96 protein-coding genes and 2 pseudogenes (1 of these 98 cut by a window edge) are annotated in these 113,875 nt (G+C 63.3%); 40 read left to right on the top strand and 58 right to left on the bottom strand.

Annotation, left to right across the window (positions count from 1 at the left end):
- Both BM315_RS10040 and bcsG read left to right on the top strand, forming a co-directional pair.
- On the top strand, positions 1 to 212 hold a 212-nt coding region (locus BM315_RS10040; protein ID WP_090500456.1), incomplete at its 5' end, for a hypothetical protein.
- A 219-nt stretch (positions 213 to 431) separates the two neighbouring features.
- Positions 432 to 2,051 (top strand): cellulose biosynthesis protein BcsG, encoded by a 1,620-nt coding sequence (bcsG, locus tag BM315_RS10045; RefSeq protein WP_170862193.1) that lies wholly within the window; start codon positions 432 to 434, stop codon positions 2,049 to 2,051.
- A 52-nt stretch (positions 2,052 to 2,103) separates the two neighbouring features.
- Here the strand turns inward: bcsG and bcsC are convergent, their stop codons facing one another.
- From bcsC to bcsR, 6 genes are read right to left on the bottom strand one after another with little or no spacing between them, the layout of a single operon-like run.
- The gene (gene bcsC / locus BM315_RS10050) at positions 2,104 to 5,553 is read right to left on the bottom strand and encodes a cellulose synthase complex outer membrane protein BcsC (RefSeq protein WP_170862194.1); all 3,450 of its coding nucleotides are present in this window, start codon (positions 5,551 to 5,553) and stop codon (positions 2,104 to 2,106) included.
- Entirely contained in the window at positions 5,550 to 6,644 is a 1,095-nt protein-coding gene (gene bcsZ / locus BM315_RS10055; protein ID WP_090500463.1) for a cellulose synthase complex periplasmic endoglucanase BcsZ, read from the bottom strand. Before bcsZ ends, bcsC begins: the two co-directional genes overlap by 4 nt.
- 8 nt (positions 6,645 to 6,652) lie before the next feature.
- A complete protein-coding gene (gene bcsB, locus BM315_RS10060; RefSeq protein WP_090500465.1) occupies positions 6,653 to 8,866 on the bottom strand; it encodes a cellulose biosynthesis cyclic di-GMP-binding regulatory protein BcsB in 2,214 nt (737 codons plus the stop codon).
- The gene (gene bcsA / locus BM315_RS10065; protein ID WP_090500467.1) at positions 8,863 to 11,445 is read right to left on the bottom strand and encodes a UDP-forming cellulose synthase catalytic subunit; all 2,583 of its coding nucleotides are present in this window, start codon (positions 11,443 to 11,445) and stop codon (positions 8,863 to 8,865) included. Before bcsA ends, bcsB begins: the two co-directional genes overlap by 4 nt.
- Entirely contained in the window at positions 11,442 to 12,173 is a 732-nt protein-coding gene (bcsQ, locus tag BM315_RS10070) for a cellulose biosynthesis protein BcsQ (protein WP_090500469.1), read from the bottom strand. The genes bcsA and bcsQ overlap by 4 nt, the downstream gene beginning before the upstream one ends.
- A 1-nt stretch (position 12,174) precedes the next feature.
- Positions 12,175 to 12,393 carry a BcsR/BcsP family cellulose biosynthesis protein gene (bcsR, locus tag BM315_RS10075; RefSeq protein ID WP_090500471.1) on the bottom strand — a complete coding sequence of 73 codons (219 nt, stop codon included), beginning with the start codon at positions 12,391 to 12,393 and terminating at the stop codon, positions 12,175 to 12,177.
- Positions 12,394 to 12,697: 304 nt separating this feature from the next.
- Here bcsR and BM315_RS10080 point away from each other — a divergent pair, with 304 nt between their 5' ends.
- The 7 genes and pseudogenes from BM315_RS10080 to BM315_RS10105 all read left to right on the top strand — a co-directional run bounded on the left by BM315_RS10080 (position 12,698) and on the right by BM315_RS10105 (position 20,277).
- A complete protein-coding gene (locus BM315_RS10080; protein WP_090500472.1) occupies positions 12,698 to 13,303 on the top strand; it encodes a flavin reductase family protein in 606 nt (201 codons plus the stop codon).
- A gap of 1,037 nt (positions 13,304 to 14,340) precedes the next feature.
- Positions 14,341 to 14,571 (top strand): annotated as a pseudogene (locus tag BM315_RS25440) (HAMP domain-containing protein); the annotation flags it as partial.
- A 348-nt stretch (positions 14,572 to 14,919) separates the two neighbouring features.
- Positions 14,920 to 15,426 (top strand): annotated as a pseudogene (locus tag BM315_RS25445) (methyl-accepting chemotaxis protein); the annotation flags it as partial.
- Positions 15,427 to 15,543: 117 nt separating this feature from the next.
- Complete coding sequence (locus tag BM315_RS10090; RefSeq protein WP_090500476.1) at positions 15,544 to 16,461, top strand: AAA family ATPase; 918 nt, start codon at positions 15,544 to 15,546, stop codon at positions 16,459 to 16,461.
- Positions 16,458 to 17,414, top strand: a complete 957-nt coding sequence (locus BM315_RS10095; protein WP_090500478.1) for a DUF58 domain-containing protein — start codon at positions 16,458 to 16,460, stop codon at positions 17,412 to 17,414. The genes BM315_RS10090 and BM315_RS10095 overlap by 4 nt, the downstream gene beginning before the upstream one ends.
- The gene (locus tag BM315_RS10100) at positions 17,411 to 19,408 is read left to right on the top strand and encodes a transglutaminase TgpA family protein (protein ID WP_090500480.1); all 1,998 of its coding nucleotides are present in this window, start codon (positions 17,411 to 17,413) and stop codon (positions 19,406 to 19,408) included. The genes BM315_RS10095 and BM315_RS10100 overlap by 4 nt, the downstream gene beginning before the upstream one ends.
- A gap of 104 nt (positions 19,409 to 19,512) precedes the next feature.
- Positions 19,513 to 20,277 carry a CHAD domain-containing protein gene (locus BM315_RS10105; RefSeq protein ID WP_090500482.1) on the top strand — a complete coding sequence of 255 codons (765 nt, stop codon included), beginning with the start codon at positions 19,513 to 19,515 and terminating at the stop codon, positions 20,275 to 20,277.
- 140 nt (positions 20,278 to 20,417) lie between these two features.
- On the opposite strand, the gene BM315_RS10115 is transcribed toward BM315_RS10105, so the two are convergent.
- Positions 20,418 to 21,656, bottom strand: a complete 1,239-nt coding sequence (locus tag BM315_RS10115; RefSeq protein ID WP_090500486.1) for an ABC transporter substrate-binding protein — start codon at positions 21,654 to 21,656, stop codon at positions 20,418 to 20,420.
- A 351-nt stretch (positions 21,657 to 22,007) separates the two neighbouring features.
- On the opposite strand from BM315_RS10115, the gene BM315_RS10120 reads away from it, so the two are divergent.
- Positions 22,008 to 23,783 carry a PQQ-dependent methanol/ethanol family dehydrogenase gene (locus tag BM315_RS10120; protein WP_090500488.1) on the top strand — a complete coding sequence of 592 codons (1,776 nt, stop codon included), beginning with the start codon at positions 22,008 to 22,010 and terminating at the stop codon, positions 23,781 to 23,783.
- 425 nt (positions 23,784 to 24,208) lie between these two features.
- On the opposite strand, the gene BM315_RS10125 is transcribed toward BM315_RS10120, so the two are convergent.
- The 3 genes from BM315_RS10125 to rloA are packed head-to-tail and all read right to left on the bottom strand — an operon-like array spanning position 24,209 to position 27,279.
- The gene (locus BM315_RS10125) at positions 24,209 to 25,195 is read right to left on the bottom strand and encodes an alpha-L-glutamate ligase-like protein (RefSeq protein ID WP_090500490.1); all 987 of its coding nucleotides are present in this window, start codon (positions 25,193 to 25,195) and stop codon (positions 24,209 to 24,211) included.
- A gap of 3 nt (positions 25,196 to 25,198) precedes the next feature.
- Positions 25,199 to 26,725, bottom strand: a complete 1,527-nt coding sequence (rloB, locus tag BM315_RS10130; protein WP_090500492.1) for an osmotic stress tolerance membrane protein RloB — start codon at positions 26,723 to 26,725, stop codon at positions 25,199 to 25,201.
- 5 nt (positions 26,726 to 26,730) lie between these two features.
- Entirely contained in the window at positions 26,731 to 27,279 is a 549-nt protein-coding gene (gene rloA / locus BM315_RS10135; protein ID WP_090500494.1) for a retropepsin-like aspartic peptidase RloA, read from the bottom strand.
- Positions 27,280 to 27,581: 302 nt separating this feature from the next.
- Here rloA and BM315_RS10140 point away from each other — a divergent pair, with 302 nt between their 5' ends.
- From BM315_RS10140 to prpD, 6 genes are all read left to right on the top strand, one after another.
- Positions 27,582 to 28,304 (top strand): GntR family transcriptional regulator, encoded by a 723-nt coding sequence (locus tag BM315_RS10140; protein ID WP_090500497.1) that lies wholly within the window; start codon positions 27,582 to 27,584, stop codon positions 28,302 to 28,304.
- On the top strand, positions 28,301 to 29,197 hold the full coding sequence (gene prpB, locus BM315_RS10145; protein ID WP_090500500.1) for a methylisocitrate lyase: 897 nt from the start codon (positions 28,301 to 28,303) through the stop codon (positions 29,195 to 29,197). The genes BM315_RS10140 and prpB overlap by 4 nt, the downstream gene beginning before the upstream one ends.
- 72 nt (positions 29,198 to 29,269) lie before the next feature.
- Positions 29,270 to 30,433: a bifunctional 2-methylcitrate synthase/citrate synthase gene (prpC, locus tag BM315_RS10150; protein ID WP_090500502.1), complete on the top strand. Its 1,164-nt coding sequence runs from the start codon at positions 29,270 to 29,272 to the stop codon at positions 30,431 to 30,433.
- Entirely contained in the window at positions 30,433 to 33,042 is a 2,610-nt protein-coding gene (acnD, locus tag BM315_RS10155) for a Fe/S-dependent 2-methylisocitrate dehydratase AcnD (RefSeq protein ID WP_090500504.1), read from the top strand. The genes prpC and acnD overlap by 1 nt, the downstream gene beginning before the upstream one ends.
- Positions 33,043 to 33,181: 139 nt before the next feature.
- Positions 33,182 to 34,369 carry a 2-methylaconitate cis-trans isomerase PrpF gene (gene prpF / locus BM315_RS10160; RefSeq protein WP_090500506.1) on the top strand — a complete coding sequence of 396 codons (1,188 nt, stop codon included), beginning with the start codon at positions 33,182 to 33,184 and terminating at the stop codon, positions 34,367 to 34,369.
- A 145-nt stretch (positions 34,370 to 34,514) separates the two neighbouring features.
- On the top strand, positions 34,515 to 35,999 hold the full coding sequence (gene prpD, locus BM315_RS10165; protein ID WP_090500508.1) for a 2-methylcitrate dehydratase: 1,485 nt from the start codon (positions 34,515 to 34,517) through the stop codon (positions 35,997 to 35,999).
- 88 nt (positions 36,000 to 36,087) lie between these two features.
- Here prpD and ppsR read toward each other — a convergent pair whose 3' ends face one another.
- Positions 36,088 to 36,906: a posphoenolpyruvate synthetase regulatory kinase/phosphorylase PpsR gene (gene ppsR / locus BM315_RS10170; RefSeq protein WP_090500510.1), complete on the bottom strand. Its 819-nt coding sequence runs from the start codon at positions 36,904 to 36,906 to the stop codon at positions 36,088 to 36,090.
- Between the two features lie 175 nt (positions 36,907 to 37,081).
- Here ppsR and ppsA point away from each other — a divergent pair, with 175 nt between their 5' ends.
- The 8 genes from ppsA (at position 37,082) to BM315_RS10210 (ending at position 45,343) form a co-directional block, all read left to right on the top strand.
- Positions 37,082 to 39,454, top strand: coding sequence for a phosphoenolpyruvate synthase (gene ppsA / locus BM315_RS10175; RefSeq protein WP_090500512.1), 2,373 nt, complete (start codon positions 37,082 to 37,084; stop codon positions 39,452 to 39,454).
- Between the two features lie 272 nt (positions 39,455 to 39,726).
- Complete coding sequence (locus tag BM315_RS10180) at positions 39,727 to 40,737, top strand: alpha/beta fold hydrolase (RefSeq protein ID WP_090500514.1); 1,011 nt, start codon at positions 39,727 to 39,729, stop codon at positions 40,735 to 40,737.
- A gap of 208 nt (positions 40,738 to 40,945) precedes the next feature.
- Positions 40,946 to 41,434: a ribonuclease E activity regulator RraA gene (rraA, locus tag BM315_RS10185; protein WP_090500516.1), complete on the top strand. Its 489-nt coding sequence runs from the start codon at positions 40,946 to 40,948 to the stop codon at positions 41,432 to 41,434.
- A gap of 18 nt (positions 41,435 to 41,452) precedes the next feature.
- Positions 41,453 to 42,448, top strand: a complete 996-nt coding sequence (locus tag BM315_RS10190; RefSeq protein WP_090500518.1) for a zinc transporter ZntB — start codon at positions 41,453 to 41,455, stop codon at positions 42,446 to 42,448.
- Positions 42,449 to 42,502: 54 nt separating this feature from the next.
- Positions 42,503 to 42,766, top strand: a complete 264-nt coding sequence (locus BM315_RS10195) for a CrfX protein (RefSeq protein ID WP_090500520.1) — start codon at positions 42,503 to 42,505, stop codon at positions 42,764 to 42,766.
- 1 nt (position 42,767) lies between these two features.
- The gene (locus BM315_RS10200; RefSeq protein WP_090500522.1) at positions 42,768 to 43,592 is read left to right on the top strand and encodes a mechanosensitive ion channel family protein; all 825 of its coding nucleotides are present in this window, start codon (positions 42,768 to 42,770) and stop codon (positions 43,590 to 43,592) included.
- 90 nt (positions 43,593 to 43,682) lie between these two features.
- Complete coding sequence (sigX, locus tag BM315_RS10205) at positions 43,683 to 44,273, top strand: RNA polymerase sigma factor SigX (protein WP_090500524.1); 591 nt, start codon at positions 43,683 to 43,685, stop codon at positions 44,271 to 44,273.
- 104 nt (positions 44,274 to 44,377) lie between these two features.
- The gene (locus BM315_RS10210; RefSeq protein ID WP_090500526.1) at positions 44,378 to 45,343 is read left to right on the top strand and encodes an OmpA family protein; all 966 of its coding nucleotides are present in this window, start codon (positions 44,378 to 44,380) and stop codon (positions 45,341 to 45,343) included.
- A gap of 85 nt (positions 45,344 to 45,428) precedes the next feature.
- Here BM315_RS10210 and cobA read toward each other — a convergent pair whose 3' ends face one another.
- The 6 genes from cobA to BM315_RS10240 form a co-directional block, all read right to left on the bottom strand.
- Complete coding sequence (cobA, locus tag BM315_RS10215) at positions 45,429 to 46,166, bottom strand: uroporphyrinogen-III C-methyltransferase (protein WP_090500528.1); 738 nt, start codon at positions 46,164 to 46,166, stop codon at positions 45,429 to 45,431.
- A gap of 20 nt (positions 46,167 to 46,186) precedes the next feature.
- Positions 46,187 to 48,904: a nitrate reductase gene (locus BM315_RS10220; protein ID WP_090500531.1), complete on the bottom strand. Its 2,718-nt coding sequence runs from the start codon at positions 48,902 to 48,904 to the stop codon at positions 46,187 to 46,189.
- 115 nt (positions 48,905 to 49,019) lie between these two features.
- Positions 49,020 to 49,346, bottom strand: a complete 327-nt coding sequence (gene nirD, locus BM315_RS10225; protein ID WP_090500533.1) for a nitrite reductase small subunit NirD — start codon at positions 49,344 to 49,346, stop codon at positions 49,020 to 49,022.
- The gene (gene nirB / locus BM315_RS10230) at positions 49,343 to 51,799 is read right to left on the bottom strand and encodes a nitrite reductase large subunit NirB (RefSeq protein WP_090500535.1); all 2,457 of its coding nucleotides are present in this window, start codon (positions 51,797 to 51,799) and stop codon (positions 49,343 to 49,345) included. The genes nirD and nirB overlap by 4 nt, the downstream gene beginning before the upstream one ends.
- A gap of 273 nt (positions 51,800 to 52,072) precedes the next feature.
- A complete protein-coding gene (locus BM315_RS10235; protein WP_090500536.1) occupies positions 52,073 to 53,740 on the bottom strand; it encodes a bifunctional protein-serine/threonine kinase/phosphatase in 1,668 nt (555 codons plus the stop codon).
- A gap of 215 nt (positions 53,741 to 53,955) precedes the next feature.
- Positions 53,956 to 55,167 carry a nitrate/nitrite transporter gene (locus BM315_RS10240; RefSeq protein WP_090500538.1) on the bottom strand — a complete coding sequence of 404 codons (1,212 nt, stop codon included), beginning with the start codon at positions 55,165 to 55,167 and terminating at the stop codon, positions 53,956 to 53,958.
- Positions 55,168 to 55,883: 716 nt separating this feature from the next.
- Between BM315_RS10240 and BM315_RS10245 the strand changes: the two genes are divergently transcribed.
- Complete coding sequence (locus BM315_RS10245; RefSeq protein ID WP_090500540.1) at positions 55,884 to 56,438, top strand: hypothetical protein; 555 nt, start codon at positions 55,884 to 55,886, stop codon at positions 56,436 to 56,438.
- 39 nt (positions 56,439 to 56,477) lie between these two features.
- Here the strand turns inward: BM315_RS10245 and BM315_RS10250 are convergent, their stop codons facing one another.
- Genes BM315_RS10250 through BM315_RS10270 form a run of 5 tightly spaced genes read right to left on the bottom strand, consistent with a single transcriptional unit; the run spans position 56,478 to position 61,530 of the window.
- A complete protein-coding gene (locus tag BM315_RS10250; RefSeq protein WP_090500542.1) occupies positions 56,478 to 56,816 on the bottom strand; it encodes a cytochrome C oxidase subunit IV family protein in 339 nt (112 codons plus the stop codon).
- Between the two features lie 35 nt (positions 56,817 to 56,851).
- On the bottom strand, positions 56,852 to 57,559 hold the full coding sequence (locus tag BM315_RS10255; RefSeq protein WP_090500544.1) for a heme-copper oxidase subunit III family protein: 708 nt from the start codon (positions 57,557 to 57,559) through the stop codon (positions 56,852 to 56,854).
- 4 nt (positions 57,560 to 57,563) lie between these two features.
- Positions 57,564 to 58,253, bottom strand: coding sequence for a cytochrome c oxidase subunit 3 (locus BM315_RS10260; protein ID WP_090500546.1), 690 nt, complete (start codon positions 58,251 to 58,253; stop codon positions 57,564 to 57,566).
- A complete protein-coding gene (ctaD, locus tag BM315_RS10265) occupies positions 58,250 to 60,025 on the bottom strand; it encodes a cytochrome c oxidase subunit I (protein WP_090500548.1) in 1,776 nt (591 codons plus the stop codon). Before ctaD ends, BM315_RS10260 begins: the two co-directional genes overlap by 4 nt.
- Before the next feature lie 41 nt (positions 60,026 to 60,066).
- Positions 60,067 to 61,530, bottom strand: a complete 1,464-nt coding sequence (locus BM315_RS10270) for a c-type cytochrome (RefSeq protein WP_090500550.1) — start codon at positions 61,528 to 61,530, stop codon at positions 60,067 to 60,069.
- Between the two features lie 305 nt (positions 61,531 to 61,835).
- On the opposite strand from BM315_RS10270, the gene BM315_RS10275 reads away from it, so the two are divergent.
- From BM315_RS10275 to BM315_RS10285, 3 genes are all read left to right on the top strand, one after another.
- On the top strand, positions 61,836 to 63,200 hold the full coding sequence (locus BM315_RS10275; RefSeq protein ID WP_212632946.1) for a pyridoxal-phosphate dependent enzyme: 1,365 nt from the start codon (positions 61,836 to 61,838) through the stop codon (positions 63,198 to 63,200).
- A gap of 97 nt (positions 63,201 to 63,297) precedes the next feature.
- A complete protein-coding gene (locus BM315_RS10280; protein WP_090500553.1) occupies positions 63,298 to 64,455 on the top strand; it encodes a trans-sulfuration enzyme family protein in 1,158 nt (385 codons plus the stop codon).
- Between the two features lie 124 nt (positions 64,456 to 64,579).
- Entirely contained in the window at positions 64,580 to 65,053 is a 474-nt protein-coding gene (locus tag BM315_RS10285; RefSeq protein ID WP_090500555.1) for a YbhB/YbcL family Raf kinase inhibitor-like protein, read from the top strand.
- A gap of 6 nt (positions 65,054 to 65,059) precedes the next feature.
- On the opposite strand, the gene BM315_RS10290 is transcribed toward BM315_RS10285, so the two are convergent.
- The 8 genes from BM315_RS10290 to BM315_RS10325 all read right to left on the bottom strand — a co-directional run bounded on the left by BM315_RS10290 (position 65,060) and on the right by BM315_RS10325 (position 72,291).
- On the bottom strand, positions 65,060 to 65,731 hold the full coding sequence (locus BM315_RS10290) for a thioredoxin domain-containing protein (RefSeq protein WP_090500557.1): 672 nt from the start codon (positions 65,729 to 65,731) through the stop codon (positions 65,060 to 65,062).
- 38 nt (positions 65,732 to 65,769) lie between these two features.
- Complete coding sequence (gene sufT, locus BM315_RS10295) at positions 65,770 to 66,600, bottom strand: putative Fe-S cluster assembly protein SufT (protein ID WP_090500560.1); 831 nt, start codon at positions 66,598 to 66,600, stop codon at positions 65,770 to 65,772.
- Between the two features lie 3 nt (positions 66,601 to 66,603).
- Entirely contained in the window at positions 66,604 to 67,059 is a 456-nt protein-coding gene (gene sufU / locus BM315_RS10300; RefSeq protein ID WP_090500563.1) for a Fe-S cluster assembly sulfur transfer protein SufU, read from the bottom strand.
- Positions 67,056 to 68,321, bottom strand: coding sequence for a cysteine desulfurase (locus tag BM315_RS10305; RefSeq protein WP_090500565.1), 1,266 nt, complete (start codon positions 68,319 to 68,321; stop codon positions 67,056 to 67,058). The genes sufU and BM315_RS10305 overlap by 4 nt, the downstream gene beginning before the upstream one ends.
- Entirely contained in the window at positions 68,318 to 69,637 is a 1,320-nt protein-coding gene (sufD, locus tag BM315_RS10310; protein WP_090500567.1) for a Fe-S cluster assembly protein SufD, read from the bottom strand. Before sufD ends, BM315_RS10305 begins: the two co-directional genes overlap by 4 nt.
- Positions 69,634 to 70,395: a Fe-S cluster assembly ATPase SufC gene (gene sufC, locus BM315_RS10315; protein WP_090500569.1), complete on the bottom strand. Its 762-nt coding sequence runs from the start codon at positions 70,393 to 70,395 to the stop codon at positions 69,634 to 69,636. Before sufC ends, sufD begins: the two co-directional genes overlap by 4 nt.
- 15 nt (positions 70,396 to 70,410) lie before the next feature.
- Complete coding sequence (gene sufB / locus BM315_RS10320; protein WP_090500572.1) at positions 70,411 to 71,859, bottom strand: Fe-S cluster assembly protein SufB; 1,449 nt, start codon at positions 71,857 to 71,859, stop codon at positions 70,411 to 70,413.
- A 117-nt stretch (positions 71,860 to 71,976) separates the two neighbouring features.
- Positions 71,977 to 72,291, bottom strand: a complete 315-nt coding sequence (locus tag BM315_RS10325) for a Rieske (2Fe-2S) protein (RefSeq protein WP_090500574.1) — start codon at positions 72,289 to 72,291, stop codon at positions 71,977 to 71,979.
- Positions 72,292 to 72,417: 126 nt separating this feature from the next.
- On the opposite strand from BM315_RS10325, the gene BM315_RS10330 reads away from it, so the two are divergent.
- Positions 72,418 to 73,089, top strand: a complete 672-nt coding sequence (locus tag BM315_RS10330; RefSeq protein WP_090500575.1) for a helix-turn-helix transcriptional regulator — start codon at positions 72,418 to 72,420, stop codon at positions 73,087 to 73,089.
- 268 nt (positions 73,090 to 73,357) lie between these two features.
- Here BM315_RS10330 and BM315_RS10335 read toward each other — a convergent pair whose 3' ends face one another.
- The 6 genes from BM315_RS10335 to BM315_RS10360 form a co-directional block, all read right to left on the bottom strand.
- Positions 73,358 to 73,807 (bottom strand): thioesterase family protein, encoded by a 450-nt coding sequence (locus BM315_RS10335; RefSeq protein WP_090500577.1) that lies wholly within the window; start codon positions 73,805 to 73,807, stop codon positions 73,358 to 73,360.
- Between the two features lie 109 nt (positions 73,808 to 73,916).
- Positions 73,917 to 74,606 carry a polysaccharide lyase family 7 protein gene (locus BM315_RS10340; RefSeq protein WP_090500578.1) on the bottom strand — a complete coding sequence of 230 codons (690 nt, stop codon included), beginning with the start codon at positions 74,604 to 74,606 and terminating at the stop codon, positions 73,917 to 73,919.
- A 225-nt stretch (positions 74,607 to 74,831) separates the two neighbouring features.
- Complete coding sequence (locus BM315_RS10345) at positions 74,832 to 75,626, bottom strand: ABC transporter ATP-binding protein (RefSeq protein WP_090500580.1); 795 nt, start codon at positions 75,624 to 75,626, stop codon at positions 74,832 to 74,834.
- A 14-nt stretch (positions 75,627 to 75,640) separates the two neighbouring features.
- Positions 75,641 to 76,633 (bottom strand): ABC transporter permease, encoded by a 993-nt coding sequence (locus BM315_RS10350; RefSeq protein WP_090500581.1) that lies wholly within the window; start codon positions 76,631 to 76,633, stop codon positions 75,641 to 75,643.
- Positions 76,634 to 76,687: 54 nt separating this feature from the next.
- A complete protein-coding gene (locus BM315_RS10355) occupies positions 76,688 to 78,076 on the bottom strand; it encodes a CmpA/NrtA family ABC transporter substrate-binding protein (protein WP_090500583.1) in 1,389 nt (462 codons plus the stop codon).
- A 471-nt stretch (positions 78,077 to 78,547) separates the two neighbouring features.
- On the bottom strand, positions 78,548 to 78,898 hold the full coding sequence (locus BM315_RS10360) for a transcriptional regulator (protein ID WP_090500584.1): 351 nt from the start codon (positions 78,896 to 78,898) through the stop codon (positions 78,548 to 78,550).
- Positions 78,899 to 79,096: 198 nt separating this feature from the next.
- Here BM315_RS10360 and BM315_RS10365 point away from each other — a divergent pair, with 198 nt between their 5' ends.
- A complete protein-coding gene (locus tag BM315_RS10365; RefSeq protein ID WP_090500586.1) occupies positions 79,097 to 79,483 on the top strand; it encodes a hypothetical protein in 387 nt (128 codons plus the stop codon).
- 66 nt (positions 79,484 to 79,549) lie between these two features.
- Here BM315_RS10365 and alaC read toward each other — a convergent pair whose 3' ends face one another.
- The 5 genes from alaC to acnB all read right to left on the bottom strand — a co-directional run bounded on the left by alaC (position 79,550) and on the right by acnB (position 85,939).
- Positions 79,550 to 80,791: an alanine transaminase gene (gene alaC / locus BM315_RS10370; protein ID WP_090500588.1), complete on the bottom strand. Its 1,242-nt coding sequence runs from the start codon at positions 80,789 to 80,791 to the stop codon at positions 79,550 to 79,552.
- A gap of 185 nt (positions 80,792 to 80,976) precedes the next feature.
- Positions 80,977 to 81,555 carry an ANTAR domain-containing response regulator gene (locus BM315_RS10375; protein ID WP_090500590.1) on the bottom strand — a complete coding sequence of 193 codons (579 nt, stop codon included), beginning with the start codon at positions 81,553 to 81,555 and terminating at the stop codon, positions 80,977 to 80,979.
- Between the two features lie 19 nt (positions 81,556 to 81,574).
- Positions 81,575 to 82,786, bottom strand: a complete 1,212-nt coding sequence (locus BM315_RS10380; protein WP_090500591.1) for a CmpA/NrtA family ABC transporter substrate-binding protein — start codon at positions 82,784 to 82,786, stop codon at positions 81,575 to 81,577.
- A 200-nt stretch (positions 82,787 to 82,986) separates the two neighbouring features.
- The gene (locus BM315_RS10385) at positions 82,987 to 83,196 is read right to left on the bottom strand and encodes a YgdI/YgdR family lipoprotein (RefSeq protein ID WP_090500593.1); all 210 of its coding nucleotides are present in this window, start codon (positions 83,194 to 83,196) and stop codon (positions 82,987 to 82,989) included.
- A 133-nt stretch (positions 83,197 to 83,329) separates the two neighbouring features.
- Entirely contained in the window at positions 83,330 to 85,939 is a 2,610-nt protein-coding gene (acnB, locus tag BM315_RS10390; RefSeq protein ID WP_090500594.1) for a bifunctional aconitate hydratase 2/2-methylisocitrate dehydratase, read from the bottom strand.
- A gap of 551 nt (positions 85,940 to 86,490) precedes the next feature.
- On the opposite strand from acnB, the gene BM315_RS10395 reads away from it, so the two are divergent.
- The 3 genes from BM315_RS10395 (at position 86,491) to BM315_RS10405 (ending at position 88,763) form a co-directional block, all read left to right on the top strand.
- The gene (locus BM315_RS10395) at positions 86,491 to 86,967 is read left to right on the top strand and encodes a DUF1289 domain-containing protein (RefSeq protein ID WP_090500596.1); all 477 of its coding nucleotides are present in this window, start codon (positions 86,491 to 86,493) and stop codon (positions 86,965 to 86,967) included.
- Positions 86,968 to 87,313: 346 nt separating this feature from the next.
- The gene (locus tag BM315_RS10400) at positions 87,314 to 87,616 is read left to right on the top strand and encodes a hypothetical protein (RefSeq protein WP_090500598.1); all 303 of its coding nucleotides are present in this window, start codon (positions 87,314 to 87,316) and stop codon (positions 87,614 to 87,616) included.
- A gap of 190 nt (positions 87,617 to 87,806) precedes the next feature.
- Complete coding sequence (locus BM315_RS10405; protein ID WP_090500599.1) at positions 87,807 to 88,763, top strand: L,D-transpeptidase family protein; 957 nt, start codon at positions 87,807 to 87,809, stop codon at positions 88,761 to 88,763.
- Positions 88,764 to 88,891: 128 nt separating this feature from the next.
- On the opposite strand, the gene oprI is transcribed toward BM315_RS10405, so the two are convergent.
- The gene (gene oprI / locus BM315_RS10410) at positions 88,892 to 89,143 is read right to left on the bottom strand and encodes an outer membrane lipoprotei OprI (protein WP_090242095.1); all 252 of its coding nucleotides are present in this window, start codon (positions 89,141 to 89,143) and stop codon (positions 88,892 to 88,894) included.
- Positions 89,144 to 89,644: 501 nt separating this feature from the next.
- Here oprI and BM315_RS10415 point away from each other — a divergent pair.
- Both BM315_RS10415 and BM315_RS10420 read left to right on the top strand, forming a co-directional pair.
- Entirely contained in the window at positions 89,645 to 91,021 is a 1,377-nt protein-coding gene (locus tag BM315_RS10415) for a GntP family permease (RefSeq protein ID WP_090500601.1), read from the top strand.
- A gap of 202 nt (positions 91,022 to 91,223) precedes the next feature.
- Positions 91,224 to 91,505 (top strand): GNAT family N-acetyltransferase, encoded by a 282-nt coding sequence (locus tag BM315_RS10420; RefSeq protein ID WP_090500603.1) that lies wholly within the window; start codon positions 91,224 to 91,226, stop codon positions 91,503 to 91,505.
- Between the two features lie 55 nt (positions 91,506 to 91,560).
- Here BM315_RS10420 and BM315_RS10425 read toward each other — a convergent pair whose 3' ends face one another.
- Both BM315_RS10425 and BM315_RS10430 read right to left on the bottom strand, forming a co-directional pair.
- A complete protein-coding gene (locus BM315_RS10425; RefSeq protein ID WP_170862195.1) occupies positions 91,561 to 92,637 on the bottom strand; it encodes a 3-deoxy-7-phosphoheptulonate synthase in 1,077 nt (358 codons plus the stop codon).
- A gap of 145 nt (positions 92,638 to 92,782) precedes the next feature.
- Entirely contained in the window at positions 92,783 to 93,220 is a 438-nt protein-coding gene (locus BM315_RS10430; RefSeq protein ID WP_090500607.1) for a PilZ domain-containing protein, read from the bottom strand.
- Between the two features lie 395 nt (positions 93,221 to 93,615).
- Between BM315_RS10430 and BM315_RS10435 the strand changes: the two genes are divergently transcribed.
- The 3 genes from BM315_RS10435 to cysB all read left to right on the top strand — a co-directional run bounded on the left by BM315_RS10435 (position 93,616) and on the right by cysB (position 96,297).
- Positions 93,616 to 94,521, top strand: a complete 906-nt coding sequence (locus tag BM315_RS10435) for a 5'-nucleotidase (protein WP_090500610.1) — start codon at positions 93,616 to 93,618, stop codon at positions 94,519 to 94,521.
- Positions 94,522 to 94,688: 167 nt separating this feature from the next.
- Positions 94,689 to 95,189, top strand: a complete 501-nt coding sequence (locus BM315_RS10440) for a universal stress protein (protein WP_090500611.1) — start codon at positions 94,689 to 94,691, stop codon at positions 95,187 to 95,189.
- A 133-nt stretch (positions 95,190 to 95,322) separates the two neighbouring features.
- The gene (gene cysB / locus BM315_RS10445; RefSeq protein ID WP_090500613.1) at positions 95,323 to 96,297 is read left to right on the top strand and encodes an HTH-type transcriptional regulator CysB; all 975 of its coding nucleotides are present in this window, start codon (positions 95,323 to 95,325) and stop codon (positions 96,295 to 96,297) included.
- A gap of 108 nt (positions 96,298 to 96,405) precedes the next feature.
- Here cysB and BM315_RS10450 read toward each other — a convergent pair whose 3' ends face one another.
- Positions 96,406 to 97,140, bottom strand: a complete 735-nt coding sequence (locus BM315_RS10450; protein WP_090500615.1) for a phosphoadenylyl-sulfate reductase — start codon at positions 97,138 to 97,140, stop codon at positions 96,406 to 96,408.
- Positions 97,141 to 97,372: 232 nt separating this feature from the next.
- Here BM315_RS10450 and thrH point away from each other — a divergent pair, with 232 nt between their 5' ends.
- Complete coding sequence (gene thrH / locus BM315_RS10455) at positions 97,373 to 97,990, top strand: bifunctional phosphoserine phosphatase/homoserine phosphotransferase ThrH (protein ID WP_090500618.1); 618 nt, start codon at positions 97,373 to 97,375, stop codon at positions 97,988 to 97,990.
- Between the two features lie 66 nt (positions 97,991 to 98,056).
- Here the strand turns inward: thrH and pabB are convergent, their stop codons facing one another.
- From pabB to pqqA, 7 genes are all read right to left on the bottom strand, one after another.
- Positions 98,057 to 99,400, bottom strand: a complete 1,344-nt coding sequence (gene pabB / locus BM315_RS10460) for an aminodeoxychorismate synthase component I (RefSeq protein WP_090500620.1) — start codon at positions 99,398 to 99,400, stop codon at positions 98,057 to 98,059.
- Between the two features lie 371 nt (positions 99,401 to 99,771).
- Positions 99,772 to 100,617, bottom strand: coding sequence for a beta/alpha barrel domain-containing protein (locus tag BM315_RS10465; protein WP_090500622.1), 846 nt, complete (start codon positions 100,615 to 100,617; stop codon positions 99,772 to 99,774).
- A complete protein-coding gene (gene serC / locus BM315_RS10470; protein WP_090500624.1) occupies positions 100,610 to 101,731 on the bottom strand; it encodes a 3-phosphoserine/phosphohydroxythreonine transaminase in 1,122 nt (373 codons plus the stop codon). Before serC ends, BM315_RS10465 begins: the two co-directional genes overlap by 8 nt.
- Positions 101,709 to 102,209 carry a urate hydroxylase PuuD gene (locus BM315_RS10475; protein ID WP_425287777.1) on the bottom strand — a complete coding sequence of 167 codons (501 nt, stop codon included), beginning with the start codon at positions 102,207 to 102,209 and terminating at the stop codon, positions 101,709 to 101,711. Before BM315_RS10475 ends, serC begins: the two co-directional genes overlap by 23 nt.
- Positions 102,210 to 102,297: 88 nt before the next feature.
- Positions 102,298 to 103,473, bottom strand: a complete 1,176-nt coding sequence (pqqE, locus tag BM315_RS10480; protein WP_425287778.1) for a pyrroloquinoline quinone biosynthesis protein PqqE — start codon at positions 103,471 to 103,473, stop codon at positions 102,298 to 102,300.
- Positions 103,412 to 103,705 carry a pyrroloquinoline quinone biosynthesis peptide chaperone PqqD gene (pqqD, locus tag BM315_RS10485; protein WP_090500704.1) on the bottom strand — a complete coding sequence of 98 codons (294 nt, stop codon included), beginning with the start codon at positions 103,703 to 103,705 and terminating at the stop codon, positions 103,412 to 103,414. The genes pqqE and pqqD overlap by 62 nt, the downstream gene beginning before the upstream one ends.
- A 62-nt stretch (positions 103,706 to 103,767) precedes the next feature.
- The gene (gene pqqA / locus BM315_RS25450) at positions 103,768 to 103,842 is read right to left on the bottom strand and encodes a pyrroloquinoline quinone precursor peptide PqqA (RefSeq protein WP_003282509.1); all 75 of its coding nucleotides are present in this window, start codon (positions 103,840 to 103,842) and stop codon (positions 103,768 to 103,770) included.
- A gap of 669 nt (positions 103,843 to 104,511) precedes the next feature.
- Between pqqA and exaC the strand changes: the two genes are divergently transcribed.
- Positions 104,512 to 106,032, top strand: coding sequence for an acetaldehyde dehydrogenase ExaC (gene exaC / locus BM315_RS10495; protein WP_090500630.1), 1,521 nt, complete (start codon positions 104,512 to 104,514; stop codon positions 106,030 to 106,032).
- Between the two features lie 629 nt (positions 106,033 to 106,661).
- On the opposite strand, the gene fabI is transcribed toward exaC, so the two are convergent.
- The 6 genes in view from fabI to BM315_RS10525 are tightly spaced (at most 31 nt apart) and all read right to left on the bottom strand, a layout consistent with a single transcriptional unit that may run on beyond the window.
- Positions 106,662 to 107,456, bottom strand: coding sequence for an enoyl-ACP reductase FabI (gene fabI, locus BM315_RS10500; RefSeq protein WP_090500632.1), 795 nt, complete (start codon positions 107,454 to 107,456; stop codon positions 106,662 to 106,664).
- A 31-nt stretch (positions 107,457 to 107,487) separates the two neighbouring features.
- Positions 107,488 to 109,101 (bottom strand): ABC transporter ATP-binding protein, encoded by a 1,614-nt coding sequence (locus BM315_RS10505; protein ID WP_090500634.1) that lies wholly within the window; start codon positions 109,099 to 109,101, stop codon positions 107,488 to 107,490.
- A 1-nt stretch (position 109,102) separates the two neighbouring features.
- Positions 109,103 to 110,122, bottom strand: a complete 1,020-nt coding sequence (locus tag BM315_RS10510) for an ABC transporter permease (protein ID WP_090500636.1) — start codon at positions 110,120 to 110,122, stop codon at positions 109,103 to 109,105.
- Between the two features lies 1 nt (position 110,123).
- Positions 110,124 to 111,197 (bottom strand): microcin C ABC transporter permease YejB, encoded by a 1,074-nt coding sequence (locus tag BM315_RS10515; protein WP_090500638.1) that lies wholly within the window; start codon positions 111,195 to 111,197, stop codon positions 110,124 to 110,126.
- Between the two features lies 1 nt (position 111,198).
- Entirely contained in the window at positions 111,199 to 113,043 is a 1,845-nt protein-coding gene (locus BM315_RS10520; protein ID WP_090500640.1) for an extracellular solute-binding protein, read from the bottom strand.
- On the bottom strand, positions 113,040 to 113,875 hold the final stretch of the coding sequence (locus tag BM315_RS10525) for an extracellular solute-binding protein (RefSeq protein ID WP_090500706.1). Its footprint extends 994 nt past the window's final position; the window shows 836 of its 1,830 coding nt (coding positions 995-1,830); the start codon falls outside the window, past its right edge — the gene reads right to left on this strand; its stop codon occupies positions 113,040 to 113,042. Before BM315_RS10525 ends, BM315_RS10520 begins: the two co-directional genes overlap by 4 nt.

Raw genomic sequence — 113,875 nt, forward strand, 5'->3', positions numbered from 1 at the left:
ACCGCGACAGCTGTGCCACGCAACTGAATGCGGCCTGGGCCGAGCTGGATCTGGCCAAGGCCGAAGGCTTTGCCGGCACCGTGAGTTATTCCAAGGCTCTGTCGCTGCTGACCGCGGCGAAAACCCAGCAGCAATTCGAAAGCTACGAGGGCTGCACCAGCAAGTCAGAGCGGGCGCGCTTTTACATTCGCGAGTCGCGCGCCGGCCGTTAGGCACACCCGGCGGTTGCGCCAGCGACCGCCTCGAGTCTCCCCGTATAAGTTCGAGCAAAAAGCCAATCGGCATTTGCCTTTTGCCAATCAGCAGCGATGCTTAACGCATGATGCAGGTTCTGCTCGCTAGGGCGATGCAGCACAAGAACCGCATGCAGCAGCATTGACTACTGGGGATTGGCTATGCAGCAAGGCAGTGCTTTGGCGTCACCGGCTGCCATGAGTTCCTGGCGTGGTTTGGGCTTGTGGAACTTCTACTTCATCACCAAGCTGGTTTTGCTCTGGTATGGCCAGTTGAATTTCCATGCCCTGGAGAATCTGGCTTTCGCCGCTTTCCTGCTGTTGCCTTTGCCACCGCAATGGCTGCATCGCTTGCGCCATCTTCTCGCCATTCCGCTGGGTGGCGCCCTGTACTACTACGACAGCTGGCTGCCACCGTTCAGCCGCCTGATCGCCAATTCCGCGCAGGTCAGCCAGTTCAGTGCTGACTATATGCTGGAGTTGGCGGGTCGCTTCATCAATCCGACCTGGCTGGCCGCGGGGCTGATCCTGCTGGTCGGCTACCTGTTCGTCAGTCAGTGGCTGCGGGTGACCAGCTTCACGCTGGTGGCGCTGGTGCTGGTGCTGGTGGTTGGCGATGCCAAGCTGTTCATGCCGCGGCCGGGGGCCGTGCCGGTGCCGGTACTGCTGTCGACTCCTGCAAGCACCGCTCCGGTGGTCGGTGATGTGGCGCCTGCCGTGATCGATGATGCATTTCTGAACCAGACCCTGGACGACTTTTATGCGAGCCAGAGGCAGCAGGTCACGCAGTTCCCCAGCGCCTTGGCGGCCGATGCCGTGCCCATTGATGTGCTGATGTTGAATATCTGTTCCATGGCCTGGGATGACCTGGAGGAGACCGGTTTGGTCCAGCACCCGCTGTGGGCCAAGATGGATATCCTCTTCGACGATTTTAACTCCGCGGCCACCTACAGCGGCCCGGCAGTCCTGCGCTTGTTGCGCGCCAGTTGCGGCCAGGCTTCGAATGCCGATCTGTATCGCCCCGCGGCCAAGCAATGTTTCCTGTTCGAAAACCTCAAGCAGCTGGGCTTCACCGATGGCTTGCTGCTCAACCACACCGGCCGCTTCGACAACATGCTCGGTCTGCTGCGTGACGGTGGCCGCCTGCAGGCCGCTGCTAGCCCGCTCGGCCAATTACGCCCGGCATTGACCGGGTTCGACGGCTCGCCGATCTATCGCGATCGCGAAGTGCTGACGCAGTGGTGGCAGCAGCGGCTGGATTTGGGCTCGCCGCGCGAGGCGTTGTTCTACAACTCGATCACCTTGCACGATGGCAATCGGCGGGTGGACAAGGTCACTGGCAAGGCCGTCAGCGCAGACTACAAGGTCAGTGTGCGTCAGGTGCTGGATGACCTGGACAGTTTCATCGAGCATGTGCAGGCATCTGCCAAGCCGGTGCTGCTGGTCATAGTCGCCGAGCATGGTGCGGCCCTGCGCGGTGATCTGATGCAGGTCAAGGGCATGCGCGAGATTCCCAGCCCGACGGTTACCCAGGTTCCGGCCGGACTCAAACTGATCAATGCCAAGGCGCAGTTGCCGCAGCGGCCGCTGCATATCCAGGCGCCGAGCAGTTATCAGGCCTTGTCCGAGTTGATTGCGCGGCTGGTCGATGGTGAGGCCTACCGCAATGCGGACTTCGACCTGCTCGGTGCGACCCGGGATCTTCCGCAGCTGGATATGGTGGTGGCGGAAAACGAGGGCAGTGTGATGGTGCGCCTGCACGACGAGCACTACCTGCGCATGGAAAACCAGAGCTGGATCCCTTACCCGCAACAGTAATAAAACAAGCCCGCATCACTGTCGTGATGCGGGCTTGTTTGCCGCAGTGCGCTCAATTGAACTGGGCGTATTCCTCCAGGGGTTCCGGGGGCATCTTCAGGTCGCCATCCCAGGGGGCGAAGCTGTAGCGCAGGTAGAGCAGGGCGCCGCGTGGCTCGTAGTCGCTGCCCACCGAGCGCTCCATGCCGAGCATGCCGCCGACGAACCAGTTCGGGGTCAGTCGCCGTTCGGCGGTGAAGCTGAAGCGATAACTGAATCCATCACTGCTGCCGCCCTCGAAGATCGGATTGCCGGCTTCGCTTTGCAGGTCGCTGCGGGTCGGGAAATAGGGCGAGTCGTCGTTGCGCGCCCAGGAGAAGCCGGTTGAAGCCTCGGCGTAGATCGACCAGTCCGCCCAGCGCTGGGCATAGTTGATCGGCACCGAGAGCGATTGATACTGCTGCGGGCTGTAATAACCGCCATGGCCGAAGGTGTAGCCGCTGAGATCCTTCTCGTAGTGCCAGTACATGGCGTTGCCACCGATCCGCAGGCGCCGGTCTGGCTCGTCGATGATCCGGAAGTAGACCCCGGCCATCAACCGGTAGCGGTCGTTGTCCTCGACGTTCTCGCCGGTCAGGCGGTGCGCCTGCAGGCTCGACCAGATGCCGTAGCTGCCGCCTTCGTCGTAGCTCAGGCCCAGGCGGATGCCGTTGGCGCGCACGCCGCCCCAGGTTTCGCCGGTGCGCGGGTCCTCGGTGCCGGCGAAGGACAGCAGCGAGTTGTTCAGGGCGCGGCGCGAGACGTCCAGGGTCCAGCCCAGCTTGGCCAGATCGCCTCTGATCCGTATGCCGCCGACCACATCTTCCACCGGGAAGCCCAGTGGCGTGCTGCCGATGTCCCACTCCAGGCGTTCGCTGCGCCAGCCCATGGCCAGCGCAGTGCCTTCTTCGCGCTGGTGGCGGTCGCCCTGGTCGCAGGCTTCACCGCGTTGCTGGCAGATCAGCACGCTGCCGAAGTCGTCGGCGTCGAGCAGGTTGTCGAAGCTGCCGTTATCCAGGGTCACCTGCTCGGCGCGCAGGAAACCCCGGCCGCTGCCCAGCGGGTGCGCCACTTCGGCGATCAGGTAGCCGGCCTGCAGGTCGGAGAAACCGGGTGTGCCTTTACTCTCCAGGTAGCCGTACTGCACGGTGGCGGTGGGTGCCTGATGCAGGTAGAGCTCGGCGGAGTCGCTGCGGATGCTGCGCCTGAGCCAGTCGTCTTCGCCATTGCTCCGGGTGCTATGGGTAAACGCCAGGGTGTCCTCCGGCGCCAGGGCGATGCCGCTGCTGCGCATGGCCTCGCGGTAGGCCGCCAGGGCTTCTTGTGGCTGGCCGCCGGCGAGGGCCAGGCGCCCGCTGTCGCGCCAGATCCAGGGATCTTGCGGGTCGGCGAGACGGGCCTGGGCCATGGTTTGCTCGGCCTTGGCCTGCTCTCCCAGTTGCAGCCAGAGATTGGCGATACGCCGCTGCTGGCTGGGCGAGGGGGTGGCGGGAGCGAAGGCCTCGAGACGCTGCCGAACATCGGCGTCGCGGCGCTGCTGGGCCAGTTCGATCAGGCTGAGTTCTGCTTCGCTGTTGTGCGGTTCGAGCTGCTGGGCCAGTCGGTACTGGCGCTCCGCTTCGGCTCGGTTGCCTCGCCGTTCGGCCCATTCGCCGAGTGTCAGGGGGATGGCAACCTCCTCCGGGAAGTGGCGTTGCTGCATCCTGAGGTAGTCGCTGGCCGCATGCTCACGCCCCTGGGCGTGCATCTGGCGGGCATGCTCCATGGTCTGGCTGAAACGCAAGCGTCGATCCAGCGCGCGCATGTCGTCGTCCCACTTGGCTTTGGGCACCTTGGCCAGGCTGTCCAGGGCTTGCTGGGGGCGATCCTGGCTGGCCAGGAACAGGCTGTGGGCGTAGCGCGAGGCCGGGTCGTAGGGGGCGCGCAGCAACAGGCCGGCAAAACTCTGCTCGGCGGCCGGGTCGTCGAGTTGCACGCGGACCTTGGCCAGGTCGTAGGCGATCCAGGGGTTGTCCGGTTGCAGGCGCAGAGCCTGCTCGAGCAGATGCTTGGCGGTGGCCCAGCGTTGCTGGTCGCTGTGCTGTTGGGCCTGGGTGACCAACTGGGCGGCCTGCAGGCGGTTCAACTCGGGTTCGAAGCGTTGGCGCTGATCGGCGGGCAAGGTTTGGATGATTTGCCGGGCGCGTTCGGGTTGGCTGACGCTGTAGAGGTTGATCAGGCCGCGCTTGGCCGCAGCATTGTTGCGATCGCGAGCCAAGGCGGCCTGGTAGTGGCGTTCGGCGCCAGCCATGTCGCTACGCCTGGCCTGGATATTGCCCAGGCCGTTGAGTGGTTCGGGGGCATTGGGCTTGAGTTTGGCCGCCTGCTGGTAAAGCTGCTCGGCGCGTTCGAGCTTGCCCTGGTCGACGGCTGCCTCGGCCTCCTTGAGGGTGGCCCAGAAGCGTGACTCGCCGATCAGGGTTTGCCACTTGCCCAGGTTGTCGATGTTGTCCTCGTGGCTGCGGGCCTGTTCGTACAGGGCCAGGGCCTCCTGTTGCCGCCCTTGGCGCTGGCGCAGCAGACCCAGTGCGCCGAGGGTTTGCGCGTCAGTGGGGAAGCCCTTGAGCGCCAGTTGCAGGTCGCGCTCGATGGCCGGGTACGCCTGCGAGCCGCTGTCGAGCTTGCTCAGGGCGCGCTGTTTGGCCTGGAAGGAGGGGTTGGCGAGTAACCGCTCCTGTTCGGCCAGGGCTTGTCTGGCGACATCGTCGGCCTCCGGGTATTGCTTGAGGTAGCGGCGCCAGAGGGCGGCACTGCGTTCATCGACGGGAAGCCGCTCGAGGCGGTCTTGCCAGACGCTGGCAACCCCCGCGCGTGCATAGGGGTCGCTGGCCAACTGTTCCAGATCGGCATGGGCGGCCTCGCTGTAGGGGTCGATGGCCAGGCGCTGTCTGGCCAGGGCCAGGCGGAAATTGCTGCTGTAGGGGTATTGCGCAACCAGCTCTTCCAGGCCGTGCAGAGCCCTGGTTTGGCCTTGCGCGGTGTTGGCCAGGGTCTGCCAGTACTCGAGCGCATGATCGCTACTGGGAAAGCCGGGTTTGAACAGGCTGTCGTAAATCACCAGCGCTTCCTCGGGGCGACCCGCGCGCGCCAGCAGGCGCGCCTGCTGCAGGCGCTCCTTGGCCTCCGGCTCGTTGATCGCCAGGTGCAGGCGGGCCAGCACCAGGGACTCGCTGTCGGGTGCGCTGCGGCTCAGGCGTTCGAGGGTGGCCTCGGCTTCGGTCAGTTGATTCTTGCGCACTTGCAGGCGAATCAGCGCCGCCAGGCCTTCGGGATCCTCGGGGTTGAGCTTGAACAGGCGATACAGGCTCTCCTCGATCAACTCCACCTTGTTGCGCGACTCCCCGGTGCGCACCTGCTCAAGCAGCTGCAGGCGGGCTTCGCTGGTGTCGATGGCATGGGCGCTGGTACTCAGCAGCAGCAGGGCAAAGGGTAGGTGCCTGGTCATGAGCATTCCTCGATTGACTGTGGTTGCAATGCGCCGCGTGGCGAGAAGCGATAGCGTCCTTCGCTCCAGCCTCGGCCGAACAAACTCAGTACATGATCGTAGTAGGCGTCCGCCTGCAGCGGTTCTGCAGCCAGGCGCGCCAGTTGTTCCTGCAGCAGGCGCGGCTGCGCGGTTCTGCTGAGTAAGGGTAGCAGCGCCGCAGAGAAGCCCGGCGGGCCATGTCCTTCGGCGCTGCCGGTCAGGCTGTCGACGCGCAGGGGTGGCCGGCCATGCTGCTGGAGGTAGTGCAGCATCGGTTGGAAGTGCTGGGCGAGGTTGGCCGCCGGCTCCTGCATGCCCGCCCACAGGTAGACGCGGATGGCATCGTAGCTGCCTTGCCAGCCACTCCTGGCCGACCCCTGCCAGTGCCCGTCGCGCCACTCGACCCAGTCGGGGGCGAAGCCCCGGGCGCTGGTTTCTTCGAGCATGCGCCGGGTCGGTTCGAGCATCGCCGCCCAGACGCTGTCCGGGTAGCGGTGGGCGAAGCTGTGCAGCAGGGGCAGGGGGGAATAGCTGGGGTTGAGGGTCCAGCGCTCCTGGCCGGTGAAACCTTCTGCCCCGGGCAGTAGCAGCGGCCCGAGTTGCGGCAACTGGGCGACCTCGTGCTGCTGGATCAGGGCCAGTTGCCGGGCCGACAGGCGTGAATAATCGGCGTGCTGCCAGAGTCTGCCGGCCTCCTGCAGGCTATAGGCCAGCCACAGGTCGGCGTCTGCCGCAGAGTTGCCGTCGAGCACCTGCCATTGCCCCTCCGGGTTACGCCCCCAGAGCCAGGCCGGCAGGTGCCGTTGCAGGTCGCCCTGGGCCAGGTTGTCTTCCAGCCAGCGCAGCAGACGCTCGAAGGTCTGCCGATCACCGGCTGCCAGGGCGAAGAACAGGGCATAGGCCTGGCCTTCCGAGGTGGTGATCGAGCGTGGGTCGCTGCTGTCGATCACCCGGCCGCCGGCATCGACGAAACGCTGCTTGAACTGCTCCCACAATGGCCACTGGCAGCCGGCGTGCGCGGCGTTGCCGAGCGGCGAAAGGACCAACAGCATGACCATCCAGACTTTCATCACGCACCTCAGGCAGGGGCTTGTAGTCGGCGTTTGGCCAGCAGGCTGAGGGCGCTGAACATCGCACTGGCGATCAGTACGGCGCTCAGCGAGGCCAGAACTATCAGGAGCAGCAGGTGGTCGGCGAGGTGGTACCAGAGCAGCAGCCACCAGGGCAGGCTGCCGACATAGTAGGTGTCGCCCAGCACGGCAGTATCGATCTGCTCCCCGTGCATCAAGGTCACCGAGCCGGCAATCCTGGCGCGACGCTGGTTGTCGAGCAGGTTGCGCTCGATCAGGCTGTAGCCGCTGGCGCTGCCCGCCATCAGTGCGACCACGCTGCGCTTGTCGTCGAATGGCGACTGGAACCCGACCAGGGCTGCCAGATCGGCAGAGGCGTCGCTGATCCGCGGGGGCGCGGCACGGCTATCCGGGTGGCTCAGGCTGGCCGCGATCTGCAGGCCCAGGGCGCCCAGTTCCGGGCCTTGCTCGTTGCTGAATGCTGGCGCAACGGCGCCAATCAGGAGCAGGTCACGTTGGCTTTGCGCCGCCGCCAGCCAGTCGTCGCTGATGCTCAGGCGGGTGGCGGGGTAGCCGGTATAGGCGCCGATCCGGCCAATGATCGCCAGCAGCAGCGACAGCTCGGCCTGGCTCGGCTGGGGCGGCATCAGTACCAGGGTCTGCGAGAGGTCGGCGACACGGCTGTAGGGGTAACCGGTTTCGGCAAAGGCCTGCAGGTCGGGCATCGCCTTGTAGTGATGGAAGGCCGAAAAGTCGATGCTGGAATCAGGGTCTATCGCCGCCTGGATGTTCATCGGCAGGCTGGTGGCGCAGTTGTCGGCATAGGCGCAGCCGGGCAAGGCATTGAAGCTGAAGTTCATGCGCAGTTCGTTGTGCGGGCCGACGAGCTGGGCCGGGATCATCAGGCGCTTGCTGCCGGGCTGCTGGGTGAGCAGGGGCAGGTTTTGCTGGGCCAGGCCGGCGATTTTTCCAGGCGCCGGGTCGTTGAGGGGGAAGGCCTGGACGAAATGGTCGTTGATGCTGATGCTGAGCAGCGAGGAGTCCTTCTGCAGCGGCGGCGTATAGCGGTAGCGCAGATCCAGGGGGACTCCCGGGCTACGCCAGATGAACAGATCCGCCGGCACCCTCAGGGTCAGGCTCAGGGGCGGTGGCACCAGGCCGCTCGCCTGCAGTTGCATGGGGTTGTCGAGCAGTTCGCTGAAGCGTGTGGGGCCATCGCTTTTCACCCACTTGGGCGCATCGTAGGGCTTTCTCGGCGGGGCTTCGGGGATGTTGCGCAGGGTGCTCGAAGGCCCTTTCAGGCTGTTGCTGCCCAGGACAAGTGCGCGGACGGCAGCCAGTACCTGCTGGTCGTCCTCACCCAGGATCAGGAGCAGTTTGGCGAAGGGTGCGCTCGGATGGTCAATGATGGCCAGGGTGGGGGCGCTGACCCTGGGGTAATCCTTGAGGAACGCCGGGCGTTGTTGGTTGCTGGCAAACACCACCGCCGAACGGTTGGCCGGCAAGCCGCCGAAGGAGACGGGGAAGGAGGCACCGCGCCAACTGCTGTGGATGCCGAACCAGGAGGCGAGCACGGCGGCGGCGGTCTGCTGGGTCGGGCTGGGCGCGCGGCTGAACACGAACGGCAGCAGCAGGGGCGCCTTGTCGCGGTGGTCGAAGAATGGCTCCGGGAGAATGGCCAGGTCGTTGCTGGCCTTGAGCCGCAGGACGTTGAGCTGCAATTGGCTCTTGGCACTGAAGTCCAGCCACAGGCTGGCGTGCATGGGGTCCTCGGGCGCGGTGTCGTTGCTGCCCACCAGCTCGAAGCGCAGGTGATTGAAGTCGCGAATGAAGCTGGTGTCCAGCGCGAGCGTGCGCTCGACCTCCTGGCCGAGTTCCTCCTCAAGGATCGGCAGCACGCCCATCAGTTCGTCATTGAGGTACACCTTGACGTGCGAGCGTTTGGCGTTCAACGCCGGGGAGGGGGTGTAGAACAACTGCAGTTCGGCGGCCTCGATCAGCTCGTCGCTGCGCACGCCGAACTCGGCATAGAGGTGGCGCAACATGTTGCGCAGCAATAGCACGCCGGGTGAAGACAGCTCGCTGAGACCGAGGCTGCGCTGGTAGGTGCCTGGCGGCGTCGCCTCCGTTGCGGCTGGCTCTGGCGCCGCCAAGGCGCTGTTGGCGATCAGCAGCGCGGCGATAAACATGAGCACGCAACGGAAAAAATACTGGATATTCATGGGCGTGACCCTGTCTGAACGGTGCCTAACACGGGGGTGACTGGGACGAAAGAGCTGAGCCATTGAGCGCTGCCGCGGGCAAAATCAATCAACGGTTGAAGGCAGTCCGGGGCATACAGCAGCGTCTGCCGATAGCCGCTGAGGCCGACGCGGACGATCCCGTGCAGGCTGCTGAGCGGATGGTCCTGGGCGAAGCCGTCATGCCAGCGCGCCCAGGTGTCGGCGCGGGCAAAGGTGCATTGCACGAAGCGGCCGTGGCGGCGCAGGTCCATGGGTTCCAGTTCGGCACCGAGGATGCCTTGCGTAATGCTGCGGCCGCGGGCCGGAAACTCGAACTCCTCGTGGCCGCGCCTGAGCAGCAGCGATAGCCGGGCAACCTCGGGCAAGGTCAGGTTGAGCCCGCGGGGAAGCTGGATGCTCACGCCGCCGTCCGAGTAGTTGAGCAGGGTGCAGGGGTAGGCATGCCCCGAGGGCAGGCGGATCCCCGCGTCGAGGTGCAGGTCGACGCGATGGGCCCGGCGGATTTGCCGGACTTCTGCCGCCACCGCCAGGGCGCCGCCGAGCACGATCAGGTTGTACAGCACCCAGCACAGGCTGATCAGTACGGTCATGCGCTCGTCGCTCGCGCCCCAGAGCAGGCGGTAGAGGCCGAACAGCAGGCCGCTCAGGTTGAGGGCGGCGAGGATCAGGAAGGGCTTGGCCATCTTCCAGTCGAACAGGTCGTCTGCGATCAGGCCGCCCTTGGCGGTGACGTTGAAGGTGCCCTTGCGCGGGTTGATCAAGGCGACGCTGGTGGGCCGGGCGATATACCAGGAGAGTACGGTTTCGTAGATCTCGCTCCAGAACGAATGGCGGTACCTGCCCTGGATGCGCGAGTTGGTCAGGGTGCTGTGGACGATGTGGGGCACGACGAACAGCAGGATGAGCAGGGCCGGGGCATAGATGATGTAGGCATGCAGCAGGAGGAAGGCCAATGGCGCCGTGAGGTAGATCAGGCGCGGCACCCCGGAAAGAAAATGCAGCATGGCATTGAAGTAGCAGAGCCGTTGCCCGAGCGAGAGACCCTGGCCGGACAGCGGGTTGTCGAGACGGAAAATCTGCACCATGCCGCGGGCCCAGCGGATGCGTTGGCCGATGTGCGCGCTGAGGCTTTCGGTAGCCAGACCGGCGGCCTGGGGAATGCGGATATAGGCCGAGGTCCAGCCGTGGCGGTGCAGGCGCAGCGAGGTGTGCGCATCCTCGGTCACGGTTTCCACGGCGAAGCCGCCGATGCTTTCCAGCGCGGCGCGCCGCAGGATGGCGCAGGAGCCACAGAAGAAGGTCGCGTCCCACAGGTCATTGCCATTCTGGGTCAGGCCGTAGAACAGGGTGTTTTCGTTCGGTGTCCGGCGGAAGTTATCCAGATTGCGCTCGAAGGGGTCGGCCGAGAGGAAGTGATGCGGTGTTTGCAGCACACCAAGGCGTGGGCTGCGCAGAAACCAGCCCATGGTCAGCTGCAGGAAGGAGCGGGTCGGAATGTGGTCGCAGTCGAAAATGGCGATGAACTCGCCACTGGTCTTGCCCATCGCGGTATTGAGGTTGCCGGCTTTGGCGTGGCGGTTGTCCGGGCGGGTCAGGTAGCCAACCCCTGCTTCGGCGGCGAAGCGGCGGAATTCGTCGCGCTTGCCATCGTCGAGAATCCAGATGCTCAGCTTGCTCTGCGGCCAGTCGATGCCGAGCGCCGCGAGCACGGTCGGGCGCACCACCGACAGGTCTTCGTTATAGGTCGGGATGTAGATGTCCACGCTCGGCCAGTTGGCCATGTCGCGGGGTAACGGGCAGGGCTGGCGGTCGAGCGGCCAGATGGACTGCATATAGCCGAGGATCAGCACCAGCCAGGAATAGCTCTCGGCAGCCAGCAGCAGCAGGCCGCAGCTCAGGTCCAGCGGGTCATCCCAGTTCAGGGTGGAGCTGTAGCGCCACCAGAAATAACGACTGGAGACCAGGATCGACAGGACGATCAGGATCAGTGTCGCGCGGCGCCCGGAAAAGCGCGCCACGCCCAGCGCAATAAGCCACAGCAGACTGGCGAACAGCGCCTGTTGATAGGGCTCGAGCGGTTGGGTGATACAGAGTGCCAGCACCGGCAGGGCCACCAGCAGCATTGGCAGTTGCAGCCAGGTGGCTGTGCCGGCGGGGCGCTCTGGCAGCGGCTGGGTACTGATCTGGCGACTGCTATTGCGCGCCGCCAGGCGTTGCCACGACCGCCCCAGCAGCTGCCGGCAGCGACTCGAGGCGGTTAGGCACGAGTTGGCCAGCCTGGTGAGCTTTTGCGGGCGCCGGTCGAGCGGTTTTACCAGCACCAGCCACAGGCTCTGCAGCACTACGCGCAGTGGATCGCCCGGGCGCAGGCGTGATCCGCAGGCCTGGGGGTAGAGTTGCCGCCTGTGCGCCAGCAGCCAGCGCCAGCTGGCTGATTCGAGGGTAAAGAGCGTCCAGCACAGGACGCGGACAAGCGCCATCAGCAGGGTCGGCTGCCTGGCGGGAGCGGGCTTGGCGGCCCCGGGGGGCACTGGCGGCGGTTGGATGCGCTGGTTCATGGGCTTGCCACCGTGTTGACGCACCAGTTCGCCAAGGCGAGGAAATCGCGCATGGCCAGGCAGTGCGGCGCGCTTTCACCCAGCAGTTGCTTGCGTGCCAGCGCCTCGCGCACCGCTTCGTCCTCATGGATCACGCAAGGAACCAGCAACTGGCCGAGAGCCAGACGCCAGAGTTCCAGCAGATCGTGGGACAGTTTGCGCGACGGTTGCAGGCGGTTGATCAGCCAGTGGTGGTTGCGTGGCAGGGGTTGGTTGTCGTACAGCTGGTAGTTGAGCAGGATATGGCAGGCCGGATCCGCCTCCAGCACGTGCAGCCAATGGATGTCCGGGCGCTGGTCGAGGCGACTGAGCAGGTTCAGGTGAGGCGGAATATTGAGCAGCACAAAGGTGCCGCTCGACGGCGTCAGTTGCCGCAGTGCGTGCTCGAGCAGGTCAACCGCGCACTGGGGGTCATAACCCTGGGTGGGGTGGCGGCCGAATGGCAGCACGGAAACCCGCTCCCGCTGACGAAAGGCGACAATCTTCCGGGCAGGGCTTGGCAAGTCTCGCGCCGTCCAGTCCGCGGGCTCATCGAAGGGTAAGCCGAAGTGCAGGCTGAGGATGTTGCTGGGGCACAGGTCGATCGCCAGGACGGGCTGGTGCAGAATTGCCAGGGCCGAAGTCAGTCCGGCCACTATTGACGTGGTGCCGCAGCCACCCCGCAGCCCCTGTACGGCGATCAGGTGCATCTCAATCTGCCTTGTCGAGTTTCGCGGCTTCGACAAGTTGGAGCAGTGGTCGCAGCGTTTCGCTCAGCAGTGGCCAGTCGGCGACCGAGGCGAGTACGGCCTGTTCGTGTTGCAGCTCTGAATACTGAAAGCTTTTCAGTTGATAGTGTTCGAGGAGGAAGGTCAGGTCCTCCTGGGGTTCCACTGACTGTCGATCCGCTTCGATTTGCTGAAAATCCATGGTGCTTTTTCTCGGTTCACATTGTTGGCAGATTATTTTTCGTATTAGTCAAATAAATGACTCTAAGTGTTTTAGCGGTGTGACAATGTCATATTAGTGGCGCATGGCGGAAAGTGAAGAGCGACAGACCCTTTTATTGATCTGCCGCAGGTTTCCCTTGAAGTCACCGCTCGCCAGCAAAACAGCGGGCTCGGTCGCCGGGTGCCGGCAAGCCGGCGAGGGCTGCCGACCAGCGGTATTAGCGGTCGAAGGGAGGAGTCCTGACTGGCATACTGGGCGCCAGCAAGCGATCGAGGAATGTGCCGTGCAACTGGATTTCAGCGCCCTGACGCCTTTGGATGCCTACCGCTGGCTGGCGTCCACGGTCACGCCGCGGCCGATCGCCTGGGTCTCCAGCGTTTCCCCCGCTGGCACCAGCAATCTGGCCCCGTTCAGTTTTTTTCAGGTGATCAGCGATGCGCCGCCGACCCTGATGGTCAACGTCAATCTGCACGGCGACGGCAGCCCCAAGGACACCCTGCGCAACGTACAGGCCACCGGCGAGCTGGTGATCCAGCTGGTGTCCTGCGCCCAGGCCGAGGCGATGAATGCCAGTGCTGCCCAGTTGCCCCATGGCGTCAGCGAGTTCGAGCGCTGCGGCATCGCCAGCCTGGCCAGCGAGCGAGTGGGCGTCCCCCGGGTGGCCGGCGCGGCGGTGGCTTTCGAGTGCCGGGTGGCGCAGGTGCTGGCGTATCCGCCGGGGGCGCCGAACTGTCACCTGATCTTCGCCGAAGTGCTGCTCGCCCATGTCGACGATGCGGTGCTCAACGATAAGGGCCGGATCGATCCGCACAAGCTCGACCTGATCGGTCGCCTGGGCGGCATGGCCTACACCCGTACCCGCGACAGCTTCGAGATGCAGCGCCCCTGAAGCAATCCGCTCTGAAAACGACCCGCACATAGTTAAAAGCACATTTGCCCCGGCTGCTGGCTTGTCGCCAGCAGCTTTGCGCTTCTATCTTGCCTGCATAATTTTGCGTGTTCAGCCGGCGAGCCGGGTTCGTCGGTGGCCGGGGTGGAGTGGGATATATGTGGACTGATCTGCAGTGGCACGTCGCCAGCTTGAGTACGGCGAAGAAACTGGCCCTGGGTTTTGGCGTGGTGCTGGCGCTCACCGTGGTGGTTGCCGCCACCGGCTATTCGGCGTTGCGCGAGGTCGGTGTGCGCTCGGCATCGCTGGAGCGCATGAGCGCGATCAACACCCAGGTCCTGCAGATCCGCCGCAGCGAGCAGGATTTCGCCCTGACCAGCGACACCGCTCATGTCCAGCGCCTGCATGAGCAGACCCAGACGTTGCTGGCCAGCAGCGCGGCCCTGCAGACCGAACTGGCGGCTGCCGAGGGCCAGTTGCTGGGCGAGGTCGACACTGCCATCGGCCAGTATCGCTCGGCCTTCGACCGCTATGTCGAGCTGACCGACAACATGAGTCTGTCCCTGGAGGCGGCCAATTGGCTGGTGGTGAGCGCCGCCAACAGCCTCGAGCTGCTCGAGGAGGGCCTGGCCGAGGATGGCCTCGATCTGCTCGCGAGCAGCCAGGGTAGCCAAGGCGCCGAGGCGGTGCTGCAGGCCGGCCAGATCGGCAAGGTGCATCAGTTGCTGCTGCAGGCGCTCGACCAGGCCCGTGTGCGCCTGCAGCAGAGCCGCACTACGGCTGAAGTCGCCCAGGGCGAAATCCAGCAGGCCCTGGATGCGCAGACCCTGGCCGGCGAGCTGCGCGATGCCGTGAATAGTCCGGGCTATGCCTCGGTGCTGGCGGAAGTCATCGGCAACGTCGACTCGTTCAATGAACGGCTCAAGGAGTACAACGGCCACTTGCGCCAGCAGAAGCAGGAATATGCCCTGTTGGTGGCGCAGGCCGAACGCATCGTCGAACTGGTGGAGCAGGCCTACTCCCGCCAGAAGAGCGCCATGCAGGCGCAACTGCAGGCCAGTGGCTGGCTGATTCTGCTGGCCGCTGCGCTGGCCCTGGTGATAGGTCTGCTGGCGACCCTGGCGATCACCCTGCTGATCGTGCGCCCGCTCAAGCAGGTGATCGGGCAGGCCCGGCAGATCGCCGAGGGCGACCTCAGTGTGCGCATCGAGGTGCAGCGCAGCGACGAAGTGGGGCAGTTGCAGGCCGCCATGCAGGGCATGTCGGACAACCTGCGCGAAATGGTCGGCCAGTTGCAGGGTGGGGTGAGCCAGATTTCCACTTCGGCGCAATCGTTGTCGGCGATCACCGAGCAGACCCGCCTGGGCGTCAACGGCCAGCGGGTGGAAACCGATCAGGTGGCGACCGCCATGAGCGAAATGACCGCCACCGTGCATGAGGTGGCGCGTAACGCCGAGGCTGCCGCCGCGTCCACCGAGGACGCCGACAACCGGGTCGGTCGCGGCACCGAGGTGGTGCGCCAGACCCTGGTGCGGATCGACCAGTTGGCGGCGGCGATGACCACCACCACCCAGAGCATCGAGCGCCTCAGCCAGGACACCCAGCGCATCGATTCGGTGCTGGATGTGATCAAGAGCGTGGCCGAACAGACCAACCTGCTGGCCCTCAACGCCGCCATCGAGGCCGCCCGCGCCGGCGACCAGGGTCGCGGCTTTGCCGTGGTGGCCGACGAGGTGCGCGCGTTGGCCAAGCGCACCCAGCAGTCCACCGCGGAAATCGAAGGCCTGATCGCCACGTTGCGCGAGGGCGCACGGCGGTCGGTGGCCGACATGCAGCAGAGCGGTGCCCTGGTCGCTCATGTGGTCGCCGATGCCAATCAGACCGAAGGCGCCCTGGCCGGGATTGCCGAGGCGGTGACCCTGATCTTCGAGATGAACCAGCAGATCGCCGCCGCGGCCGAACAGCAGACGGCGGTGGCCGAAGAGATCAGTCGCAGCGTCACCTCGATTCGCGATATCGCCGATCAGTCCTCGCTGGCGATGGACGAAACGGCTGACTCGAGCATTCGCCTGGCCCAGCTGGGCCGCGAGTTGCAGGGTATGGCCGGGCATTTCCGCTTGTAGATTTCGCCCGAAAGTGCGAACCGCGCCGACAGTTTCGTCAGCAAAGGTTTCACGGCGCTTTGCCCGCCGGATGCCGGCCAGTAGCATCGACGCACTTGGATAAGCCCGGAGCGAACGATGCGCACACGACTGAATGCCTGCCTGGACGCGGTGAATCAGGTGCTGCTGGGCAAGGAGCCGCAGGTGCGCCTGGCCCTGGCCTGCCTGTTGGCCCGCGGCCATCTGCTGATCGAGGACTTGCCGGGCATGGGCAAAACCACCCTCAGCCACGCCCTGGCCAGGGTGCTGGGCCTGAGCTTTCAGCGCATCCAGTTCACTTCCGACCTGTTACCCGGCGACATTCTCGGCACCTCGGTGTTCGACCGGGAGAGCGGGCAGTTCCTCTTCCATCCGGGGCCGATCTTCGCCGAGTTGGTGCTGGCCGACGAGATCAATCGGGCCACGCCGAAGAGCCAGAGCGCGCTGCTCGAAGCCATGGAGGAGGGCCAGGTGACCATCGAGGGCGCGACCCGGCCGCTGCCGGATCCGTTCTTCGTGATCGCCACGCAGAACCCGGTGAGCCAGGGCGGCACCTTTGCCTTGCCCGAGTCGCAGCTCGATCGCTTCCTCATGCGCCTGTCGCTCGGTTACCCGGCCAAGGCCGCGGAAAAAGCCCTGCTCCTCGGTGATTCGCGGCGCTCGTTGCTGCCGCGCCTGGAGGCCATTCTCGACCACGCCGAGCTGGCGCTGATCCAGGCCGAGGTGCCCAGGGTGCGCGCCAGCGATGCGCTGATCGACTATGTGCTGCGCCTGGTCGATGCCACCCGCAGCCAGCCGCAGTTCGCCTGGGGTCTGTCGCCGCGCGCCAGCCTGGCCTTGCTCGCCGCTGCGCGGGCCTGGGCCTTTCTCGACGGCCGCGATTATGTGATTCCCGAGGATGTGCAGGCGGTGTTGCCGGCGGTGGTCGGCCACCGCCTGCGCGAGCGCAGCGATCCGGCCGGACATGGCGGCGGCGCCCTGGTGCAATGGTTGCTGCGCGAGGTGCCGGCGCTTTGAGGCAACAGCTCAAGCAACGCTGGCAGCGCTGGCTGGGCCGACGGATTCCTCCCGCCGCCAGCGTGCGCCTGAGCCAGCGGCGGATCTTCATTGTGCCGACCCGGGTCGGGCTGGCATTTGCCCTGGCGCTGCTGCTGATGCTGCTGACCGCGATCAATTACCAGAACAGCCTGGCCTATGCCCTGACGTTTCTGCTGGCGTCGGTGTTTATCGTCGCCATCCTGCACACCTACCGCAACCTGGCGGGCTTGATGCTCAAAGCCGCTGGTGCACGGCCGGTGTTCGTTGGCGAGCAGGGGCAGTTGCGCCTGCGCCTGGAAAGCAGCGCACGGGCGCACCAGGCGATCGCCCTGGGCTGGCCGGGCACGGCGTATCAGACCCGGGATGTGCCGGCGCAGGGCGTCAGCGAGTGCGAGCTGAGCCTGCCGGCGCTGCGCCGTGGCTGGTTGCGAGCCGGGCGCCTGCGGGTCGAGAGTCGTTTCCCGCTGGGGCTCCTGGTGGCCTGGAGCTGGGTCGATCTGGATCAGGCGCTGCTGGTCTATCCGCAACCGCTGGAGGGCGAGCTGCCGCTAGTCGCGGGCGCTGATGACCAGCTGGACGAGCAGGGCATGCGTGCCCTGGGGCCGGGAAGCGAGGATTTCCAGGGGCTGAAGAGCTACCAGCCCGGCGACTCCAAACGGCGTCTGCACTGGAAGGCCTATTCCCGTGGCCAGGGCCTGCTGGTCAAGGACTTCGCCGCGCTCAGCGGGCGCGACCCCTGGCTGGATTTCGAGGCGCTTACGGGCGATGTCGAGCTGCGCCTGTCGCTGCTCTGTCATTGGGTGCTGCAACTGTCCGAGCGCCAGCAACCCTTCGCCCTGCGCTTGCCGGGCCAGTTGCTGGCGCCCGCCAGCGGCGAGCAGCACCGCGATGCCTGTCTGCGCGCCCTGGCTCTGTTCGGTACGCCGGGGTGAGCGGGCCGGCGGTGATTCCGCGGATCAGCCTGACCTGGTTGCTGGTCGCCCAACTGCTGGTGATCGTGCCGCACCTGAGCCATCTGCCGCTGTGGATCGTCGGCCTGTGGCTGGGCTGCGCGGCCTGGCGCATCCAGATCCTGCGCATGCGTGCCGGCTATCCGAATGCCTGGGTCAAGGCCGGCTTGATGCTCGGTGTGGCCGTTGGCGTGTTGCTTTCCCGCGGCAGCCTGATCGGCCTGGATGCCGGGGTGGTGTTGCTGGTGGCCGCCTTCATCCTCAAGCTGCTGGAAATGCGTACGCGCCGCGATGCTCTGGTGGTGATCTTTCTCGGCTTCTTCGTGGTGGTCAGCGCCTACCTGTTCGACGACAGCCTGCTTGCCGCGCTGTTCAGCCTGCTGCCGGTCACCGCCCTGCTGGCGGCCCTGATCGGCCTGCAGCAGAGCGGCGTCGCCGCGCAGCCTTGGGCAACCGCACGCTTGGCTGCCGGCTTGCTGCTGCAGGCCGTGCCCCTGATGCTCCTGCTGTTCGTGTTCTTCCCGCGTATGGGGCCGCTGTGGTCGCTGCCGTTGCCGAGCGAGCGCGCGCTCAGCGGCTTGGCCGAGAGCATGGCGCCGGCGGATATTGCCGAATTGAGCCGCTCGGGCGGGTTGGCCTTTCGCGCCAGCTTCACGGGCGAGGTGCCGCCACGCGAGCAACTCTACTGGCGGGCGTTGACCTTCGAGCACTTCGACGGCCGACGCTGGTCGCAGTCCGCCTTCGCCCGGTTGCCGCTGGCGCCGGCCTGGGAGAAACAGGGTGAGCCGCTGCGCTACAGCATCCTCATGCAGCCCAGTTCGCAGTCCTGGCTGTTCGCCCTGGATGTGGCCGAAACCAGCCTGGAAAACACCCGGCAGATGAGCGATTACCGCCTGCAGCGCGGGCGGCCGGTCGAACGCACCTTGCTCTACCAGGTGACGTCCTGGCCGGCGGCAGTGCGCGAGCCGGCTGGCTCCAGCGACAACCTGCGCCGAGCCCTGCAACTACCGGAGGACGGCGACCCACGCAGCCGCGCCTGGGGTGCCGAACTCAAGCGGCAATATCCGCAGCCCGAGCAGTTGGTGCAGGCCGTGCTCGGCCATTTCAACCGCGAGCCCTTCGGCTATACCTTGCGCCCGCCGCGGTTGGGGTTGAACAGCATCGATGATTTCCTCTTCGAGACTCGCAACGGCTTCTGCGCCCATTACGCCGGCGCCATGACCTTCGTCCTGCGCGCGGCCGGCATCCCGGCACGGGTGGTGGCCGGCTACCAGGGCGGCGAGTACAACCCCGGCGGCGACTACGTCCAGGTGCGCCAGTTCGATGCCCATGCCTGGGTCGAATACTGGCAGACGGGCAAGGGCTGGGTGAGTGTCGATCCGACCTTCCAGGTGGCCCCGGAGCGCATCGAGCAGGGTCTGGAGGAGGCGCTGGGCGACGAGCAGAGCTTTCTCGAGGACTCGCCCTTCTCGCCGTTGCGGTACCGCCAGCTGACTTGGCTGAACCAGCTGCGCCTGGGCTGGGACAACCTCAACCATGGCTGGCAGCGCCTGGTGCTCGGCTATCAGGGCGCGCAGCAGCTGCAGTTACTGCAACGCTGGTTCGGCCGTATCGACGCCCGGGTCCTGGCGCTTAGCCTGGTGGGCGGTGGTGGGCTGCTGCTGGGGTTGCTGGCGCTCTGGCTATTCAAGCCCTGGCGGCGCGAGCGTGATCCGCAACAACGCCTGTTCCAGCGCTTCGAACGCTTGCTGGCGCGGCATGCCGTGCAGCGTCAGCCGGGCGAAGGCGCACGGGCCTTTGCCGAGCGTGCGTCCCTGGCCTTGCCGGTCCAGGCGCAGGTTATCCAGGACTTCGCGGCCGCCTTCGAGGCGCAGCGCTATGGTGGAGACGGGGTATGCCCGGCAGCGTTGCGCGCGCACCTGGCGCTATTGCGCCGGGCGTTGCCCTGGCGCTCGGCAGCGACTCGCGATCCGTAAGGTGCGGACTGTGCGCCGGAAATGCTTGGTACTACCTGCGCGCCCAGCAATCTCCCGGCGCCCTGCTAAGCTGGCAGTTCCAGCGGGTCGGAAGGGCGGATGCCATGGGGCGATTTATTGGAGCCGAGTTGCAACAGGTTCTGCGTCTGCAGATAACACTGTATGCCTGCCGCGAACGTTTGCTGGCGGCGACCGATCCTGAGGCCTTGCACGATCTGCGCATCGCCCTGCGCAAGCTGCGCAGCCTGCTGCGGCCGCTGCGCGGCGTGGAGGCCTGCGATGCGCTGCAGCAACAGGCGGCCGAGCTTGGGCGAATCAGCGGGCCGTTGCGTGATCTCGAGGTGCTGCTCGCCCATTTGCAGGGGCTGGGCATGCGCGATGCGGTCAGCCGGCGTCAGCCGCGGCTGCTCGAGGGGTATCGAGCGCTGCTGGCCGACGATGCGCTGCCGGCGCTGTTCGAGGCGCTGGACCAGTGGCCGCATTCGTGGCGCCAAGCCGCGGCGGACGCCGAACTGACTGGCCTGGCTAAACGGGTCAAACGTCGCTTGGCCAAGCAGCAACGACGCCTGGGCGAGGCGCTGGTCGATCCGGCGCATGATCGCCACCGCCTGCGCTTGTTGATCAAGCGCGTGCGCTACGGCGCCGAGGCCTATCCACAGCTGAGCGGATTGTCGGCCAACACCCTGGCGCGCCTGAAGGCGGCGCAGTCGGCCCTGGGCGATTGGCATGATCGTTTGCAATGGTTGCAGCGGGCCGAGCAGGAAGCGGATCTGGCTGCTTGCGTCGCTACTTGGCGCACGGCATTGCAGGCAGCCGAGGAGGCGGTGGATCTGCAGTTGCTGATGTTGCAGGAGGATTTTGGCTGCTAGCAGGCCGTTGAAAAACGTAGGCGAGGCAGGCAAGACAAGGCAAAAACAGGCGAAGAAGCGGAGTTTACGAGCTGTAAATGAGCATTCCGAGCCTGTTTTTAACGCAGTATTGCCAACGCAGGTAGTTTTTCAACGGCCTGCTAGTGCAGCACCAGATCTTCCCCGCGCTCCTGCTGCCAGTCATCGTGGCTCTGTGCTGCGGCCTCGCCGGACATCTGGTGGATGATCTCGAAGTAATCCTGTTTGAGTGGGTCCTGCATTATCTGACTGCGGGTCTTGACCCTGATCGCATAGATGCTCTGCACATTCTGGTGATCGAAGGTGCGCCATTGCTGGGGGCCCTTGAGCAGGCTGTAGCGGTGATTCTCGAGGGCCTGGATTAGTTTCTCGCTGTCCAGGCTGGCGCTGCGGCGCACGGCATCGGCCCATTGCTGGACGATGCTATAGGCCGAGGCGGCAGCGCTGTCGGGATATTCTCCATGCTGGCGAATGTAGTCGTCGACAAACGCTTGCCCGGCCGGGCTTTTTTCCTGGGCGGGTATTTGCCAGGTCCATGACTCGGTGCCGATCACGCCTTGCATGACCTTGGGGCCGGCCTGTTGCACGATGCTCTTGCTCAGGTGCGGCACTATGATCTGCATGCGCGTGTGCAGTCCCAGGTTGTGCGCCAGGCGCATGGTGTGTCGCAGGTCTTCGCCGAGCAGCGCCAGCACCAGGATCTCGGCATCGCTGGCGGCGGCCTTGTGCAGGGCGTCCAGGTAGTGCCGCCGCAATGCGCTGGACGAGGGCAGGGCGCTACGGCCGTGACGGGCGCGATCCTGGCTACCGGTGGTGGCGCGCAGCTCGCTTTCGATGCTGCGCCCCCAGGTGTCGTCGACGATGATGTAGTGGTAACGCTGGCGCGGCATGTGCCAACCGAGGTATTCGCCGAGCACGCGGGCGCTCATCAGGGCGCTGTTGGACTCGCGGAACAGGTAGCGGTGCCCCTCGCGGCCGGTGACTTCGTTGGCATAACTGAGCGTGGCGAAGTACAGCAGGCCGAGCTGCCGGGCGCGCTTGCCAGCGGTGATTGCCTCTTCGCTGGTGGCGCCGCCGAAGACCATCTGCGCGCCCTGGCGGGCGAAACGCTCGACATTGTTCCGGGCGTTCTGCGCGCGCGAGGCACTGTTGCGGGTCAGTAGCTGCACGGGACGCCCGAGCAGGCCGCCACTGCTGTTGATGGCGTCCACCGCCATCAGCGCGCCGCGGTGCAGTTCCAGGCCTTCGGTCTTGTAATTGCCTGTGCGTGGGTAGCTGAGACCGATTTTGATCGGTTCGGCTTGCAGGCTATTGCCCAGGCAACCGAGTAGCAGGCAGCAGATGAGGGTGATGCGGGCCATGGGGGCTCGCTCCTTGGCGTGGGGAGCGCACTTTCTAAACGCTGCGGGGCGCGTTGGGTATGCTCTTTTCAGGTGGCCAGGGTGGCACTTAAGTCGCGATGGCGGAACCGGCGCAGGCGCCGGAGCAGGCCGCGAGCGCTGTGGCGCGGGCAAAAAGAGCTGCAACGGATTGCCAGCCGATCGCGCTCACGGAAATAGTGCGCTGTCTGTCGTGGCGGACAAGTATTGCTACCAAGGGAGTAGTTAAATCGGCACTGCGATCAATTGTTGCCCGAGCCCCTGCAGCCAAGAATTAGCGGCAGACCGGGAAAATTTCCCGGGGATAACAATTAACCCGCAGAGGTAACCGCAATGAAACACTCCGGTCTACGCAAGCCCTTGGTGCTGAGTGCACTGTGCACCGCCATGTTCTTCCCCGCCGCTTCGGCGTTGGCTGTCACCGATAAGGAAATCCTCGACGATGTGAACTCCACCAACCAGATCGTGACCAACGGCATGGGCCTGCAAGGTCAGCGCTACAGCACGCTGGATATCCTCAATACTGACAACATCAAGGATCTGCGCCCGGTCTGGGCGATGTCCTTCGGTGGTGAAAAGCAGCGCGGCCAGCAAGCCCAGCCGATGATCAAGGACGGCGTGATGTACGTCACCGCCTCCTACTCGCGGGTGTTCGCCGTGGATGCGCGCACCGGCAAGGAACTCTGGCAGTACGATGCGCGCCTGCCGGATGACATCCGTCCGTGCTGCGACGTGATCAACCGTGGTGTGGCCTTGTACGGCGACCTGGTGATCTTCGGCACCCTGGACGCCAAGCTGGTGGCCCTGAACAAGGACACCGGCAAAGTGGTGTGGCGCAAGAGCGTCGCCGATCACAAGGCCGGTTACTCGATCACCGCGGCGCCGCTGGTGATCAATGGCAAGCTGATCACCGGGGTTTCCGGTGGCGAATTCGGCGTCGTGGGCAAGATCGAAGCCTATGACCCGAAAAATGGCGAACTGCTGTGGACCCGGCCGACCGTGGAAGGCCACATGGGTTACGTCTACAAGGACGGCAAGGCGGTCGAGAACGGCATCTCCGGCGGCGAAGCCGGCAAGACCTGGCCGGGCGACCTGTGGAAGACCGGCGGCGCGGCACCCTGGCTGGGCGGCCTGTACGACCCGGAAACCAACCTGCTGCTGTTCGGTACGGGTAACCCGGCGCCATGGAATTCGCACCTGCGCCCTGGCGACAACCTCTATTCGTCCTCGCGCCTGGCCCTGAACCCGGACGACGGCACCATCAAGTGGCACTTCCAGACCACTCCGCACGACGGCTGGGACTTCGACGGCGTCAACGAGGTGGTGTCCTTCAACTACCAGGAAGGCGGCAAGACCATCAAGGCCGCGGCCACCGCCGACCGTAACGGTTTCTTCTACGTGCTCGATCGCACCAACGGCAAGTTCATTCGCGGCTTCCCCTTCGTCGACAAGATCACCTGGGCCAAGGGCCTGGACAAGAACGGCCGGCCGATCTACGACGAGGCCAACCGCCCTGGTGCGCCGGGTGGCGAGACCAAGGGCAGTTCGGTATTCGCCGCGCCGGCCTTCCTCGGCGCGAAGAACTGGATGCCGATGGCCTACAGCCAGGACACCGGCCTGTTCTATGTGCCGTCCAACGAATGGGGCATGGACATCTGGAACGAGGGGATCGCCTACAAGAAGGGCGCGGCCTACCTCGGTGCCGGTTTTACCATCCGTCCGCTGAACGAGGACTACATCGGCGTGCTGCGCGCCATCGACCCGAAAACCGGTAAGGAAGTCTGGCGTCACAAGAACTTCGCGCCATTGTGGGGCGGGGTGATGACCACCAAGGGCAACCTGGTATTCACCGGAACGCCCGAGGGCTTCCTGCAGGCCTTCAATGCCAAGACCGGCGACAAGGTCTGGGAGTTCCAGACCGGTTCCGGCGTGCTCGGCTCCCCGGTTACCTGGGAAATGGACGGCGAGCAGTATGTCTCCGTACTCTCCGGCTGGGGCGGTGCGGTACCGCTGTGGGGCGGCGAAGTGGCCAAGCGGGTGAAGAACTTCAACCAGGGCGGCATGCTCTGGACCTTCAAGCTGCCGAAGGACCTGGTCGCCAAGCGCTGATCGGTTAGTCTCCAAGCACAGGGCCGGCCTCTCAGCCGGCCTTGTGCTTTTTGTCGTATGGCCTGCAGCTCGGCCAGGACGCGGCGCTGTAACCGTTGTCCAGCCTGCTTCCGGAGAGGACAGGTCATCGGGCGCTCGTCGTTACGCGACTGCCGCATGCCGTTGCCGCGTAGGCGTAATGCCCTTGAACGGCCATCTCTGGCGCCAGCGGTAAGCCAGGCGCTCAAGGTGTAGCCAGTGCAATTCGGGAGCGGTTGCGTGGGGCGGATTGCATCCGGGCGAAAAAACGCTGCTCACTTGGCTTAAGTGAACAACATTGGGTAGTGGCTGGGGAGGGGCGCGGCCTCTCGGGGTTTCAATGCCTGCGCGGGCAATCCGTCTGACTTTGACGCGGGTCGCGAGAAAGCCAGACGGGTCTGCTTGGTTCAGCTTGGTACTTTAGGTACGTGACCAAAGAGTTCCTGGGCGAAGCGCACGCGTTCTTCCGCGGTCTCGCTGATGCCTTTTTTCGCCAGCTCGGCCAGGCGCGCCTCCACCGCATGGGTGCGGTGAGTGAGGCCGCAGTCGTTGGCGATCTGGATGTTCAGGCCCGGGCGCGCGTTGAGTTCGAGAATCAGCGGGCCTTTCTCCTGATCGAGAACCATGTCCACGCCGATATAGCCCAGGCCACAGAGTTCATAGCAGCCGGCGGCCAGCTTCATGAAGCCATTCCAGTTGGGTAGCTGCACGCCGTCTACCGAGTTGGTGGTGTCCGGGTGCTTGCTGATCTTGTTGTTCAGCCAGGTGCCGCGCAGGGTCATCCCGGTCGCCAGGTCCACGCCCACGCCAATGGCGCCCTGGTGCAGGTTGGCCTTGCCGCCGGACTGGCGGGTCGGCAGGCGCAGCATGGCCATCACTGGGTAGCCCTTGAGCACGATGATGCGGATGTCCGGTACACCCTCGTAGCTGATGCTCTTGAAGATGGGGTCGGGGGTGACGCGGTATTCGATCAGCGCACGGTCGCGGTGACCGCCCAGCGAGTACAGGCCGGTGAGGATGCTGGAGATCTGGTGTTCGATTTCCTCATGGCTGATGATCTTGCCGGAAACCGTGCGGTAGCGATCCTCGAAGCGGTCGGCGACGACCAGGATACCGTCACCGCCAGCGCCCTGGGCCGGCTTGACCACGAAGTCCGGTCGATCGCCAATGATCTCGCGCAGCTTGTCGATGCCCTTTTCGGTCTCGATCACGCCGTACATTTCCGGCACGTCGATGCCGGCGGCGATGGCGCGCTCCTTGGTGATGATCTTGTCATCGACGATCGGATACAGGTTGCGCTTGTTGTACTTCAGCACGTAGTCCGCGTTGCGTCTGTTGATGCCCATGATGCCTTTGGCTTCAAGGGCCTTCCAGGTTTTCCAGAGACCTAGCATGGCTCAATCCTTCAGGAAGGCTTTGAAGCGGAAAAGTTCGGTCAGGCGGTAGCCGCGGTAACGGCCCATCGCCAGCATGAAGCCCACCAGGATCATCAACACCGCCGGGAAGGTGAAGACGAAGTAGGTCAGTTGTGGAATGCTCATCAACAGGTGCGCCAGAGTTGCGGCGACCAGGGTGCCGATGGCGACCTTGAAGGCATGGCCGCCGCCACGTTCTTCCCAGGTGATCGACAGGCGCTCGATGGTCATGGTCAGAATCACCATCGGGAACAGCGCTACCGAGAGGCCGCGCTCCAGGCCGAGCTTGTGGCTGAACAGGCTGATTGCCGCGATCAGTACCACCACGAAGGTCAGGACCACCGACAGTCTGGGCAGCATCTGCAGTTTCAGGTGTTCGAGGTAGGAGCGCAGCGACAGGCCCAGGGCGGTGATGATGGTGAACAGGATGATGCCGAAGCCCAGCTGGGTCTCGCGGAAGGCCAGGGCGATCAGGACCGGGGTGAAGGTGCCCAGGGTCTGCAGCCCCCCGAGGTTGCGCAGGATCAGGATCACCAGTACGCCAAGCGGGATCACCATCATGATCTGAAAGGTCTGCTGGGTGGAGAGCGGCAGGCCATACAGCGAGTATTCGAGGAAGTCGGCGTCGGTGCTTTCGTCAGTCAGCTTGGCCAGGCGGATGGCATTCATCTCGCTGTTGCTCAGGGTGAAGCTGACTTGCGCCTGCTTGCCGCCTTCGAGGTTGACCAGATTGTCATCGCCGATCCACCAGATCAGGCGATCACTCGGCATGCCCTGTTGGCCGGTCTCAGGGTTGAAGTAGAGCCATTTCTCGCCATTGAAGCTGCGCAGCCACAGCTCGGGGTTTTGCTGGATCTCTGCGGCCAGGCGCACGGTGTGCACGCGCTCCATCGGCACGTGCGCAATGGAAAGCAGCAGTTCGATGACATTGGCCTTGTTCGGAGTCGAGGCATCGCCGCCCAACAACAGCTTGACGTTGTCGTCGTTGACGTTGTTGACCCGTTTGATGGTCTCGCTGATGAAGGTTTCGACGTCCGCCGAGTGCTGGCGGATCGGCGCGAGCAGGGCGTCGGCGGCAATCTTCTCGGCACCTTCCACTGGAATGCTGTCGCGGAAGATCGGCCCCTCGCTCTTGGCTTGTTCGCCACTGTAGCGCTTGGTCAGGACCAGGCGGTAGTACAGGGTCTGCTTGCCGCTGGCGCGCCGGGCAGACCAGGTAACCTTGCGGTTGCCATCGGCGCGATTGATGCTCACGCCATAGTTGTTGGAAATGAAGCTCTCGTTGAGGCTGACGTAGTCCTGGTTCAGTGGCGGCACGAACATCTGCAGCTTGACTGGCTCACGCGGGCTGGCCTGGAACTCGACTCTGGCGTCGATATTCCACAGGTCATCGGTTTCGTCTTCGGTCAGCGGAATGCCGAGGATGAATATCTGGTAGGCCGTAATCAGAATGCCCAGGCCCACCAATAGCGTGATCAGGACTTTCAGATGCAGGTTAAGAGAGCGCATGGGCATTACTCATTAGGGGTGGCGCCAGTGTTTGCGTCAGGGGGACAGCCAGGTTTCCCGGCTGCGTATTTAAGGCTTGGGTCGACCAGTGCGCTGAAGCGTTTCAGCGCATCGGAGCCGATCAATAGCGGGTATTGGAATGCACTACGGTCGGTCAAGTTCACTTCGATTGTGCGCAGAGCCTGGCCCATGCAGATATCCAGTTCGATGACCGGGCGTGCGGTATAGGTTTTTTCTTCCTCTGGATCATAGTCGCCGGCGCGCCGTTTGATTTTGCTGATCCTCGCCAGTGGGCGCTCGATCGGGTGGCTATGGACATCGTCAATCGCCAGGTAGAAGCGTACCCAGGGTTCGCCCTCGCGCTTGAAACGCTCGATGTCGCGCGCGCTCAAGGAGGCTGTCTTGGCTCCGGTATCCAGTTTGGCCGGCACTTGCAGGCCAAGGTTGAACAGCATTGCGTGTTCATTCAGGCCGTATACGGATTTCTCTGCGGCGGCGAGACTCAGGCCAGGCAGTAGCAGGCAAAACAGCGAGGCGAAGGGCTTGAGTCTCATAAGTCCTATTGGCTATAGCGCAGTCGTCAGATAACAAGACGGCGGGCGAGGCGGGACGACCGCTGTACCTGGGTTGAACTCTGGCAGGCATGGCGACAACGCTGGGCCAGGCGCAAGTGGGTGGCATTCTATCACGGGGGTTTTGCTGCTGCGACAGACGCTTATAGGCGTTTATGCAAAAAATGATGGGCGCTTTATGCCTTTGGTTATTTGGCAATGTGTCGACAGTGATGTTTGATTGTTTGACAGTATTGCTATTATCGAGTAATTTTTAGGCAAATCACGCATGATGTGTCGACAATATGTCCGCTACCATTGAGTTGCCCCGTATCGTTCAAGATGACTCGGAAACCCTGTCCGAGCATGTTTTTCGTCGCATCCAGGCCGCCATCGTCAAAGGCGAGATCGCCCCTGGCAGCAAGATCTCCGAGCCGGAACTGGCGCGTACCTATGGCATCAGTCGCGGGCCGCTGCGCGAGGCGATTCACCGCCTGGAAGGCCAGCGTCTGCTGGTGCGTATTCCTCATGTCGGGGCGCGGGTGGTGTCGCTCGATCACGCCGAACTGATCGAGCTCTATGAAATTCGCGAATCGCTGGAAGGCATGGCTTGCCGCCTGGCCGCCGAGCGCATGAGTCAGGCGGAAATCGACGACCTGCGCCGGGTGCTCGACCTGCATGAACAGGATGCGGCCTTCAAGGCGGGCGTCGGTTACTACCAGCAGGAAGGCGATTTCGATTTCCACTACCGGATCATCCAGGGCAGCGGCAACCGCACCCTGGTGCAGATGCTCTGTGGTGAGCTGTACCAGCTGGTACGCATGTACCGCCTGCAGTTCTCGGCCACGCCGAACCGTCCGCGTCAGGCCTTCGCCGAGCATCACCGCATTCTCGACGCCATCGCCGAGCGCGATGGCGAGCTAGCCGAGTTGTTGATGCGCCGTCACATCGGCGCCTCCAAGCGCAACATCGAGCGTCACTACCAGGACGCCCAGTCCAAGACAGCCAAACCCCGAGGTGAGTCATGAGTCAGCTTTCCAGCCAGCGCAGTCCCGGCCAGCGCTTCCGCGATGCGGTCGCCAGCGAACATCCCCTGCAGGTAGTCGGCGCGATCAACGCCAACCATGCCTTGCTGGCCCAGCGCGCCGGGTTCAAGGCCATCTACCTGTCCGGTGGCGGGGTGGCGGCTGGCTCCCTCGGTCTGCCGGACCTGGGTATCACCGGGCTGGATGACGTACTCACCGACGTGCGGCGGATCACCGACGTGTGCGACCTACCCCTGCTAGTGGATGTCGACACCGGCTTCGGCTCCTCGGCGTTCAACGTGGCGCGCACCGTCAAGTCGATGATCAAGTTCGGCGCCGCGGCGATTCATATTGAAGACCAGGTCGGCGCCAAGCGCTGCGGCCACCGGCCGAACAAGGAGATCGTCACCCAGCAGGAAATGGTCGACCGGATCAAGGCGGCGGTGGATGCACGTACCGACGACAGCTTCGTGATCATGGCGCGCACCGATGCCCTGGCAGTCGAGGGCCTCAACTCCGCGCTGGATCGCGCGGCCGCCTGCATCGAGGCCGGCGCCGACATGATATTCCCGGAAGCGATCACCGAACTGGCGATGTACAAGACCTTCGCCGAGCGTATCAAGGCGCCGATCCTGGCCAACATCACCGAGTTCGGCGCCACGCCGTTGTACACCACCGAAGAGCTGGCCGGCGTCGACGTGTCCCTGGTGCTCTACCCGCTGTCGGCCTTCCGCGCCATGAACAAGGCGGCCGAGAACGTCTACACCGCGCTGCGCCGCGACGGCACCCAGAAGAATGTGATCGACACCATGCAGACCCGCATGGAGCTCTACGATCGCATCAACTACCACGCCTTCGAGCAGCACCTCGACGCGCTGTTCGCCGCCAAGAAATAACCGGCGCGCGAGCCGCAGCGGCTCGCGCATAACAAGAAATACCCGACCGGATCGGATGAGGAGAGACAAGTGATGAGCACTACCCCAGAAACCACCACCCCAGGCTTCAAACCGAAAAAATCCGTCGCCCTGAGCGGCACCACTGCCGGCAACACCGCACTGTGCACCGTCGGCCGCACCGGCAACGACCTGCATTACCGCGGCTATGACGTGCTCGACTTCGCCAACCGCTGCGAATTTGAAGAAATCGCCCACCTGCTGGTCCATGGCAAGTTGCCCAACGTCGCCGAACTGGCTGCCTACAAGGCCAAGCTCAAGGCCCTGCGCGGCATCCCGGCTGCCCTCAAGGCGTCCCTCGAGCAATTGCCGCCGTCCGCTCACCCGATGGACGTGATGCGCACCGCCGTGTCCGTATTGGGTTGCGTGTCGCCGGAGAAGGAAGACCATAACCACCCGGGCGCCCGCGACATCGCCGACAAGCTGATGGCTTCGCTGGGTTCGGCGCTGCTGTACTGGTACCACTTCAGCCACAACGGCAAGCGCATCGAGGTGGAGACCGACGACGACTCCATCGGTGGCCACTTCCTCCATCTGCTGCACGGTGAGAAGCCGCGCGAGTCCTGGGTGCGCGCCATGCATACCTCGCTCAACCTGTACGCCGAGCATGAATTCAACGCTTCCACCTTCACCTCGCGGGTAATCGCCGGTACCGGCTCCGACATGTTCAGCTGCATCGCCGGCGCCATCGGCGCGTTGCGTGGGCCCAAGCATGGCGGCGCCAATGAGGTGGCCTTCGAGATCCAGAAGCGCTACGACAACCCGGACGAGGCCGAGGCCGACATCCGTGCCCGCGTCGAGAAGAAGGAAGTGGTGATCGGTTTCGGCCACCCGGTCTACACCGTGAGCGATCCACGCAATAAGGTGATCAAGGAAGTCGCCCGCGAACTGTCCGCCGAGCAGAGCAACAGCAAGATGTTCGACATCGCCGAGCGCCTGGAAACCATCATGTGGGACATCAAGAAGATGTTCCCCAACCTGGATTGGTTCAGCGCCGTCAGCTACCACATGATGGGCGTGCCCACCGCCATGTTCACCCCGCTGTTCGTGATTGCGCGCACCTCGGGCTGGTCCAGCCACGTGATCGAGCAACGCATCGACGGCAAGATCATTCGCCCCAGCGCCAACTATGTCGGTCCCGAAGACCTCAAGTTTGTGCCGCTTAAGGACCGCAAATGATGAACACTCAATACCGCAAACACCTGCCCGGCACCGCCCTGGACTACTTCGACACCCGTGAGGCGGTGGATGCCATCGCCCCCGGTGCCTATGCCAAGCTGCCCTACGTATCCCGGGTGCTGGCCGAGCAACTGGTGCGCCGCTGCGAGCCGGACGCCCTGACCGATTCGCTCAAGCAGCTGATCGAGCGCAAGCGCGATCTGGACTTCCCCTGGTACCCGGCGCGCGTGGTCTGCCACGACATTCTCGGTCAGACCGCACTGGTGGACCTGGCCGGCCTGCGCGACGCCATCGCCGAGAAGGGCGGTGACCCGTCCAAGGTCAACCCGGTGGTGCCGACCCAACTGATCGTCGACCACTCCCTGGCCGTGGAAGCCCCGGGCTTCGACCCGGATGCCTTCGCCAAGAACCGCGCCATCGAAGACCGGCGCAACGAGGACCGTTTCCACTTTATCGAGTGGACCAAGACCGCGTTCAAGAACGTCGACGTGATCCCGGCCGGCAACGGCATCATGCACCAGATCAACCTGGAGAAGATGAGCCCGGTGATCCAGGCGCGCGGTGGTGTGGCCTTCCCGGACACCTGCGTGGGTACCGACTCGCACACCCCGCACGTGGATGCCCTGGGCGTGATCGCCATCGGCGTCGGTGGTCTGGAAGCGGAAACCGTGATGTTGGGCCTGCCGTCGATGATGCGCCTGCCGGATATCGTTGGGGTCAAGCTGATCGGCAAGCGCCAGCCCGGCATCACCGCCACCGACATCGTGCTGGCCATCACCGAGTTCCTGCGCAAGGAGCGCGTGGTGGGTGCCTGGGTTGAGTTCTTCGGCGAAGGTGCCGACAGCCTGACCATCGGCGACCGCGCGACCATCTCCAATATGTGCCCGGAATACGGCGCCACCGCCTCGATGTTCTACATCGACCAGCAGACCATCGACTACCTCAAACTCACCGGCCGCGAGCCGGAACAGGTAGCGTTGGTGGAAAACTACGCCAAGACCACCGGTCTGTGGGCCGATGCGCTGGTCACCGCCGAGTACGAGCGGGTGCTGAGCTTCGACCTGTCCACCGTAGTGCGCAACATGGCGGGCCCGAGCAACCCGCATCGCCGCTTGCCGACCTCGGCGCTGCATGAGCGCGGGATTGCCGACGAAGCCAAGCTGGCGGCTGGCAAAATTGAAGAAAGTGAAGGCCTGATGCCCGACGGCGCGGTAATCATCGCCGCCATCACCAGCTGCACCAACACCTCCAACCCGCGCAACGTGGTCGCCGCCGGCCTGCTGGCGAAAAAGGCCAATGCCCTGGGCCTGCTACGCAAGCCGTGGGTCAAGACCTCGTTTGCCCCGGGCTCCAAGGTCGCCAAGCTGTACCTGGAAGAAGCCGGCCTGCTGTCGGAGTTGGAGCAGCTCGGCTTCGGCATCGTCGGCTACGCCTGCACCACCTGCAACGGCATGTCCGGCGCACTGGACCCGGTGATCCAGCAGGAAATCATCGACCGCGACCTGTACGCCACCGCGGTACTGTCCGGCAATCGCAACTTCGACGGCCGTATCCATCCCTACGCCAAGCAGGCCTTCCTGGCCTCGCCGCCGTTGGTGGTGGCCTACGCCATCGCCGGGACCATGCGCTTCGACATCGAGCAGGACGTGTTGGGTACCGACAAGGCCGGCAACCCCGTCACCCTGAAGGACCTGTGGCCGAGCGACGAAGAGATCGACGCGATTGTCGCCGCCAGCGTGAAGCCGGAGCAGTTCAAGCAGATCTACATCCCGATGTTCGATCTGGGCACTATTGCGCAAGCCGAAAGCCCGCTGTACGACTGGCGTCCGATGTCCACCTACATCCGTCGTCCGCCGTACTGGGAAGGCGCCCTGGCCGGTGAGCGCACCCTCAAGGGCATGCGCCCGCTGGCGATCCTGCCGGACAACATCACCACCGACCACCTGTCGCCGTCCAACGCCATCCTGCTGGACAGCGCCGCCGGCGAATACCTGCACAAAATGGGCTTGCCGGAGGAGGACTTCAACTCCTACGCCACCCACCGCGGTGACCATTTGACTGCCCAGCGCGCCACCTTCGCCAACCCGCAACTGGTCAACGAGATGGCCGTGGTCGACGGTGCGGTGAAGAAAGGTTCGCTTGCCCGCGTGGAGCCCGAGGGCAAGGTCATGCGCATGTGGGAAGCGATCGAAACCTACATGAACCGCAAGCAGAGCCTGATCATCGTCGCCGGTGCCGACTACGGTCAGGGCAGCTCGCGTGACTGGGCGGCCAAGGGCGTGCGCCTGGCGGGTGTGGAGGTGATAGTCGCGGAAGGCTTCGAGCGCATTCACCGCACCAACCTGGTTGGCATGGGCGTGCTGCCGGTCGAGTTCAAGCCGGGCACCACCCGCCTGACCCTCGGTCTCGACGGCAGCGAGACCTATGACATCCAGGGCGAGCTGTCGCCGCGCTGCGAGCTGACCCTGGTCATCCGGCGCAACAACGGCGAAGTGACCCGGGTGCCGGTGATCTGCCGTCTGGATACCGCCGCCGAAGTCAACGTCTACAACGCTGGCGGCGTGCTGCAGCGCTTCGCTCAGGACTTCCTCGAAGGCGCCGTCGCCTGATTCCATAGGGCGGACAAGCCTTCGGCATGTCCGTCCTATGGATTACGACAAAACCTGTAGCCCGGATGCAATCCGGGGATGACGTTGATTGGTTCGTCCCGGATTGCATCCGGGCTACTTTCTTTTCAGGACAGCATCCATGACCCACTTGCCCCAAGTAAAAATCCCCGCCACCTACATCCGTGGCGGCACCAGCAAGGGCGTGTTCTTCCGTCTGCAGGACCTGCCCGAGCGCTGCCAGATGCCGGGCGCGGCGCGCGATGCGCTGTTCATGCGCGTGATCGGCAGCCCCGATCCCTATTCCGCGCACATCGACGGCATGGGCGGCGCCACCTCCAGCACCAGCAAGTGCGTGATCCTGTCCAGGAGCAGCGTGCCCGAACACGATGTCGACTACCTCTATGGCCAGGTCTCCATCGATAAGGCCTTCGTCGATTGGTCCGGCAACTGCGGCAACCTGTCCACCGCCGCAGGCGCCTTCGCCATCCACGCCGGACTGGTCGATCCGGCACGTATTCCGCAGGATGGCACCTGTGTCGTGCGCATCTGGCAGGCCAACATCAACAAGACCATCATCGCCCATGTACCGGTGAGCAATGGTCAGGTGCAGGAAACCGGCGACTTCGAGCTGGACGGAGTAACCTTTCCGGCGGCCGAGATCGTCCTGGAGTTCCTCGATCCGTCCGATGACGGCGAGGAGGGCGGCTCGATGTTCCCCACCGGCAACCTGATCGACGACCTGGAAGTGCCGGGCATCGGTATCTTCAAGGCGACCATGATCAGCGCCGGCATCCCCACCGTGTTCGTCAATGCCGAGGACATCGGCTACACCGGCAGCGAACTGCGCGAGGCGATCAACGGTAATCCCGAGGCGCTGGAGAAGTTCGAGCAGATCCGCATCGCCGGGGCCCTGCGCATGGGGCTGATCAAGACGCCGGAAGAGGCGGCCAAGCGTCAGCACACGCCGAAGATCGCCTTCGTCGCGCCGCCCAGGGACTACCTCGCCTCCAGCGGCAAGACGATCGCCGCCGGCGAGATCGACCTGCTGGTGCGCGCGCTGTCCATGGGCAAGCTGCACCACGCCATGATGGGCACGGCCGCGGTGGCCATCGGCACCGCGGCGGCGATCCCCGGCACCCTGGTCAATCTCGCCGCCGGCGGCGGTGCGCGCAGTGCGGTGCGCTTCGGCCACCCTTCGGGCACCCTGCGCGTCGGCGCCGAAGCCGCTCAGGTCGACGGCGAGTGGACGGTGACCAAGGCGATCATGAGCCGCAGCGCCCGCGTGCTGATGGAAGGCTGGGTGCGTGTGCCGGGCGATGCGTTCTGAGGCCCGCTGCGCGGGGAAATGACAGCGCAACGTCAGGCTCTATTGTAGGAGCACGCCATGCGTGCGATTCGCGGGCATGGAACTAGGCGTCCCCCCCCGCTCCTACAATGGGTGTAGTCCTTACACCTACCTGGGAGATCGAAGCATGAGCGCCAATGTCGACCTTAACGTCCGCCCCGACTATGACCAGGTGATCCAGGACATCGCCGACTATGTCCTGAACTACCAGGTCGAGTCCACCGAGGCCCTGGACACCGCACGCAACTGCCTGCTCGACAGCCTCGGCTGCGGTCTGCTGGCCCTGCGTTTTCCCGAGTGCATCAAGCACCTCGGGCCGCTGGTCGAGGGCACCGTCGTGCCACACGGCGCGCGCGTGCCGGGCACCTCTTTCCGTCTCGATCCGCTCAAGGCGGCTTGGGACATCGGCTGCTGCGTGCGCTGGCTGGATTACAACGACACCTGGCTAGCGGCCGAGTGGGGTCACCCGTCGGACAACCTCGGCGGCATTCTCGCTGTGGCCGACCACCTGTCGCAGCAGCTCGTGGCCCGGGGCGAGGCGCCGCTGCGCATGCGTGCGGTACTGGACGCGATGATCATGGCTCACGAGATCCAGGGCGTGTTCGCCCTGGAGAACTCCTTCAACCGGGTCGGTCTGGATCATGTGCTGCTGGTCAAGCTGGCCTCGGCCGCGGTCTGCGCCAAGCTGATGGGGGCCAGCCGCGAACAATTGCTGGCGGCCATCTCCCAGGTCTTCGTCGATGGTCAGGCGCTGCGTACCTACCGCCATGCGCCGAACGCCGGCAGTCGCAAGTCCTGGGCGGCGGGCGATGCTAGCAGCCGCGGCGTGCGCCTGGCCGATATTGCCCTGCGTGGCGAGATGGGCATCCCAGGTGCGCTCAGCGCGCCGCAGTGGGGCTTCTACGACGTGCTGTTCAGTCACAGCAACCAGGATCTGGCGCTGAAACCGGCGGGCCAGCGCCAGTTCAGTTTCCCCCAGGGTTTTGGCTGTTACGTGATGGAGAACGTGCTGTTCAAGATCAGCTTCCCGGCCGAGTTCCACGCGCAGACCGCCTGCGAAGCCGCGGTGATCCTGCACCCACAGGTCAGGGACCGCCTGCATGAGATCGCCAGGATCGTCATCAGTACCCAGGAGTCGGCGATCCGCATCATCTCCAAGGTCGGCACGCTGGCCAATCCGGCCGATCGTGATCACTGCATCCAGTACATGACCGCGGTGCCGCTGGCCTTCGGCAATCTGGTGGCCGAGCATTACGAGGACGACTTCCACGTCGCCAACCCGATCATCGACGAGCTGCGCGGCAAGATGGAGATCGTCGAGGATGCGCGCTACAGCCGCGAATACCTGGAGGCCGACAAGCGCTCGATCGCCAATGCCGTTCAGGTGTTCTTCAAGGATGGCACCGTCACCGAGCGGGTCGAGGTCGAGTACCCGGTCGGTCACCGGCGGCGTCGGGCCGAAGGGATTCCGCTGCTGGAGGACAAGTTCAAGGCCAACCTGGCAACCCGCTTCCCCGCTCAGCGCTGTGCGCAGATCCTTGCCTTGTGCAGGGACCAGGCGGCGCTCGAGGCCACGCCGGTGCAGCGTTTCATGGATCTTTTCGTCATTTGAGCGGCAAGCGGCAAGAAAATGCCGGGGCCTGCGCTCCGGCTGTTTCATTTGAAGTCGAGCAGGCGGGTCGCACAATCTTGCTTGCAGCTTACTTCAAGCGCCGCTCAACGCCTTTTTCCACCAGGATCTTGGCGGAAATTTCTTCCACGGAAAAATAGGTGGAGTTGATGAAGTTGATGTTTTCGCGGCGGAACAGGTTTTCCACCTCGCGCACCTCGAACTCGCATTGGGCGAAGCTGGCGTAGCGGCTGTTGGGCTTGCGCTCATGGCGAATGGAGGTCAGTCGATCCGGGTCGATGGTCAGGCCGAACAGCTTGTCTTTGTGCTTTTTCAGCACTGTAGGCAGCTGCAGGCGCTCCATGTCGTCTTCGGTCAAGGGGTAGTTGGCGGCACGAATGCCATATTGCATGGCCATATACAGGCAGGTGGGTGTTTTGCCGCAGCGCGAAACGCCGACCAGGATCAGGTCGGCCTTGTCGTAATAGTGAGTGCGGGCGCCGTCGTCGTTGTCCAGGGCGAAGTTCACCGCCTCGATCCGCTCCATGTAATTGGAGTTGTGCCCGATGGAGTGGGATTTGCCGACCGAGTAGGACGAATGCGAGCTCAACTCCTGTTCGAGGGGGGCGAGGAAGGTCGAGAAAATGTCAATCATGAAACCTTCGGATTCGGCAAGAACCTCGCGGATTTCCTGGTTGACGATGGTGTCGATGATGATGGGACGCGTACCGTCATTCTCGGCAGCAATGTTGATTTGTTGTACCATTGCGCGCGCTTTTTCCACGCTATCGATGTAGGGTCGCGTGAGTTTGGTGAAGTTGATGGTTTCGAATTGCGCCAATAAGCTCTGACCCAGGGCTTCGGCCGTGATGCCGGTGCCGTCGGAGATGAAGAAAGCGGTTCGTTTCATTTGTACCCTGGGCCTTAAGCTGAGGACGTTTCTTGGCTATCATGGGCCCGCTTTTGCAGGCCGGAAGTGGCTGCATTGTTACTTATTTTCCAGGGCCCGGCCACAATCGGCCGAGCTTCCCAGCCCCTGGAGAGTCTGTTCTGAGCTTTTCCAACACTTTAGTGGAGAGATCACCTTGGTAGAGTACGTAGTTTCCCTCGATAAGCTCGGCAATCATGATGTTGAGCACGTAGGGGGCAAGAACGCCTCCCTGGGCGAGATGATCAGCAACCTTGCCGGTGCCGGTGTATCGGTTCCCGGTGGTTTCGCCACTACCGCCCAGGCCTACCGCGACTTTCTCGAGCAGAGCGGCCTGAATGCGCAGATCCATGCGGCGCTGGACGCCCTCGATGTCGACGACGTCAACGCTCTGGCCAAGACCGGTGCGCAGATCCGCCAATGGGTGATGGACGCGCCTTTCCCGGCCGAACTGGATGCGCAAATTCGCACCGCCTTCGCCGCCATGGCCGACGGCAATGAGCATATGGCCGTCGCCGTGCGTTCCTCGGCTACCGCCGAAGACTTGCCGGATGCTTCCTTCGCCGGCCAGCAGGAAACCTTTCTGAACATCCGCGGCGTCGACAACGTGATCCGCGCGGCCAAGGAAGTATTCGCCTCGCTGTTCAACGACCGCGCCATCTCCTACCGCGTGCATCAGGGCTTCGATCACAAGCTGGTCGCCCTGTCCGCTGGCGTGCAGCGCATGGTGCGTTCGGAAACCGGCACCGCCGGGGTCATGTTCACCCTCGACACCGAATCGGGTTTCCGCGACGTGGTGTTCATCACCGGTGCCTACGGTCTCGGCGAGACCGTGGTACAGGGTGCGGTCAATCCCGACGAATTCTATGTGCACAAGCAGACCCTCGAGGCCGGGCGCCCGGCGATCCTGCGCCGCAACCTGGGCAGCAAGGCGATCAAGATGGTCTACGGCGACGAAGCCAAGGCCGGCAAGTCGGTCAAGGTGGTCGATGTCGACCGCGCCGAGCGCGCGCGCTTCTGCCTGACCGATGCCGAAGTCAGCGAACTGGCCAAGCAGGCCATGATCATCGAGAAGCACTACGGCCGGCCGATGGACATCGAATGGGCCAAAGACGGCGATGACGGCAAGCTGTATATCGTCCAGGCCCGCCCCGAGACGGTGAAAAGCCGCACCAACGTCAATGTGATGGAACGCTACCTGCTCAAGGAAACCGGCACCGTGCTGGTCGAGGGCCGCGCCATTGGCCAGAAGATCGGCGCCGGCAAGGTGCGGGTGATCAACGATATCGCCGAGATGGACAAGGTGCAGGCCGGCGACGTGCTGGTTTCCGACATGACCGACCCGGACTGGGAACCGGTGATGAAGCGCGCCAGCGCCATCGTTACCAACCGTGGCGGGCGTACCTGCCACGCGGCGATCATCGCGCGCGAACTGGGTATCCCGGCGGTGGTCGGTTGTGGCAATGCCACCCACGTATTGCAAGATGGTCAGGGGGTCACCGTATCCTGCGCCGAGGGCGACACCGGTTTCATCTTCGAGGGCGAACTGGGTTTCGACATCCGCAAGAACTCGGTCGACGCCATGCCCGATCTGCCGTTCAAGATCATGATGAACGTCGGTAACCCCGATCGCGCCTTCGACTTCGCCCAGCTGCCGAATGCCGGTGTGGGTCTGGCGCGCCTGGAATTCATCATCAACCGCATGATCGGCGTGCACCCCAAGGCGCTGCTGAACTTCGCCGGCTTGCCGCCGGAAATCAAGGACAGCGTCGAGAAGCGCATCGCCGGTTACGACGACCCGGTCAATTTCTACGTCGAGAAGCTGGTCGAAGGCATCAGCACCCTGGCGGCGGCCTTCTGGCCGAAGAAGGTCATCGTGCGCCTGTCCGACTTCAAGTCCAACGAATACGCCAACCTGATCGGCGGCAAACTCTACGAGCCGGAAGAAGAGAACCCGATGCTCGGCTTCCGTGGCGCCTCGCGCTACATCAGCGAATCCTTCCGCGATTGCTTCGAGCTGGAATGCCGGGCGATGAAGAAGGTGCGCAACGAGATGGGTCTGACCAACGTCGAGATCATGGTGCCTTTCGTGCGCACCCTCGGCGAAGCCAGCCAGGTGGTCGACCTGCTGGCCAGCAATGGCCTCAAGCGCGGCGAGAACGGGCTGCGCATCATCATGATGTGCGAGCTGCCGTCCAACGCGATTCTGGCCGAAGAATTCCTCGAGTTCTTCGACGGCTTCTCGATCGGTTCCAACGACCTGACCCAGCTGACCCTGGGCCTGGACCGCGACTCCGGCATCGTTGCCCATCTGTTCGATGAGCGCAATCCGGCGGTGAAGAAGCTGCTGAGCAACGCCATCCAGGCCTGCAACAAGGCCGGCAAATACATCGGCATCTGCGGTCAGGGTCCTTCGGACCATCCGGATCTGGCGCGCTGGCTGATGGAGCAGGGCATCGAAAGCGTGTCGCTGAACCCGGATTCGGTATTGGATACCTGGTTCTTCCTGGCGGAAGGTCAGCCAGCCTGATCTGCCGTTAACCTTTTGCTTCAAGGGCAGGTTGATCCTGCCCTTTTTTGTGTTCAGCACATCCATGTGCTTCACCCCTTCGGGGCTTGCGCGCAAAAATGCTCCCGGCATTTTTGTGTTCGACACATCCATGTGCTTCACCCCTCCGGGGCTTGCGCGCAAAAACGCTCCTGGCGTTTTTGTGGTCTGCCATCCCTGGCGACTACCCTCCGGGCGGTCGCTAGCGGCGTGAAAAATTGCTCCCGGCAATTTTTTGTACCAGAGCGAAGAAGATGCAAAGCAGCAGCGAGCTTTTCCCCGTCGCCTTGATCGGCGCGGAATTTCGTTTTGACTTGAGCGAGGATGTCTATCGCCTCAAGCCCGGCAACAGCCCGGATGCCACGGTCGAGCTGGCTCTGACCCGTTTGGGGGTGGCGGCTGATCGAGGCAGGCGCGGCGTGCCGGTGATCTTGTTGCACGGCAGTTTCTCCAATCGACGCTTCTGGTATTCGCCCAAGGGACTCGGTCTGGGCCCTTACCTGGCGCGTGCCGGCTTCGATGTGTGGATCGCCGAAATGCGCGGGCATGGGCTGTCGCCGCGTAACAAGGGGTACCGGCACAACCGCGTCAGCGACTACGTGCGCTACGATTTGCCGGCGATTGCCGACTTCGTCCATGAACAGAACCCGCAAGCGGCCCACTGGATCGGCCATTCGCTGGGTGGTATCACCCTCGCCGGGGCGCTGGGCGGGCATTATCTCGACCAGGATCGAGTGGCGTCGGTGGCCTTGTTCGGCAGCCAGATCAGTCGCACCTACTGGCCGCTGAAAGCGCCGCCGGTGGAGTGGGGCGGCCGTTTCCTGCTCAAGCGGTTTTCCGTCTTGTCCGGCAGCCGGCTCAAGCGTGGGCCGGAAGATGAGCCGATCGGCCTGGCATTGGAGAGCTTGCGCTGGCATGGTCTGTTTGGCCGCTTTGGCGATACCGAGCGCGATTGGTGGGCGGGCCTGGCCGAGGTGCGGGTTCCTCTATTGGCGGTAGCGGCAGCGGGTGACCGGCAGGATCCGCCGTGGGCCTGCCGCAAGCTGCTCGAGCAGTTTGGCTCACCGCTCAGCGAGTTTCTTTGTGTGGGCAAGGAAAACGGCTTCGCCAGCGATTTCGGCCATGTCGAGATGCTGGTCAGCAAAGAAGCGCAACTCGAGGTATGGCCGCTGGTGGCGCGCTGGTTGGACAATACCCAGGATAACGTCGGCCAGCTGAAAAGGGCTGCGCTTGAGCGGGGGCCGGGCGTTCCTCCTGGGCAGTGATACCGCTAATATGCTGCCGAGTGGTTCTCCGCTGGTATTCTGTGCGTGGTGTTTGTCGTTCTGCAGAGCCTCTGTCCAGACCGGGGCACCCTGGCACGAGCCCACTGTCATACATCAGGGGCCACTGCCCATGACCTATGCGCTGATCGCGCAGGCTGCGGTCCGTGAAGGCTGATTTTCAATGTCTAGTCAACAAGGAGTTTCCCCTATGCATTACATCACCCCGGATTTGTGTGACGCCTACCCGGAGCTGGTACAGGTCGTAGAGCCGATGTTCAGCAATTTTGGCGGCCGCGATTCCTTCGGCGGCGAGATCGTCACCATCAAGTGCTTCGAAGACAACTCGCTGGTCAAGGAGCAGGTCGAGCAACCGGGCAAGGGCAAGGTGATGGTGGTCGACGGTGGGGCCTCCATGCGCCGCGCCCTGCTCGGCGACATGCTCGCGGAAAAAGCCGCGAAGAATGGCTGGGAAGGGCTGGTGATCTACGGCTGCGTGCGTGATGTCGATGTCTTGGCGCAGACCGAGCTCGGCATCCAGGCGTTGGCCAGCCACCCGATGAAGACCGACAAGCGCGGTATCGGCGATCTCAATGTAGCGGTGACCTTTGGTGGGGTGACTTTCCGCCCGGGCGAATACCTGTATGCCGACAATAACGGCATCATCATTGCGCCTGCCGCGCTGAAAATGCCGGAATAAGCAGCGTCGGGAGTAGGGATGCGCGAGCAAGACAACACGTCATGGGGTCTGGTGCATGCTTTTGTTCTGGATGGCGCGGGCGGTGCGCGCGCCATCGCTCAAGAGCAGTTGGCCGGCCTCGAGCTGGCCGAGCAGGAAAGCCTGTGGTTGCACTGGGATCGCAGTCACCCGCAGACCCAGCATTGGCTGCGCCGCGAAAGCGGCTTGAGTGAATTCGCCTGCGATTTGCTGCTGGAGGAAAATACCCGGCCGCGCCTGCTGCCCCTGCCGGATGAGGCGCTGCTGCTGTTTCTTCGCGGGGTCAATCTCAACCCCGGCGCCGAGCCGGAGGACATGGTATCGGTGCGCATCTTCGCCGCTGCGCGGCGGGTCATTTCCTTGCGCCTGCGTCCATTGCGCGCGACCGAGAACCTGATCGCCGACCTCGCCGCCGGTCGTGGGCCGAAAACGTCGTCGGAGCTGATCCTGGTCCTCGCCGACTACCTGACCGACAAGGTCGATGCCCTGGTGGCCGAGTTGTCCGAGCGGGTCGACGAGCAGGAAGAGCGGGTCGATGCCGATGAGCACGCCGTGCCGGATCACGCCCAGCTGCTGCAAGTGCGGCGGCGGGCTGCCGGTCTGCGCCGCTTTCTCGCCCCGCAGAGTGAAATCTACGCGCAGCTGACGCGCAAGCAGCAGCCCTGGTTCCTCGCCGACGACCCGGGCTACTGGAACGAACTGCACAACCGTCTGACCCGCTACCTGGAAGAACTGGAGCTCAGTCGCGAGCGGGTCGGTCTGCTGCTGGAGGCGGAAAACCGGCGCATGGATCAGCGCATGAACCGCATCATGTACCGCTTCGCCATCATTACCGGGGTGTTTCTGCCGATGAGCTTCCTCACCGGCCTGCTGGGTATCAATGTCGGCGGCATTCCCGGCGCCGAGAGCCCCTACGGCTTCCTGATCGCCTGCTTGATCATGCTGGTGCTTGCCTTGGGACAGTGGTGGTTGCTGCGCCGTCTGCGCTGGGCCTGATGTGACTTGCCCCGGGTTGGCCTCGTCTAGCCGAGACGTCCTGTGAGGTGCGTCATGCACGATCCATTTGAAGAATCCCTACGCGATATGCTCAAGTCCGGCGCGTCCGATCACGACGACGACGCTTGTCTGCACCGCGTACTGAAGACTGCCAACCGCCAGGTCGGCGCGGGCGATCTGTTCGCGCTCATGGGCCATTGGCTCGGCGCGCTGATGATCGCCCTGAATAGCGGCTCGGCCCATGTCGCGCCGGTCTCCCGTCGCGGCATCCGCACAGGTTCTCCTGACTCCTCCCGTTCTACTGATAAGGCTGACTGAAATGGAACTCGATCCCTGGACCCAAAGCCTGATAGCCGCGATGACCGCGCTCTGGACCAAAGTGGCCGGCTTCATTCCGAACCTGTTCGTGGCATTGATCCTGGTGCTGCTCGGCTTTGTCGTGGCCAAGCTGCTCGATACCTTGCTCTCCAAATTGCTCGGCAAGATCGGTCTGGATCGCCTGATGGCGGGCACCGGGCTGACCAAGTTGCTCGGCCGTGGCGGTATCCAGGTGCCGGTGTCGACCTTGATCGGCAAGATCGTCTACTGGTTTGTATTGCTGATTTTTCTGGTGTCGGCGGCCGAGTCGCTGGGCCTGGAGCGGGTTTCTGCAACCCTCGACGTGCTCGCCCTGTATCTGCCCAAGGTCTTCGGTGCCGCGCTGGTTCTGCTGGCCGGTGTGCTGCTGGCGCAGTTGGTCAGCGGGCTGGTGCGCGGGGCGGCGGAGGGCGTCGGTCTCGATTACGCCCATGGCCTGGGGCGCATCGCCCAGGGGCTGGTGATCATCATCAGTATTTCGGTGGCCATCGGCCAGCTGGAGATCAAGACCGACCTGCTGAACAACGTCATCGCCATCGTGCTGATTTCGGTAGGCCTGGCTGCCGCACTGGCGCTGGGGTTGGGCAGTCGGGAAATCGCCGGGCAGATTCTCGCCGGGATTTATGTGCGCGAGTTGTACCAGGTCGGGCAACAAGTCCAGGTCGGTGAGGTCGAAGGGCAGATCGAGGAAATAGGTACGGTCAAGACTACCCTGCTGACCGATGCTGGCGAGTTGGTCTCGGTGGCCAATCGCACCCTGCTCGAGCAGCGGGTAAGCAGTCGCTAACGCGCCAATCCTGCTAATCTATGCCGCCAAGCCAACGCCTGATGCATCAGGCGTTGGCAGCCTCCGTCCCGACTGTCGGCCTGACTCGTTTTGAATAAAGCCCTACCGCTGTCCTTGCGCTATGACCCCCGCGAACTCTCGGATGAGGAGCTCGTGGCGCGCGCGCATGGCGAGCTTTTTCACGTCACGCGTGCCTACGAAGAGCTGATGCGTCGTTACCAGCGCACGTTGTTCAATGTCTGTGCGCGTTATTTGGGGAGCGAGCGCGATGCCGACGATGTTTGTCAAGAGGTGATGCTCAAGGTTCTTTATGGTTTAAAAAGTTTCGAAGGTAAATCGAAGTTTAAAACCTGGCTGTACAGCATTACCTATAACGAATGTATTACCCAGTACCGCAAAGAACGGCGCAAGCGCCGTCTGATGGATGCATTGAGTCTGGATCCATTGGAAGAGGCATCTGAAGAAAAGATGCCTAAAGTCGAGGAGCGGGGTGGTCTGGACCGTTGGCTGGTGCATGTCAATCCCATCGATCGGGAAATCCTGGTGCTGCGCTTTGTCGCAGAACTGGAGTTTCAAGAGATTGCCGACATCATGCACATGGGCCTGAGCGCCACCAAGATGCGCTACAAGCGCGCGCTCGACCGCTTGCGGGAAAAATTTTCGGGCAATCTTGAAACTTAAATATATAGAACGCTCTCTAACACCTGGAGCAGTTCTGCTAGAATCGCCGGCTGGTTGTCTTGTTCATTAGACAATTTACTGGCCACCATGATGGGGATTTACGGATGAAATTTAAAAACACTTTGGGCGTTGTCATTAGTTCTGTGCTGGCATCGGCTTCTTTTGGCGCTCTGGCTCAAGGCCAAGGCGCGGTTGAAGTAGAGGGCTTTGCCAAGAAGGAAATCTTCGACAGCGCCCGTGACTTCAAGAACAACGGTAATCTGTTCGGCGGCAGCATCGGTTACTACCTGACCGATGACGTTGAATTGCGTCTGGCCTATGACGAAGTACACAACGCTCGTGGCGAAGACGGTCGCAACATCAAAGGCTCGAACACCGCCCTCGATGCGCTGTATCACTTCAACAATGCCGGTGACGCGCTGCGTCCTTACGTCTCTGCCGGTTTCTCGGATCAGAGCATCGGTCAAACCGGTCGCAGCGGCCGTAACGGCTCCACCTTTGCCAACGTTGGCGGCGGTGCCAAGTACTTCATCACCGAAAATCTCTATGCTCGTGCTGGCGTTGAGGCTCAGTACAACATCGATCAGGGCGACACCGAGTGGGCTCCAAGCGTCGGTGTTGGCATGAACTTCGGTGGTGGCAGCAAGCCTGCACCGGTTGTGGCCGCAGCTCCAGAGCCGATGCCAGAGCCGGCTCCGGTTGCCGAAGAGCCAGCCCAGGTCGTGCGCGTCGAGCTGGACGTGAAATTCGACTTCGACAAGGCCCAAGTCAAAGAAGAAAGCTATGGCGATATCAAGAACCTGGCCGACTTCATGAACCAGTACCCGCAGACCAGCACCACTGTTGAAGGTCACACTGACTCCGTAGGTACTGACGCCTACAACCAGCAGCTGTCCGAGAAGCGTGCGAGCGCTGTGCGTGAAGTGCTGGTCAACCAGTACGGTGTGGAAGGTCAGCGGGTGAACGCCGCTGGTTATGGCGAAACTCAGCCGGTTGCCGACAACGCAACTGAGTCGGGCCGTGCCATCAACCGCCGCGTTGAAGCCCAGGTAGAAGCTCAAGTCCAGTAACAGGCCTTAAGCTGCAAGGAAAAACCCGGCCTCGGCCGGGTTTTTCTTTGTCCAGGAAAAAGCCCAGCGCGGGCCGGGCAAGAACTCAGGCAGTCGCGGCCATGGCCCGGACTTGATGTCCGCCTGCGACTTCGCCAATCACCAGGATGGCCGGGCTTTTCAGCTGGAACGCCAGGGCATCTTGTTGCATCGTCGCGAGAGAGCTGCGGCATTCACGTTGTTGCGGCAGCGAGGCGTTTTCGATCATCGCCACCGGCATGTTGGCGGACATGCCGCCGGCCAGCAGGCTTTCGCGGATGTCCGACAGCTTGGCCACGCCCATGTATACCACCAGGGTGGTGCCACCCTGGGCCAGGGCTTGCCAGTTCAGCGTGCTGTCGTCCTGGGTATGGGCGGTGACCAGGGTCACGCCGCGGGCCACTCCGCGCAGGGTCAGGGGAATACCGCAGTTGGTGGCGCCGGCCAGGCCGGCGGTGATGCCATTGACCATCTCCACCTCGATGCCGTGCTGTTGCAGCCAGTCGACTTCTTCGCTGCCGCGGCCGAAGATGCACGGATCGCCGCCCTTCAGGCGTACCACGCACTTGCCCTGGCGCGCATAACGCAGCATCAGGCGGTGGATAAAGGCCTGCGGGGTTGAGCGGCAACCGCCGCGCTTGCCGACCGGCACGATGCGCGCACCGGGGCAATGCTCCAGTACGGCCGGATTGACCAGGTCGTCGATCATGACGATCTCGGCCTGGCGCAGTGCCTTCACCGCCTTGAGTGTCAGCAGGTCAGGGTCGCCCGGACCTGCGCCTACCAGCCAGACTTTTGCGCTCATATCGAAATCCTCGTCTACAGTTAGGCGTGCGCTGCTATTGGCTGGGTGGCCAGTAGTCGTTTGATTTCCGCTACGCAGGAGCCGCAGCTGGTACCGCATTTCAGTTCCTGCTTCAGTCCGTCGAGGTCCAGACCACGGGCGATACCGCTGCACACGGCGTCTTCGCTGACGTTGAGGCAGTTGCACAGGGTCTTGCCGACTGTCTTGCCGGCGGCAGCACCCGGCGGGGTGGACAGTGGCGCCAGCAGCCAACGGCGCAGGTCGGCATCGGCCTGGCCTTCGCTCCAGAGACTCTTGAGCCAGTCGCGGGCGGCAGTCTCGCCGGCCAGGCGGATGCTGACGATGCGTCCGTCCTCGATGCGCACGCGCTTGCCCACGGCACGACGTGGATCGTCGTAGGCCAGTACCGGGCCGCTTTCGACGCCGAGCAGCAGGTCGATCTGCGCCAGCAATCCGGCATCGGGAGCCACCGTGCTGGCCGCGCTGATTATCAGGGCAGGGCGCTCGCGACCGGTGAGGCTGAGGTTGGCGTAGGCGAACCCTTCGAACAGCGGGCGCAGGGCCTCGAAGCGCATCTGCACGTTGCCCTCGACCAGGGCGAACAACTGCCAGGGCAGTTCGGCTTTTGTCACCTGGACACCGGCGTGCTTGAGTTCGGGCTGCTTGGACAACGGGTCGAAGTCCGGCAGGGTCAGCACATTGGTACCCAGACCCTTGAGAAAGCGGTTGCCCCAGTGCATGGGCAAATAGGCCTGGCCGGAGCGCACGCTGTCGTCGGCCTGGACCGGAACGATCAGGCTGCCGCGGCGGCTGCGCACCTTGACCAGATCGCCGGCTTGCAGGCGCTGGCGGCGCAGTTCGTCCGGGTGCAGGCTGAGTACGGCCTCGGGAGCATGGCCGAACAGACGGGCGGCGGTGCCGGTGCGGCTCATGCCGTGCCACTGATCGCGCAGGCGGCCGGTGTTGAGGGTCAAGGGAAAGCGGGCGTCGCGCTTTTCCCTGGCCGGCCGATAGGGGTCGGCCTGGAACTGCGCGCGGCCGTTGCCGGTAGGGAAATGACCGTCGCGGTAAAGCCGTGGAGTTCCGTGGCTCGCGCCAACCGGAAACGGCCATTGCTGGGGACCTTGGTTGTCCAGAATCGCGTAGCTGAGTCCCGAGAGATCGAGGTCGCGATTAGCGGTCAGGTATTTGTATTCCTCGAACAGCGCCTGCGCACTGTCGAAGGCAAACAGGCTGGGCAGGCCGGGGCGGAGCAGTTTCTCTAGGCGACGGGCGAAATCGCTGGTGATCGCCCAATCCGGCCGCGCCTCTGCGGGCGCTGGCACGGCGCGGCGCACATGGCTGATGCGCCGCTCGGAGTTGGTCACACTGCCTTCCTTCTCGCCCCAGCTGGCGGCGGGCAGCAGCAGGTCGGCATAGTGGCAGGTTTCGGTGGTGAAGAATGCCTCCTGCACGACCACGAAAGGACAGGCGGCCAGGGCCTCATGCACCTTGTTCTGGTCGGGCAGGGACTGCGCCGGGTTGGTACAGGCGATCCACAGCGCCTTGATCTTGCCGACGCGCACCGCTTCGAACAGTTCGATGGCGCTCAGGCCGGTGCTTGCTGGCAGGGCGTCGACGCCCCAGTACTCGGCAACCTGGGCGCGGTGGCTGGCGTTGGCGGCATCGCGATGGCCGGGTAGCAGGTTGGCCAGGCTGCCGGTTTCGCGGCCGCCCATGGCATTCGGCTGGCCGGTGAGGGAGAACGGCCCTGCGCCGGGCTTGCCGATCTGCCCGGTGGCCAGGTGCAGGTTGATCAGCGCGCTGTTCTTGGCGCTGCCGGCGCTGGACTGGTTGAGGCCCATGCACCAGAGCGAAAGGAAGCTCGGCGCGCTGCCGATCATGCGTGCGCAGCTCTGCAGGTCGTCCACGGATATGCCGCACAGCTCGCTGACCATCGCCGGGCTGTAGTCGCGCACCAGTGTCTTGAGGGCGTCGAAGCCGTCGGTGTGCTGGTCGATGAAGCGCCGGTCAATCCAGCCTTCCCACATCAGGATATGCAGGATGCCGTGGAACAGAGCGACATCGGTGCCCGGCAGGATCGCCAGGTGCAGGTCGGCCAGCTCGCAGGTGTCGGTCCGCCGCGGGTCGATGACGATGACGCGCATGTCCGGCCGCTTGGCCTTGGCCTCCTCCAGGCGGCGAAACAGCACCGGGTGGGCGTAGGCCATGTTGCTGCCGGCGATCAGGACGCAGTCGCTTTGCTCGATGTCCTCGTAGTTGCACGGCGGCGCGTCGGCGCCGAGGCTGCGCTTGTAACCGACCACCGCCGAGGACATGCACAGGCGCGAGTTGCTGTCGAGGTTGTTGGTGCCGACCAGGGCGCGGGCCAGCTTGTTGAAGGCGTAGTAATCCTCGGTCAGCAATTGCCCTGAGATGTAGAAGGCCACGCTGTCCGGGCCATGCTCGCGGATGGTCTCGGCGAAGAGATTGGCCGCGTGATCCAGGGCGTTGTCCCAGTCGGTGCGGCTGCGGGCCAGGCCCTTGCCCAGGCGCAGTTCGGGGAACAGGCCGCGGGCGTCGAGGTCGCCGGTCAGGTGCAGGGTCGAGCCCTTGCTGCACAGCTTGCCGTGGTTGGCTGGGTGCTCCGGGTCGCCGCTCACGCCGAGGATGCGCTCGCCGTCGTGCTCGATCAGCACGCCGCAGCCGACGCCGCAGTAGCAGCAGGTCGAAGCGGTGATTTGAGGTTGGCTGGCCATATTCACGGCTCCTACAGGGGTAAGGTGGACAGCGCTCTGCTTGTCCACCAATGCGCGGGTTTATAGGTGGAAAACGCTTCGCGGTTTTCCACGGGGTGGCCTTCCACCCTACGGCTTAGGCGCACTTTTCGGCGGTATTCAGGGACAGCAGTACCCGGCCGTTCTCGACCTTGGCCTGATGCCGGTGCGCGCAACCGACGTCTGGTGCCACCGCTTCGCCGGACTCCAGTTCGATCTGCCAGTTGTGCAGCGGGCAGGCCACCCGCTTGCCGTAAACCAGCCCCTGGGACAGTGGCCCGCCCTTGTGCGGGCAGCGGTCGTCGAGGGCGAACACTTCATCGCCGGCGGTGCGGAAGATCGCGATGTCGCCTTTGGGGCTGGCGACGATGCGCGAGCCGAGTACGTTGATCTCTTCCAGGGCGCAGATATCCAGCCAGCTCATACGGCGGTCTCCTCGAGTTGCGCGACGTTGATGCGGTCGAATTCTTTCTTCAGTTGTGGCTGTTCGATGCGCTCCTTCCACGGGTCCTGCTCGAACGACAGGGCGAACTGCAGGCGCGCGGCCAGGGCCTTGCGCTTGGCTTCGTCTTCCAGCACCGCCTTCTTGATGTGCTCCATGCCCACGCGCTGCATGTAGTGCACGGTGCGCTCCAGATAGAAGGCTTCCTCGCGGTAGAGCTGGAGGAAGGCGGCGTTGTATTCGCGCACTTCCTCGGCGGTCTTGAGCTTGACGAAGAACTCGGCCACCTCGGTCTTGATCCCGCCGTTGCCGCCGATGTACAACTCCCAGCCGGAGTCCACACCGATGATGCCGACGTCCTTGATGCCGGCTTCGGCGCAGTTGCGCGGGCAGCCGGAGACCGCCAGCTTGACCTTGTGCGGCGACCACATGTTGAACAGGTCGTGCTCCAGGTCGATGCCCAGCTGGGTCGAGTTCTGCGTGCCGAAGCGGCAGAACTCGCTGCCGACACAGGTCTTCACCGTGCGGATGGACTTGCCGTAGGCGTGGCCGGACGGCATGTCCAGATCCTTCCACACGCCCGGCAGGTCTTCCTTCTTGATGCCCAGCAGGTCGATGCGCTGACCGCCGGTGACTTTGACCATCGGCACCTGGTACTTGTCGGCGACATCGGCGATGCGGCGCAGCTCGGACGGGTTGGTCACGCCGCCCCACATGCGTGGAACAACGGAGTAGGTGCCGTCCTTCTGGATATTGGCGTGGGCGCGTTCGTTGATCAGGCGCGACTGCGGGTCGTCCTTGGCCTCGCCCGGCCAGGTGGAAATCAGGTAGTAGTTCAGCGCCGGGCGGCAGGTGGCGCAGCCGTTGGGAGTGCTCCAGTTGAGGAACTCCATGGCCTGCGCCAGGCTGGTCAGGTGCTCTTCGCGGATCGCCTTGCGGATCTGTCCATGATTGAGGTCGCTGCAGCCGCAGATGGCCTTCTCGCTCTTGGGCTTGACGTCTGCCGCGCCGCCGACGGTATTGATCAGGATCTGCTCGACCAGGCCGGCGCAGGAACCGCAGGAACTGGCGGCTTTGGTGTGTTTCTTCACCTCGTCGACGCTGAACAGGCCGTTTTCCTGAATGGCCTTGACGATGGTGCCCTTGCACACACCGTTGCAGCCGCACACTTCCATGTCGTCGGGCATGTTGGCGGCGCTGCTCTGGCCCTGGTGGCCGGCGTCGCCGATGGCGTTTTCGCCGAACATCAGGTGATCGCGGATCTCGCTGACGTTATGGTTCTCGCGGATCTGCCGGAAGTACCAGCCGCCGTCGGCGGTGTCGCCATACAGGCAGGCGCCGACAAGCACGTCGTCTTTGATCACCAGCTTCTTGTACACGCCGCCGATCGGGTCGGACAGGGTGATGGTTTCGGTGCCTTCGGCGCCCATGAATTCGCCGGCGGAGAACAGGTCGATGCCGGTGACTTTCAGCTTGGTCGAGGTCACCGAGCCCTGGTAACGGGCGAAGCCGAGCTGGGCCAGGTGGTTGGCGCAGACCTTGGCCTGCTCGAACAGCGGCGCCACCAGGCCGTAGGCGATACCACGGTGGCTGGCGCATTCGCCGATCGCATAAACCCGCGGGTCGTAGGTCTGCATGGTGTCGTTGACCAGGATGCCGCGGTTGCAGGCGATCCCGGATTGCTCGGCCAGCTCGCTGTTGGGGCGGATACCGGCGGCCATCACCACCAGGTCGGCGGGGATCACCTCGCCGTCCTTGAACTTCACCGCACAGACGCGGCCTTCGCCGTTATCCAGCAATTCGGCGGTGTGCTTGGGCAGGAGGAACTTCAGGCCACGGTCTTCCAGCGATTGCTGCAGCAAACGCCCGGCGGTGACGTCGAGTTGGCGTTCCAGCAGCCACTCGCCGATATGCACCACGGTCACGTCCATGCCGCGCAGCTTGAGGCCGTTGGCCGCTTCCAGGCCGAGCAGGCCGCCGCCGATGACCACCGCATGTTTGTGGGTCTTGGCGGTGTTCATCATCGTCTGGGTGTCGGCGATATCGCGGTAGCCGATCACGCCCTCCAGGTCCTTGCCGGGAATCGGCAGGATGAACGGGTTGGAACCGGTGGCGATGAGCAGGCGATCGTATTCGGCTTCGCTGCCGTCATCGGCTACTACCACGCGGGCCTTGCGGTCGATCTTCACCACTTTGCGCCCGAGCAGCAGCTTGATGCCGTTCTGCGCATACCAGTTGAGGTCGTTGAGCACGATTTCCTCGAAGGTCTGTTCGCCGGCCAGTACCGGGGAGAGCAGAATGCGGTTGTAGTTCGGGTGCGGCTCGGCCCCAAATACGCTGATGTCGTACAGGTCCGGGGCGAGCTTGATCAGCTCTTCAAGGGTACGGACTCCGGCCATGCCATTACCGATCATTACCAGCTTGAGTTTTTTCATGGTTCCTCACCGTCACGCATAACCGGAAAACAAAAAAGGCGTCCCGCTAGTCACCTAGCGAGGACGCCTTTGTCCAAGTCCCGTTTTCTCGGGAAGTGCGGCCTTCATCGTTGAAGGAGACACTTGATTGAAATTTGCCAATGTCAATGCAGGGCTTGTGCCAACTTGGCAAATGTCTGCATATCCGCGGGGTAGAGCGGGTTTTTGCGGCTGTGTGGCTGTCTTGTCGCACCGGTATAAGGCGTGTTGCGCTTTTCTGGTGCGTCTGCAGGACTACTTCAGCAGTAGCACCAGCAGGATCAGGTTCACGAGTAAGGACACCAGGGCCACGGTGCGCCAGACTTTCACCGGCTCGCGCTCGAGCAAGGGGCGCGGCCTGCTGCTCAGGGACTGGCGCTCGCCTTGCTCCAGGGCCAGCAGCCACTCCTCGGCGGTCTCGTAACGCTGCTTGGGGTCGGCGTTGACGGCGCGGCTGAGGCTCTCGTCGATCCAGTTCGGCAGGTCGGGGCGATAGCGACTGGCCGGCGTCGGGCTGGCGAAGCGTGGATGCTGGAAGGCCTCGATCTCGCCATAGGGGTAGTGGCCGGTGAGCAGGTGATAGAGGGTCACGCCCGCAGCATAGAGGTCGTGTTGGGCGCCGGGTGCGGCGCCGGTAAAGGCCTCCGGGGCAATGTAGCTGGGGGTGCCGGGCAGGTCGTGAGCCTCGTCGCGGGACAGGCCGGGGCAGTAGGCCAGGCCGAAATCCAGCATGCGCAGTTCGCCGTCGTCACCCCATAACAGGTTTTCCGGCTTGATGTCGCGGTGCAGGATGTTGCGCCGGTGCAACATGCCCAGGGCTCTGACCAGGCGCGGGGCGAGATCCAGCCACTCGGGCAAACCGAGGGGGCCGGACAGGCGCACCTGTTCGGCCAGGGTCTGCCCGGCGTATTCGCGCTGCACGTAGTACAGGTGCTGGCGTTGCGGCAGGGGATGGACTTCGGCGAAGTAGCGCCCGGCCACCCGGCGCAGGAACCATTCCTCGAGCAGCAGGGAAGGGCCGGCTTGCGCTTCGTCGGCGCGACTGCTGGGCAGGGTCTTCAACAGCCAGCGGCGGGCCTGAGCATCGCGCACGCGGTAGATCAGCGACTGGCGCGACTCGGCCAGCAAGCGCTCGACCTGCCAGCCTTCGAAGTCCTGGCCTTCGCGCAGTTTGGGCGGCAAGGGCCAATGCTCGAGTTGCGCCAGGGTATCGGCCAGGGCGCTTTCCGGCAGGCCTTCGATCCGCACCAGCAGGGCGCTGGCATTGTCCTGGCTGCCGGCCAGGTGAGCGGCGCTGACCAGGGCGCGGGTCGCGGCGGCGGGGTCCTGCTCATCGTGCAGGATGCGCTGGATGCCCGGGTCGCCGAGTGTCGCCCAGACGCCATCGCTGACCATCAGGAAGCTTTCGCCCTCGCGCAGTTCGCCGTCCAGATAGTCCACCACCAGGTGTTGGTCCAGGCCCATGGCGCGTTTGAGCACATGTTGCATGCCCTGTTGTTCCCACACGTGGTCTTCGCTGATGCGCTCGAGTTGGCCGCCGTGCCAGCGATAGGCGCGGCAGTCGCCGACATGCGCCAGGGTGAAGCGCCGGCCGCGCAGGACCAGGGCGGTCAGGGTGGTCAGCAGCGGTTGGCCGCCGCCATTGGCTTGCAGCCAGCGATTGTGCGCGACCAGCAGGCGATCCAGCGATTGCGCCACCGCCCAGGTTTCCGGGGTGGCGTAGTAGTCCAGGGCCAGCGCTTGCAGGGTTGCTCGAGCGGCCAGGCCGCCGTCGGCGCATTGGCTGACACCGTCGGCCAGGGCGAACAGATAGCCTTTGCTCGCCGCCAGGGCCGGAGCCGGGGTCACCACGCGAATGGCGTCCTGGTTCTCTGGGCGCGGGCCGGTAGCGCTGGCTTCGCCGAAGGTGAGTTGCAGGGCCATGGAGGTTTTTCCTGAGAGGATGGGTTGAGGCAAAGGCGGGGCCGGGGCATGGCTGCAGGGTTGGCCGTTGCCGGTTTCACCCATCGTTCCTGACCAGTGCGATTCAACTCTGCCAGTCAGCCCCGCCTTTGCCTCAACCCTCCGTTGATTGGTGGGGCGCGCAGCAGCTGGCTGGCGATCAGGTCGCCAGCCAGCGGCCGCTTATGCAGTTTCCATCAAACGCGGGCGGCGGTCACTGCGGCCGAGCCCCAGGTGGTGCGCCAGCGACGTTTGACGCTATACAGGCCGAACCAGGCCAGTACACCGAGGCTGGCAAAAAACCACAGGGCCAACTGATAGTCGCCGGTCTGTTGTTTGATCGCCCCCAGGCCTGCGGCCAGGAGGAAACCGCCGATACCGCCGGCCATGCCGATCAGGCCGGTCATCACGCCAATTTCGCGGCGAAAGCGCTGCGGCACCAACTGGAACACCGCACCATTGCCTGCACCCAGGCCGAGCATGGCAGTCACGAACAGGGCCAGTGCCACCGTTGAGCTGGACAGGTTGAAGCCGACGGCGGCTATGCTCAGCGAGGCGACGCTGTACATCACCAGCAGGGAGCGGATACCGCCGATGCGGTCGGCCAGGGCGCCGCCAAGAGGGCGCATCAGGCTGCCGGCGCAGACGCAGGCGGCCGTATAGTAGCCGGCGGTCACCGGATTGAGGCCGTACTGGTCGTTGAAATAACCAGGCAGTGCACTGGCCAGGCCAATGAAGCCGCCGAAGGTGACGCTGTAGAAGAACATGAACCACCAGCTGTCGCGGTCACCCAGGGCCTTGAGGTAGTCGGCCATGGATTTCGGCTTGGGCCGTTCGGGTGCATTCTTGGCCAGGGCGGCGAAGATCAGCAGGGTGAGTAGCAGCGGAATCAGGGCCCAGCCGAACACGTTCTGCCAGCCGAACAAGGCTGCCAGGCCGGGCGCGAACAGCGCCGCCAGTACCGTGCCGGAGTTGCCCGCACCGGCGATGCCCATGGCTTTACCCTGGTGCTCGGGCGGATACCACTGCGAGGCCAGTGGCAGGGAGACGGCAAAGGCGGCGCCGGCAAAGCCGAGGAACAGGCCGAGCAACAAGGTTTGCTCATAACTGCTGATGCCGATCTGCCAGGCGCAGAACAGTGCCGTTATCACCACTACCTGGCCCACCAGGCCGGCGGTTTTGGGCGACAGCCGATCGGCCAGCAAGCCCATGAAAAAGCGCAGTACTGCGCCGGCCAGAATCGGCGTGGCGACCATCAGGCCGCGTTGCTGCGCAGTCAGCTCCAGATCGGTGGCGATCTGCACCGCCAGCGGCCCAAGCACGTACCAGACCATGAAACTCAAGTCGAAATAGAGGAAGGCAGCAAACAGCGTCGGAGTGTGGCCGGCTTTCCAGAAACTTTTATTCATCGAATACCTCGTCAGCAAAAAGGATCCCGGCCTAGTGCGGTGCGTCGTGGTCGTGGACACGACGGCCGCACTCGCCGGGGAGGCATTGCACTTGTGGTGCAAGGCCCTGCGGCCGAGGCCACAGCTGGGTTGAGAGAGCGACAAGCGGAACCTCTGGATCGCAAAGGGGCCGCCAGCCCCGGGCGGTGGGGCAGAAACTAAAAAACGCCGCGTCACCATTCGCACTGGGCGAGGGTGAGGCGACGTCTTTGTCGTTCATGAGAACAGCCGCCATTGGCTGTCTATGGCAATGCTTTAGCAAGAGCCAAGCCAACATGGGAATTCGGCGATTTACCGGGGGAGGTGGAAGCTGCGGCGTCCTTTTGGTGGTGTAAAAAGGCGCATGGTGCTTGTTTGTGCGCCGATATGGGGCGAGCTGGTGGGTCGCGCTGGTGCGGTCGGCTCCCGGGATATGCCGGCATGGCTCCGTCGGTCAGATAGTCCGTTCGCCGCGGTGATGCCCCTCATCGATGGCATGCGCTCTATAACCGAGCGTCCAGGGTTGTTTTTGATTTTATGCCTTGACTTTTGGATATTTTGTGTTTTTTGCGCGATGCTATACTTGTAGATGGTCGAGAAAGAAGAAGTCTAGGGTCTACATAGGCAAGACGCTGGCTGTCACTGTCGACTGATCGAGGCAATGGTGGACTGCAGCTAAGCGAGATGGGAGGCAGGTCATGAATCGGCACTATTACACCAGTGACAATCTCGACGAACTCGAAACCGTTGAGCAGGAGTTGGAGGCCAAGGGCATCAGCACCGAGCAGATTCATGTGCTCAGCGAAAAGGATGCCGATGTCGAGCGACATCACCTGCACGATGTACCCTCCTTCATGAAGCAGGATGTCGTTCACTCCGGGGAGATCGGTGCGGTTGTCGGTGTGGTACTGGCCGCGCTGGTTCTCGGTGGCGCCTACCTGCTGGGCTGGACCGCAACCGCGGCGGGATGGGTGCCCTTTATCTTCCTGGCGATCGTGCTGCTGGGGTTCTGTACCTGGGAAGGTGGCTTTTTCGGTATCCAGGTGCCCAATGCCCACTTCCGCCGTTTCAGGAACAAGTTGCAAGAGGGCAAGCACGTCTTTTTCGTCGATGTCGAACCGGAGCAGGAAGTCGTGCTGGAGCAGGTGGTCAACCATCATCCGAAGCTGAAGGTTGCCGGAACGGGAACGGCAGCCCCGCACTGGATCGTGGCCTGGCTGCATAGATGGCATCAGTTCAAACGAACGATCTAACCCCTGCTCGTAGTTGCTATTGCCACACCCACGGGATCATCAGGGCGATCCCGTGGGTGTGCCTTGCCCGAAGAAGATCACCCGGCTGAGGAAAATGTAGTCCGCCTCGCTGGCCATGAGTCCCACCAGCACCAGCAGGCACAGGGGCGGCAGCAGAATGGCGTAGACCATGGCCAGGCGCTCCCAGGCCATGTGCATGAAAATGGCGACGATCAGGCCGGCCTTCAGCAGCATGAAGGTGATGATCAGCGACCACCTGAGATAACCGGCGAAGTGGAAGTAGTCGACCAGGTAGGACAGGGTGCTGAGGACGAATAGCAGCCCCCAGATCTTCAGGTACAGGCTGATCGGGTGCTGTTGTCCTGTTTGTGTGGTCATGGCCAATGCTCCTCTGCAGCGCTAAGTGTCAAGCGTTACCACAGATAGAAGAAAGCGAAGATAAACACCCACACCAGGTCGACGAAGTGCCAGTACAGCCCGGCGATCTCGACGTTCTGGTAGTTGCCGGAGCGTTCGTAGTCCCCGCGCAAGACTTTCCCCGCGACGATGCACAGGTAGAGCACGCCGATCGACACGTGCAGACCGTGGAACCCGGTGATCATGAAAAAGCTCGCGCCAAACTGCGCCGCACCCATGGGGTTGCCCCAGGGGCGCACGCCCTCGGCGATCAGCTTGCTCCATTCGAACGCCTGCATGCCGACGAAGGCCGCGCCGCAGAAGGCGGTGGCCAGCATCAGCGCGGCGGTCATGCGGCGGTTGCGGCGATAGGCGTAGTTGACCGCCATGGCCATGGTGCCGCTGCTGCTGATCAGTACGAAGGTCATGATGGCGATCAGGATCAGCGGGATGTGGTTGCCGGCGATGGTCAGGGCGAAGACTTCGCTGGCGTTCGGCCAGGGCTCGGTGGTGGTCATGCGCACCGCCATATAGCCAGTCAGGAAGCAGGTGAAGATAAAGGTGTCGCTGAGCAGGAAGATCCACATCATCGCCTTGCCCCAGGGCACCTGCTTGAACGCATCCTTGTCCGACGCCCAGTCGCCGGCGATGCCCTGCCAGCCCGCAGCCGATGCATCGGGCGCAAGTGCCGGGCGGTCGGTGGGTGTTGCTGAGTGCGCTGCCATGGCTTCACCTCAGGCCGCAGAATGCGGCGATGGCCTCATAGGTTTGCGGTGTGCTGGTCAGCAGGGCGAAGAGCAGCAGCCACAGCCCCAGCAGGTAATGCCAGTAGATGGCGCAGAGTTCAACGCTGCCGGCGAGCCGCGCCAGGGGCGCGTGGCGCAGGAACTTGCCCAGAGTTCTGCCCCAGGCCACCAGGCCGCCCAGCAGGTGCAGGCCGTGCAGGCCGGTGAGCAGGTAGAAGAAGCTGTTGGCCGGGTTGCTAGCGACGAAATAGCCCCAGGCGGCGAATCGTTGCCAGACCCAGAGCTGGCCGAGCAGAAAGGCGATCGCCAGCACCCCGCCCAGGCCGAAGCCGGCCAGCGTCGCCTGCGCATGGCCCCGCCTGGCGGCCACCCGCGCCCATTGCAGGGCGATGCTGGCGCCTACTAGCGCCGCAGTATTCAGCCAGAGCGCGCCGGTGTGGGCCAGGGGCGCCAGCGGCTCGGTCAGGGGCAGCCAGTCGGGTACCTGCGCGCGGATGATGAAGGCGACCAGGAACAGCAGGAACAGCGAACTGACCACCACCAGCAACAGGCGCAGGCCGACTTTCGCGGTGTGTGCCCTGTCCACTCCGGCAGGGCTGGGGCTACCCGCGCCGGGATGCCAGCTGCCACTGGGGTCGATGCTGTCGGTGTTTCTCAGGAGCAGCCGGTTCATGGTCGTTCACCCGTCGGCGCAGTCTTGGCGCCGCGTCGCCTCATCTGCTCGAGCTCCTCGGCGGACACCGTCTGCGGGACGAAGTCCTGCTCGATCCCCGGCACGCTGTAGTCATAGGCCCAGCGGTGCACCACCGGCAGCTTGGCGCCCCAGTTGCCGTGTACCGGCGGGGTCTGCGGCGTCTGCCATTCCAGGCTGGTCGCTTGCCAGGGGTTGCCGCCGGCGGCTTTGCCGTTGAACGCACTCCAGAACAGGTTGAACAGGAACAGCAACTGGGCCACGCCGACCGTCAGCGCGGCGACGGTGATGAAGGCGTTCAGGTCCTGCGCCGACTGCGGAATGAACGCGTAGTCCTCGTAGGCGTAGTAGCGCCGCGGCATACCGAGGAAGCCCAGGTAGTGCATGGGAAAGTAGATGGCGTAGGTGCCGAGGAAGGTGATCCAGAAGTGCAGCTTGCCCAGGCGCTCGTTCATCATCCGCCCGGTGATCTTCGGGTACCAATGGTAGATGGCGCCGAACACCACCAGGATAGGCGCGACGCCCATGACCATGTGGAAGTGGGCGACGACGAAATAGGTGTCCGACAGCGGGATATCCACGATCACGTTGCCGAGAAACAGCCCGGTCAGGCCGCCGACCAGGAAGGTGAGGATGAAGGCCAGGGCGAACAGCATGGGCACGGTCAGGTGGATGTCGCCCTGCCACAGGGTCAGCACCCAGTTGTAGACCTTCAGCGCGGTCGGCACCGCGATGATCAGGGTGGTGGTGGCGAAGATGAAGCCGAAGTAGGGGTTCATGCCGCTGACATACATGTGGTGCGCCCAGACCACGAAGCTGAGTACGCCGATGGCGACTATCGCCCAGACCATCATGCGGTAGCCGAAGATGTTCTTGCGGGCATGGGTGCTGATCAGGTCGGAGACCAGGCCGAAGGCGGGCAGCGCGACTATGTAGACCTCCGGGTGGCCGAAGAACCAGAACAGGTGCTGGAACAGGATCGGGCTGCCGCCCTGGTGCTCCAGCGACTGGCCCAGAGAGATGATCGCCGGCATGAAGAAGCTGGTGCCCAGCAGCTTGTCGAACAGCATCATCACCGCGCTGACGAACAATGCCGGGAAGGCCAGCAGAGCCAGGATCGAGGCCATGAAGATGCCCCAGACCGACAGCGGCATGCGCATCAGGGTCATGCCGTGGGTGCGCGCCTGCAGCACCGTGGTCACGTAATTCAGGCCGCCCATGGTGGCGGCGACGATGAACACCGCCAGCGACACCAGCATCAGCACGATGCCCCATTCGGTGCCCGGGGTACCCTGGGTGATCGCCTGCGGCGGGTAGAGCGTCCAGCCCGCGCCGGTTGGGCCGCCGGGGGCGAAGAAGCTGGCGAGCAGGATCAGCACCGAGAGCAGGTAGAACCAGTAGCTGAGCATGTTGACGTAGGGGAAGACCATGTCGCGCGCGCCCACCATCAGTGGGATCAGGTAGTTGCCGAAGCCACCGAGGAACAGGGCGGTCAGCAGGTAGATGACCATGATCATGCCGTGCATGGTCATCGCCTGATAATAGGCGCCGGCGTCCATGAACCCGATGCTGCCGGGGAAGCCCAGCTGCAGGCGCATCAGGCCGGACAAGACCAGGGCGATCAGGCCGACGAAGATCGCCGTCAAGGCATACTGAATGGCTATGACCTTGTGGTCCTGGCTCCAGATATAGCGGGTCAGGAAGCTCTTGGGTTGGTGTAGCTCCTCTGTTTCGACCTGTTCCGCGTAGGCCATCACGTCATCCTCCGGGTGAGGGTTGAGTGCATATTGGCGGCTTAGGGTGCTGCTCCCGGTGTGCTGTCGCCTTCGCCGGCGCTGGACTTGATCAACGCGAGCAAGGCGTCGAGTTCATCATCGGTCAGGTCGAAGGCCGGCATGACCGGGGTAAAACCCTTGACGATCACCGCGCCGGGATCGCGAATGGATTCCTTGAGATAGGCCTCGTCGACCTCCACCGAGCTACCGTCGGCAAGGGCCTGGGTCTTGCCGTACAGACCCCGCCACGTTGGCCCGACGCCCGGCTTGCCATCGAGGCTGTGGCAGGTCAGGCAACCGAGGGAACCGGCCAGTTGCCGACCCTGCGCCGCCAGGTCATCGGCGGTTGCCGCTGCGCCGGTCGGGGCCTGTTGCTCTGGCGTCGCGCCGCTGAGCGACTTGATCAGGGCGAGCAGCGCATCCAGTTCCGCCTGATTGAAAGTGTAGGCCACCATGACCGGCGGATAGCCTTGCACCAGCTTGGCCTTGGGCTCGCGGATCGATTCGATCAGGTAGGCCTCGTCGACCTGCACGCTGCTGCCGTCGGCCAGCCGCTCGCTGCGGCCATACAGATCCTTCCAGCTCGGGCCGAGGCTGGCGCTGCCATCCAGGCTGTGGCAGGCCAGACAGCCATGGTTCTGCGCCAACTGGCGGCCCAGCTCCAGCACGCTTTCGCGGCTGGGCTTGGCGGCGCTACTCAGGGTCTGGGCAAAGGTCGGCTGGCTGTTCAGCCACTGCTCGAAGGCCGCAGGCTGCTCGACGATCATGCTGCCGCGCATATTGTAGTGGGCCAGGCCGCAGTACTCGGCGCAGAGCACGTCATAGCTGCCGAGTCTGGTCGGGGTGAACCAGAAGTAGGAGACCATGCCGGGCACCATGTCCATCTTGCTGCGGATCTGCGGGACATAGAAGTTGTGCAGCACGTCCTTGGAGCGCAGCAGCACCTTCACCGGCCGATCGAGCGGCAGGTGTACCTGATTGTTGCGGATCAGCACATCGTCCTGCCCGGCGGGGTCGTTGGGGTCGAGACCGAGGGGATTGTTGCTGCCGATCCATTTCACGTCCGACTTGCCCAGTTGGCCATCCTGGCCGGGAAAGCGGAAAGACCACTGCCACTGCTGGGCGACCACTTCCATTTCGTGGGCGTCTGCCGGAACCCGGACGAAGTCGTGGTAAACCACCAGGCCAGGCGCGAGCAGGCCGATGATGCCGACGCTGGTGATGCCGATCAGCCACCATTCCAGCTTCTTGTTTTCCGGCTGATAGGCCGCCCGGCGCCCCTCTTTATGGCGGTAGCGGATGATCGCCAGTGCCATGAACAGGCTGACGGCAACGAAGAACAGACCGGTGATGAGCAGGGTGATGAGCAGGGCGGCGTCTATCGAGCCCCAGTTGGACGCCGCTTCCGTCGCCTGCCAGGGACTCAGTACGTGGAACAGTACCGATGCGACGACGATGAGCACCAAGACAATTGCAAATACCATGTGTTTTGCATCCTGTTCCTGTCGCGCACTGGCTCCACAAACATCCTGCCAAACAGCAATGTCGAATAGATCGTCAATTCGGCCAGCGATTCATCCCGTGTCGCGCCTGGCCCGGTTAGCGGGTCGACGAGCAACGCTGGGGCAAGTATAGGGGAGGAAAAGTCCCGCTGCCCAAGTCGCCCGCAGGGGGGCCGGCGAGGGCTCGTCGGTCGGCCGGATTGGCTCTCTGCCGGTGCAGCACCTATAAATTAAGGCGTAATCCCGACTGGGCAATGCGATCGACTGGGTCGCGGAGGGCCAAGACGATGTCCGCCAATCCCTTGCTCGACATGATCGGCAACACACCGATTTTGCCGCTGACCCACCTCGACACCGGCCCCTGCCAGCTGTTCGTCAAGCTGGAAAACCAGAACCCCGGCGGCTCGATCAAGGACCGCATCGCCCTGACCATGATCGAGGCCGCCGAACGCAGCGGCCAGCTGCAGCCGGGCGGCACCATCATCGAGGCCACCGCCGGCAACACCGGCCTGGGCCTGGCCCTGGTCGCCGCGCAGAAGGGCTACCGCATGCTGCTGGTGGTGCCGGACAAGATGAGCCGCGAGAAGATCTTCCACCTCAAGGCCCTCGGCGCCGAGGTGCGCCTGACCCGCTCGGATGTCGGCAAGGGCCATCCCGACTACTACCAGGACCTGGCGCGCAGCATCGCCGCGCAGACCCCGGGCGCCTTCTATATCGACCAGTTCAACAACCCGGCCAATGCCTGGGCCCACGAGAGCGGCACCGGTCCGGAAATCTGGCGGCAGATGGAACAGCGGGTCGATGCCGTGGTGGTCGGCGTCGGCTCCGGCGGCACCCTCGGCGGCCTGACCCATTTCTTCCAGAAGGTGGCGCCCCGGGTCGAGATGGTCCTGGCCGACCCGGCAGGCTCGGTGCTGGCCGACTACGTGGAGACCGGCCGCTTCGGCGCGGCCGGCAGCTGGCTGGTGGAGGGCATCGGCGAGGACTTCGTGCCGAGCATCGCCGACTTCGCCCTGGTCAAGCGCGCCTACCGCATCTCAGATGCCGAGAGCCTGCACACCGCGCGCCTGCTGCTCAAGGAGGAGGGCGTGCTGGCCGGCTCCTCGTCCGGCACCCTGCTGGCCGCCGCCCTGCGCTACTGCCGCGAGCAGACCAGCCCCAAGCGGGTGCTGACCTTCGTCTGCGACAGCGGCAACAAGTACCTGTCGAAGATGTTCAACGACTACTGGATGATCGACCAGGGTCTGATCGAGCGGCCCAAACAGGGCAACCTGCGCGACCTGATCGCCCGGCGCTACGACGAAGGCACCACCGTCACCTGCAAACCCGACGAGACCCTGGCGGCGGTGTACGGGCGCATGCGCTTCCACGACATCGACCAGGTACCGGTGATGGAGGGCGATCAGGTGATTGGCCTGATCGACGAGTGGGACCTGCTGCGCGCGGTCAAGGACGCCCCCGCGCATTTCCAGCTGGCGGTGCGCGAGGCCATGGTCAGCAAGCTGCAGACCCTCGACCCGGACGTGCCGCTGGAGCGCCTGCTGCAGACCTTCGACGAGGGCCATGTGGCGCTGATCGTCGAACAGGGCCGCTTTCTCGGCCTGATCACCAAGAGCGATGTGCTCAACCTCTGGCGCCGCACCCTGCGCTGATGGTCGCTTCGTAGGATGGGTCGGGCCGCGTAGGTTGAGCACAGCGATACCCATCCGGCCTTGGCCGCGCCCGGACTTGATGAATACAGGAGCCAGCATGAGCGAATTCGAAACCCTGACCGTGCACGCCGGCTACGAGCCGGACTGGACCGGCGCGGTGATGCCGCCGATCTACGCCACCTCGACTTTCCGCCAGCAATCGCCCGGGGTGCACGCCGGCTACGAATACGGGCGCAGCCAGAACCCCACGCGCCAGGCGCTGGAACGGGCCATCGCCGAGCTGGAGGGCGGTGCCCACGGCTATGCCTTTTCATCCGGCCTGGCGGCCTGCGCCACGCTGCTGGAGCTGCTGCCGGCGGGCAGCCACATAGTCGCGGTGGACGACCTCTACGGCGGCACCTACCGCCTGTTCGAGCGGGTGCGCAAGCCCGACGCCGGCCTGCAAATCAGCTACGTCCCGGCCGATGCCGACACGGCCACCCTGGCCGCCGCGCTCAGGCCCGAAACGCGGATGATCTGGGTCGAGACCCCGACCAACCCGACCCTGAAACTCTGCGACCTGGCCCAGGTCGGCCAGCTCGGTCGCGCCCGCGGCATCCTCACCGTGGCCGACAACACCTTCGCCTCGCCCTACCTGCAACGGCCGCTGGAACACGGCTTCGACATAGTCGTGCACTCGGCGACCAAGTACCTCAACGGCCATTCCGACGTGATCGCCGGGCTGGTGGCTATCGCCGACCGCGCCGAACTGGCCGAGCAGTTGAGCTTCCTGCAGAACTCGGTAGGCAGCATCCTCGATCCCTTCTCCAGCTTCCTCTGCCTGCGCGGCATGCGCACCCTGGCCCTGCGCCTGCAACGCCACGTCGCCAACGCTGGCGAGCTGGCCGCCTGGCTGGCGCGCCAACCCCAGGTCGCCTCGGTGCTCTATCCCGGCCTGCCCAGTCACCCGCAGCACGACCTGGCGGCGCGGCAGATGCGCGGCGCCGGTGGCCTGATCAGCCTGAATCTCGCCACCGACGGCGAAGGCGCCCGGCGCTTCCTCGAGGCCACCCAACTGTTCACCCTGGCCGAGAGCCTGGGCGGGGTGGAAAGCCTGATCAGCCTGCCGGCCAAGATGACCCACGCCTCCATCCCCGCCGAACGCCGCGCGCAGCTCGGCATCGGCGACAACCTGGTGCGCCTGTCGGTGGGCATCGAGCATGTCGAGGATCTGCGCCGCGACCTGCAGCAGGCGCTGGCGGCCATCGCGCCTTGAGCACGACCGCATGGCGCCTCGCGGCGCTGACGGGGGTGTGGCTGGCTATAGTTTTCTTATGCTTCCTTAACCGGGCAGGGGTGCCGAGTGGGTGCCAATGTCCGCTCGACGAGGAGTAACGGCCATGCCCATGACGCTCAGTTCCGCCGCTTTTCCTGACTGGGGCGCGATCCCGCGGCGTTATACCTGCGAGGGCGAGGATATCTCCCCGCCGCTGGCGTGGAGCGGCGTGCCGCCGGGCAGCGAGAGCCTGGTGCTTATCGTCGACGACCCGGACGCACCGGACCCGGCCGCGCCCAAGATCACCTGGGTGCACTGGCTGCTGTACAACCTGCCGCCGACCACCGGCGAGCTGGCGGAAGACCTGCAGACGTTGCCGCCCGGCACCCTGCAGGGCCGCAACGACTGGCGCAAGACCTGCTACGGCGGGCCCTGTCCGCCGATCGGCACTCACCGCTATTTCCACAAGCTCTACGCCCTGGACTGCGTCCTGGCGGATCTCGGCCGGCCGACCAAGGCCCAGCTCGAAAGCGCCATGCAGGGCCATGTCCTGGCCCAGGCCGAGTTGATCGGCACCTATTGCAAGACGCGCCGCTGAGAATTCTCAGCCCGCCTCCTGCATTTTCAGGCAGTGTTGCAGCAGCGCGGCCGGGTTGGGGAACTTCGGCGCCTGGCCAAGGCCGCCGTACAACGGGTCGCTGTGCGCGGCGAACAGCCGGGCGGCCACTGCCGGCAGGTCCTCTTGCGCAGGCGCCTGAGCCGCCAGCAGGCGCGCCTCGAGGGTCTGGTAACCCTGGAGAAATTGCCCGGCCTGCTGCCGCAGCGCCGTGCGCTGCTGTTGCCAGGCCTCGCCCAGCTCGCGCAGGACCCGGGCGAAGCCAGGGCGGCCGTAGCCGTCCGCGGGCGGGAAGTAGGTGCCGGCGAAGAACGGCTCGCCCTGCGGGGTGAGGAACACCGTCAAGGGCCAGCCACCGCCCTGGCCGAGCATCTGCAGCGCACCCTGGTAGAGTTCGTCGAGGTCGGGGCGCTCCTGGCGGTCGACCTTGATGTTGATGAAGTACTGGTTCATCAGGCGGGCGATCTCCGGGTTGGTGAACGACTCGTGGGCCATCACATGGCACCAGTGGCAGGCGGCATAGCCCAGCGACAGCAGGATCGGCTTGTCCTCCTCGCGCGCCCGGCGCAAGGCCGCCTCGCCCCAGGGGTACCAGTCGACCGGGTTCTCCGCGTGCTGGCGCAGATAGGGCGAGCTTTCCCCGCTCAGTCGATTGCTCATGACGGCTTCCTCACACGTGGTTCTTCACCGCAGGCCCCTCATAACAGGCCGAGCTGCAGGCGCGCCGCCTCGGACATGCGGCTCTGGTCCCAGGGCGGCTCCCAGACCAGCTCGACCTCGACCTGGCTGACCCCGGGGAGCGCCTGTACCTTGGCCCGGGCCTCTTCCTTGAGCACGTCGCCCATGCCGCAGCCGGGCGCGGTCATCGACATCTTGATGCTCACCCGCTGGCCGCCGTCCTCGAGCGGCTGCGCCTGGCACTGGTAGATCAGCCCGAGATCGACCACGTTGACCGGAATTTCCGGGTCGTAGACGGTCTTGAGCGTCTCCAACACCTGCTGGATGTCGAAGGCGCCGGCCGCCGCCGGTAGCTCCGTCTGCAGCGCTTCCAGCCCGAGGGCGTCGGCATGCTCGCCGGCGATCCGGGCTAGCTGGCCACTGGCGGTCCTCACCGTGAAGCTGCCGCCGAGCGCCTGGGTCACCAGCACCCGCTCGCCCTGCTTCAGCAGCAGCGGCTCGCCGTGGGGAATCAGGGTGGCGGGGCAGTCGCGCCTGAGTGCCTGCGGCAGGGTCTGGGCTGGCCGGTTGGGGTTGGCAAAGTACAGGCCGGTACCCTGCAGGCCTTCCCGGTAGTCGATGGACAGGCCATGGGCGCGTTGCGCGCTGAGCGGATCGAGCAGCAGGCAGATGCCGTCCACCTCGACGGCGATGTCGCCCTCGGCGCCGGGCTCGAATAGCAGCTCATGGGCGAAGTGCGGGTCGATCTTCAGCCGCAGCCAACTGCCGCCGCCCCGGGCCAGGGCGTCGGCCAAGGTCTGGCGGGCCGCCTCGCTGAGGCGAATGTGCGGGTTCGGGTGTTCGCTGTTCATGGCTTACTCCGTCGAGACCGGCGCAGGGTCGCCGGCGAGGGCGCTGCGCAGGGTGTGCCAGGCCAGGCTGGCGCATTTGACCCGTAGCGGGAACTCCCAGACCCCGGCCAGCACCGCCAGTTTGCCGAGCGCCTCCGCGGGCAGCTGACTGTTCGGCCCCTCGGTGAGCAGCATATGCACGCGGGCGAACAGCTCCAGTGCCTGCTCCTGGCGCATGCCCTTGACCGCCAGGGTCAGCAGGGAGGCCGAGGCCTGGGAAATGGCGCAGCCTTCGCCCTGGAAGGCGATGTCCTCGATCACCCCGTCGACGAGTTTCAGCTCGAGCCTGAGCTGGTCGCCGCACAGCGGATTGAAGCCCTGCGCCGTATGGCTGGGGGCCTCGATCCGGCGGAAATTGCGCGGCCGCTTGCCGTGGTCGACGATCACCTCCTGGTACAGCTCGCGCAGTGCGTCGCTCATCGAAACACCTCCTGCACCTTGGCCAGGCCGGCCAGCAGCGCATCAATGTCCTGCTCGTTGCTGTAGCAGCCGAGCGAGGCGCGGGCGGTGGCGGCCAGGCCGTAGCGTTGCATCAACGGTTGGGCGCAATGATGGCCGGTGCGGATGGCGATGCCCTCGCGGTCGAGGATGGTGCCGATATCGTGCGGATGGATGCCGTCGAGGACGAACGAGAGCACGCCGATCTTGTCCCGTGCGGTGCCGATCAGCCTGAGCCCGGGTACCGTCGCCAGGGCCTCCTGGGCGTAGGCCAGCACGGCCTGCTCGTGGGCGGCCAGGGCGTCTGCGTCGAGCCCGCCGAGGAAGTCGATCGCCGCGCCCAGGCCGATCGCGCCGACCATGTTTGGCGTGCCGGCCTCGAAGCGGTATGGCGGCTTGTTGTACAGGGTCTTGTCGAAACTGACCGAGAGGATCATGTCGCCGCCGCCCTGGTAGGGTGGCATCGCCTCGAGCAGCTCGCGGCGGCCGTAGAGCGCGCCTATGCCGGTGGGACCGTACATCTTGTGCCCCGACAGGGCGTAGAAGTCGCAGCCCAGCGCGCGCACGTCGAGCTGCAGGTGCGGAGCGGCCTGGGCGCCGTCGACCAGCACCGGCGCGCCCTGGGCGTGGGCCAGTTCGACGATGGACTGGATCGGGTTGACGGTGCCGAGCACGTTCGACACATGGCTGATGGCCAGCAGCTTGGTCCTGGGCCCGATCAGCCGTTCCAGTTCATCCAGCTGGAGTTCCCCGGCGTCGTCGATCGGCGCCACCCGCAGCCGCGCGCCGCTCTGCTCGCAGAGCATCTGCCAGGGCACGATGTTGGAGTGGTGCTCCATGGCGCTGATCAGCACCTCGTCGCCCGCGTGCACATGCACCTTGCCGTAGGTCTGCGCCACCAGATTGACCGCTTCGGTGGTGCCGCGGACGAAGACGATCTCCTCGGCGTGCGCGGCGTTGAGGAAACGCTGGACCTTGGCCCGCGTCTGCTCGTAGGCCTCGGTGGCGCGCAGCGAGAGGTAGTGCACGCCACGATGGACGTTGGCGTTCTCCTCGAGGAAGAAGCGCGACATGGCGTCGATCACCGCCTGGGGCTTCTGGCTGGTGGCGGCGCTGTCGAGGTAGACCAGCGGCTTGCCGTAGATGCGCTGGGCGAGGATCGGGAAGGCCTGGCGCAAGCGCTCGACCTGATAGGGCTCGAAGCGCTGCACCAGGGGCTGCAGGCTGCTTTCGCGCTCGCTCATGGCGCCACCTCCAGGCTGCGCAACTGCACGGCGACCAGGCGCTCCACCCGGCTGCGCAGCGGCGCCAGGCGGATCGCTTCGAGCATCTCGCTGACGAAGGCGTGGGTCAGCAGCGCGCGCGCCGCCGGCTCGGTCAGCCCGCGCGAGCGCAGGTAGAAGATCGCCTGTTGATCCAGCTGGCCGACGGCGGCGCCATGGGCGCACTTGACGTCATCGGCGAAGATCTCCAGGCGCGGCTGGGCGTTGGCCTGGGCCGTCGCCGACAGCAGCAGGTTCTTGATGGTCTGGCTGGCGTCGGTCTTGAGCGCGCCCGGGCGCACGATGATGCGGCCGTCGAAGACCCCGTGGCCGCGGCCGCCGATCACCCCCTTGTAGCGCTCGCGGCTGGTGCAGTAGGGCGCCAGGTGCTCGATGCAGGTCTGGTTGTCCAGATGCTGCTCGCCGCCGGGCAGGTACAGGCCGTCCAGGGCTACCCGGGCGCCGGGGCCCTCGAGCGCGATCCGCACCTCGTGGCGGCCGATGGCCCCGCCGCAGGCCGTCAGGTGCGCGCTGAAGCGGCTGTCCCGGGCCTGGCGCACGTCCAGGCGGGCGAGATGGAAGGCGCTGCGGCTGGCGTCCTGCAGGCTGTAGTGCTCAAGCTCAGCGCCGGCCTCGAGCACGACCTGGCTCAGCGCGTTGCTCAGGTAGATCCCGGCGCCGCTGGCGACATGGCTTTCCACCAGACTCGCGCGGCTGCCGGCGCCGAGCTGGATCAGGGCGCGCGGATGCACCGCCAGCGGCGCAGCGTCCGAATCGACGAGGAACACCAGGTGGATCGGCCGCTCGAGCGTGCAGTGGGCGGGGATCTGCAGCACGGCGCCGTCCTCGCCGAGGGCGGCGTTGAGCGCGCCGAAGGCATGCGGCGCCACCTGCAGCACACGCGCCAGCAGGGGCTCGAGCACTGCGCGCTCGGCGTCCGGCAAGGCCGCCAGGTTGCTCAGGCGCACGCCCACGGGCAGCCCGGCCCGCGCCGAGAGCGGCGCGGCGAAATGGCCATTGACGAACACCAGCCGCGGGCCGCCGTAGTCGCCGACCAGCTGCGCGAGGCGGGCGGCGGACAGGCGCCGGTTCGGCTGCGCGGCGGCCGGCTGGAACGGCACCGCGAGGATGGGCGCGACCCGGGTGTACTTCCAGGCTTCGTCCTTGGCCGTGGGAAAACCGTGCTCGGCCAGCCATTGCCAGGCCGCGCCGCGCAATTGCCGGCGCCAGGCGGGTTGGCGGGCCGGCTCGGCGGCTTGCAGGGCCGTCAGCAGGGGCACCTGGGTTGCACTGCTCATGGCCGTTGCCCAGGCGCCGGCGCCGCGTCGAAGTGGGCGTAGCCGTGCTGCTCCAGCTCGACGGCCAGGGCCTTGTCGCCGGACTGGACGATCCGCCCGTTGGCCATGACGTGGATGTAGTCGGGCACTATGTAGTCGAGCAGGCGCTGGTAGTGGGTGATCAGCAGCAGCGCGCGGTCCGCGCTACGCAGGGCGTTGACCCCGGCGGCGACGCTGCGCAGGGCATCGATGTCGAGGCCCGAATCGGTCTCGTCGAGGATCGCCAGGCTGGGTTGCAGAACCGCCATCTGGAAGATCTCGTTGCGCTTCTTCTCGCCGCCGGAGAAACCCTCGTTGAGCGCACGGTTCATCAGCTCCGGATCCATCTCGACCAGTTGCATGCGCTCCTTGGCCAGGGCGAGGAAGTCCATGGCGTCCAGTTCCTCCTGCCCGCGCTGGCGGCGCACGGCGTTGAGGGCGGTGCGCAGGAAGTACAGGTTGCCGACCCCGGGAATCTCCACCGGGTACTGGAAGGCCAGGAAGATCCCGGCAACCGCGCGCGCTTCCGCCGCCATGGCGAGCAGGTCACGGCCCTGGAAACGCACCTGGCCGCTGACCCGATAGGTCGGGTTACCGGCGAGCACCTGGGCCAGGGTGCTCTTGCCCGAGCCGTTCGGCCCCATGATCGCGTGCACCTCGCCGGCCTCGATGCGCAGGCTGATGCCGCGCAGGATCTCGCTGCCCTCGACGCTGGCGTGCAGGTTCTCGATCTCCAGCATGCTCCACCTCCGGCCTCAGCCGACGCAGCCTTCCAGGCTGACGCTGAGCAGTTTCTGCGCCTCCACCGCGAACTCCATCGGCAGTTCCTTGAACACCTCGCGGCAGAAGCCGTTGACGATCATCGGCACCGCGTCCTCCTCGCGGATACCGCGCTGGCGGCAGTAGAACAGCTGCTCGTCGCCGATCTTCGAGGTCGAGGCCTCGTGTTCGACCCGGGCGCTGGGGTTCTTCACCTCGACATAGGGGAAGGTGTGCGCGCCGCACTGGCTGCCGAGCAGCAGCGAGTCGCACTGGGTATGGTTGCGCGCACCGCTCGCCGCCTTCTGCACCTTGACCAGGCCGCGGTAGGTGTTCTGCCCGTGGCCGGCGGAAATGCCCTTGGACAGGATGGTGCTGCGGGTGTTGCGGCCGATGTGGATCATCTTGGTGCCGGTGTCGGCCTGCTGGTGGTTGGCGGTCAGGGCCACCGAGTAGAACTCGCCGACCGAGTCGTCGCCCTGGAGGATCACCCCGGGGTACTTCCAGGTGATGGCCGAGCCGGTCTCGACCTGGGTCCAGGAGATCTTCGAGTGCGCGCCGGCACACTTGCCGCGCTTGGTGACGAAATTGAAGATGCCGCCGCGGCCTTCGGCGTCGCCCGGGTACCAGTTCTGCACGGTGGCGTACTTGATCTGCGCGTCGTCCAGGGCGACCAGCTCGACCACCGCCGCGTGCAGCTGGTTGGTGTCGCGCATCGGTGCGGTGCAGCCCTCCAGGTAGCTGACGTAGGCGCCTTCCTCGGCGACGATCAGGGTGCGCTCGAACTGGCCGGTATCGGCGGCGTTGATGCGGAAGTAGGTCGACAGCTCCATCGGGCAGCGCACGCCCTTGGGCACGTAGCAGAAGGAACCGTCGGAAAACACCGCCGAGTTCAGGGTGGCGAAGAAGTTGTCGCTGTAGGGCACCACCGAGCCCAGGTAGCGGCGCACCAGTTCCGGGTGTTGCTGCACCGCCTCGGCGAAGGAGCAGAAGATCACCCCGACCTCGGCCAGCTTGTGCTTGAAGGTGGTGGCCACCGACACCGAGTCGACCACCGCGTCCACCGCGACGCCGGTCAGGCGCTCCTGCTCGGCCAGGGAGATGCCGAGTTTGCCGAACATCTCGCGCAGCTCGGGGTCGACCTCGTCGAGGCTCCTGGGCCCCGGGGTTTTCGGCTTGGGCGCCGAGTAATAGATGATGTCCTGGTAGTCGATGGGCGCGTAGTGGACGTTCTGCCAGGTCGGCTCGCGCATGCTCAGCCAGTGGCGGTAGGCCTTCAGGCGCCAGTCGAGCAGCCACTGCGGCTCGTGCTTCTTCGCCGAGATCTGGCGGATCACGTCCTCGTTGAGCCCGCGCGGGGCGGCGTCGCTCTCCAGGTCGGAAACGAAGCCGTACTTGTAGGCGCGGCTGCTGAGTTCACGGATTTTGGCATTGTCGGTGCTCATCGTTGCCTCCTCGTGCTGCTGGCAACTGCCTTCAACTATACCGCTTTGAACACTTTGGAAAGAATGTTCTTTACAAAGTATAGATTCCCTGAACTGCCTGGGCTGGCGGAGCGGTCATCAAGGCTCGGGCCGGCGCAGCAGGATGTCGTCACCGTCCACGCGTACCTCGAAGCGTTCGACGCAATAGGCCGAGTCGGTGAGGCATTCGCCGCTGCTGACGTCGAACTCGTAGGCGTGTACGGGGCAGGTCACCACGCTGCCGCACAGGCTGCCTTCGCCCAGCGCACCGTCCTCGTGCGGGCAGTCGTTGTGGATGGCGTAGAAGCGGCCGTCGACATTGAACAGGGCGACCGGCGTCGTCCCCAGGTAGCGGGTCGTGCCGCTGCCGGGGGCGATGTCGCCTACCCGGGCGACCTTGACGAATTCACTCATGGCGTTCCTCCGCCTCGCGACCGCACGGCGCGCGGTGGCCAGACGCGACCGTTGGCTAGACGAATAAGTCTAGATTGCCAATAATTTACTGTACAAAGTTTGCACACTTGCAGAAAGGACGGGGCGATGGACGTTGCCAGCAGCAAGACCGAGTTGCCCACTTGCGCACGGGAACGGGTTATGTTGCTGATCAAGCGCGACGGCCCGCAAACCGTGGCGCGGCTGGCCCGGCAGTTGGGCGTGAGCAGCATGGCGGTGCGCCAGCAACTGGCCCTGCTGAGTGCCGAGGGTCTGGTCGCGTTCAGCGACGAGCCGCGCCGGATCGGCCGGCCGGCACGGGTCTGGCGGCTGACGGCCAAGGCCGATGCGCGTTTCCCCGATCGGCATGGCGCCCTCGCGGTCTACCTGCTGCAGGGGGTGCAGAGCGCCTTCGGCGAGGCAGGCTTGCAGCGCCTGACCGCTGGCTGGACGCGCCAGCAGTTGGCGGCTTACCGCGCACAGATGCCCGCCGCGGACCTGCCGCTGGCACAGCGGGTCGCCGCGCTGGCACGTATCCGCTGTGCGGAAGGCTTCATGGCCGAGTGCCGGCCCGCCGCGGATGGCGTGCTGGAACTGGTGGAAAACCACTGCGCGATCGCCCAGGCGGCGACCGTCTGCCAGCGGCTCTGCGGCGGCGAGCTGGCGCTGTTTCGCGAGCTGCTCGGCGAGGGGGTCAGGGTCGAGCGCGGCGAACACCTGCTGGCGGGGGACCACCGCTGCACCTACCGCATCTTCAGTAGCCGCGACGCGCCGCCGTAGGGGCGCTCGCCCAGTCTGCGATGCAGCGCTGGCTCCTATAAAAAACCTCATGCCCCATAGAATCAATGACATGCGGGTTGTTTTATAAGAGATCCCCCGTCGTCCAGACGCTGCGCTGTCGCGCAGCAGCGGGGGAAGTTGCGTCTGTCGGCTTGTAGGCTTGTAGGTACTTGCAGGAGCGGGCCATGCCCGCGATGCGTTTCGCGGGCATGGCCCGCTCCTGCAGGTCTTTGTGCGGATTAAATTTATCTATAAACAATGAGTTATTTCAGTTCGACAAGAGCCAGTTGACCTTGGGGAATTTGCTGCTGAACACCGTCGGCATCTCTACCACCTTGCCGAGCCTGTAGTCGAAGAACACGAAGCCCGACTTGGCCATCGCCACCAGGCTGCCGTCGGCCGGGCGGGTGATGCGGAAGGTAATGTCGCCGCCGTACTTGTTGAAGTCCATCACGCCGACCTCGAACAGCAACTGATCGCGCGCATGGGCTTCGGCGCGGTAGGTGGTGGCCAGGTCGGTGACGATGATGCCGGTGCCATCTGCGCGGGTTTCGCCGATGCCGAACTCGAACAGGAAACGCGCCCGTGCCTCGGAAATCATCGAGATCATCGAGTCGTTGCCCAGGTGGTTGGCGGCATTGATGTCGGTCACGCGCACGGTCAGGTGGGTGCTGTAGCAGTATTGGTCTTCGGGGAACTCGAGTTTCAGGCGGGCCATGGGCAGCTCTCGTGCAGGCGGGATAGGGCGGCGCAATTGTACGTGGGCTTTCATCGATTTCGCCCTATCGGCCCGGTGAATGATGCCCCGCCCTGGCTACCCGTTGGCCTCAGCGGTGCAGGGAGTTCAAGTGATAGAAGGTCACCCGTCCGCCTTCGTTGGAGGGGCCGTAATTGTCCTGAATATAGGCGCCGGCCTTGAAGTACAGTTGTTCCTTGCTCCAGTACGCGCTCAATTGCTGATAGAGCGAGCCCTTGTCGCCGTCACTGCTCTGGACGCTGACGCCAAGCTTGCCGCTCGGCGTGATGCGCAGCTTATAGCTGAAGCGCTCGTTCAACTGGATGTTCTCGGCCAGCAGGATGTTCTGTACCTCGGCATCGCCCGGGCGTTTGCGCAGCAACAGTTCCAACCGGCCGACGCCGCGCCGGTAGTGGTATTGCAGTTTGGCCAGCGGGTCGTTGTCGCTGCCGGGTTCGTCCTTGCTGTGGATCTGGCCGATGACGACCTTGTTCTGGCTCGGCACCTGGTTGATCGTCAGCACTGCGCTCAGGTAGTTGTCGGCGCTGTAGTAGTACCAGTTGCTCAGCGTGCCGTCGGCCTGGGTTTCGCGCAGCTCGCTACGCGGGTAGCGGGCGTCGGCGGTATGCGAGCCGTCGACCGGCACCCAGAAGGTGAGGCTGCCGTCGTCATTGCGGCGCATGTATTGGCTTTCGTAACCGTTGTTCAGGCGCGGGGTTTCGATGGTGGTGGGGGATGGGTCGGTGGGAACCGAGAGGTTCCAGGTGGTGAGATCGAGCACGACTGATCCTTAATGATCTTGAACGACTGTGAATGGCTGGGTTTCGGTGGCCGCCAGCGCAGTAAGTTCAATCGGATCGGGAATTTCTCAACCAGGCTGCCGGGATCGATCGAGCTGGTTGGCCGGGAATTCTGGGTGTCTAGGGGAGATGCTTCTTGGTCCGGATTCAGGTGGCACCACCCACACTTGCCGTGTGGGTGGTGCGGACTCGTACAAGGGTACAGCTCAAGCCGCCGGACGCTGCTGCTTCTGGTAGAGGAACTCCAGCACGGCGGCGCGGTATTCGTGATAACGCGCGTCATGGGCCAAGGCAATGCGCTCGCGCGGGCGCTGCAGTTGTATGTGCAGGATTTCGCCGACACTGGCCGCCGGGCCGTTGCTCATCATGACGATGCGGTCGGACAGCAGCACGGCCTCGTCGACATCATGGGTGATCATGATCACGGTGTTGCCCAGTTCGGCGTGGATCTCCATCAGCGAATCCTGCAGATGGGCGCGGGTCAGGGCGTCGAGGGCGCCGAAGGGTTCGTCCATCAGCAATACCTTGGGCTGCATGGCCAGGGCGCGGGCGATGCCGATGCGCTGTTTCATGCCGCCGGAGATCTCGCTGGGGCGCTTGTCCTTGGCGTGCATCATGTGCACCAGTTCCAGGTTGTGCTCGATCCAGTCGCGCATTTCGCCGCGCGATTTGCTGTTGCGAAACACCTGGCGCACCGCCAGTTCGACGTTCTGGTAGCAGCTCAGCCAGGGCAGCAGGCTGTGGTTCTGGAACACCACGGCGCGCTCGGGGCCGGGTTCGTCGACCTCACGGCCGTCGAGGATGACCCCGCCGGTGGTGGCCTGGTACAGACCGGCGACGATGTTCAGGACGGTGGATTTGCCGCAGCCGGAGTGGCCGATCAGGGAGACGAACTCGCCCTTGTCGATGCGCAGGTTGACGTTCTGCAGCGCGCGGTACAGGCCCTTGTCGGTGGGGAAGTCGATGCCGACGCCGGTCAGTTCGAGGTGTGAATGGCTCATGGGAGGTCTCCTGATTAGCGCAGTACGGCGTTCTTGTCCCAGCTGAACTGGCGTTGCAGCAGGAGCATGAGGCGGTCGAGGGCGAAGCCGATCAGGCCGATGACGATCACCGCCACCATGATCCGGCCGAGGGAGCTTGCGCTGCCGTTCTGGAACTCGTCCCAGATGAATTTGCCCAGGCCCGGGTTCTGCGCCAGCATCTCGGCGGCGATCAGCACCATCCAGCCGGTACCGAGCGACATGCGCAGGCCGGTGAAGATCATGGGCACGGCGGCGGGCAGGACGATGCGCCGCACATGCGACAGCGGCGACAGGCTCAGCACCTTGCTGACGTTGTTCAGATCCTGCTCGATGCTGGCCACGCCCACCGTGGTGTTGATCACCGTCGGCCACAGGCAGCACAGCGCCACGGTGATGGCCGAGGTGAGGAAGGATTTGGCGAACAGCGGATCGTCGCTGACATACAGGGCGCTGACCAGCATGGTCACCAGAGGCAGCCAGGCCAGTGGGGAGACCGGTTTGAACACCTGGATCAAGGGGTTGATGGCGGTGTAGATGGTCTTGCTCAGGCCACAGACGATACCCAGCGGAATGGCGATCAGCGAGGCGATGGCAAAGCCGGCCATGACGGTGTAGAGGCTGGTGAAAATCTGCTGAACGAAGGTTGGTTTGCCGGTATAGGGGCGCACCTTCACCTCGGCGTCCGGGTTTTTCGCCAGCAAGGCGGCGTTGCGTGTGTCCTGGCGCTCGTAGAAGACCCGGGCCTTTTCCCGCTCCCTGAGGTGGGCGCTGACCAGGCCGGAGAACTGTTCGGAAACCTGCACCGGTCCAGGGAACTGGCCGAGGCTGGTCTGAATGTTGTTGGCTACCAGCTGCCAGCACAGCAGGAAGCCGATAATTCCGAGCAGGGGCAGGATCAAGGGCGGTGCCCAGCGCTTGAGGAGCGCACTGCTGCGCGCCGTTTTCAGTGTTTCGGTTATCGGGGTGGCGACGCTCGGATTGCTCATCGTCCTGTCCTCTTTGTTGGAAGGGAGCCGGCTTGGCGGCTCCGGGAGTGACAATTAGATTTGCGTGTCGCCCTTCAGACCGATCTCGAACTGCTCGAGATAGGCATTGGGCTTGCGACCGTCGTAAGGCACGCCGTCGATGGTGTCGGTCAGCGGCGCACGGAAGCCATCGTCATCGGCCGGCGGGAAATCGCTGGCCGCGAACTTGCCTTCTGCCACCAGTTCGGCGGCCGCCTCGCGGTAGATCGCCGGCAGGTAGACTTTCTTGGCCATCTCCAGGTACCAGTTGTCCGGCTTGGCTTCGGCGATCTGGCCCCAGCGGCGCATTTGCGTCAGGTACCACACGGCGTCGGAGTAGTAGGGGTAGGTGGCGTGGTAGCGGAAGAACACGTTGAAGTCCGGAGTCTCGCGCTTGTCGCCCTTCTCGAACTCGAAGGTGCCGGTCATGGAGTTGGCGATCACCTGGGCGTCGGCGCCGACGTACTCGGGCCGGGAGAGGATTTCCACGGCTTCCTGGCGGTTGGCGTTGTTGTCGGCGTCCAGCCATTGGCCGGCGCGAATCAGCGCCTTGACCACGCGCTTGTGGGTTTCCGGGTTGGCTTCGGCCCAGCTCTTGGACACGCCGAAGACTTTCTCCGACATGTTCTTGCGGATGGCGTAGTCGGCGACTACCGGTACGCCGATGCCCTTGAACACGGCGGCCTGGTTCCACGGCTCGCCGACGCTGTAGCCGTGAATGGTGCCGGCCTCCATGGTGGCCGGCATCTGCGGCGGCGGGGTCACCGAGAGCAGCGCCTTGGCGTCGATCTGGCCGCTGATGTCGCCCTTGTGCGGGGCGTAGTAACCGGGGTGGATGCCGCCAGCGGCGAGCCAGTAACGCAGCTCGTAGTTATGGGTGGAAACCGGGAACACCATGCCCAGGTTGAACGACTTGCCGCCGGCGTTGATCTTGTCGATCACCGGCCTCAGGGCATCGGCCTTGATCGGGTGAACCGGCTTGCCACCTTCCATGGGCACATGCTGCTTCATCTCCTCCCAGACCGCATTGGAGACGGTGATGGCGTTACCGTTGAGGTCCATGGTGAAGGCGGTGACCACCTCGGCCTTGGTGCCGAAGCCGATGGTGGCGCCGATCGGCTGGCCGGAGAGCATGTGCGCGCCGTCCAGTTCGCCGTCGATCACCCGGTCCAGCAGCACCTTCCAGTTGGCCTGGGCTTCCAGGGTGACGTAGAGGCCTTCATCCTCGAAGAAGCCCTTTTCATAGGCGATGGCCAGTGGCGCCATATCGGTCAGCTTGATAAAGCCGAACTTCAGCTCGTCCTTCTCCGCCTCGGCTGCGAGGGCGATCTGCAGGCTCAGCGGCGACAGCAGCATGACCGCGGCACAGCCGAGGCCAGCCAGGGTTTTTTTCAGTAGCGAACGGCGAGTGGTGGAGTTACGCATGGTGGTTCCTCAAGTCCCAGAAACGAAAAAAGACGTCGCGGACAGCCCAACCAGTAGTTGGCCGAGTGTCGTTGACGTCTTTGTCAATTCGTCCCGATCACCGCCGTTGGCGACCCGAAGACGTGTGTTGGTGTCTTGAGGTGATATAAGCAAGGGGCTTGCCAGGTTTGCTCGGTGATCGCCGTAGCAGGTTTGACGCATGCCTTTGTGGCAGCTGGGACGAGTCTGTAATGGTAACAATATATGATATAAATCAATGATTTATGGTGTGTATTAAATCCTGTTTGTTGTTTGTGTTGCCGGTTCGAAGACGGCGATATCGAGCAGCCAGCCCCCCCAGCGCTCTGCAGCTTCTGAACCATTGGCGTGCATGCATCCAGATGCCTTGAGCGCTATTGGTTCGGTTTTCAACCACGGACGCTGAGGCGACAGGGCCGGCCATGGGCGGCGAACAACAGCGGTCTGATCAGCTCATACGACCCGGCGGCAACTTTCCAGCCTCCTGGTGCAGGGGCCGGAGTGTGCCTGCGTCTCCTCGACAAACTCCTTCAGCCACTTGAGCACGTCAACGGCCTCCCAGCGCGCCGGGTCGAACATGGCGTAGGCAAGGCCCTGATAGCCCACCACATCCAGTTGCCTGTGATAGCCGGCACGCTGCAACAGGGCTTCGATTTCGGCGAAGCAGGTATTGAAGTGCACGCGGGTGAAAGGCGTTCGACCCTCGGTGACAATGCCCTCCAGATGCAATTCGGCGACTGTCGCGCGGACTTTTTCCAGTGGCATCCGGTTCACGCTGTGTTTCAGTTGCAAGACGTCCAGCATGGTTGTGCTCCCGATTGACGCTGTGGGTTGCCAGGTGTCGCTGCCGCGCAGACCTGACGAATGGTTGAGACAAGCCTAGCTAAAAATACTGTACAAATAAACAGTATTCGGCAATAGTAAAGCCAAGACCCATCTCGATCACCCCTGCCGGTTGTTGCAACGCCAACGGCTGTCGGGACTGCAGAGGAGCGACCAGTAATGCAACAGATGCTGATGACAATCGTGTTATCGGGGCTGCTGGCAGGCTGTGCCCAGCCGCAGATGGAGCAACCCAAGGCCAATGGCTCTTATCTGGTGATCGAAAACAGCCAGGCCTGGGCGGTGCTGGTCGCGGATGGCAAGCGGGTGGAGGAGCGCGGCACCGTGGTGGATGTGATCAAGCGTCAGCATGCTGCAGTTGCCGCCAGCTATGTGATCGAAACGGCCAATTGCGGGCGGGTGCAATGGTTGACCCAGCGCGCCGATGCTGCGGACGGCGCCACCACCCTGATGTTGCTGCACGACAATCAGCAACTTGGCGACGCCGGCTGCGTGATTGGCGAAGGACTGACGCGCGTGTGGACGGTGCTGGATTATTCGGGCTGAGGCGAGGGTTTGCCAGGTGGGTGCCGCGAAAAAATTTCGCGGCACCCACCCAGGGTGACAGCTGGCTTAGCTAGGCGGGGCCTTGCGCGGTTTGCTCGGCACTGGCGCTTGAATCAGGCCATCTGCCCGGAACATCGCCTTGATTCCGCGCACGGCCTGGCGGATGCGATCCTGGTTTTCGATCAGGGCAAAGCGCACATGGTCATCGCCATAATCGCCGAAGCCGATGCCGGGTGAGACGCAGACCTTGGCATCCAGCAGCAGCTTCTTGGCGAACTCCAGGGAGCCGAGCTGGGCATAGGCTTCGGGAATCTTGGCCCAGACGTACATCGAGGCTTTCGGATTCACCACCATCCAGCCGATCTCATGCAGCCCCTTGACCAGCACATTGCGGCGCTGGCGGTACTGCTCGGCGATATCGCGCACGCACTGCTGATCGCCCTCCAGGGCCGCGATGGCGGCGACTTGCAGCGGCGTGAAGGTGCCGTAGTCGTGGTAGCTCTTGATCCGCGCCAGGGCGTTGACCAGTTCCTTGTTGCCGACCATGAAGCCGATACGCCAGCCGGCCATGTTGTAGCTTTTCGACAGGGTGAAGAACTCCACGGCAATGTCCTTGGCCCCCGGTACCTGCATGATCGAGGGCGCCTTCCAGCCGTCGTAGACGATGTCGGCATAGGCCAGGTCGTGGATCACCAGCACGTCGTACTGCTTGGCCAGGGCCACCACGCGCTCGAAGAAATCCAGCTCCACGCACTGCGCGGTGGGGTTGGAGGGAAAACCGAGGATCATCATCTTCGGCTTGGGAATCGACTCGCGGATGGCCCGCTCCAGCTCGGCGAAGAAATCCACGCCGGGGATCAGCGGCACCGAGCGCACCTGGGCGCCGGCGATCACTGCGCCGTAGATATGGATCGGATAGCTGGGGTTGGGCACCAGTACGGTGTCGCCATGATCCAGGGTGGCGAGCATCAGGTGTGCCAGGCCTTCCTTGGAGCCGATGGTGACGATGGCTTCGCTTTCCGGATCGATCTCCACGTCATAACGATCCTGGTACCAGCGCGAGATGGCGCGGCGCAGACGCGGGATGCCACGGGAGGTGGAATAGCCGTGGGTGTCGTCGCGCTGAGCGACCTGCACCAGCTTCTCGACGATATGCGGTGGTGTCGGGCCGTCGGGGTTGCCCATGCTGAAGTCGATGATGTCTTCGCCACGGCGGCGGGCAGCCATCTTCAGTTCGGCGGTGATATTGAAAACGTAGGGGGGGAGTCGATCGATGCGCGCGAAGCGGCGCGAAGCTTGGTCAGCCATGCTTTCCTCGAAAACGTAAGCGCCCGGAACCGTCCGAGCGACGTTGGCCAGTGCGCTGGCCAGGTGGCGAAGATAAGCGGGAAGGGTAGGGGCTGTCGAGAGGCAGGAAGGCTGGGTATGGGTAACTTGGCCAGCCTCCCCGCTTTTACTTGCAGCTTATGGCTTGCAGCTTGTCGCTGGCGGCTTCAGCCGCCCAACATATCGTGCATGGCGATGATCTGTTCGGCGACCTGCAACAGCTTCTGCTGTCGGCTCATGGCCTGACGGCGCATCAGAGTGTAGGCCTCTTCCTCGTTGCAGCTTTTCATCTTCATCAGCAGGCCCTTGGCCAGTTCGATGCGTTTGCGCTCGGCAAGCTGCGCGTCGCGGGCCTGCAGTTGTGCGCGTAGCGCCTGATCGCTCTCGAAGCGGGCCATGGCCACATCGAGGATGGGTTGCAGGCGTTGGGCGTGGATGCCTTCGACGATATAGGCGCTGACTCCGGACTGGATGGCCTGGCGCATTACGCCCGGGTCGTGTTCGTCGGTGAACATGACGATTGGGCGCGGTTGGTCGCGGCTGACCAGCACCACTTGCTCCATCACGTCGCGGCTGGGGGATTCGGTGTCGATCAGGATCACGTCGGGACGTACTGCCTCGACGCGTTCGGGCAGGTCGATGGTCAGCCCGGACTCGTCTATCACTTCGAAGCCGGCTTCGATCAGGGCGGTTTTCAGGCGGCCGACCTTCTTCGGGGTGTCGTTGATCAATAGGATGCGCAGCATGGGGTGAATCTCCGGGCAATTACAGGGCGACAGCGTCGCTGTCGGCCAAGGCGTGGAGGGTAAAGCTGCGGGCATAGCCAGCCGGATCTGAGCCATCCCAGGTCCTGCCATCGAGCAGCGTGGCACTGCGCTGTTCGGCCGGTACCCTGATATTCAAAGCCTCCGCCGCTTGGCGGTAGAGGTCAAGCTGTTGCACCTGACGGGCGATAGCGTGGTAATCGGGATCGTCGCGCAGCAGGCCCCAGCGGCGGAACTGGGTCATGAACCACATGCCGTCGGAGATGTAGGGCATGTTGACTGCGCCGTCAGCGTGAAAGCGCAGCGGATGCGTATCCAGCCAGGCATGACCGAGGCCGTCCTGATACTGACCGAGGAAGCGGGGCTGGATGGCGCTCAGTGGTGCATCCACATAGTCGCTGCCACTGAGCAGTTGCGCGGTGCTGCGCTTGTTCTCTTCATTCTCGTCAATGAAGCGGCTGGCCTCCAGCACGGCCATCACCAGGGCGCGCGCGGTATTGGGGTGTTGCTCGACAAAGGCGCGGGTACAGCCGAGTACCTTTTCCGGATGGTCCGGCCAGATCGACTGGGTGGTGGCCAGGGTGAAACCGAGGTTCTCATCGACCGCCTGGGCGCACCAGGGCTCGCCGGCGCAGAAACCGTCGATGCGCCTGGCTTTGAGATGAGCGACCATTTGTGGTGGCGGCACCACTACGCTGTCGACATCGTGGAGTGGGTGAACTCCCTGGCTGGCGAGCCAGTAATACAGCCACATGGCATGGGTGCCGGTGGGCAGGGTCTGGGCGAAGGTCAGTCTTGCGCCTTTTTGGTGCGCGCGCAGATTCAGTGCGTCGCTTGTGGTCACCCCGGCGAATTGCAGGGCATGCGACAGGTTGATGCTCTGGCCGTTCTGGTTCAAGCCCATCAACACCGCCATATCGGTAGCAGGTGCACCACCAAGGCCGAGTTGTACGCCATAGATCAGGCCGTAGAGGCTGTGCGCCGCATCGAGTTCACCGCTGAGCAGTTTGTCGCGCAGGCTGGCCCAGGATGCCTGGCGCTGCAAATTGATGGTCAAACCATACTTCTCGGCAAACCCCTGAGTGGCGGCGACAATCACCGAGGCGGCATCGGTCAGGGCCATGAAGCCCAGATTCAGTATGCGTTTTTCCGGTGCCGAGCTGCCGGCAGCCCAAGCCTGTCTATCGATACGGCTATTTTCATCTTCGCTCATGGCGCTTTTCCCAGATCAACACAAAAAGATGCCGCGCCAATGCTTGAATGACCCAGCGATTGGCGCAACACCATTGTCTATCAAGCCGCTTCCGCCGTTGGAAGGGTTCTGTTGTCAGGAACCAAGCAAGTGGTATGCCACTACGCAATAGGGCGGCGGAACCATGGCTGGCGCAATAGTGGCAGTGTGGCGGGTTTGACTCAGCGCTCAAGCATTTGCTTGATGTTGCCTTGCGGGATCTGCTGCTTGCGGCCCTCGCTGTCGGTGAATTCGATCATTCCAGTGTCTTTGTCCAGGTGAGGCTTGCCATCGCTGGTCAGCATCTGGCCATCGGTGGTGGTGATGATGTATTCGCTGCTGCAGCCTGCCAGGGTGAAAGCGCACAGAGCTGCGATTAGCCAGTTTTTCATGCATTTCTCCTGATGCCGTAAGTGTGTTCGTTGATATTCCTATTGAAAAGGTAGCTGCTGGGTATTCGCCTGCAAGAGCTTCAGAAAAGAAAAAGCCCCGCACTGGGCGGGGCTCTTCTGACGCGGGTAACGCTTAGGCTTGAACGACCGGGATCTGGGCGTTGGCCGCGGCTTCACGGAACTCGGCGATCTGGTCGAAACTCAGGTAGCGGTAGACGTCCGCTGCCATGGTGTCGATTTCCTTGGCGTAGACCATGTACTCCTCGACGGTCGGCAGGCGACCGAGGATCGAAGCTACCGCGGCCAACTCGGCCGAAGCCAGGTAGACGTTGGCGCCATCGCCCAGACGGTTGGGGAAGTTACGGGTCGAGGTCGAGACCACGGTGGCGTTCGCCTCAACGCGTGCCTGGTTACCCATGCACAGCGAGCAGCCCGGCATTTCCATGCGCGCGCCGGCTTTGCCGTAGATGCCGTAGTAGCCTTCTTCGGTCAGCTGATGCTGGTCCATCTTGGTCGGCGGCGACAGCCACAGACGAGTCGGCAGAGTGCCTTCGACTTTTTCCAGCAACTTGCCGGCCGCGCGGAAGTGACCGATGTTGGTCATGCACGAGCCGATAAAGACTTCGTCGATCTTCTCGCCCTGAACCGAGGACAGCAGACGGGCGTCGTCCGGATCGTTCGGTGCGCAGAGCACCGGCTCGTTGATCTCGGCCAGGTCGATTTCGATGACTTCGGCGTACTCGGCGTCCTTGTCGGCTTCCATCAGTTGCGGATCGGCCAGCCAGGCTTCCATCGCCTGGGCGCGACGTTCCATGGTGCGGGCATCGCCGTAGCCTTCGCTGATCATCCAGCGCAGCAGGGTGATGTTCGAGCGCAGGTACTCGGCGATGGCCTGTTCCGGCAGCTTGATGGTGCAACCCGCAGCGGAGCGCTCGGCAGAGGCGTCGGACAGCTCGAAAGCCTGCTCCACGGTCAGCTCGTCCAGGCCTTCGATCTCGAGGATGCGGCCGGAGAAGATGTTCTTCTTGCCTTTCTTCTCGACGGTCAGCAGGCCTTTCTGGATGGCCACGTAAGGGATGGCATGCACCAGGTCACGCAGGGTGATGCCCGGTTGCAGTTTGCCCTTGAAGCGCACCAGTACCGACTCCGGCATGTCCAGCGGCATTACGCCAGTGGCAGCGGCGAAGGCGACCAGGCCGGAACCGGCCGGGAAGGAGATGCCGATCGGGAAGCGGGTATGCGAGTCGCCACCGGTGCCGACGGTGTCCGGCAGCAGCATGCGGTTCAGCCAGCTGTGGATGATGCCGTCGCCAGGACGCAGGGACACGCCGCCACGGGTGCGGATGAAGTCCGGCAGGGTGTGGTGGGTGGTGACGTCGATTGGCTTCGGGTACGCGGCGGTGTGGCAGAACGACTGCATTACCAGGTCGGCGGAGAAGCCCAGGCAAGCCAGGTCTTTCAGCTCGTCGCGGGTCATCGGGCCGGTGGTGTCCTGGGAACCGACGGTGGTCATCTTCGGTTCGCAGTAGGTGCCAGGGCGCACGCCTTGACCTTCCGCCAGACCGCAAGCCTTGCCGACCATCTTCTGCGCCAGGGTGAAACCCTTGGTGCTGGCGGCGGGTGGCTCAGGCAGTTTGAACAGATCGGTTGGGCCCAGGCCCAGTTCGGCACGGGCTTTGTCGGTCAGGCCGCGGCCGATGATCAGCGGGATGCGGCCGCCGGCACGGACTTCGTCGAGCAGGACCGGGGTCTTCATTTCGAAGGTGGCCAGCACCTCGTCGGTGCCGTGCTTGCAGACTTTGCCAGCATGCGGGTACAGGTCGATCACGTCGCCCATATGCATGTTGGAAACGTCGAATTCGATTGGCAGGGCGCCGGCATCTTCCATGGTGTTGTAGAAGATCGGCGCAATCTTGCTGCCGAAGCAGAAACCACCAGCGCGCTTGTTCGGCACGTTGGGGATGTCGTCGCCGAAGAACCACAGCACCGAGTTGGTGGCGGATTTACGCGAGGAGCCAGTGCCGACCACGTCGCCGACGTAGGCAATCGGGAAGCCTTGGCCGCGCATGGCTTCGATCTGCTTCATCGGGCCGGTTACGCCTTGCTCGTCCGGCACGATGCCGTCACGGGCCATTTTCAGCATGGCCAGGGCGTGCAGCGGGATATCCGGGCGCGACCAGGCGTCTGGAGCCGGCGACAGGTCGTCGGTGTTGGTTTCGCCGGTGACCTTGAATACGCGCAGGCTGATCTTGTCGGCCAGGGTCGGGCGGTTCTTGAACCACTCGCCGTCAGCCCAGGATTGCAGCACGCCTTTGGCGTGAACGTTGCCGTTCTTGGCTTTTTCCGCGACGTCGTGGAAGGCATCGAACATCAGCAGGGTGTGCTTCAGTTGCTCGGCAGTCACGCCAGCCAGTTCGCTGTCGTCGAGCAGCTCGACCAGGGTGGCGATGTTGTAACCGCCTTGCATGGTGCCGAGCAGTTCGACGGCGTGTTGCTTGCTGATCAGTGGGGAAGTGACTTCGCCTTTGGCAACGGCAGAGAGGAAACCGGCCTTGACGTAGGCGGCTTCGTCGACGCCTGGCGGCACGCGGTTGGTGATCAGGTCGAGGAGAACGGCTTCTTCACCGGCCGGCGGGTTTTTCAGCAGCTCGATCAGGCCTGCGGTTTGTTCGGCGTTCAGCGGCTGGGGCACGATACCCTGAGCGGCACGCTCTGCTACATGTTTGCGATAGGCTTCAAGCACAGTTATTACCCTCATCAGTGGTCCCAAAGGGTTGTCCGGGACGCGATCCAGAAAACCCTGAACCAGGCGCTTCGTGGCGTTGTGGGCCGCTCAGCCGAGGTTTCAGGGGTTTCTTTGCAGAAGCTGTTTTCAAAGTTTTACGCCGGCAGGACGGCTTGATGAGGGCTGGCGCAGACACTTGAAAGGGCGTTCCAGGTGCCTGTGCCAACATCGTACCTGCAGGATCTACTGTGCTCGTGACGCTTTGAAAACAGCTTCCAACGGACATTGGCGCCTATAAAAGGCGGGCCGATTCTACTGGAAAGCTCGGATAAAGTTAAGCTAAAGCCCCGCGGCGCGCAGGCCGGGCAAATATCCGGTTTAAGACGGACAGGTGCTGGGAAAATCGGCGAAAAGCTTGATTTTCATGCGGTTAGGACGCTTGTCCGGCCTTTTGTCCATGCCGCAGCCAGGCGCGCGGTAGTGTCCAGTCAGCCCGTCGACAAGGGTGAACTGACTTAGACAAAGGGCTAACATGCCAGCCTTTCCGTTAGCATGTACCCATCTTCGCCATGCCCAACCAGCGCATCAAAACCCCATGTGTCGGCCTCTGCTCCACTGTCTATGGTGACCTGGTGTGCCGTGGCTGCAAGCGCTTTCACCATGAGGTGATCAGTTGGAACGGCTATAGCGACGAGGAAAAATACGCAGTCTGGCTGCGCCTCGAGGTGCTGCTGGTGCAAGTGATGACGGCAAAGCTGGAGGTCTTCGATGACGCGCGCCTGCGCTGCCAGTTGGAGCGGCGGGGGATTCGTTTCGTGCCGCGGCAGTCGCCTTATTGCTGGGCCTACCAACTGATTGCCCGTGGTGCACGAGCGATCAACCAGCTGCAAGCCTACGGTATTGTGTTGTTGCCCGAGTTTCGCGACTGGACCTTGCCAGAGTTGCGTGATGCCATCGATCGCGAGTTTTTCCTGCTCTCCGAGGCCCATTACGAGCGCTATATCGCGCCGAAATTCATGCGTGAGGGCTTGTTGCCTCGCCTCTGATTAATCGTATGCAGCCAAAGGCGCCGTCTCTACCGCTGGTTCGTGCGGGCAGTCTGGCCCGGTGCAGGCCGGAATGCCTCGGTGATCCTGATCGATGGAGCGTGCCGGGTCGGGGGGAATGGGCTTGCCATATTGGCCTGGGCGATTGTCTCCCTTCTTTCTCGAACTGGCTGGAAGTGGCCCGAAATGCTGCTGCGTGCTGGCATGTATTAGGGCCACCTTCGGCGTCGCTGCTCAGTCGATACTCCTGTAGAACGCTCTGGTGAGCACCGTCAGGCGCTGCCTTGATAGGCTTTTCCGCAGGCAGCCTTTCGGCTAATGTGGCGCCCCCGCCTAGGAGTCATCAATGCCGCGTTCTGCCTGGTCCTTGTACGCCTATCAACTGATCGAACCGGATGAGCAGCTTGACCTGTTCGCCTGTCGTGAGGTGCGCGTGCATCTGGTCGCGCGTCAGCTCGAGTTGGGTGGCTTTGCCGATCGTACTTTGTGCGGTGGGTTGTTGCCGGCGCAGCCGCTCTGGCGCGAGCTGGACAAGACCAGGCTGCGCGACGCGCGCCTGTGTTCGGCATGCCGTACTACCCTCGACGCGCATCGCCGTGGGCAGCGGTCGCTCTGGCCTGAGCATCCCGCTTGCTATGACCGCCGCTGACGTTGCGTGGTGCGCCTTGCCGTGAGCACCTGGATACGGCTAGGCGCGACGGCGTTCGATATTTCACCGGCTGAGCGGTTGTGAGATCACTTTCGTCTTGCTGTGCCCAATCTCGGCACATTGGATATTTTCACAACCGATGTACAATTACCCGGTTATTTGTCAGCCATTTTTTGTCAGGGATTTCCGGATGTTGCCGCGCCTTTCTATAGTCGCCCGTTGCTTGCCGCTTTGCGCGTTGCTCGGCGCCAGCTCAGTCTCTGCCATGGAGTTGCCTTTGCCGCCGCCCGGCGAGGATATTGTCGGTCAGGTGCAGGTGATCAAGGCCAGGTACGAAGATACCTTTGCCGATCTTGGCGTGGCCAACGATCTGGGTTATCTGGAAATGATCGCGGCTAACCCCGGGGTTGATGCCTGGCTGCCGGGTGAGGGTACGGAAATCATCCTGCCCACGCGTTTCATTCTGCCTTCCGGGCCGCGCGAGGGGATTGTGATCAACCTTGCCGAGTACCGCATGTATTACTTCCCGAAAGGGCAGGACGTGGTGCACACCTATCCCCTGGGTATTGGTCGCGAAGGCTGGAGCTCTCCGGTGACCGATGCGCGTATCACGGCTAAAACGCCGAACCCGGGCTGGACTCCACCGAAGTCGATCCTCGAAGAGCACGCTGCCGATGGCGATCCGCTGCCGGCTTATGTGCCGCCTGGGCCGAATAACCCGCTGGGACCCTACAAGATGTCATTGTCGACCCCCGGTTACCTGATCCATGGCACGAATAAGAAATTCGGTATCGGTATGCGCGTCAGCCACGGCTGTTTCCGTATGCTCAACCATAACGTGCTGCAATTGGCCGACATGGTGCCGGTCGGCACGCCTGTGCGGATCATCAACGAGCCATACAAATTTGGCTTGAGCAACGGCAAGGTGTACCTGGAGGCGCATGCGCCGCTTGACGACACAGGCGAGTCCTCCATCGTTGACAGGCATGCGGCGGTTATCAATGCGCTACTCAAGCGCGAAGAGCTGGGCGGTCTGCGACTGGATTGGGATATGGTGCGCGAAGTGGTGGCCGCTGAAGATGGACTGCCGGTGTCTATTGCCGAATCGGGCGTGACCGTAGCCGCTAGTGGCGTCGACGATATCTGATTGCCGGAAACCGACCAGAAACCGCTGCGCGGAAACGCCGGCGGTTTTTTTATGGGTGCGCCCGGCCGGGCCACCATAAAAAAGCCGATCCTGTTAAGGGATCGGCTTTAGTTAGCCTTTTAGGGCTATTACTTGCGGCTGGCTTTTTCCAGCATACGCAGAGCGCGCTCATTGGCTTCGTCAGCAGTTTGCTGAGCCTTCTGAGCAGCTGCCATAGCGTCGTCAGCCTTGCGATAGGCTTCATCGGCACGGGCTTGAGCACGAGCAGCAGCGTCTTCGGTAGCGGTCAGACGTGCTTCGGTTTCTTTGGACATGCTGCTGCAACCGGTAGCCAGAACAGCGGCCAAAGCCAGAGCAGAGAATTTCAAAACATTGTTCATCGTGTTCCCCTTGAGGTGGAGTTATCCATAAAAGCAATTTCCAGACAGTAGGAAATTAGCCGGCGTACATACTACCCATAACTTTTAGTAAGTAAATGTAGGCGGTGCAAGCGCAGCATGTTTTTTTCATGTTGGCCGAGGACGTAGTGTCAAGTTGTGCTGCGCTGTATGAAAAACATACGGTTTTCGTTGTTTCTGCAGCCTCGCGGAGTTTGCTGCTATAACACGTCACGCCATCGCGACGGCGGTGAAGCCGCTGACCCGGGGCGGACTTGCTGCGAAAGTCTGGATGTCAGCTGCTTTTTTGTCGAGACGGTTAAAGGGGGGGCTTGCTGCGGTTGTTGCAAACAGGGCGTCCGGGCAGTCGTGGCAAGCGCTGGATTTCATCCTGCGCATCGGGCTTGAGTGAGCGGCATTGCGTTGGGGCCGGGGTGTGGCTGCGCGAGCATGCGCTGCAGTTCAGCATGATCGATAGGCACAAGAATTAATGGAGGTTGACAGATGCTTGGGAATGCGGGGTTGCTGGTTGGCTTGGGCTTACTGATTTTCATGGCGCTGCGCGGAGTGAATATATTCATCGCGGCCCTGTTCTGCGCCCTGATGGTGGCGCTGAGCAATGGCTTGCAAGCCCCCCAGGCGCTACTCGAGCATTTTCCTTTCGGTCCGTTGGGTGCCTTTACCTTTGCCGGTAAGTTCTTCGTGCTGTTCCTCTGTGGCGCCATCTTTGGCAAGGTCATGGCTGCGAGTCAGGCGGCCAGCAGCATTGCCCAGGCGATTACGCGCAGTCTCGGCATTAGTCGGACCCTGTGGGTCACCATGCTGGTCTGTGCAGTGTTGACCTATGGCGGGGTGGTGGTGTTTGTAGTGATTTTTACCATGTATCCCCTGGGTATCACCTTGATGCGTGAGGCCAACCTGCCCAAGCGTTTGTTCTGTGCCGCCACGGCGTTGGGCGCCGGTACCTTCACCATGACCGCTATGCCGGGTACGCCCTCGATTCACAATGTCATCGCCGCCAGCGCCTTGGGCACCGATCTGTTTGCCGGTGCCTGGATTGGTGTGGCAGCGAGCGTGTTGATGGTTGTGTTGGGCATGGCTTACGTTCAGCGTGAATGGCGCCTGGCGCGCGAGCGCGGCGAGGGTTTTGCGGCCAATGCACAGGATTTACGCATGGAACAATTGGCCAGTGCGCCGGGTTCCGGGCCGCATTGGGGGCTGGCTGTCGTACCTATCCTGGTGGTGCTGGGCGTCATCATACTGCCGCGCGTGCTGCTGCTGAGTGGCGCGATCGCCCCGGGACAGGGCCTGCTGGGTCAGTTGCTGGGCTTCAGTCTGCAGCAGCCGATTCTCTGGCCGAGCCTGGCCCTGGTTTTCGCCACTGGGATTGCGGTCATGCTGTTCGCTGGCTTGCGGAGCAATACGCTCGCGCTGCTCGGCCAGGGGGCCGACGATGCGATCATGCCGCTACTGAACACAGCTGCGGTGATCGGCTTTGGTGGCGTGGTCACCCAGACCCCCGGCTTTGCCCAGTTTGCCCAGTGGGTTCTGACGGTGGATTTGCCGCCGCTGTTGTCGATTTTTGCCTCGGTCAGCGTGGTTTCGGGGATCGTAGGTTCTTCCTCCGGCGGTTTGCAGATATTCATGCAGACCCTGGCGCCGAAATACCTGGACATGGGCGTCGAGCCCGAAGTCCTGCACCGTATAGCCAGTATCGCCTCGGGTGGCTTTGACTCGCTGCCACACTGCGGAGCAGTGATTGCCATGCTGATGATCATGGGCTTGACCCACAGGCAGGCTTACAAGGATATTTTCATCGTGACGGTATTGATTCCGGTGATCGCTGTGCTGTTCTGCATCGCCTTTTTGAGTGTGTTCTAGCTGTCCGGATAGTCGGCATGCCTGCATACGCCCCCCCCCCCGCTTTTAACTGAAAAGGGCATCCGGGGGGGGCATGGAATGCCGGTCAATGCCCACGATTACGCCCGCAAGGGCGATGATGGTGCAATGTCAAGGTCGCTTCGCTTGGAAAATATCGTTAAGGTGCGGGTATGGTTTGCAGGTTATTTTTAGAGGAGTTGCGATGAGCGAGGTGTTGTCCATTCACCATGACCTTGTGGGTCATCAGTTCGAGACCACAGTGGATGGTGATCGTGCGTACCTGGCCTATATGGATTTGGGCAAGCAGACCCTGGACATCTATCGCACCTTCGTGCCGAACACCTTGCGCGGTCGTGGTATTGCCGCGGCATTGACCGAGCATGCCCTGCAGTACGCGGAGCGCATGGATTATTCGGTGATTCCCTCGTGTTCCTACGTCGAGCGTTATATGGAGCACCGTCAGCGCCATAGAGCCAAAGGCTGAGGTAGATGTTTGCGAAAACGCCGGGCAGAGCCCGGCGTTTTTGTGTCTGTGGCATTTAGCCGCGATGACGTTTGGGCAGTACATCCTTGAGTTTGGCATGCATGCTGCGCAGGGTTTTTTCGGTGCTGTCCCAGTCGATGCAGGCATCGGTGACCGACACGCCGTACTTGAGCTGGTTGAGGTCCTTCGGTATCGATTGATTGCCCCAGCCCAGATGGCTCTCGACCATCAGGCCAACGATCGATTGGTTACCTTCGAGAATCTGGTTGGCGACATTGTCCATCACCAGCGGTTGCAGTGCCGGATCCTTGTTCGAATTGGCATGGCTGCAGTCGACCATGATGTTCGGGCGGATACCGGCCTTGGTCAGCTCCTGCTCGCAAACGGCAACGCTGACCGAGTCGTAGTTCGGCTTGCCGTTGCCGCCGCGCAGCACCACGTGGCCGTAGGCATTGCCCTTGGTGGTGACGATGGACACGCCACCTTCCTGGTTGATGCCGAGGAAGCGGTGCGGGCTGGAAACCGATTGCAGTGCGTTGATCGCTACGGTCAGGCCGCCGTCGGTACCGTTCTTGAAACCAACTGCCGAGGACAGGCCCGAAGCCATTTCCCGGTGAGTCTGTGATTCTGTGGTGCGTGCGCCGATGGCCGACCAGCTGATCAGATCCTGCAAGTACTGTGGGGAGATCGGGTCGAGGGCTTCGGTAGCGGTTGGCAGGCCCATTTCCGCCAGGTCACGCAGCAACTGGCGACCGATGTGCAGGCCGTCCTGGATCTTGAACGAGTCGTCCAGGTAGGGGTCGTTGATCAATCCTTTCCAGCCCACCGTGGTACGTGGTTTTTCGAAGTACACGCGCATCACCAGATACAGGCTGTCCGACACTTCTGCTGCGAGCGCCTTGAGGTGTTCGGCGTAATCGTGGGCGGCTTTGATGTCGTGAATCGAGCAGGGGCCGACCACCACGAACAAGCGATGGTCTTTGCCATCGAGGATGTCGCGAATCACCTGACGGCCAGTGGCGACAGTGTGCAGCGCGGCATCGGTCAGCGGAATTTCGCGTTTGAGCTGATCGGGCGTGATCAGGGTTTCGTTGGAGGCAACGTTAAGGTCATCGATCGGTAAGTCAGCCATCGTGCTTTTCATCAGGTCAGGGTCGTCAGGTCACGGGTGCCGGCCGCCAGCGCTCCCCGTGTGGCGGAGCGCAGCATTTATGAGCACAGCGGGGATACGGAACCTTAGCGCGTTACAGGCGGGCTAGACAATGGGTCTAAGGTCGTTAAACGGAATGAAACGGCGATTGCAGGCTGGCATTGGAGAACTCGGCCGCGTGTTGGGCGATCCATTCCTCGGCGATGCTCTCGATCGCCAGGTGCTCGCCCAGTTCGAGTTCGCGTTGCTGGCGGTAGTGTTCGATCTGGCAGACCTGTTCGACCATGCGTGCACGAAATAACGTGTCTTCGTCGATAAAGGCAATGCCGACCAGGTAATCTTCGGGCTGTTTGCGGCACCAGGCCACCACCCCGGGGTAGCGTGCCTGCTCGCCAAATAGCGGGATGCGCAGCTCGATCGCGGTGCCACGACGAAAGCCGCATCTGCAATTGCACGCCACCCCGCCGAGACTGATATTGTTGAGCCGCTGTTTGGGGATAAAGGTCTGTTTGCGGAGTACCAGCTCCACCGGCATATCGCTGGGGTGACGCAGAAAATGTCGCATGACAATCGCTTCCCTATGCCATTAATTTGCCATCGTTTTGGACAGTATAGTGACTGAATCGCAACTGACCGACTGTGCTGCGGATCGTCAGCTTGCTGGCTCTACCCGGTACTTCGCTGGTGATTTTTACCCGCACAGGTTGTAACGATTGCTGCTGGACGCACCGGGAACTGCTGGTATTGGTCTTGCCGATCACGCGCCTGGCCGGGATCGACGGTCGACCATGCGGGCCTGGCTGCACGCCATGAGGTGTTTCACTGCCGACGCTGTTTGTCGTGCGGGATGGGCGCGCATTCGTTTGCGCCTGGCTGATTCGCTCGAGGCCTTGAGCGGGGCATTGGCCCGCTCGGATGGTCGCACATGGTGGCCGAATACTTACGGATATTGAGGTGAGCATGAGCACGGGAATGGGCGACAAGCTGGTGCTGGCGATTTCCTCGCGGGCGCTGTTCGATCTGCGCGAGAGTCATCGTGTGTACGAGGGGGAGGGGGTCGAAGCCTATCGCCGCTATCAGATCGAACATGAGGACGAGATTCTCATGCCCGGTGACGCTTTCCCCCTGGTCGAGAAGCTGCTGGGGTTGAACAGTGCTTTGGGCCAGGCGCGGGTGGAGGTGATTCTGGTGTCGCGCAACAGCGCCGATACCGGCTTGCGCGCGTTCAATTCGATCCAGCACTACGGCCTGGGCATCTCGCGCGCGGCCTTTGTCGGCGGGCGCAGCCCCGATCCCTATCTGGCGGCGTTCGGCTGCCATCTGTTTCTCTCGACGCACGCCGAAGATGTACGCAGCGCGCTACGCTCGGGATTCGGCGCGGCCACCATCCTCTCCGGTGGGGCGCGGCGGGCCGCGAGCAATGAGCTGCGCATTGCCTTCGACGGCGATGCCGTGCTGTTTTCCGACGAGTCCGAGCGGGTCTATCAGCAGGGTGGCCTGGAGGCCTTTCAGAGCCATGAGCGTGAGTCGGCTCGTGAATTGCTTGGCGGTGGGCCCTTCAAGCCCTTCCTGGCTGCCCTGCATCTCCTGCAGCAGGAGTTTCCCGAGGAGGCCTGCCCGATTCGCACGGCCCTGGTCACTGCTCGTTCGGCTCCAGCCCACGAGCGGGTGATCCGTACCTTGCGCGAGTGGAATATTCGCCTGGATGAGTCATTCTTTCTGGGCGGGCTGGAGAAGGCGGCGATTCTCGAGACCTTCGGTGCCGACGTTTTCTTCGACGACCAGGCGGGACACTGCGAGAAAGCCCGCGAGGTCGTCGCTACCGGGCATGTCCCCCATGGAGTGAGCAACGAGCCGCACCTCTAGATTTGTGGGTTGTCCTGTTGCGTAAGCCTGAATCCGGGTGCCGTATCCAGCGGCTCTCAGCCACGCTCATATAACCATTCGTCCTGAACGGCTGCAGTTTTGTTGACTTGCAGATGGCACTGCTAAGCTCAAGTTAGGCCTGCCAGCTAGGCAGTCTAGGAGGCCGCATGATTCGCTCGATTCTCTATGCTACCGACCTTGGTCTTTATGCTCCCTATGTCTTGCAACATGCCTTGGCCCTGACTCGTGCTTTCAATGCCAGCCTGTATGTCGTGCATGCGGTGGAACCAATGGGGTTGTTTGCCGAGTCGGTGCTGCAAACCTATCTGGATGAAGAGCGTCTCAAGGAGTTGCGCACTAAAGGCTTGAGTACGGTTATGGCGAGTATCGAGCAACGGGTATTGGAGGGGTTTCGTGATGAGCTCGGCGAGTCCCAGCATGAGCTCGAGGTGATCCGTGCGGTGCAGGTGGTGCAGGGCGATCCGCCCCTGGTGATTCTCGAGGAGGCGCAGAAACGTGGAGTGGATATGCTGGTCGTCGGCAGCCACAGCCATGGCGCCGGCCTGGATATCCCGTTGGGGCGTACGGCGGCGCGTCTGGTGCAGTTGTCCGAAGTGCCGGTGTATCTGGTGCCGATGCTGCAGCACCGAGCCCGGGGGGAGGTCTGAGGGCTATTTATATTTTGAAGAATAATCGGCAAGGCCAAATATAATCATCTAGATTAAATGGTTAAACCATATATATGGTTATATAACGCCGCCGGCCATTGAACGGCTGCTTATTCTGCTTTGAGGGATTTTTATGAAGCTCCAGCAATTGCGCTACATCTGGGAAGTCGCGCATCACGACCTCAACGTTTCGGCCACCGCGCAAAGCCTCTATACCTCGCAGCCGGGCATCAGCAAGCAGATCCGTTTACTCGAAGACGAGTTGGGCGTGGAGGTCTTCGCGCGCAGCGGCAAGCACCTGACCCGGGTTACCCCGGCGGGTGAGCGGATCATCACCACTGCCGGAGAAATCCTGCGCAAGGTCGAGAGCATCAAGCAGATAGCCCAGGAATTCTCCAACGAGAAGAAGGGCACCTTGTCCATCGCCACTACCCACACTCAGGCGCGTTATGCCTTGCCTCCTGTGATCAGTGCCTTCATCAAGCAATACCCGGATGTCGCCCTGCACATGCACCAGGGCACACCGATGCAGATCGCCGAGCTGGCCGCCGATGGCACCGTGGATTTCGCCATCGCCACCGAGGGACTGGAGCTGTTCAATGACCTGGTGATGATGCCGTGCTACCGCTGGAACCGCTGCGTGGTAGTGCCCCAGGGCCATCCATTGAGCAAACTGCCGAAGCTGACTCTGGAAGCCCTGGCCGAGCACTCGATCGTCACCTACGTGTTCGGCTTCACCGGCCGTTCCAAGCTGGATGAAGCCTTCAGTCATCGCGGTCTGACCCCCAAGGTAGTCTTCACTGCCGCCGACGCCGACGTGATCAAAACCTATGTGCGTCTCGGCCTCGGAGTGGGCATCGTGGCCAGGATGGCGGTGGACGCCACCCTCGACCCCGATCTGGTGGTGCTCGATGCCAGCGATCTGTTCGAGTCCAGTGTGACCAAGATAGGCTTTCGCCGCGGCACCTTCCTGCGCGGGTTCATGTGCGATTTCATCGAGAAGTTCGCCCCGCACCTGACCCGCGATGTGCTGGCCAGGGCGGTGCAGTGTCACAACAAATCCGAGCTGGAAGAGTTGTTCCACGATGTCGAATTACCCGTTTACTGAGAGGCGTTCGAGTAGGAAGAAAACCGGCCAGGTGCCCGGTTTTTCTGCGGGTCGGCGCATCAGAGGTTGTGAAAATATCGCAGTAGGCGAGAGTTTTTTCACAAGCTCTCAGTTCTTCGCGATCAGGTTGCCGGCGTGCAGGCCGCACTCCTTCTGCGTGGCTTCCTCCCACCACCAGCGGCCTTCGCGCTCGTGCTGGTTGGGCAGCACGGGGCGGGTGCATGGTTCGCAGCCGATGCTGATGAAGCCGCGCTCGTGCAGGCTGTTGTAGGGGATTTCCAGCATGCGGATATAGGCCCAGATGTCTTCGCTGCTCATCTGCGCCAGCGGGTTGAACTTGTACAGGGTGTTTTCCGCGGTGGAGAAGGCCGTGTCGATTTCCACCACAGCGACCTGGCTGCGGGTGCCGGGACTCTGGTCGCGGCGCTGGCCGGTAGCCCAGGCCTTGACGGTGGCGAGCTTGCGCCGCAGCGGGGCGGTCTTGCGAATACCGCAGCATTCGCTGTGGCCATCCTTGTAGAAGCTGAACAGGCCTTTTTCCTTGACCAGGGCCTCTAGCGCGGTCGCCTCGGGGGAGAGTACGTCGATGGCGATGCCGTAGTGCTCGCGCACCTGCTCGATGAAGCGGTAGGTCTCCGGGTGCAGACGGCCGGTGTCGAGGCTGAAAACCTTGACGTTTTTATTCAGCTTCCAGGCCATGTCCACCAGTACCACGTCCTCGGCGCCGCTGAAGGAAAGCCACAGCTCATCACCAAAGTGCTCGAAGGCAAGTTTGAGAATGTCCTGGGGCGACTTGCTGGCGTAGCTTGCGGCCAGTTCGGCTACATCGAATGGGTGGCTCATCGGGCTGGATTCCTGGTTGGGGTGGCGCTGGGAGGGTGCCGCCAGGCGATTGAGCCTGGTGTGTTGGCATCCTCGGGACGCTCTGTGCGTCGATGGTAGCAAAAAGGCGTTATAGCGCTAAATAACCAAGTGCAAGGATGACCATCTTGTTTGGGTATAAGCCGTGCGTTGCGCAGCCTCCGACGAGCCGCTAGAGTGCCGCCTTCTTTCAAGCCCAAGCTAGGAGTGTCCCGTGGAAATCGCTTGTCTCGACCTGGAAGGTGTTCTGGTCCCGGAGATCTGGATCGCCTTCGCGGAAAAAACCGGCATCGAATCGCTGAAGGCGACCACCCGGGATATTCCGGATTACGACGTGCTGATGCAGCAGCGCTTGCGCATCCTCGATGAGCATGGCCTGAAGCTGAACGACATCCAGCAAGTCATCGCCACCCTCAAGCCGCTGGACGGCGCGGTGGAGTTCGTCGACTGGCTACGTGAGCGCTTCCAGGTGGTGATCCTCTCCGACACCTTCTACGAATTCTCCCAGCCGCTGATGCGTCAGCTGGGGTTCCCGACGCTGCTGTGCCACAAGCTGGTCACCGACGAGAACGATCGCGTGGTGAGCTACCAGCTGCGCCAGAAGGATCCCAAGCGGCAGTCGGTGATCGCGCTCAAGAGTCTCTACTACCGCGTACTGGCCGCAGGCGACTCGTACAACGACACCAGCATGCTCAGCGAGGCCCATGCGGGCATCCTGTTCCATGCGCCGGAAAACGTGATTCGCGAGTTCCCGCAGTTCCCGGCGGTGCATACCTTCGATGATCTCAAGCGCGAGTTCATCAAGGCGTCCAATCGCGAGCTGAGTCTGTGATCGCAGCGGCGAGCCTGCAAGAGTAGGGCGAAGGCGGTCGTCCCGATACTCGCTTGCGGCTTGCCGCTACATCCCCTCCAGCGTTTCCAGCAAGACCTTCACCTTGGTGATGGACTCCTGGTATTCCGCCTGCCAGTCGGAATCGGCGACTATCCCGCCGCCGCCCCAGCAACTGATCTGCCCGTCCTTGGCCAGCAGGCTGCGGATGGCAATCGAGCTGTCCAGCTCACCACGCACGTCCAGGTACAGCAACGAGCCGCAATAGAGTGCGCGGCGGGTGGGTTCCAGTTCGTCGATGATCTGCATGGCGCGGATTTTCGGTGCGCCGGTGATCGAGCCGCCGGGGAAGCTGCCGGCGATCAGATCCAGGGCGTCTTTGCCTCGTGCCAGCTCGCCGGTCACCGCGCTGACCAGATGGTGCACGTTGGGATAGCTCTCCAGGGCGAACAGTTCCGGCACGCGCACCGAGCCGATCGCGCAACTGCGGCCGAGATCGTTGCGCAGCAGATCGACGATCATCAGGTTCTCGGCGCGATCCTTCAGGCTGGCCAGGAGCATTTCGGCTTGCGCGGCATCCTGCTCGGGGTCGCTGTGGCGTGGGCGTGTGCCCTTGATCGGACGGGTTTCCACGTGACCTTCACTGACGCGCAGGAAACGTTCGGGCGAGAGGCTGATGATCGCGCCGTTATCCGCCAGGGCCAGGTAGCCGGCGAAGGGGGTTGGGCAGGCGGCACGCAAGGCGCGATAAGCCGTCCAGGGGTCGCCCCGGTAGTGGCTGCGAAAGCGTTGGGCAAAGTTCACCTGGTAACAGTCGCCGGCCTGGATATAGGTCTGGATGCGTTCTATGGCATGGCGATAGTCGTTTTCATCTATATCTGCCCGAAATGCCCCCTCCAGCTTGAAAGGCGCCTGCGTTTGCGCTGGCGGTGCCTCGAACAGCTCGATCAGGCGCTGCTGCCGTTCACGGCTCAGCGCTGGATGAAACATCAGCTGGCTGGTGCCCAGATGATGGTCGGTGATCAGGGCCCAGGGATACAAGCCAAGTTGCGCGTCGGCCAGGCCCAGGTCGTCGCTTGCCTGTTCGGGCATGGTTTCCAGGCGCCGGCCGAAGTCGTAGCCCAGGTAGCCAATCAAGCCGCCGACGAAAGGCAGTGGGCAGTCCTCAGGCGCTTTGGCCTCACCCAGTGCGGCCAGACTGGCACGCAGGCGCTGGAGGAAGTCCTTGGCCGGTTCGTCAGGCATCGGCGTCAGCTCGGCCGTTGGCCAGGCGCTGATCAGGTCATAGCGTCCCCGTAGGGCGGCCGGGCGGCCTGCATCCAGCAGCACCGCCCCGGGCGCGTGATAGACAGCACTGAAGTAGGTGGCCGGGTCGGCACGGTAGGGTAGGGCGTGTATAAGGCAAGTAGGCATGCGAGGCTTTCAGAGGCGCGCGGCAGGCGATTGTAGAACGCCAGCAGCTTTCATCCTAGAGCTTCTGTCTGACTGTCGTGCGCAGGCGGGAGCGCTCGTTGCCTGGTCTCGGATTGCCCGTGGGGGGCAGAAATTACGCGGCATGCTTCGACAGGTTGCTACTTCTCTGTCGAGCTGCCTCGCCCATCGCTTATGCGTTCAGTAAAACCTGAGAGACTGGGAAAAATCGCTTGCCTGCTGCGACCGCCGTCGGGCGGCTGCAACTGCGTTGCGCTACGTGAAAAGTGCGGGCACTTGGCTCACTGAACATTCCCGCTCCTTGCGCAGCGCGCCTTGCCTAGCCGTCGCTCGCTACATTTTTCAACGGCCTGCTAGTATTTGCAGCCGGCAAGCAGGCGGTGCGCCTGCCAGGGCCAGGCACGTAGCAGGACGCTGTGTACCTGTACCAGCTCGGCCCCGGCGGCGAGTCTGGCGGTGACGTGCTCGAAGGTCTGGATACCGCCGACCGATATCAGTGCCATCTGCTTGCCACACAATTGTCGCAGTTGCTCGATCTGCACGCAGGCCTGGGTCTGCTGGGTTGGGTTCTGCCAGGCGCGGTAACGCTGGCGAGTCGCCGGAGGGCCCGGGTCATGGGCCGCGAGCAGGCCGTCGTAGCCCAGCTCCAGCAGCAGTTCGACCAAGGCCAGGGGCACCCGGCCGGGCAGGCAGCGCAGCTTTACCACCAATGGCACGCGGCGTCCGGCCCGGTCCAGGCGCCGCTGCTCGGTGCGCGCAGTGGCCAGCAGCTGGCGCAGTCGTGGGCGTTGTTCGGCGCCGAGTAGCGCGGCACTGTTGGGGCCGATCAGGTTGAGCGTCAAGTAGTCGGCCAGTGGCCAGGCGCAGGCCAGACCGGCACGCAGTGTATGCAGGGAAAGATCTGCGTCGAGGCTCAGATTAAGCCCCAGTAGCGCCGTTCCGGGCGCGGGTGTCGCCAGCCGGGACGTTGCAGCGAGTGCGAGGCTGCCGATCTCATTGCAGCCGAAACCCAGCGCGCCGGCACGCCGGCCGAGCCGGCCAAACCGGTCAAAACCGGCGGCGATGCCCAGCGGCGAGTTGAAGTGCAAGCCCATGACTTCGAGCGATTTTACTGTCATGGGCGTCCTGGGGTAGCGGGCGCTGAGGCAGGCCAGGCGCAGGGCCAGCTGCTGGCCGAGGTGGCGCATGGCATCAGCCATGGTGGCGTTCGAAATCGTGCATGAAGTCCCGCAAGCGTTCGACCCCGGCCAGTGGCATGGCGTTGTACAGGCTGGCGCGGATGCCGCCGACGGCGCCGTGGCCCTGCAAGTTATACAGTCCGACCTGCTGCGCTTCGGCCAGGAAACTCGGTAACAGATGCTCGTCGCGCAATTGGAAACACAGGCTGATGGGCGAGCGATCCGGCGCGCGTTGGGGGCAATGGTAGAGGGCGCTGGCATCGATGGCGCGATACAGCAGCTGGCTCTTCTCCCGGTTGGCGCGGGCCATGGCGTCCAGTCCGCCCTGCTGGCCGATCCAGCGCAGCATCAAGGCGGCGCAATACAGGGCGAAGGTCGGCGGGGTGCACAGGCGGCTCTGCTGTTCGGCCTGCAGGGTGTAGCTGAACGGCGACGGCAGTCCGGCCTGCGGCGGCTTGAGCAGGTCGTCGCGGACGATCAGCAGGCACAGCCCGGCGACGCCGAGGTTCTTCTGGGCGCTGGCGTAGATCAGGCCGAAGCGCTCGATCGGCAGTGGGCGGGTGAGAAAGTCCGAAGTCATGTCCGCCACCAGCGGCACCGGCAGCTCGGGGAAATCCTGGAGCTGCAGGCCGTTGGCGGTCTCGTTGCTGGTGATGTGGCAGTAGCCGGCCTGCGAGTTCAGGCGCCACTCTCTGACGTCTGGAATCGCCGTGAAGCCGTCGTGTTCGCCACTGGCGATGATGTTCAGCGGTACATGGCGACGGGCTTCGGTGATTGCCTTGGTCGCCCAATAACCGCTTTGCAGATAATCGGCCGACTGGCCGGCGGCGAGCAGGTTCAACGGCAGCAAACCGAACTGGCAGGAGGCGCCGCCATGCATGAACAGCACACGGTAGTTCGAGGGGATGGCCAATAGCTTGCGCAGATCCTGTTCGGTCTCGTGCATCAGGTCTTTGAACGGCGCGCCGGTGAATGGCAGTTCCAGTATCGACTGACCGCTGGCGCGCCAGTCCGGCAGCTCGTCCTGAATCTGCGCGAGCACCGTCGGCGGCAGCATCGCCGGCCCGGCGGCGAAGTTGTAGCGCTCGCCGCCGCGGGTCGCCGGTGCGTCTTCAGGAAAACAGGTGCAGGCCATGACCGCCAGCCGCCATCAGAAACAACAAGGGTATCGACAGGATGGTGTTGCTGCGCGAGGAGAGGAAGGTGATCCGTGAGCAGCGTACCCGCTCCTCCAGGCTGGCCGGAACGAAGCCCAGCAGCTTCTTCTGGTGCGGCCAGAGCACCAGCCACAGATTGAGCAGCATCAGGGTGCCAATCCAGGCGCCGAGGCCGATCACCGCCAGCGGGCCCTGCAGCAGCAGGGCGTCTTCCAGCCAGCCGCGCTGCCAGAGCATCAGCAGGCCGGAGATCCAGACCACCAGCGAGGCGTAGCGGAAGATGCCGTGCTCGCGCTTCATCCGCTGTTCCAGATCGCGGTTCAGGGTGCTGGTGTCGATACCGTTCTGCAGCGGCACGAACCTGGGGTTCTGGATGAAGTTGGCGTAGTTGTGGCCGACCCAGACCAGGGCGAACAGCAGGTGGGCGTAGCGAGCCAGTAGATCGATGACGGCCATGGGCAGCTCCTATACCAGCCAGAACTGGAGCAACAGGTAGCAGCCCAGGGTCAGTGCGAGGCCGGCGCCGACGGTGCCGGCGAAGGAGTCATGGGGCAGTTTCAAGGTTCACCCCCTGGCTGGCGTGGCGCGCAATCAGTGTGCCCGTCGGCTGTGGCGGCTGCTGCGCCAGTTCCACCGCCTGCTGGATCAGGTGGTGATGCGGCGACTTGCTGCACGCCGGGTCGGTGTTGTCGCCGGAACCGGTGAGCAACAGCGCCTGGCAGCGGCAACCGCCGAAGTCCTTTTCCTTCTCGTCGCAGCTGCGGCACGGCTCGGGCATCCAGGCATCGCCGCGGTACAGGTTGAAGACCGGCGAGTCGTGCCAGATCTCGCTCAGAGGCTGTTGGCGTACGTTGGGGAACTCCAGATCCTTGAAACTACTGGCCTGGGAGCAGGGCAGCACATTGCCGTTGGGTGCGATGGTCAGGTGGATGGCGCCCCAACCGTTCATGCAGGCCTTGGGCCGGCCTTCGTAATAGTCGGGGATGACGAAGAAGATGGTCAGGCGCTCGCCCAGACGTTTGCGAGCTTCTTGCACCTGGGCTTCGGCGCGCAGCAGTTCCTCGCGGGTCGGCATCAATTGCTCGCGATTGAGCAGCGCCCAGTTGTAGTACTGCACGTTGGCCAGTTCCAGATACTCCACCCCCAGCTCGGCGGCGAAGTCGATGATCTGCGGGATCTGGCCGATATTCTGCCGGGTGATGGGCACGTTGAGCACCATCGGGAAGCCCTGGGCCTTGATGGCGCGGGCCATGCCGAGCTTGCGCTCCAGGCAATCGACGCCGGCCAGCTGATGCGCCGTGGCCTTGTCGGTGGACTGGAAACCGAGCTGGATATGCCGCAGGCCGGCGTCTTTGAGTGCGCGCAGGCGGGCATCGGTGAGACCTATGCCGGAGGTGATCAGGTTGGTGTAGTAGCCCAGGCGATCGGCTTCGGCCACCAGAATTTCAAGGTCCTTGCGCAGCGTCGGTTCGCCGCCGGAAAAACCGATCTGCATGGCGCCGAGTTCGCGGGCCTGACGCATCACGTCGATCCATTCCGCCGTGCTCAGCTCATTGCGGCGGTAGTCGGCAAAGTTGCGTGGGTTACTGCAGAACACGCATTGCAACGGGCACTGGTAGGTTAACTCCAATAGCAACCAGACCGGGTTGCCGTTGCCATCAAGCCTTAATTCGGATCCAGCCTTTGCCACGGGACACCTCCAGGAAGCGCAGGACGCCATTGCGAATCACATCCGCGTCGGATACTTCATACAGTGCGCCAAGTTTTTCGATCAATTCGGCTACGTTAGTATTGCCATCGCAGCAGTTGAGAATGTCGCCGCCGGTTTTATTGAGTTTGACGATGCCTTCCGGATAAAGAAGGACATGGGCTTGCTGCGACTGTTCCCAGCGGAACATGAAAGGCGGACGAATTTCGAAACGATCTGCCGGGTCTATCGAAGCAGTTGTCATGGGGTCTTTCTCGCAGTTGATGCGGCGGAGCGCCATCTCAGGCACCCCGCCGGGTTAACGGCTTAGCGCACGTAAACGTACGCGGTGACTTCGAAGCCCAGACGCAGGTCGCAAAAGTCCGGATCTATCCACTGCATGGCCTATCTCCTGTTTTGGCTAAGTTTAATGTTTTGCGGTGATGCAGCTTGAGGTTACAGGCAGGTTTTGGCGCACATTAATACGACTTTGGAGTCAATTTTCCGGGTAGTTGGTCGTAGAGTCGTTGCGTTATTTAAATAGTTGGAGCGATGGTTGGTGTTGTTGATTTTAATCAAGGCTGAATGCGTGCTTGTCTGGGAGGCTTAACGCTTTTTTTGTTTGCTGGTTATATTGCGGATTGTTTTCTCGAGCGAGATAACTTTAATGGGCGGGCAGTTTTCTGACTATATGAGCCGGTGCCGAACACGGCGGCGGCTTGCCGATTATGTCGATGCTCAGCGAAAGCCGAGTAGGCCATTCATGCGGGAGTGGGAGGCTGTATGGGCGCTGCTGCCAATCTGTGCTATCGCTCTTGCTCGGCATGCTCATATATATGCCCGTTTTGGCCGGATGCCGGCAGCGCGCGGTAGTAGAAGCAGCTACGCTGGGATGTCCAGCCCCAACTCGCTGGCAGACCCCGGCATAGGCACCTGCGCATCTACTACCAAATGACGAGAGGTTTTGTGCCATGGGCGCATACCGGCCGAGCTGGCGGCTTCCTAATATCGAACCATGACCTGTTCCGCGCTCCTGGGGCAGGCTCCGACAAAACAACAGAGGTCATCATCATGATTTACGCTAAACCCGGTACTCCAGGCGCGGTTATCAATCTCAAGCAGCGCTACGGAAACTTTATCGGTGGCGAATTCGTTGCGCCGGTCAATGGTGCGTATTTCACTAACACCAGCCCGGTCGATGCCTCGGTGATCGGTGAGTTCCCCCGCTCCAGTGCCGAAGACGTCGAGCGTGCTCTGGACGCCGCCCATGCCGCCGCCGACGCCTGGGGCAAGACCAGCGTGCAGAACCGTTCGCTGGTACTGCTGAAAATCGCTGACCGCATCGAAGCCAACCTCGAAGTGCTGGCCGTGGCGGAGACCTGGGACAACGGCAAGGCCGTGCGCGAAACCCTCAACGCCGACGTGCCGCTGGCCGCCGATCACTTCCGCTACTACGCCGGTTGCATCCGCGCCCAGGAAGGCAGCGCCGCCGAGATCGATGAAAACACCGCTGCCTATCACTTCCACGAACCGCTGGGCGTGGTCGGGCAGATCATTCCATGGAACTTCCCGCTGCTGATGGCCGCCTGGAAACTCGCCCCGGCCCTGGCCGCCGGCAACTGCATCGTGCTCAAGCCGGCCGAGCAGACGCCGCTGTCGATCACCGTGCTGATGGAACTGATCGGCGACCTGCTGCCGCCGGGGGTGCTCAACGTGGTCCAGGGCTTTGGTCGCGAAGCCGGTGAGGCTCTGGCCACCAGCAAGCGCATCGCCAAGATCGCCTTCACCGGTTCCACCCCGGTGGGCTCGCACATCCTCAAGTGCGCCGCCGAGAACATCATTCCGTCGACCGTGGAACTGGGCGGCAAGTCGCCGAACATTTTCTTCGAAGACATCATGAACGCCGAACCGGCCTTCATCGAAAAAGCCGCCGAAGGTCTGGTACTGGCGTTCTTCAACCAGGGCGAAGTGTGCACCTGCCCATCCCGCGCTCTGGTGCAGGAGTCGATCTACGACGCCTTCATGGTTGAAGTGATGAAGAAGATCCAGGTGATCAAGCGTGGTAACCCGCTGGATACCGAGACCATGGTCGGTGCCCAGGCCTCCGAGCAGCAGTACGACAAGATCCTCAGCTACCTGCAGATCGCCCAGGAAGAAGGGGCCGAGCTGCTCACCGGCGGCGCCGCCGAGCGTCTGGAAGGCGACCTGGCCAGCGGCTACTACATCCAGCCGACCCTGCTCAAGGGCAACAACAAGATGCGTGTGTTCCAGGAGGAAATCTTCGGCCCGGTGGTGGGCATCACCACTTTCAAGGACGAAGCCGAAGCCCTGGCGATCGCCAACGACACCGAGTTCGGCCTCGGCGCTGGTCTGTGGACCCGCGACATCAACCGCGCTTATCGCATGGGGCGGGCGATCAAGGCCGGTCGGGTGTGGACCAACTGCTACCACCTGTACCCCGCGCACGCCGCCTTCGGTGGTTACAAGAAGTCCGGCGTCGGCCGCGAAACCCACAAGATGATGCTCGACCACTACCAGCAGACCAAGAACCTGCTGATCAGCTACGACATCAACCCGCTGGGTTTTTTCTGAGTCAAATGCTGCTCCTCGGCGCACGTGCTCCCGTGCGCCGGGTTACCCTGCGATAGGCCCCTTAGGGCGAGATTTGCAGCAGGCTGCAGTGGCCTGATCAACGGCAGCAAATCACTCTCGCAACGCGGCTTCGGCCGCGTTTTTTATGTGGTGCGCCAGGCATGGGCGCTATCTTGCGGGTGAATTGATCACCGCGAAGGCGGTGAAGTGGTCGCATGCAGCCGCTCGGCGATACTCTGCGGCCAAGGCTTGCTGGCTGGAAAGCCTGCTTCATCAGGCCAGCCTGCGGTTGTTGCTCCGCTGTGTTGCGGGGACGTCTGGTCCTGGCCTCGGTTGCATCGTCTGGGGGCAATGGTCTGTTGGAGCGATCCAGTTCAGGCAGTGGAAGTGCGATCCTGCGATTTATCGAGAATTGCGATCACTGGGCGCGTGGCAGCAGGTCGTGCAGAAGGTAGCCGAGCACTCGCATCGTTGCTGGCATAACAGTCTTCCGGGCTTGAGTCGCGCGTTGAACATTGCGTGGTTCGGGTGCGTCTCTCATGGTCTCGAGGCGCGGACCCGCAGGCCGGGTGGTGTGGCAGGGGAACGGCCTGTACAGGCCGTCTCCCTGCCGATTCACGGGGTCGCGATCAATCTTCCATCGCACCCATGGCGGTGGTGTTGAAGCCGCCGTCGACGTACATGATTTCGCCGCTGACACCCGAGGCCAGGTCGGAGCAGAGGAAGGCGCCGGCGTTGCCGACTTCTTCGATGGTCACGTTGCGGCGCAGCGGGGTCTGCTTCTCGTTGGCGGCGAGCATCTTGCGGAAGCTCTTGATCCCCGACGCAGCGAGGGTGCGGATCGGTCCGGCGGAGATAGCGTTGACCCGCGTGCCTTCCGGGCCGAGGCTGCCTGCCAGGTAGCGTACGCCGGCTTCCAGGCTGGCCTTGGCCATGCCCATGACGTTGTAGTTGGGCATGGTGCGTTCGGCACCCAGGTAGGAGAGGGTCAGCAGGCTGCCGTTGCGGCCTTTCATCATTTCGCGGCCGGCCTTGGCCAGGGCGACGAAGCTGTAGGCGCTGATGTCGTGAGCGATGCGAAAGCCTTCGCGGGTGGTGACGTCGGTGAAGTCGCCATTGAGTTGATCGCCGGGGGCGAAACCGACCGAGTGGACGATGCAGTCCAGGCCGTCCCATTGTTTGCCCAGGGCTTCGAATGCCGCGGCGATTTCCTCGTCGCTGGCGACGTCGCAGGGAAAGCACAGCTCGGGACCGGAGCCCCAGCCGGCGGCAAATTCTTCGACGCGACCCTTGAGTTTTTCGTTCTGATAAGTGAAGGCCAGTTCGGCACCTTCGCGGTGCATGGCCGCGGCGATGCCCGAGGCGATGGACAGTTTGCTGGCAACGCCAACGATCAGTACGCGCTTACCGCTTAGAAAACCCATGTGTGCTCTTCCTCTTCCTGCTTTTAAGGATTTAGTCAGCAGTGCCGGGAGCCAATAAGGCGGCTTCGAGCAACTGCTGGGTATAAATTTGCTGTGGCGCGGCAAAAATCGCCGCGGCCGGGCCTTGTTCGACTGCTTGACCCTCCTTGACCACTATCAGGTGGTGGCTGATAGCGCGGACCACCGCCAGATCGTGGCTGATGAACAGGTAAGTCAGGTTGTACTTGGCCTGCAACGAACGCAGCAACTCCACTACTTGACGCTGAACGGTACGGTCGAGCGCCGAAGTCGGCTCGTCCAACAGTATCAGCGCCGGTTTCAGCACCAATGCGCGGGCAATGGCAATCCGCTGCCGTTGCCCCCCGGAAAACTCGTGAGGGTAGCGGTGCCGGGTGTCCGGATCCAGGTCTACCTCCAAAAGTGCGTCGATGATCGCCTGTTCCTGTTCCGCCTCTGTGCCCATACGGTGAATGCGCAGGCCCTCGCCGACAATCATGCCCACCGTCATGCGTGGGCTCAGGCTGCCGAACGGGTCCTGAAAGACCACCTGCATTTGTCGGCGCAGCGGCCGGACCTGGTGCTGCGTCAAGCCATTCAGTACCTGACCCTGAAAGCGAATGGCGCCCTGACTGCCGATCAGTCGCAGGATGGCCAGACCCAGGGTGGACTTGCCGGAACCGCTTTCGCCAACGATGCCCAGGGTCTGGCCCTGGGGCAGGCTGAAATTGATCCCGTCCACCGCTTTCACATAATCGACGGTACGGCGCAGCAGTCCTTTCTTGATCGGGAACCACACGCGCAGATCGTCGACCTCCAGCAGCGGCTCGCCGGCAGGGTTGGCCACCGGCTCGCCGCTGGGCTCGGCGCCGAGCAGTTCCTGGGTATAGGGATGCTGCGGCGCATGGAACAGCTGTTCACACGACGCTTGTTCGACGATCTTTCCCTGCTGCATGACACATACGCGATGGGCAATTCGCCGAACCAGGTTGAGATCGTGGCTGATCAGCAGCAGCGCCATGCCCAGGCGCGCCTGCAGATCCTTGAGCAGTTCGAGGATTTTCAACTGTACGGTGACGTCCAGCGCGGTGGTCGGCTCGTCGGCGATCAGCAGCTCCGGCTCGTTGGCCAGGGCCATGGCGATCATCACCCGTTGCCGTTGGCCGCCGGAGAGTTCATGGGGGTAGGCCTTGAGCCGCTTGTGCGGCTCGGGGATGCCGACCAGTTCGAGCAGCTCCAGGGTTCGCGCGCTGGCCGCTTTGCCGGTCAGCCCTTTATGCAGGGCCAGCACTTCATTGATCTGCTTTTCGATGCTGTGCAGCGGGTTCAGCGAGGTCATGGGTTCCTGAAAGACCATGGCGATGCGGTTGCCGCGGATATTGCGCAGCTTGTTTTCGCTGAGCTTGAGCAGGTCCTGGCCGGCATAGTGGATGCTGCCGCTCGGATGCCGGGCCAGCGGATAGGGCAGCAGGCGCAGGATCGAGTGGGCGGTGACCGATTTGCCTGAGCCGCTTTCGCCGACCAGGGCCAGGGTCTCGCCGCGGTGGATGGTGAAGTTGACGCCTTCGACCACGCGCTGCCTGGAGTCGCCGTTGACGAATTCGACGGCCAGGTCACGTACTTCGATAAGGGTATCGGGTCGGGTCATCTCATTTCCTCGGATCGAAGGCATCGCGTGCCGCTTCGCCGATAAACACCAGCAGGCTGAGCATCAACGCCAGCACGCTGAAGGCGCTGATACCGAGCCAGGGCGCCTGCAGATTGGATTTGCCCTGGGCGACCAGTTCGCCCAGGGAAGGCGCGCCCGGCGGCAGGCCGAAGCCGAGGAAGTCCAGTGCGGTCAGGGTGCCGATGGCGCCGGTGAGAATGAAGGGCATGAAGGTCATGGTCGAGACCATGGCGTTGGGCAGGATGTGACGAAACATGATGGCGCCGTTCTCCATGCCCAGGGCGCGGGCGGCGCGTACGTACTCCAGGTTGCGCCCGCGGAGAAACTCGGCACGCACCACATCGACCAGGCTCATCCAGGAGAACAGCAGCATGATGCCCAGCAACCACCAGAAATTCGGCTGCACGAAGCTGGCGAGAATGATCAGCAGGTAGAGCACCGGCAGGCCCGACCAGATTTCCAGGAAACGCTGCCCGGCCAGGTCGACCCAGCCGCCATAGAAGCCCTGCAAGGCGCCGGCGAACACGCCGATGATCGAGCTGAGGATGGTCAGGATCAGGGCGAACAGCACCGAGATGCGGAAGCCGTAGATCACCCGGGCCATGACGTCGCGGCCCTGGTCGTCGGTACCCAGCCAATTGTCGGCGGAAGGCGGTGCCGGGGCGGGCACCTGCAGGTCGTAATTGATGCTGGAGTAGCTGAAGGGGATCGGCGGCCAGAGCATCCAGCCGTCTTTCTGGGCGATCAGCTCCTGGATATAGGGGCTCTTGTAATTGGCCTGCAGGGGGAATTCGCCGCCAAATACGGTTTCCGGGTAGCGCTTGAGCACCGGGAAATACCAGTCGCCGTCGTAGCGCACGGCCAGCGGTTTGTCGTTGGCGATCAGTTCGGCGCCCAGGCTCAGGCCGAACAGGGCGAGGAAGATCCATAGCGACCACCAGCCGCGTTTGTGCGCCTTGAACAGTTCGAAGCGCCGTCGATTGAGTGGAGAAAGCGTCATCTCAACCCTCCCGGCTTTCGAAGTCGATGCGCGGATCGACCAGGGTATAGGTGATGTCACCGATCAATTTCACGGTCAATCCCAACAAGGTGAAGACGAACAGGGTGCCGAAAACCACCGGGTAGTCGCGGTTGATGGCCGCCTCGAAACTCATCAGGCCAAGGCCGTCGAGGGAGAAAATCACCTCGATCAGTAAGGAGCCGGTGAAGAAGATGCCGATAAAGGCCGAGGGAAAGCCGGCGATGATGATCAGCATGGCGTTGCGGAACACATGGCCATAGAGCACGCGGTTGTTGCTCAGGCCCTTGGCCCTGGCGGTAGTCACATACTGCTTGTTGATCTCGTCGAGAAAGCTGTTCTTGGTCAGCAGGGTCAGGGTGGCGAAGTTGCCGATCACCAGCGCGGTCACGGGCAACGCCAGGTGCCAGAAATAGTCGAGGATCTTGCCGCCGAGGCTGAGCTCGTCGAAGTTGTTCGAGGTCAGGCCGCGCAGCGGGAACCAGTCGAGGTAGCTGCCGCCGGCGAACACCACGATCAGCAGAATGGCGAAGAGGAAGGCTGGGATCGCGTAGCCGACGATGATCGCCGAGCTGGTCCAGACGTCGAAGGCGCTGCCGTGGCGGGTGGCCTTGGCGATGCCCAGAGGGATGGAGACCAAGTACATGATCAGGGTGCTCCACAGGCCCAGGGAGATAGACACCGGCATCTTCTCGATAATCAGGTCGATTACCCTGGCATCGCGGAAAAAGCTCTCGCCAAAGTCGAACTGGACATAATTTTTCAGCATGATCCAGAAGCGTTCGGGGGCCGGCTTGTCGAAGCCGTACAGGCGCTCTATCTCGGCGATCAGTTCCGGGTCGAGGCCCTGGGCGCCGCGATAGTTGGAACCGGCCACGGCGACTTCGGCACCGCCGCCGGCGATGCGACTGGTGGCGCCCTCGAAGCCTTCCAACTTGGCGATCATCTGTTCCACCGGGCCGCCCGGGGCGGCCTGGATGATGATGAAGTTGATCAGCAGAATGCCGAACAACGTGGGAATGATCAGCAACAGGCGACGAATGATATACGCCAGCATCTTATCGCTCCGTGCTCGCCGCTGCGGCGTTGTCCGTGGCGGCGGGTTCCGGTTGCGGGCGAACCCACCAGGTGTTCAGGCCAATGTCGTATTTTGGGGTGACCTTCGGGTGCTCGAGGTGGTTCCAGTAGGCCACGCGCCAGGTCTTGATGTGCCAGTTGGGGATGACGTAATGGCCCCACAGCAACACGCGGTCGAGGGCCCGGGTGTGGGCGACCAGACTCTGCCGCGAGTCGGCATTGATCAGGCCATCGACCAGTTGGTCGATGGCAGGGTCCTTCAGGCCGATGAAATTGCGGCTGCCGGGGTTGTCGGCGCTGCTCGAATGCCAGTATTCGCGCTGCTCGTTGCCCGGCGAGTTGGATTGGCCGAAGCCGCCCACGATCAGGTCGAAATCCCGCGAGCGCAGACGGTTGATGTACTGCGAGACATCGACCCGACGGATCACCAGTTCCATGCCGAGATCGGCCATGTTGCGCTTGAACGGTAGCAGTACGCGTTCGAATTCGGTTTGCGCGAGGAGGAACTCGAAGCTGACCGGCTTGCCTTCGGCATCGAGCATCTGGTCGCCTTCGATACGCCAGCCGGCTTCCTGCAATAATTGGTAGGCGCGCCGTTGCTGCTCGCGGATGATACCGCTGCCGTCGGTGACGGGGACGCGGAATTCCTCGGTGAACACCTGCGCCGGGATCATGTCGCGCAACGGCCCGAGGAGCTTCAGCTCATCGGCGCCGGGCAGGCCGCTGGAGGCCAGTTCGGAGTTGTCGAAATAGCTGCGGGTACGGGTATAGGCGCCATTGAACAACTGGCGGTTGGCCCATTCGAAATCGAACAGCAGACCCAGTGCTTCACGCACCCGTTTGTCCTGGAACAGGGGCCGGCGGGTATTGAAGATGAAGCCCTGCATGCCGGTGGGGTTGTGGTTGTCGATCTCTTCCTTGAGCAGTTGGCCATTGTCGACGGCGGGGCTGTCGTAGGCGGTGGCCCAGTTTTTCGCGCTGCTTTCCAGCCAGTAATCGAATTGCCCGGCTTTCAGCGCTTCGAGGGCCACTGTGTTGTCGCGGTAGTAATCGATGCGCATGCTGTCGAAGTTGTAGAAGCCGCGGTTGACCGGCAGATCCTTGCCCCACCAATCCTTGACCCGCTCATAGCGAATCGAGCGCCCGGCTTTGACTTCGGCAACCCTGTAGGGGCCGCTGCCCAGCGGAATCTCCAGATTGCCCTTGCTGAAGTCGCGTTCGGCCCACCAGTGCTTGGGCAGCACCGGCAGTTGCCCGAGAATCAGCGGCAGTTCGCGGTTGCCGGCATGCTTGAAGATAAAGCGCACCTGGCGCGGGCCTTCGACTTCGACCCGTTCGACATCGGCGTAATAGGCACGGTAGGTAGGGGCGCCATGGGTCATCAGGGTTTCGAACGTGAACTTGACGTCCTCGGCGGTCACCGCCTGGCCGTCGTTGAAACGCGCCTCGGGACGCAGGTAGAAACGCACCCAGGCGTTGTCCGGGGCTTTCTCGATTGTTTCCGCGAGCAGGCCGTATTCGCTGAAGGGTTCGTCCAGGCCATGGCGAGTCAGGGTGTCGTAGATCAGGCCGATGTCATCGGCCGCCACACCTTTGTTGATGAAGGGGTTGAGGCTGTCGAAACCACCAAAGCCGGCCTGACGCAAGGTACCGCCCTTCGGGGCGTCGGGGTTCACATAGTCGAAATGTTGGTAACCGGCCGGGTATTTGGCGGGTTCGTCATACAGGGTCAGGGCGTGCTTGCCTGCGGCCTGGACCAGGCTGGCCAGGGCGAGCAGGGCGATGCTGCTGCCGTGCAATAGAAATGAACGCAGGGACAGCGTCATCGGGCATTCTCCGTGGGTTTCAGCCACCAGGTGCGCAGGCCCAGGGTATAGGGCGGCGTGGTGACGAAGGCAAACCGGTTGCGGTAGGCCAGGCGGTGATAGTTGATATACCAATTGGGGATGGTGTAGTGCTGCCACAGCAGCACCCGGTCCAGTGCGCGAGTGGCGGCGATTTGTTCATCGCGGGTTTGCGCCGACAGCAGTTTGTCGAGCAGGGCGTCGACCACTGGATGGTTCACCCCCGCATAGTTCTTGCCGCCCTTGACCGTGGCCTGGCTGGAGTGGAAGTACAGCCATTGTTCAAGGCCCGGGCTGAGGGTTTGTGGCAGGGTCAGCAGGATCATGTCGAAATCGAATTGATCCAGGCGCTGTTTGTATTGCGCGCGATCGACGGTGCGCAGGTTGGCCTGGATGCCGATGCTGGCGAGGTTCTCGGTGAACGGCTGGAGGATGCGTTCGAGATTGGGATTGACCAGCAAAATCTCGAACTGCAGCGGCTGGCCCTTGGCGTTCAGCAGATACTGGCCGGACGGTTTCCAGCCAGCCTCGGCCAATAGACCGAGGGCGCGGCGCAAGGTTTCCCGGGGGATGCCGCGGCCATCGGTTTGCGGTATGGCGAAGGGTTCGCTGAACAGGCGTTTCGGCAGTTGCTGGCGATAAGGCGACAGCAGCAGCCATTCGGCGCCTTCGGGCGTGCCGGTGGCGGAGAATTCGCTGTTTGGGTAATAGCTCTTGGCGCGCAAATAGGAACTGTTGAATAGCGCGCGGTTGGTCCACTCGAAGTCGAACATCAGCCCCAGCGCTTCGCGTACCTTGCGTTCGGCGAAAGCCG

Origin of the sequence: Pseudomonas borbori, assembly GCF_900115555.1 — a bacterium.
Lineage (GTDB): Bacteria > Pseudomonadota > Gammaproteobacteria > Pseudomonadales > Pseudomonadaceae > Aquipseudomonas > Aquipseudomonas borbori.

Excerpts from the sequence above, each read along its gene's own strand:
- sufC (WP_090500569.1), bottom strand. The coding sequence starts at position 70,395 with ATGCTGGAGATCGAGAACCTGCACGCCAGCGTCGAGGGCAGCGAGATC.
- BM315_RS10305 (WP_090500565.1), bottom strand. The coding sequence starts at position 68,321 with ATGAGCGAGCGCGAAAGCAGCCTGCAGCCCCTGGTGCAGCGCTTCGAG.
- rloB (WP_090500492.1), bottom strand. The coding sequence starts at position 26,725 with ATGCGCTCTCTTAACCTGCATCTGAAAGTCCTGATCACGCTATTGGTG.
- bcsG (WP_170862193.1), top strand. The coding sequence starts at position 432 with ATGAGTTCCTGGCGTGGTTTGGGCTTGTGGAACTTCTACTTCATCACC.
- BM315_RS10505 (WP_090500634.1), bottom strand. The coding sequence starts at position 109,101 with ATGACCCGACCCGATACCCTTATCGAAGTACGTGACCTGGCCGTCGAA.
- BM315_RS10195 (WP_090500520.1), top strand. The coding sequence starts at position 42,503 with ATGCACGATCCATTTGAAGAATCCCTACGCGATATGCTCAAGTCCGGC.
- BM315_RS10125 (WP_090500490.1), bottom strand. The coding sequence starts at position 25,195 with ATGCTAGGTCTCTGGAAAACCTGGAAGGCCCTTGAAGCCAAAGGCATC.
- prpD (WP_090500508.1), top strand. The coding sequence starts at position 34,515 with ATGAGCGCCAATGTCGACCTTAACGTCCGCCCCGACTATGACCAGGTG.
- BM315_RS10435 (WP_090500610.1), top strand. The coding sequence starts at position 93,616 with ATGAGCACGGGAATGGGCGACAAGCTGGTGCTGGCGATTTCCTCGCGG.
- BM315_RS10140 (WP_090500497.1), top strand. The coding sequence starts at position 27,582 with ATGTCCGCTACCATTGAGTTGCCCCGTATCGTTCAAGATGACTCGGAA.
- BM315_RS10270 (WP_090500550.1), bottom strand. The coding sequence starts at position 61,530 with ATGGTATTTGCAATTGTCTTGGTGCTCATCGTCGTCGCATCGGTACTG.
- BM315_RS10430 (WP_090500607.1), bottom strand. The coding sequence starts at position 93,220 with ATGCGACATTTTCTGCGTCACCCCAGCGATATGCCGGTGGAGCTGGTA.
- sufB (WP_090500572.1), bottom strand. The coding sequence starts at position 71,859 with ATGAGCACCGACAATGCCAAAATCCGTGAACTCAGCAGCCGCGCCTAC.
- nirB (WP_090500535.1), bottom strand. The coding sequence starts at position 51,799 with ATGAAAAAACTCAAGCTGGTAATGATCGGTAATGGCATGGCCGGAGTC.
- BM315_RS10210 (WP_090500526.1), top strand. The coding sequence starts at position 44,378 with ATGAAATTTAAAAACACTTTGGGCGTTGTCATTAGTTCTGTGCTGGCA.
- BM315_RS10400 (WP_090500598.1), top strand. The coding sequence starts at position 87,314 with ATGCCGCGTTCTGCCTGGTCCTTGTACGCCTATCAACTGATCGAACCG.
- BM315_RS10355 (WP_090500583.1), bottom strand. The coding sequence starts at position 78,076 with ATGCGTAACTCCACCACTCGCCGTTCGCTACTGAAAAAAACCCTGGCT.
- fabI (WP_090500632.1), bottom strand. The coding sequence starts at position 107,456 with ATGGGTTTTCTAAGCGGTAAGCGCGTACTGATCGTTGGCGTTGCCAGC.
- ppsR (WP_090500510.1), bottom strand. The coding sequence starts at position 36,906 with ATGAAACGAACCGCTTTCTTCATCTCCGACGGCACCGGCATCACGGCC.
- bcsC (WP_170862194.1), bottom strand. The coding sequence starts at position 5,553 with ATGACCAGGCACCTACCCTTTGCCCTGCTGCTGCTGAGTACCAGCGCC.
- BM315_RS10200 (WP_090500522.1), top strand. The coding sequence starts at position 42,768 with ATGGAACTCGATCCCTGGACCCAAAGCCTGATAGCCGCGATGACCGCG.
- BM315_RS10380 (WP_090500591.1), bottom strand. The coding sequence starts at position 82,786 with ATGAGCGAAGATGAAAATAGCCGTATCGATAGACAGGCTTGGGCTGCC.
- prpF (WP_090500506.1), top strand. The coding sequence starts at position 33,182 with ATGACCCACTTGCCCCAAGTAAAAATCCCCGCCACCTACATCCGTGGC.
- prpB (WP_090500500.1), top strand. The coding sequence starts at position 28,301 with ATGAGTCAGCTTTCCAGCCAGCGCAGTCCCGGCCAGCGCTTCCGCGAT.
- BM315_RS10245 (WP_090500540.1), top strand. The coding sequence starts at position 55,884 with ATGAATCGGCACTATTACACCAGTGACAATCTCGACGAACTCGAAACC.
- BM315_RS10510 (WP_090500636.1), bottom strand. The coding sequence starts at position 110,122 with ATGACGCTTTCTCCACTCAATCGACGGCGCTTCGAACTGTTCAAGGCG.
- BM315_RS10450 (WP_090500615.1), bottom strand. The coding sequence starts at position 97,140 with ATGAGCCACCCATTCGATGTAGCCGAACTGGCCGCAAGCTACGCCAGC.
- BM315_RS10335 (WP_090500577.1), bottom strand. The coding sequence starts at position 73,807 with ATGGCCCGCCTGAAACTCGAGTTCCCCGAAGACCAATACTGCTACAGC.
- BM315_RS10220 (WP_090500531.1), bottom strand. The coding sequence starts at position 48,904 with ATGGCCAGCCAACCTCAAATCACCGCTTCGACCTGCTGCTACTGCGGC.
- BM315_RS10330 (WP_090500575.1), top strand. The coding sequence starts at position 72,418 with ATGGACGTTGCCAGCAGCAAGACCGAGTTGCCCACTTGCGCACGGGAA.
- cobA (WP_090500528.1), bottom strand. The coding sequence starts at position 46,166 with ATGAGCGCAAAAGTCTGGCTGGTAGGCGCAGGTCCGGGCGACCCTGAC.
- pqqE (WP_425287778.1), bottom strand. The coding sequence starts at position 103,473 with ATGGCGTCCTGCGCTTCCTGGAGGTGTCCCGTGGCAAAGGCTGGATCC.
- bcsA (WP_090500467.1), bottom strand. The coding sequence starts at position 11,445 with ATGAACCAGCGCATCCAACCGCCGCCAGTGCCCCCCGGGGCCGCCAAG.
- BM315_RS10425 (WP_170862195.1), bottom strand. The coding sequence starts at position 92,637 with ATGGCTGACTTACCGATCGATGACCTTAACGTTGCCTCCAACGAAACC.
- BM315_RS10375 (WP_090500590.1), bottom strand. The coding sequence starts at position 81,555 with ATGCTGCGCATCCTATTGATCAACGACACCCCGAAGAAGGTCGGCCGC.
- BM315_RS10345 (WP_090500580.1), bottom strand. The coding sequence starts at position 75,626 with ATGAGCCATTCACACCTCGAACTGACCGGCGTCGGCATCGACTTCCCC.
- BM315_RS10440 (WP_090500611.1), top strand. The coding sequence starts at position 94,689 with ATGATTCGCTCGATTCTCTATGCTACCGACCTTGGTCTTTATGCTCCC.
- BM315_RS10520 (WP_090500640.1), bottom strand. The coding sequence starts at position 113,043 with ATGACGCTGTCCCTGCGTTCATTTCTATTGCACGGCAGCAGCATCGCC.
- BM315_RS10475 (WP_425287777.1), bottom strand. The coding sequence starts at position 102,209 with ATGGCCGTCATCGATCTACTGGCTCGCTACGCCCACCTGCTGTTCGCC.
- BM315_RS10275 (WP_212632946.1), top strand. The coding sequence starts at position 61,836 with ATGTCCGCCAATCCCTTGCTCGACATGATCGGCAACACACCGATTTTG.
- cysB (WP_090500613.1), top strand. The coding sequence starts at position 95,323 with ATGAAGCTCCAGCAATTGCGCTACATCTGGGAAGTCGCGCATCACGAC.
- BM315_RS10420 (WP_090500603.1), top strand. The coding sequence starts at position 91,224 with ATGAGCGAGGTGTTGTCCATTCACCATGACCTTGTGGGTCATCAGTTC.
- bcsZ (WP_090500463.1), bottom strand. The coding sequence starts at position 6,644 with ATGAAAGTCTGGATGGTCATGCTGTTGGTCCTTTCGCCGCTCGGCAAC.
- BM315_RS10235 (WP_090500536.1), bottom strand. The coding sequence starts at position 53,740 with ATGGCCCTGCAACTCACCTTCGGCGAAGCCAGCGCTACCGGCCCGCGC.
- acnD (WP_090500504.1), top strand. The coding sequence starts at position 30,433 with ATGAACACTCAATACCGCAAACACCTGCCCGGCACCGCCCTGGACTAC.
- BM315_RS10280 (WP_090500553.1), top strand. The coding sequence starts at position 63,298 with ATGAGCGAATTCGAAACCCTGACCGTGCACGCCGGCTACGAGCCGGAC.
- BM315_RS10325 (WP_090500574.1), bottom strand. The coding sequence starts at position 72,291 with ATGAGTGAATTCGTCAAGGTCGCCCGGGTAGGCGACATCGCCCCCGGC.
- BM315_RS10365 (WP_090500586.1), top strand. The coding sequence starts at position 79,097 with ATGCAACAGATGCTGATGACAATCGTGTTATCGGGGCTGCTGGCAGGC.
- BM315_RS10260 (WP_090500546.1), bottom strand. The coding sequence starts at position 58,253 with ATGAACCGGCTGCTCCTGAGAAACACCGACAGCATCGACCCCAGTGGC.
- BM315_RS10190 (WP_090500518.1), top strand. The coding sequence starts at position 41,453 with ATGCGCGAGCAAGACAACACGTCATGGGGTCTGGTGCATGCTTTTGTT.
- BM315_RS10465 (WP_090500622.1), bottom strand. The coding sequence starts at position 100,617 with ATGGCTGATGCCATGCGCCACCTCGGCCAGCAGCTGGCCCTGCGCCTG.
- BM315_RS10360 (WP_090500584.1), bottom strand. The coding sequence starts at position 78,898 with ATGCTGGACGTCTTGCAACTGAAACACAGCGTGAACCGGATGCCACTG.
- bcsQ (WP_090500469.1), bottom strand. The coding sequence starts at position 12,173 with ATGCACCTGATCGCCGTACAGGGGCTGCGGGGTGGCTGCGGCACCACG.
- sufD (WP_090500567.1), bottom strand. The coding sequence starts at position 69,637 with ATGAGCAGTGCAACCCAGGTGCCCCTGCTGACGGCCCTGCAAGCCGCC.
- prpC (WP_090500502.1), top strand. The coding sequence starts at position 29,270 with ATGAGCACTACCCCAGAAACCACCACCCCAGGCTTCAAACCGAAAAAA.
- exaC (WP_090500630.1), top strand. The coding sequence starts at position 104,512 with ATGATTTACGCTAAACCCGGTACTCCAGGCGCGGTTATCAATCTCAAG.
- BM315_RS10290 (WP_090500557.1), bottom strand. The coding sequence starts at position 65,731 with ATGAGCAATCGACTGAGCGGGGAAAGCTCGCCCTATCTGCGCCAGCAC.
- BM315_RS10350 (WP_090500581.1), bottom strand. The coding sequence starts at position 76,633 with ATGAGCAATCCGAGCGTCGCCACCCCGATAACCGAAACACTGAAAACG.
- serC (WP_090500624.1), bottom strand. The coding sequence starts at position 101,731 with ATGGCCTGCACCTGTTTTCCTGAAGACGCACCGGCGACCCGCGGCGGC.
- BM315_RS10250 (WP_090500542.1), bottom strand. The coding sequence starts at position 56,816 with ATGACCACACAAACAGGACAACAGCACCCGATCAGCCTGTACCTGAAG.
- BM315_RS10285 (WP_090500555.1), top strand. The coding sequence starts at position 64,580 with ATGCCCATGACGCTCAGTTCCGCCGCTTTTCCTGACTGGGGCGCGATC.
- BM315_RS10385 (WP_090500593.1), bottom strand. The coding sequence starts at position 83,196 with ATGAAAAACTGGCTAATCGCAGCTCTGTGCGCTTTCACCCTGGCAGGC.
- bcsB (WP_090500465.1), bottom strand. The coding sequence starts at position 8,866 with ATGAATATCCAGTATTTTTTCCGTTGCGTGCTCATGTTTATCGCCGCG.
- BM315_RS10090 (WP_090500476.1), top strand. The coding sequence starts at position 15,544 with ATGCGCACACGACTGAATGCCTGCCTGGACGCGGTGAATCAGGTGCTG.
- BM315_RS10105 (WP_090500482.1), top strand. The coding sequence starts at position 19,513 with ATGGGGCGATTTATTGGAGCCGAGTTGCAACAGGTTCTGCGTCTGCAG.
- BM315_RS10395 (WP_090500596.1), top strand. The coding sequence starts at position 86,491 with ATGCCCAACCAGCGCATCAAAACCCCATGTGTCGGCCTCTGCTCCACT.
- sufT (WP_090500560.1), bottom strand. The coding sequence starts at position 66,600 with ATGAACAGCGAACACCCGAACCCGCACATTCGCCTCAGCGAGGCGGCC.
- BM315_RS10515 (WP_090500638.1), bottom strand. The coding sequence starts at position 111,197 with ATGCTGGCGTATATCATTCGTCGCCTGTTGCTGATCATTCCCACGTTG.
- BM315_RS10240 (WP_090500538.1), bottom strand. The coding sequence starts at position 55,167 with ATGAATAAAAGTTTCTGGAAAGCCGGCCACACTCCGACGCTGTTTGCT.
- BM315_RS10405 (WP_090500599.1), top strand. The coding sequence starts at position 87,807 with ATGTTGCCGCGCCTTTCTATAGTCGCCCGTTGCTTGCCGCTTTGCGCG.
- BM315_RS10115 (WP_090500486.1), bottom strand. The coding sequence starts at position 21,656 with ATGGCCCGCATCACCCTCATCTGCTGCCTGCTACTCGGTTGCCTGGGC.
- pabB (WP_090500620.1), bottom strand. The coding sequence starts at position 99,400 with ATGCCTACTTGCCTTATACACGCCCTACCCTACCGTGCCGACCCGGCC.
- sufU (WP_090500563.1), bottom strand. The coding sequence starts at position 67,059 with ATGAGCGACGCACTGCGCGAGCTGTACCAGGAGGTGATCGTCGACCAC.
- alaC (WP_090500588.1), bottom strand. The coding sequence starts at position 80,791 with ATGGCTGACCAAGCTTCGCGCCGCTTCGCGCGCATCGATCGACTCCCC.
- BM315_RS10415 (WP_090500601.1), top strand. The coding sequence starts at position 89,645 with ATGCTTGGGAATGCGGGGTTGCTGGTTGGCTTGGGCTTACTGATTTTC.
- BM315_RS10180 (WP_090500514.1), top strand. The coding sequence starts at position 39,727 with ATGCAAAGCAGCAGCGAGCTTTTCCCCGTCGCCTTGATCGGCGCGGAA.
- nirD (WP_090500533.1), bottom strand. The coding sequence starts at position 49,346 with ATGAGCTGGCTGGATATCTGCGCCCTGGAAGAGATCAACGTACTCGGC.
- bcsR (WP_090500471.1), bottom strand. The coding sequence starts at position 12,393 with ATGGATTTTCAGCAAATCGAAGCGGATCGACAGTCAGTGGAACCCCAG.
- BM315_RS10255 (WP_090500544.1), bottom strand. The coding sequence starts at position 57,559 with ATGGCAGCGCACTCAGCAACACCCACCGACCGCCCGGCACTTGCGCCC.
- BM315_RS10120 (WP_090500488.1), top strand. The coding sequence starts at position 22,008 with ATGAAACACTCCGGTCTACGCAAGCCCTTGGTGCTGAGTGCACTGTGC.
- pqqD (WP_090500704.1), bottom strand. The coding sequence starts at position 103,705 with ATGACAACTGCTTCGATAGACCCGGCAGATCGTTTCGAAATTCGTCCG.
- oprI (WP_090242095.1), bottom strand. The coding sequence starts at position 89,143 with ATGAACAATGTTTTGAAATTCTCTGCTCTGGCTTTGGCCGCTGTTCTG.
- rraA (WP_090500516.1), top strand. The coding sequence starts at position 40,946 with ATGCATTACATCACCCCGGATTTGTGTGACGCCTACCCGGAGCTGGTA.
- rloA (WP_090500494.1), bottom strand. The coding sequence starts at position 27,279 with ATGAGACTCAAGCCCTTCGCCTCGCTGTTTTGCCTGCTACTGCCTGGC.
- ctaD (WP_090500548.1), bottom strand. The coding sequence starts at position 60,025 with ATGGCCTACGCGGAACAGGTCGAAACAGAGGAGCTACACCAACCCAAG.